Below are 115343 nucleotides of genomic sequence, written 5' to 3'. Positions count from 1 at the left end.
CGGCCCGGCGGTGGTCAACATCAGCATCAGCGGCATGCGCCAGGTGTCCGTCAGTCCTGATTCGGCGGACGCCCCCGGCGACGACAACGGCGATTCGGTGCAGCAGTTCCTGCGCCGCTTCCAGCAAGAGTTCGGTGGTGCCGGTGCCAGCATGCAGATTCCGGTACGTGGCCAGGGCTCGGGCTTCATCCTCAGCGAGGATGGGCTGATCCTCACCAACGCCCACGTGATCGCCAACGCCAGCGACGTGGTCGTCAAGCTCACCGACCGGCGCGAGTTCCACGCCCGCGTGATCGGCAGCGACCGCAAGACCGACATCGCGGTGCTGAAGATCGACGCCCACCGCCTGCCCACCGTCAGCATCGGCAATCCGGCCGACCTGCAGGTGGGCGAATGGGTGCTCGCCATCGGCTCGCCCTATGGCTTCGAGAACAGCGTCAGCGCCGGCGTGGTGAGCGCCAAGGGGCGTTCCCTGCCGGATGGCAGCGGCGTGCCGTTCATCCAGACCGACGCGGCGGTGAATCCGGGCAACTCAGGCGGCCCATTGTTCAACGCCCGCGGTGAGGTCGTCGGCATCAACTCGCAGATCTACAGCCGCACCGGCGGTTTCCAGGGACTGAGCTTCGCAATTCCCATCGACCTGGCGCTGAAGATCCAGAAGCAGATCGCCGCCACTGGCCACGCCTCCCATGGCTTGCTGGGGGTAACCGTGCAGGAAGTGAACCAGTCGCTGGCGGACGCCTTCCGCCTGCCGGCACCGGCCGGCGCGATCATCCTCGACATCATGCCCGGCAGCCCTGGCGCCAAGGCCGGGCTGCTGCCCAGCGACGTGATCCTGGGCGTGGACGACACGCCGATCACGGCGGCCGGCGACGTGCAGACCCTGGTGACCATGGCCCAACCCGGCCAGCGCCTGCAGTTCGAAGTGTGGCGCGACGGCAAGGCCCATCGCCTGCCAGTGGTCCTCGGCGAGGCTGGCAAGGCAACTGCCAGCCCGCAACCGGCACCGGCGCCGGACGCCAACACCTTGCGCCAGTTCGGCCTTCAATTGCGTCCGCTGCAGCCCGTCGAACACCTTGCCATCGGCTTGGCCACCGGACTGCTGGTGGAGGCCGCCACCGGTCCGTCCCGCGCCGCCGGCATGCAGGCCGGCGACGTGGTGCTGTCGATCAACGGCAAGCCGGTCAGCACGCTGGATCAGGCCCGTGCCATCGTCAAGACCGTCACCGGCACCGTGGCCCTGCTGGTGCAGCGTGGTGGCGAGCGGCAGTACGTAACCGTCGCCCCGAGCGCGACGGCCAAGTAAGCCCCCGATACCGAGGGCACACGCTTTCCGCGGGTGCCCTCGCCTTGCCGGCTTACAGCGCCGGCTGCATGCGCTGCCAGCTGAAGGGGCCGAAGCTGGTCGCCGTCGCGGCGGCCTTCGTATCGTAGTTCGGGTCGATGCTCAGCTTGAGCCACTCCAGCGGCGTCGTACTGCCATGCACCACGATGCGATGGAAGTTCGGCACGCTGTAGCCGTTCGGCTGGTTGGCGTAGGCATCGTCGGAACAGGCGACAGCCGCTGCGCCGGAGCTCGGCTCGACGAGGCACGCCGCGCCCTGCACCAGCGGGTTGTCCGAGCGATACACGTGGGAATCCCCGTTGAGCAGCAGCACCGGCTTGCCGAAGGCCTTGGCTCGCGCAGCGATCAGGTCAATGAACTGCTTGTACTGGGCGATATGGCTGGCGGACTTGCCATCCACATCCCACATGTCGGCCTGTAGCTGGATCACCACCGCGGCGGAATTATCAGAAACGGCCCGATTGAACGCAGCATCCAGCCAGCGCTTGTTGGCGGCGGAGCGGTTGGCCACTTCCTGGGCCTGGGCCGGGCTCATGGACGGCGCGCCGTACCAGGGATCGGTGTCGTTGTTGGAACCGCCCGGCATGTTGACGGTCACGAACAGCACGCCGGCCTTCTGGAACCACACGTTCTCCACGTAGCTGCTGTCGGTCGGGAAATTGGTGTCGTATTCGAGGGCCTGGGAATGCACGTCCATCGCGCCGCCGAGGGTCTTGCCCGGCTTGGCGAAGAAAATCGAGCGGACCAGATCCAGGTTGGCCAGCGGATCGCCACCCGCGTAGCTCAACAGGTTGCCGCCGGCGTCCACCTTGTAGTCGATCTGGCCGGTGGTCGCGTTGTAGACACCACCGCCCTCCTTGGCCTTGTGGCAGTCGGTCCACTCGTTGTCGCCCGGCGTATAGACCAGCGGATTCTTCAGTGCCTTCCAGTCGGTGGCGACGGTGAGGTCGTAAGCCTGGGTACAGTACTGCGAGCCGGAATGGATATCGCCGACGTGCAGCACCAGCGACACATCCGCGTCGCCATCCAGCGCCTTGAGAAAGGCCGGCAGCGCGGTGGTCTGCGACGTATCCGTCGCCGTCGCGCCGTAAGGCACATCGCCGATCACCGCCACTGTCGTCTTGCCCGGCGCATCGCTGCCGCCGCTACCGCCACACCCATACATCGCCAACGCTGCCGCCGAACACATGATCGGCCCCACGAATTTCCGCATGATCGTTCTTTCCTGTTCTTGTCGAGTGCCTCGGCCCCCAAACGGGCCGGGGGGAGCGTTGCAAGTTCGCTCCGGCGGCGATGCTGCGACAAACAGATGACAGGACCATGAACCAGAATGGGGAATGTGACTGTGCGGTCACTTCCAGTAGTGCAAAGCACTCGACCAGCAGAGCAAAGACCGGTGACAACCTTCTTCACCTGGTCGCCCAAGCGCACACCGGCGTCGAAGCGACAGACGGCAAGGTCGTCCACTGGCTGGAGAAAGTCAGCGACACGCAGTAGCTCGCCACGCCGCAATCCGTTTGAGCGCGGCCCGGACTGCGTGCCGCCGCAACGTCACACGCGGTAGCCCTCTTCCCGCAGAACCTGGCGCACCGCCGGCCGCTCGAGCATGCGCAGATAGTGTTCGCGGCAGTTCGGCGGCAGGTTCATCTTCAGCTTGTCGGCCCAGAACTCCGTGTAGAACAGCGCCGCATCGGCAATCGAGAAGCTGTCGGCGACGAACTCCCGCCCGGCCAGCTGGGCGTCCATCACCGCAAAGCCCCGCTCGACGATGTCACGGCCGCGGGCGCGTACCACGTCGTGGTCCGCCGGGTTGGGGGTGAAGTTGGGCGTCGTGAAGATCCGCGTGAAGCCCTGACCGTGGATCGTGCCGACCACGTAGTCCATCACTTCCAGCACCCTCACCTCACCGTCAGCCCCCTCGGGCAGCAGGTGCTGCTTGGGGTACTGGCGCGCCAGCCACCAGGCGATCGCCTGGAATTCGGTGATCGGCCTGCCGTCCTTGCGGACCAGCGTGGGAATGGTGGACTTGGGGTTGATCGCCACGTAGTCGGGCTCCAGGTGCCCACCGGCCGGCAGATTGACGATATAGACCTCGAAGACGGCCCCAACTTCTTCGAGCAGGATATGGATGCCGGTCGAGCACGAGCCGGGCGTCATGTAGAACTTCATGGACAGAATTCCTCGGGCGATGGCGCCGTGCCCCACACACGCAGCACGGCAGAGGCGAGCCCGAAGCAAGAGGGGGGCCACTGTCGGCCCCCCGGGGAAAAGGCCGCTCCTGCCCCGCGGCTATGTCGGAAAGCTGCCGCTCACCTGTCGCCATGTCGGCTTCATGACAAGGAGATCACCCTTCGAGGATTGGCACGGCTACAACACGGCCTCCAGCCGGCTGGCCGGCAATGCACCCCGCCGGCGGCCGTTGCTTCCCAGGAAAGTACGAACGGTCGCGGCCAGACCTTCACCATTCACCGGCGCATCCACCAGTACGACCGCCTCAGGCAGCTGCGTACGGGCCTCATCCCGCGCCCGGTCCGAGGCCACCAGCACCACAACCAGCATCTGTGGCTTGCGTGCCCGGCCAAGCAGCACCTGGGCCATGCGGGCGGCGTCGAGCCCGCCGACACGCCAATCCATGACGACAACGTCCGGTGCCATCTCTCCGACACGCAGCAGCCCGTCGTAGGGACAGGCCGTGGATGTCACCAGGCACTCCGGCAACAACTCGCCGAGGCCCCCGTGCAACGCCTGGCGCTCCTTCTCGCCGTTCATGACGATCAGCATGCCAAAGGGCACGGGGGTATGAATGCCGGCGCAGCGCTGCTCAAGCAGCAGCCGGTCGACAGACTCAACCAGGATTCGCCGGTGTCCTCCCGGCGTTTTCCAGGCTTGCAGGCGCCCCTCCTCCACCCAAAGCTGGGCTGTGCGCACACTGATACCGAGCAGATTGGCCGCATCGCGGGTCGAACAGGTCTGGCTCGAAATCGTCTCGGCAATCATTACGCGTCACGTGTCTCATTGGGCATTCGATGGGCGTATTCTAAACGAGTTTTGTTGATTTTGTAGATTTAAATGTTTTTTTGCAAAATTTACCAAATACACAGCAAGTGAAACTTATTGCAGATCTTCTCACGGTGCCCCGGCGTCGAGCAGCTTCAGCGCGAAGCCCGTCAGTTCCTGATCGGAGCGCGCCCAGGCCTCGCCGTCGAACGGTGTGATCCGGTCGCCGTTGCGCTTGATGATGCGCCTGCCATCCGCGCTGAAACGGGCGTCCCGCACCCGGTCGGCTTCACCTTCCAGCGTACTGAGCGGTGTCTTGCCGCCGTTCCAGGCCCACACGCGCGCCGCGCCATCGGCCCCGGTGCTCACCAGCAAGGAGCCGTCCGGGCTGATGTCCACGCTCATCACCGGTCCCGCATGGGCTGGAATGCCGCTGTGGTCGGCACGCAGCGCGCGCACCTCGTAGCGGCGCAGCCGTCCGTCGGAACCACCGCTGGCCAGGCGACGACCGTCCTGATCGAAGGCCAGTGCGAAGATCGGCCCATCCGCATCGTCGCTCTCGAACAGGGTCCGGCCGTCGGCACTGCGGATCAGGCGCAAGCGACCGTCGGTCAGCCCGAGCGCCAGCAGCGACTCGTCCCGGCTGAAAACCGCCGAGCGCACACTCTCGCCCTTGCCCAGCAGGTCGCGCAACTGCTCCGGCAGCGAAGTTTCGAAGAGCTGCCCGCTGGCCAGCCGGAAGCTGTACCTCCCGGCGCTGCTGAGAATCAGCCCGTTGCCCGCCGGTGTCAGGAAGTCCAGGCCCTGCAGGCGCCACAGGCGCACGGCCCCGTCGGCGCCGGCGCTCGCCAGATGCTGCCCATCCGGCGCAAACACCGCCGCACGCACCCCCTGACTGTGGCCGCGGAACTCCCGCGCCCGGAATTCGAAGGGATCGTCCCACACGCGCACCGTGTCGTCCACACCGAAGGACACCAGCCGCGTACCGTCGGCACTGAAGGCAACGCCCAGCGCACCGCCGGCATGAATGCCGTCAAGATGGAGCGGTGGTTTGGGCGGTGGTGCCTCGCCCTCCCCCAACGTCCACAGGTAGATCTGCCCGTCCGAGCCGGCCACCGCCAGACGCTTGCCGTCCGGGCTGTGGCGGGCGGCCGTCGGCAACACCGGTGGCAGGCCGGACGGCACCGGGATCTCCAGCGGCCGGCCGATCACGTGCCCGCGGGTGGTCCACCGGTAGATCTCCCCGTTCGCCACGGCCACCGCCACCTCCCGGCCATCGCCCGAGAAGCTGGCCGACAGGACTTCGTCCGGATGGGTCAGGGTCGCCAGCAAGGTGCCGGTGGCCGCATTCCACAGGCGGGCCGTGTTGTCATTGTTGCCAAAGGACAGCACCCGTCCGCCGCCTTCGTCGAACACCGCCGACCCCACATTGCCGAAGTGCCCGGACAGGCGCGTCATCGCGCAGGGCTCGGCCACCGGCACCAGCAGCAGTTCCGCCCCACCCTTGCCGTCTTCGCGGATGCCGACCGCCCGCGTGCCGTCCCGGCTCAGATCGGCATCCACCCACGGGGCGCCACCGTCGCCGCCGCAGTGCATCAGGTCGCGGCCAGCCTCGTCCCATACCCGCAGCACGCCGTCCCGCCCGGCAGACAGGAAGCGCCGCCCATCGGCGCCTGCCGCCACCGCCACCACCGGCCCGCCATGCTTCACCCGTGCCGCCACCGCCAGCGTCCGGCGGTTCACCAGGTGCGCTTCACCATCGTCGCCGGCACTCAACACCCAGCGGCCGTCGCGGCTGAACACCACGCCATTGGCCGCCCCCTGGTGAGGCAGCAGGGCCGGGCTCTGCAGGAAGTTGGCGACGGCCAGGCGCAGCGTGCTGCGCACATTGCGGTCGTCCACCCGACGCGCCAGCGCGAGGGCCGCCTCCAGTGTCTGGCGGGTATCCACATCTATCCTGTCGGTCAGCTCGGCAGCTTCCCGCCTGGCATCGCCACGGCGCAGCTCCTGGCGCCACAGCCAGGCATTGATGCCGAAGCCCAGTACCAGCACGCAGGCCGCGAGCCCCCCGAAAACACGCTGTCGGCGCAGGAAGTAGCGGTCCACCCACGGCCGGATGATGTCGATGAAGGCATCGTGCTGCAGCTCGTAGCTCACGCCGCCGCTGCCCTCGCGGGTCCGCACGATGCGATGCCGCTCCAGCACGCCGAGCACGCGCCGCACCCGCGCAGCCCGCACCCGCGCCTGGGCCTGCAGGGCTTCCACCGGATAGGCGATCTTCACGCCGCTGCGCGGTGCCAGCGCCTTGAGGACCTTGGCCGCGTCGTGGAACAAGAAGAAGCCGAAGTTGCCGACAACCTCTTCCAGATAGACCGAGATGATGCCGCCCCGCCCGCCAAGGGCCCGGTAGTCCTGCAGGCGCAGGCCGCGTATCCCCGCCGCCCGCGCCACCAGCCACAGGCGACGGCAGATCAGCTGCAGGATGGGCAGCTCGATGCCGCCGTCGAACAGCCGCCGGCCCGCGCGGGGCCCGTCGCCGGGCATCAGGTCGTCGAGCAGCTGGCTCACCAGCAGCTCGTCGCAGGTGCCGCCGCACTTCAGCACCGGCGCGCGGATCGCCTCGGCCGCCTGCTCCCGGTTGAGATGCTCCAGGTGGAAGGTGGACGCGAAGAGGGACAGCACGTGGTCGCGCAGGCAGGCATCCACGCTGGCCAGGAACTCCTCGCGGAAGGACAGCACCACGCGCACATCGAGGGACGCCCTGAGCAGCGCGCCGATGGCCGCCGGCAGCAGCCCCAGTTCGCCCGCATGGCGCTGCAGGTATTCCTCGAACTGGTCGAGGATCAGCACCAGCGTGCGCCCATCGGCCTGCAGGCGCACCCTGGCGGCCTCCGTCAGCTGGGCGGCACCCAGCGCGCGATCGACCGTCGCAATCGCCTCGGCGACCGTCGCACAGGGATCGGCGCCACTCCAGCGGTCCACATAGACCACCTGGGCTTCCTCGGCGGCCAGCTCGGGAATCACCAGCGCCCGCAGCAGGGAGGTCTTGCCGACGCCGGACGGTGCGTAGAGCAGCGTCAGCGGATGGGAGAACAGTTTGTTGATGAGCAGCTGCGCATCGCGCTCGCGGCCGAAGAAAAGGTCCCGCTCGGCTTCGCTGTAAGGCTTCAACCCGACGTAGGGCTCGCTGCCATCGTCGGAAACAGCCGCTTTCGGCCTGCTGGACATGGCGCCGTCTCCTACTTGAACTGGCCGAGGGTCTGCACGAAGGCGTCGCAGTCGGACTGCAGGCGGTCCTCGGCGGCCACCAGCTGGGCCCAGAAGCGCTCCTCGATCGGCGACACCGCGGTGCGCACCGCGTAGCGCCGCCGCGGCCGGACCTGCCCCTCGCTGCTGAAGATGTGCCCGACGAGGCGGTAATGCCACACGTCCAGGTTGTAGCCGAGGAACAGCAGCGCGCTCTTCTGCAGGCGCCGCGAGAAGGCGCTCGGCGGCTTGGTGTGCTCGTTCTCCAGGCGGCCGAGGAAGGTCACGTGGTCGCTCTCGGTGATGACCACCGTGTCGATGCCCGAGCGTGGATCGGCCAGCGCGTTGGCGAACGGCGAGCCGACGATCTTGTAGATGATGCGGTCGCCATGCTCGCCCAGGTCGGACAGCAGCCAGTTGTCGGCCAGCTTCACCTCCACGCCCGGCGTCTGCCCGCCGCGGCGGATCACCAGCAGGCGGCCGTCCAGTTCGTCGTCCTCGGCGCTGAGGATGTGGGTCACCACTGTGAACGGCAGGCCCGACTCCTCCAGCAGGTTCTCGAAGACCCAGTCGTAGCTGGCCGACACGACGATCCATGGGCTCGTCATCGCGGCCAGGAAACGGTGCGTGCCGGTCAGCACCAGACTCTGGCTCTGCTCCTGCAACACGGCGGTGAGGCGCCTGAGGAAGGCGCCGCGCTCGCCGCCGAAGACCAGCAGCAGGTATTCGGCGGCAGTCGCCAGCGGATAGCGCTCGTCGATGCGCATGCCGGCCTCCAGCCCGGCGGTCTGGATCAGCGCACTGACCAGCCGGAAGGAACTCAGCGGGCCGCTGCCGAACACCCCATCGCCGACCAGCGGCACCAGCCGCCCTTCATCGAGGCAGCCGCGGATGGCCAGGAAGAACTCCCGGTTGCCGCGCAGCGCGGTGGCCGTCGGCGCCGCGGCGGTGCGGCGGGCGATCTCGCCGCGGCTCGAATTGGTGTTGAAGCCCTTGCTGATCGCCTTCAGGTCGGGCGCCTCGGCATCGATGCGGGCCTGCACGTAGCGGCAGATCTCGTCGGCGGTGAGGATACTGTCGCCGTCATCCGCGTCGAAGGTCGTCACGCCATGCACGAACCAGCGCACCATGCGCGACACCGCACTCCCCTTCTCGGCCACGTCCCGGTCAGTCACCGTGCAGCCGGACAGCAGGTACTTGCCCTGCCCCTGGCCCAGGTTGGCCACCAGGATGGACGGGATGTCCACCTGCCCGCTGGCCTCCGGCGTCAGGCTGAAGAGGCAGTCGAGCATGATCACCAGCTGGCCGGCGGCACTCTCGTTGAGGGCCCGCTTGGCGATCCACTCCATCGAGATCGCCGTCGCATCCAGGTAGTCCAGCTCCGAATCGTTGGGGCACAGGTAGAGGTCGCCGCGAGCCGACAGCTTGGCATGGCCGCAGTAGTAGAACAGCACCGTGTCGTTGGGCAGCGCATCCTTGAAGACCTTCTGCAGGCTCTTCATCAGCGCCGTCTTTTCCGGGTTGAGCAGACACTCGATCTCGAAGTGCGCGTCCTCCTTGCCCAGCACGTCGCGCAGCGCGTCCACATTGGCCGACGCGGTGGCCGGCACCGGAAAACCCGTCGCGTGGGCGTAGGCGTCCACGCCGACCAGCAAGGCCGAACGGGCACCGCGCACGCGCTTCTCGATGGGCACCACGAAGTTGTCGCGCAACAGCGGATCGGCCGGGTCTCTCGCCCAGGCGCGCAAGTCCAGCCATTGGGATTCGGTGAAACCGAGGGGCACGCCGTCCCCGTCCAGGCAGACCTGCAGCAGCGCACGCCGCTGGGCCGCCCGGCTCGCCTCTGAACGCACGAAATCGCTGGCCCGCGCCGCCTCGGTCCACAGCACGACGACGCAGCGGGCGCCGTCGATCTGCTCCTCGAGCTCGCTGCGCCAGGTGCTCGCCGCGTCAAGGTCGGCGTCCCACCACACCGAGAAATGCTCGGACAGCACTTTGGCCAGGGCTTCGACCCGCGCCCGGTCAGGATGCGCGTAGCTCAGGAAGATGTCGGCCATGGTCCGCCCCTAGCGCGCCACACCGGGCACTGCTCCCCACGGGGTGTAGCAGGCGCAGGCCGCCCCGACCGGCATTCCGACCGTCATCGGACAAGGCCCGGCACTGGTGGCGCAGACGGTGGCCATCGGCCGGCGCTGCTGCATCGGTGGCATGGGGCGCAGCGGTGGCTGGGGCAGCGCCTGTTGCTGCTGCGGCACGCCGCACAGGCGGTCGATCTCCAGCGGCGGCACGCCCTCGTTGCGCAGCTGGATACGCTCCCGCGTCGTGCAGTACGCATGAGCGCTCGCCGACCAGCACAGTCCCGCGGCAAAAGTCATAAGCAAAACGAGCAGATCGCGGTGCTTCATGGCATACACGGCCTCGGACTCGATGCGTCACTTCTTTTTATATGGTGCGGGGGAACGGAAGTCCAAGGAATACTGCGCTTGTCGGCGCAGGGCCTCGCCGCCGCAAGGCCCACAAAGTCACATCCGGGAAGCCGGGCCTGCCTGGCCCGGTGCGGGGGCGAGCGGCTTCGCTGCAGCTCATCCGCCCGCCCCCGCACCGGGCTACGACACCGTCAGCGCAGCAGGTCCGCGTTGAAGGCGTACGAGAAGCCCATCGCCACCGCGTTGGCCGAGCTGTGGCCGCCGAGGGTCTGGTTGGCGCCGTTGTCGCCGCGGGAATGGGCGTTGTCGAACAGGGCGTAGAGCTTGGCATTCTTGTACAGCAGCCAGGTGGCGCCGACGCCGAGGGTGTCCACACGCGGCTTGTTGCCGTCTGCAATGTCGTAGCGCTTGATGTAGTAGGACAGCATCAGGTCGAGCCGCGGATTGAGTGAGTAGATGGCACCGACGCTCTTCACCGACGCATCGGCCGCGGAATACGTGACGTTGGTGTTGGTGGTGTCCTTCACGGTGACGGCCGGCAGCGCGGTGTGCCCCATCGCGGCGCGCAGGCTGAGGTCGCCAATGCGGTAGGCGACGCCGAAGTTGCCGAGGCGGTAGCGGGCGTCCTGGTTGGTGAGCACGTCCACCGGATGCCATTCGGTGTAGGAGCCGCCGACGCTCAGGCTGCCCACGTCGTAGGTGGCGCCCAGCGCCGCCTTGCTCCCCATCGAGCCGCTGCCGGCGATCGCGCCGGGGCTGTAGCCGGCGATCAGGCGCGCGCCGCCGATGACCGGGCTGGTGTACTTGATCACCGCGTTGTCGCGGGAATCCAGGTTGTTGGCGACGCCGGGCGAGTACTTGCCGGCGGCGGTGTTGAGCAGGCCCTGGCCGTAGATCGCATTGCCCAGGCCCCACGCGCCGTAGGCCGAGGACATGAAGAAGTTGGTGAAGTTGGAGGCCTCCACCTTCACCACCGCGTCCACCGCCACGGTCTGCTGGCGGCCGAGGGTCAGCGTACCGTAGCGCCCGGCCAAGCCCACGTAGGCCGCCCGGTTGAAGACCACACCACTGCCATTGCCGGCGTTGTAGCTCGACGGGGCGATCTGCCCGCTGGCCGACACCAGATTGGCTCCGGTGGAGGTCAGCAGCTCAGTGTCCAGCTTGAACAGCGCCGTCAGCCCGTCGCTGAGCTCGGTGGAGCCGGTAAAGGCCAGGTTGCTGGTGGCCAGCCCGGCGTTGAAGAACTTGGTGGTCTGCCCCTGCGAGGCCGCATTGCCGGGCGCCACGTTGCCCTGGCTGCCGAGGGCAGCGTCGAGGGTGCCTGACACGCTGAAGCGGAAGCGCCCAGGGCCGCTGGCGGCCTCGCCACCGCTCGCCACTGCGGCTGGCGCCGGCACCGCCTTCTGCTCGGCGAGCTGGGTCTGCAAGGCCTGCAACTGCTTGGCCAGAAGGTCGATCTGGGCCTGCAGTTCCTGCTCGCCGGCCATTGCGGTGCTGCTGCCGGCGCAGGCCGCGGCGATGCTGAGGGCCAGGCAGGTGTGGCGGAAGTGGCTGATCTTGTATTTGTGCATTCTTGTCTCCTCCTTGTGTCGTGTGGGTGAAAGGCGGGGGCCGGCTCCGTACCGGCGAAAAATCGCGAACAAACGCCCCCCTCGCCCGGTCAGGGGCGATGCGGAAATGGATTGGGTGGATTCAGGCCGGCACCGCGAACGGGTGCCGGTTGGGATGCCGCCGGAGATACCGGCGGCGCTATTGCCCAGCGAGCTGGCTTACTTCAGCTTGCAGCTGCCGTTGGGCGCGGGCACCAGGGCCACGTCGTAGCGCTTTTCGATGACCGGGCGCGGCTGGCCGTCCACCACCTTGACCTGGCCGATGTAGCTCGGCAGCACCAGCTGGTTGTCCTCGGCGCGCATGCTGACCTTGCCGTACACGCTGTCGTAGCTTAGCCCGCGTAGCGCGGCAGCTACGTCGGCCGGCTTGACGCTGCCGGCCTTGCGCACACCCTCGAAGATCGCCTGCGCGCCGTTGTAGGCCTGGCCCTCGTTCTCGGTGGGCACGCGCTTGTACTTGGCCTTCCAGGCCGCCACGAAGGCTTGGTTGGCCGGCGTGTCGATCTCGGCGCCGTAGCCGATGTTGCCCCACACGCCCTTCGTGGCGTCACCGGTGGCCTTGACCACGAAGTCCATGATCGCGGCGTGGCCGATGATGCGCTTGCTGGTCAGGCCGAACTCCTTGGCCTGCTTGGTGAAGGCGATCAGGTCGCGACCAGCCAGCGCCACCCAAATGCCGTCCACGTTGGGGGCATCCTTGATCTGCGCGATGTAGGGGGCGAAGTCCTTGGTGCCGAGGGGCGGAAACAGGCTGACCGGGACGCTCTTGCCGAGGGACTTGGCCTGCTTGGCGAAGAACTCCGCCGAGTCGCGGCCCCAGGCGTAGTCGGCGGCAATGACCGCGAAGTTCTTCTCCTTCACGCCCTTCATCCACTCGGTGAACATCGCCATGTCCATCGCGTCGGAGTGGTTGGTGCGGAACATGCGCGGCTTGCAGGCCTCGCCGGTGAGCCGGTCGCCCTTGCTGGCGACGACCACGTACAGGGCGTTCCAGCGCTCCAGGTTCTGGGAGATGGCCTGGGAGATGGACGTCGGGATGGCGCCGATCAGCAGGTTGTTGCCGTCCCGCGCCAGCTTCTCGGCCACGCGGCGGCCGGCCTCCGGCGTGCTCTCGTCGTCGGCGACCTGAACGGCGACCTGCCGCCCGTCCACGCCGCCCTTGCGGTTGGCCTCTTCCGCCGCGAACTGGATGCCGCGCAGCACCTCCTCGCCCTGCTGGGCGAACACGCCGGACACCGAGCTGACCGCGCCGATGCGCAGCGGCTCCTTGTCCACCGCGGCGTGGGCGCCGAGGGGCGCGAGCGCGCCGACGGCGAGGGCGATGCAGGTCTTGCCGAACAGGTTGATGCTCTTCTTCATGGGTGTCTCCTCTGTTGTTGTGCTGGATGCATTGCGAGGGATACGCGGCCGTTCAGGCGACCACGTGTTCCTTGAGTTCGTGCATTACGGCGGCGTTCACCGCCCCCTGGCCGATCACCGCGCCTTTGGCCATCGCGTAGTAGCGATGGGCCACCCGCTCCACCAGGCTGAGGTTCTGCTCGATGAGCAGCAGCGCCGTGCCCAGGTCGGCCACCTGGTTGAAGATGGTCGCCAGCTGGTCGACGATCACCGGCGCGAGGCCTTCGGTCGGCTCGTCGAGGATCACCAGCGCCGGGTTCGACATCAGCGCCCGGCCGATCGCCAGCATCTGCTGCTGGCCGCCGGACAGCGCGGTGCCCGGCGTATGGGCGCGCTCGCGCAGGATCGGGAACAGCTCGTAGATGCGCGGGACGGTCCAGTGCCCCTTGCGCCCGGCGGCAGTGCCGAGGATCAGGTTCTCCTCGACGCTCAGGTTGGCGACGATGCCGCGCCCCTGGGGCACCACCGCCACGCCGAGGCCGGCCGCCACGTAGGGGCGCGGTTTCTTGAGGCCGCTGCCGCCGATTGCGATGCTGCCGCCGCGCAGGCTGGCCACCCCGAGCAAGGTGTTCACGCAGGTGGTCTTGCCGACCCCGTTGCGGCCGATCAGCGCCACCCGCTCGCCGGCGGCGATCTCCAGGCTCATGTCGTGCAGGATGTGGGCGGCGCCGTAGAAGGCATTGACCCGCTCGAATTTCAGCAGCGTGCTCATGCGGCGCTCCCCAGGTAGGCTTCCCGCACACGGGGATGGGCGCGTACCTCGGCCGGCGCGCCGCTGGCGATGACGCGACCGAGCTCCATCACGGTGACGGCGTTGGAAATGCCGAACACCACGTCCATGTCGTGTTCGACGAGGAGGATCGACACCTCGCGACGCCCGGTGAGCACCTTGAGGTGGTGCGCCAGGTCTTCCGACTCCTGCGCAGACAGGCCCGCCATCGGCTCGTCGAGGAGCAACAGCGAGGGCTGGCCGACCAGCGCCAGGGCAAGGTCGAGGCGGCGCTGCTCGCCGTAGCCCAGATCGCTGGCGGTCACCTGGGCCATGTCGAGCAGGTCGAGCTGGCGCAGCACTTCGCGGGCGTCGGCCTCAGGTTTGTCGGCGCCGATCTTCCACGACGCCAACTCCACCTGCGCACCGACCTTCATGCCATGAAAGATGCTGGTGCGCTGGAAGGAGCGTGACAGGCCGCGGCGGCGGCGCTCCAGCGCGCCAAGGGCGGTGACGTCCTCGCCGCGCAGGCGGACCCGGCCGCGGGTCGGCGGGCGCCGCCCGGTGATGGCGTCGATGATGGTGGACTTGCCGGCGCCGTTGGGGCCGATGAGGCCGCGCACCTCGCCGGGCGGAATGCTGATGGACACCCCATCCACAGCTTTGACGCCACCGTAGTGGACCGCCACGTCTTCGACTTCGAGGGAAAGTGCGCTCATGTCCGCTCCTTCAGTTTGTGGATGACAGCCGGTGTGGCCTGGGGCACGACGGCCTTGCGCCGGAACAGGCGGGCCAGCGCACCGCTGATGCCCTGGGGCGCGAAGACGATGACGACAATCAGCGCTACGCCGAAGATGGCCAGCCAGTGCTGGGCGAAGTCGCCCACCAGGTCGCGGCTCATGAAGAACACGATGGCGCCGAGGGCCGGGCCCCACAGGTAGCGGTAGCCGCCGATGATGACCATCATCAGCGCCGTGCCGGAGACGCTCCAGTGCATGCTCTCGGGGGACACGAAGGCGGTCTGGAAGGCCGACATCAGGCCGGCCAGCGCCGTCACGGTGCCCGACAGGGCGAAGATCAGCACCCGCGGCAGCAGGGTCTGGATGCCGATGAAGCGGGCCCGCTCCTCGTTGTCGCGGATGGCCTCGGTGGTGGCGCCGAAGCGGCTCGCCATCAGCGCGGCGACGATGCCGATGCTCAGCACCAGGCCGCTCCACGCGAAGTAGAACATCGCGTCCTGGCGGGTCAGCAGCGAGATGTCGAGGCCAAACAGGGTGTCGGGCCACGGGATGTTGATGCCGTCCGCCCCGCCGGTGAGGTTCCGCGAGCGGGACGCCACCTGGTAGAACATCTGCCCGAGGGCCAGGGTCAGCATGCCGAAGGCGATGCCCGGCACCCGCACCACCACGAAGCCGATCAGGAAGGCGAACAGCGCGATCCCGAAGAAGGCCGTGACCAGCGCCATCTCGGCCGACATCAGCTGGCGCTCCAGCAGGATCGCCACCACGTAGCCGCCCAGCCCGTAGAAGGCCGCGTGGCCGAAGCTGATCATGCCGTTCTGGCGCAGCAGGATGCCGACGCCGAGGGCGAAGATCGCGAAGATGGTGGCCTGAGTCAGCAGGGACAGCACGGTCTCCGACGTGACGGTGAGCGCCACGACGGCCCCCGCGGCGAGTGCCACCGCCACCCCGCCGGCAATGCGCCCGTTGGTGAGTTCGCGGCTCATACGCGGTTCCCGGCAAAACCCGCCGGCCTCCACAACAGCACAGCCATCATCAACACGTAGGGCAGCACAGTGGCGAATTCGGGCAGATAGACCGCGCCGACGGCCTGCACCTGGCCGAGCAGCAGCGCCGCGGCGAAGGCCCCGGACAGGCTGCCGAGGCCACCGGTGACCACCACCACGAAGGAGTCGATGATCACGTCGCTGCTCATCGACGGCGACAGGGACAGGAAAGGCGCCGCGATGATGCCGGCCAGCCCGGCCAGCGCGGTGCCGACGGCCACCACCAGGCCGCTGAGGCGATCCACATTGACGCCCTGCATGGAGGTGATGGTCGGCTCAGTGCTGGCGGCACGCACGAACAGGCCCATCTTCGAATAGCGCAGCCACAAGGTCAGCGCGCCGGCCACGACCAGGCCGAAGAAGATCACCGCGATGCGGTAGGCCGGCACCGACATGCCGAAAAGGTCCACCGAGGCACTCAGCAGATCCGGCGCCGGCACCGACAGGTTGCTCTTGCCCCACACCGTCTGCACCAGATCCTCGAGGACCAGCAGCAGGCCGAAGGTGACCAGGATGACGGTGAGCGGATCACGGTCCTGCAGCGGGCGGAAGGCGAAGCGGTCGAGGGCCAGGCCGAGCAGGCCCATCAGCAGCGGCACCGCCACCTGGGCGACCCAGAAGTTGGTATGGGACGCCACCGTGTAGCCCAGGTAGGCGCCGAGCATGTACAGGGAACCGTGGGCGAAATTCACCACCCGGCGCAGCCCGTAGATGAGGGCCAGGCCCGAGGACATTACGACGAGTAACGCCCCATAGACCAGCCCGTTGAAGATATTGATGCTTAACACGTGTCTCTCCTCCGTGGGATTGATGGTTTTCTGCTCCGGGTGGCGGACGCGATGGACGCAAGCATCCCCGCCCCGTCCCGGCGTGTTGCGGACGTGGTGTTCTCCTCCTTGGGTTGTGGGGACGGGCTCAGGGGCCGAGGGCGTTCTCGGGGGCGCCGAAGGCCAGCCAGCCGCCGTCGGCGTGTAACGTGGCGCCGGTGACGTAGCTGGCCCGTGGCGAGGCAAGAAAGGCGATGACCTCGGCGATCTCCTCGGGGCGCGCCATCCGCCCCAGCGGCGTGCGGGCCTCGATGGCGGCCGCGTCGAAGGCGCCACGCCGCTCCAGATCGTCGATCAGAGCGGTACGCACGTAGCCAGGCGCCACCGCATTGACACGGACCCCGCGGCGGGCCCACTCGCAGGCCATCGAGCGGGTCATCGCCGCGATGCCGGCCTTGGCCGCACCGTAGGCGTTGCGGCCAGGAATGCCGGCGACGGCGGCAATGGAGGCGAGGTTGACGATCGCCCCGCCGCCCTGCTCCACCATCACCTTGGCCACAGCACGGCTGAACAGGAAACTGCCACGCAGGTTGATGGCGAGCACCCGGTCGAAGCCTTCGACGCTCTGCTCCAGCGTCGGTACGGTCTGGTCGCCAATGCCCGCGTTGTTCACCAGCACATCCACGCGGCCGAATTCCTCGATGACGGCGCGCAGCACGGCGTCCACGTCAGCCTCGACGGAGACATCGGCCCGGTAGCCCCGGTGCGCGTCGCCCAGCTCATCGGCCCGTTGCCGCACGAGGTCCTCGCGCAGATCCACCAGCGCCACCCGGCAGCCATCGGCGGCCAGGGCCTGCGCGGTGGCCCAGCCGATGCCGTCAGCCGCGCCGGTGACGATGGCAACCCGTTGCAGGTCGGTGGCCATGGCTCAGCGCCCCCGCATCGTGGCGAGATCGGCCCGCCGGACCAGCCGGGTTTCCTGGGCGACGATCAGGTCCGCCGACGCCGCCAGATAGGCCGGAAAATCTGGATGAGTGTCGCGCGCCCGGCTGCGGCGTTCGTAGTCCGCCAGGTCTGCATAGGCCCACAGGTGCACGAACTGGTTCTGCGGCCCGACCAGGCTGGTGTACGCGCCGAGCGGGTTGCCAAGGGTTTCGAGGAGGATCGGCATCGCGAGCCGGTCGAAGACCTCCAGGAAAGCGTTCATCTTGCGCAGCCGGATGGTGTAGATGCGGTGGTCGATGAGCGGCAGCGCAGCGGGATCGAAATGCGGATTCATGCGGCCCTCCCGGCCTGGTCGGCGATGTGGTTGGCGGTGATGAAGCCGAAGGTCATGTTCGGCCCGTGGGTGATGCCTGCGCCCGGGTAGTTGCCGCCCATGATGCTGGCCCGGTCATTGCCGACCGCGTACAGCCCGACGATCGGCGCCCCGTCGCGGCGCAGCACCTCGCCGACCACGCTGGTCTTGATGCCGTCGAAGGTGCCCAGGTCGCCCATCACCACCTTGACCGCGAAGAACGGCCCCTGGCGGACCGGCGCCACACAGGGATTGGGCTTGTTGTCCGGGTCGGCCAAGTAGCGGTTGAAGGCGGTGCTGCCGCGCCCGAAGGCGGTGTCCTCGCCGCGTTCGGCGCCGACGTTGTAGTCGCGCACGGTGGCTTCGAGGCCGGCCGGGTCGATGCCGGCATTGCGCGCCAGCTCGGCCAGCGTGTCGCCCTTGATCAGGTAGCCGTTCTTGATGAAGCGGCCGATGGGCATCGGCGCCGGTTTGACGAAGCCGAGGCCGTACTTGCCGAGGGTCGGCTTGTCGCAGATCAGCCACATGGCGGTTTCGGGCTGGCCAGCGCAGGCGCGGATCAACGCCGCCCCGACGTCGTGGTAGGACTCGGCCTCGTTGGTGAAGCGCTTGCCATTGGCCAGCACGCCGATGATGCCGGGCTTGTAGCGGTCCAGCAGGTGCGGGAAGACGCCGAATTCACCATTGCCGTAGGGCACGCGGGAGACCGGCATCCACGCCGAGGTGTCCTTGAAGCGGATGTCCACAGCGGCGCCGGCGGCCTCGGCCATGTTCACGCCGTCGCCGGTGTTGCCTCGGGGCGTCGGCGACAGATGCTCACCGCCCCGCGCCAGGTGCGGATAGGCCTGGGCGATACGCTTGACGTCATGCGGGAAGCCACCGCAGGCCAGCACCACGCCATGCCGGGCGATGATGCGCCGCTCGCCGCTGGCGCCGCCGATCAATGCGCCGACAGCCTTACCCTGCTCCATCAGGATCTGCCGCGCCGGCGAGTCGGTGAGGATGGGGATGCCCAGGTCGAGGGCCGACTTGGCCAGCCGCGCGGCCAGCGCGTTGCCGCTGGTGACGTTGATGGCGCGGCGATACAGGGCCAGCTCCTTCATGTGGTTGGCGAGGCGCTTCGCCACGTACACAAAGGACGTGAACGACTTGGTGGCCTGGAAGAAGTGCTTCAGGTCGGCGTTCGACGAGTTGAACATCATCCCCATGAAGGTGATGGTCTTCAGCGGCAGCTTGAGGCGCGCCATGTCCGCGCCGAGGCCACGGATGTCGAAGGGCGCCGCCAGGATGGAGCGGCCGATCTCGACGCCGCCCTTCACCTTCGGGTGATAGTCCGGGTAGAGCGTCGGGACGAACTGCATCGCGGTCTCGCGCTCGAAGAACTCGACCATCTGCGGGCCGTTGGCGAGAAAGGCATCGACGGCGGCTTCGTCGTAGTACTGGCCGGTCTCGGCCATCAGGTAGGTCCTGACCGCCTCGCGGGTGTCGCGGGGGTTCTGCTTGCGCCCGTGCGGCCCGAGGGGAATCCACAGCACGCCGCCGGACAGCGCCGTGGTGCCGCCGAAGACGGGTTCCTTCTCGATGACGATGACGTCGAGGCCGCGTTTGCGGGCGGTGATCGCGGTGGCGAGGCCGGCCGCGCCGGAACCGACGACCAGCAGGTCGCAGTCGAGATGTGCGTTCATGCGTCTCTCCTCAGGCGGTCTGGTTGTAGCCAGGGCGCGGCACCATGTCCATCAGCATCGAGGACATGCCGCCATCCACCACCAGCTCGGCGCCGTTGATGTAGGCCGCCCGCGGGCTGGCCAGGTAGAGCGCCGCGTCGGCGATGTCCTGCGGCTCGCCGATGCGCCGGCTGGCGGTGACCGCCGCGCGCTTCTGCTCGAAACCGGGCTCCTCGTAGAAGCGCGCCGACAGCGGGGTACGGATCATGCCGGGGCACACCACGTTGCTGCGTACGCCCTTGTCGCCCCACTCCACCGCCATCTGGCGCGACAGCAGCAGCACGCCGGCCTTGCTGGCGCTGTAGGCGCCGCTGCGGGTCTGCGGAAAGTGGGCGGCGATCGACGCCACATGGACCACGCTGCCGCCGCCCTGCTCCGCCATCTGCGCCGCAAAGCTGCGGGCGCACAGCAGGTAGCCGGTGAGATTGACCGCCAGCACGCGGTTCCAGTCTTCCAGCGACACCGTATCCAGCCCGCCGGCAGAGAGCACGCCAGCGTTGTTGATGAGCGCGTCGCACGGCCCGAGGGACTCGGCGACCGCCGCCGCGGCCATCACCACCGCTTCGGCGCTGGAGGTGTCGCAGCCCAGGCCGACGGCTTCCGCACCGGCCGTGACGAGGCTTTCAGCGACGCCGCGGCAGCCTTCCGCATCCCGGTCGAGCAGCGCGACCTTCGCCCCGGCTTCGGCGAGGCTGCGGGCGATGGCCGCACCGATGCCGCTGGCGGCACCCGTCACGACACAGACTTTTCGATCCAACCCGAGCCAGCTCGATTTGTGCACCTGCATCATTTCGTGCGCTCCCCAGCAGGCAAGCCGGAATGCAAAACGTCACTCTCCAGCAAGCCTTGACGCTCATCCGCCAAGCCGCATTCAGACACTAATTGCCTGATTAGCCTTGAATTTATCGGTGAAACGGGTTTTGATATCATCACTCCACCTTATGTATTCATAAGTATTTTTGGTGGATTGAGTATCGAGGCAAACGCCTCCCCGTTGATTCACATTTCCGGCAGAAAACAGGACAAATCGTGCACACCCCAACACGCCGCACAGCGATTCCCAACTACGCCCTGTACGGCGATCAGGCCCAGCCGGGCTGGTACGACTCCTACGATTTCGAGTGGATTCCACAGCGCTCGCGCCCTTACAACTGGCAGATCCAGCCGCACACCCACGACGGCTTCCTGCAGATCCTGTACATGCAGAAAGGGCGCGGGGAAGTGCTGCTGAACAACACCAAGTGGCAGATGGTCGCGCCCTGTTTGGTAGTGGTACCGGCGCGCACCGTACATGGCTTCCACTACTCGGCCGATACCGACGGCCCGGTGATCACGGCGGCGCAGAAGCCGCTGGAGTCCCTCGCCGGCATGCTGATGCCGGAGCTGATCCAGACCATCCGCAGCCCGGCGGTGATCCCCCACGCGGAATCGAGCCGCTACGCCGACGGCCTGCTGCCACTCTTTCTCGCCGCCGAGAGGGAATTCCACACCCACGCCCAGGGCCACTCCGCCGCCGGCATGTCCCTGCTGACGGCGCTGCTGGTGCAGATCTCGCGTTTGAGCAGCGTCCTCGAACCGGCTCCAGTGGCCGCCCAGTCGCGCAAGGCTGCCCAGGTGGAACGCTTCCGGACCCTGGTGGATCAGAAGTTCCGCAGCCATCAACCGGTCTCGGATTACGCCAGCGCGATGGGCATGACGCCCGGCCAGCTGTCGCGCATCTGCCGCGAGCTGCTGGGCGTGTCGGCACTGGACGTGATCAATGCCCGCCTGATCCACGAAGCCCAGCGCGACCTCGTCTATACCCCCAACAGCGTCAAGCAGTTGGCGGCCTCCCTGGGCTTCAACGACGAAGCCTATTTCGGCCGCTTCTTCCGCAAACACACGAACATGAGCCCACGGGCCTTCCGCCAACAGGTCCTGCAGCAAATGCGCCAGCAGGATGGGGGTGAGCCGGCAGAAGGAGACGAGTTGAATTGAGCTCCTCTTCGCCTCAGCGGTGTCTGGAACATCAAGGGCGTTCCGCCCCAGTCAGTTGATAGCGACAACCGCAATACCGTCTGCCGGGGCCCTGCTGCATGTGAGCTCAAAAGTAGGGTTTTGATCCAAATCAGACATCACGATGCGGGATCTGCTACAAGCTCTAGCGCTAAGTCCCCACAATTCTCGCTGGCAATGGTCGCCAATCGCGTCTCCATCCATCGCCGCTGGCGCTGGTTACCGGCATCGATGATGGCGATTCAGTTTGACTGAAGTCAAACACCGTCCACGCTGTGGCCTAAAGCCATCGAACCTGCTCTCAAGACAGGCATTGAGGCGCCGATGAAAAACCGTCGGCTCGTCAAAAAATAGAAAGAAAACTATGAATGAAATTCGCAAGGGGTTCGGATCGAGCATTGCGGGCAAGCTCAATGCAGCCCTCACGATCATCATCTCAATCGTCTTCGTTGTCGCAGGCTTCTTACTGACATACTGGCTCGGCGACAGCCTGGAGCAACGGGGTATCAGGGAACTGCGGCTGACGAACCAGCAGATTACCGACATGATGGGCGCCTACGCCAGTTCCCTTGAGGAAAGCGCCAACCTGCTGGGTGCCTCATTTGCAGCCGGCCTGCCCAAAAGGATGAGCGTTGATTCAGCGCATCCTGTCACCTCAGGCGACAAAGCGCTACCGGCCCTGAAGGGAGGGGATATTGTCTTCAACAACAACTTCTCTCAGGTAGATGAGTTCTCCCGCGTCACAGGCGGTGTAGCAACGCTCTTCGTTCGTGAAGGCGATAACTTCTTCCGTGTAGCCACTTCGGTCAAGAACAAGGAGGGAGAGCGTGTCACGGGTTCCGCTCTGGATGTGAAGCATCCGGCGTACCGACTGTTACTTGACGGCAAGCCCTACGTGGGCAAAGCAACGCTGTTCGGCAAGGACTACATGACGCGCTACCTGCCCATCAACGACGAAGCGGGCAAAGTGATTGGAATCGCTTTTGTGGGCCTGGATCTCACCGAGAGCATCAAGGCCTTGAAGGAAAAGGTGCGGTCGGTGAAAGTGGGCGAAACAGGCTACGCCTTTGTGCTGGACGCCTCGGTCGTACCCGGCATGGCAGTGATTCACCCCGCCGCCGAAGGAAAGAACCTGATGGACGTGAAGGACAAGTACGGAGTACCTGTCGCCCGTACCCTCATAGAAAAAGGCAACGGTGTCACCCGCTACTGGTGGCAGAACGCGGGAGAGAAGGAGGCGCGAGAAAAGCTCGTTGTGGTCCAGCCCTTCGAAAAATGGGGTTGGCTGGTTGCCACCAGTGCCTATTCGGATGAGTTCGTCTCCGAGGTGCGAGCACTTCAGGTTCAGATCGCGATCGCCGCAATCGTCGTGACGCTGATCTTGGTGATGACGATGATGATCGCGACACGACGCTGGATCACTCACCCGCTGCGCAGTGCCCTTGCGGTGACTCAGCGCGTGGCCGATGGTGATCTGACCCAGCACATTCAGGCTGACTCCTCAGATGAAGTGGGCGAATTGCTACGCTCCGTCGATGGTATGAGCACTCACCTCAGAGGCATGATCGCGGAGATTGATGCAGGCATCCGCGGGCTGGCCGAAAGCGCTCACAAACTATCGACCGCCTCCGATGCAGTTGCAGCCAGCTCAGGGACACAGAGCCAGTCAGCCACGTTAATGGCCAGCGCCGTGGAACAGATGACGGCGAGCATTCAGCAGGTGGCCGAACATGCGCAATCCTGTCGAGGACTGGCAGAAAACTCGGGGACCGTTTCTGACTCCGGTAGTGAGGTTATCAATCAGGCTATCTCAAGCATGTCCATGATCGCTGATACGGTCAAAAAATCCGCCGGGGCGGTACTTCATCTGGGTGACGAATCCAAAGAAATCTCGCAGATCGTGAACGTAATCAGGGAAATAGCGGATCAGACCAATCTGCTGGCCTTGAATGCCGCCATCGAAGCCGCGCGTGCAGGCGAGGCCGGCCGTGGGTTTGCCGTTGTGGCAGATGAGGTGCGCAAGCTCGCGGAGAGGACCAGCTTGTCGACAACCGAGATCACCCGGATGGTTGACGATATCCAGGCCGGCGCAGAAAAAGCCGTTGAAAGCATGACCAGGGGTGAAGGGCAAGTTCAGGAAGGTGTTTCCCTCGCGGCTGAAGCCGGTGGCCGCATTGCAGATATCAAGACCGGAGCAACACAGGTCAGCGATGCAGTGATTGGGATTTCGGACGCACTGCGCGAACAAAGCGCGGCCAACCGGGAGATTGCCAGGAACGTGGAAACTATTGCCGAGCAAGCTGTGCAGAACCATGTTCAGGCCCGCTCCACCTCCGATGCAGCACGTGAAATGGAGGCGCTGACAACGCAAATCCGTGCAAGCATTTCCCGATTCAAGACTTGAGCATGCAAGCAGCCCAACGTTGTACCCGTAGCTCTACGCTGCACGAACCGGGGAAGAGCGTTCGTGCGGGTACAAGCTCGAACGGCCTCTATTGAGGGGCGCGTTGGGCGCTTGATGCTGCGTTGTTCTCAGCCATGCCCGCTTGCCTCGCGGTCCTGTGAGCTGTGAGCACTCTCCCGACCGAGGGACGGGCCGGTGGACCGATTCCCTTCCTGGGCACCAGTGGCCCCCGGAATCCCAATCCAGTGCTCCACTGCATTGGGACACATCACAAGAGCTACTAATTAACACATAAATTAGTAGCTTTTTGCTACCTGAAGCGCTGGACCTGGCATACACTAACCGCTACTAAAACACACATAAATTAGTAGCCACATGAAGATTCCCCTCTCGCCTCCAGACCCGACTGGTTTCCTGGCGAAGCTTCAACCCAATAAGCTCGCTCGACTGATCGAACTGCAGGAGGCCACAACTTCAGGGCGCTATCTGCACTGGGATGAGCTTCGGCACAGGGAGCCGCCAGAAGGCTTCTCCTCGGAAGAATGGTGGCTGTCGATCTGGTTGGCGCGAACTCCTCTCCTCAAGCTCCTGCCACTGCTGGACCGCCATGGACAGCCATTAAGGTTTGCCGTACCGGAGGCGGTGCAGATCCATTTGCACCACATCGACCGGGATGCCGCTGGCCAGATCCAGGCGCCAGCCAGCGCCCCAATCCATGAGAATCGTGAACGCTACCTGTTGCATTCACTGATCGAGGAAGCAATTACTTCCAGCCAGTTGGAAGGTGCTTCAACGACCCGGCGGGTAGCGGAAGCCATGCTGCTGGAAGGACGCCGCCCAAAGGACCGCAGCGAGGCGATGATCTTCAACAACTACACCGCGATGGAGCACATCCGGAGCCTGCGGGATCAACCCATCACCCCGGAACGCATCCTGGAGCTTCACCGGATGCTGACCGCCGACACGCTAGACGACCCTTCCGATGCCGGGCGCCTGCGGCAAAGCGACGACGTGAAAGTGGTAGATAACAGGAGTGGCACGGTTCTGCACGATCCCCCGCACTGGGCTGAACTTCCTTCACGCCTGGAGCGCCTGTGTGCCTTTGCAAATGCAGACGAAGGGAGTGCCCCTTTCGTGCATCCCGTCGTAAGAGCCATTCTGTTGCACTTCATGATTGGCTACGACCACCCTTTCGCGGATGGCAACGGGCGCACCGCTCGTGCGCTGTTTTACTGGGCCATGGCCCGGAGTGGCTACTGGCTGATGGAGTTTCTCTCCATCTCCCAGTTTCTACGCCAGGCGCCGGCTCAATACGTCACCGCCTACCTGCACACGGAAACCGATGGAGGGGACACAACCTACTTCATTCTCCATCAGCTCGGCACGATCCGTAAGTCCATCGAAGCGCTGTACGCCTACCTTGCCCGCAAGACCAACGAACAGAAAGATGCCCAGCGCCTGCTGGCTGGCTCACCGGCGCTTCGTGGACGACTCAACCACCGGCAGAGCACTCTCCTCACCCACGCCCTTCGCAATCCAGGCGAGGCGTATCGAGTCAGTGCACATCAGCAGTTTCACAGCGTGGTTTATCAAACGGCCCGAACCGACCTGCTCGAGCTGGAGGCCTTGGGCTTCCTCGACAAGTTCAAGCAAGGGCAATCCTTTGTCTTCTACGCTCCAGAGGATCTGAAAGAGCGCATTGAGCGTGCAGCGAAAAGATGAGGATGGGTCAAGTTACGTTCTTCGAGCAACGCCGGGCCCGTCCTGGCGTTTTGTTGTCTGGAGCAATCCAGTGCTCCACTACACCATGGAACACTCGCTTCAGCAGGGCTTCCGGATAGACGCCCAGCGCCAAGGTCTTCCGCTTGCCTGCAAAACGGTAGTCCATGCGCCAATACTTGGCGCCAGCGGTAGCGATCAGCAGGTACAGGCCCTTCTCCTCGCTGAGTTTCAGGGGCTTTTTGCCTGCCTTGGCCTGCTTGCACTGGGTATCGTTGAGCATCGCGAGGAGATCGGAAAGGCCTGCACGCTGAGTCGCGGCTACTGCGCCCGACACACCGTCATCGGAGAACCACTTGTTGACTGCGTAGCGGTCCGAGATGGTGCGCCGCTGGTTCTCGCAGGTCTGGTCGTCGGTGGAGACGCGGGGTTTGCCTTTTGAGCTGTGGCGAAAGTTCACACCGGGCTCTTACTGAGGAGCGCTCGACACCCTGATGTGCTGCTTGATGGATTATCTAACTAATTGGATAATTCCAGTCCATGAAAACGCTCCGCTTTGTCGGCTCCAGTCTTGATGACATCAAGGACTTCCCCGCCGAGGCTCGCCGGAGGCCGGCTTCGAGTTGCACGCGGTGCAGTCTGGCCTGATACCTTCCGACTTCAAGCCGATGCTGGCCGTTGGCTCCGGTGCCTATGAGATTCGTATCCATGTGCTCGCGGAATGGCGCGTGATCTACGTGGCCAAGTTTGATGATGCCGTGTACGTGCTGCACGCCTTCCACAAGAAGATTCAGAAGACACGCAAGGAAGACATTGAGCTGGCCGCCCGTCGTTACAAGCAGCTTGGAGGCTGAACCATGACCAACGAAGCAATCATCGAATCGAGCGGCAACGTGTTTGCAGACCTGGGCTTCTCTGCCGAAGAAGCCACTCTGCTGAACCTGCGAGCCGGCTTGATGGTGAGTTTGCGTGAAGCCATTGCCGAGAACGGTTGGACGCAGCAACAGGCCGCGGAACGGCTAGGGATCGGGCAGTCCCGCGTCTCCGACCTGGTACGCGGCAAGTACGACAAGTTCAGCCTCGACATGCTGGTGACACTGGCGACGCGGGCCGGGAAGCATGTGGAACTGGCGGTAGCGTAATCCGACGCCAGCGGGGGGCGACCGCTCACCGACCTAGACCGTATCCCATCTCTGCCGCCAGCCAGTTCAGAGCACTGGATTGTGATTCCAGGTGTCACGGTGCCCGGAACGGGAATCGAACCCGTAAGCCAGGCACCGGGGGAATCGAACCCCAGTCCGGGCTATCGATGTACCCAAACATCACCGTCCGAGCGACGGGAGCGTTTCCTTCATAACGCAGCGCTGGTTCGATCCCAGTACCGCCCATCTCCAAGATGCGGGACATAGGCCTACGTGACCTTGCACCCCATGCAAGTGCGCGACCCGTCCGTTCCATCCATTGAACTACTGAGCCACCACGAGCAGCCCGGCAGTGACCCCGCATGGTGTGCACGGGGCACTCCAGACAGCAAAACGCCGGGACATGCCCGGCGCTGGTGATGAACTGAACGCTTACAGGTGTCCGCCAATCGCCAAGCGGGCGATGTAGCCGGAGCGGGTTTCCCCGGCCGCCTTGGCGGCCCGGTCGAGACGGGAGAGCACCCGCCGCGGCAGGGTGATGTTCACCCGTTCGATCTGGTCATCGAGCATGGCCGGATCGATTTCGACCAGAGCCCAGATCCAGCCGACGAACTCCGGTCTCCCCTGATGCGCACCGATAGGCCGGGCCGGCGGGACAGCTTCGCCATCGTCCAGCAGCCCATCGATGTGCAGCTCGATGGCTTCGCGGGCGTGCTCGATGGCCTCATCGAGGGTATCGCCAGCAGAGAAGCAGCCGGGCAGATCGGGCACGACTACCCCCCAGGCGTGGGTATCGTCACCGGGTTCGATTGCAATCGGGTAGCGCATGGTCAGGATCTCCATTACTTCAGGCCGGCTTGCTTCAGGATGGAATGCAGCGTGCCGGGCGGCAGGTCTTTCTTCGGGTGCGGCACGGTGACCGGGTTGTTCTCCACCCGGCCGGTGGCGATGGCGTACAGGAAAATGTCGCTGGCCCGCTGGCGGACACGCTTGAGGGTCTCCAGGGCACCACGGGCTTCGACCTTCTTGAGCGTGGCCAGCATTTTGGCGGCGCTGATTTCGGCTATCGGGCGGCGCCCACGGCTGGGGAAGAGGTCTTACTCCAGGGATGTGAGCACCTTGGCCGCGTACGTCTCCACCCACTCGCCTTTCTGCTTCTCGTGCCATTCACGGGCGACGACTTCGAAGGAGGAGTCGGCCGCCACCTTACGGGCGATCTTTGCGGTGCGGCGGGCTTCGTCACGCTTCTGCCGGGCGAGCTTCAGGGAAACTTCCGGATAGACGCCGAGGGCGAGCAGCTTCTCTTTTCCGGAAAACCGGTACTTGAAGCGCCAGTACAGGGCTCCCGGTTTGGTGCCGACCAGCAGGAACAGGCCTTTCTCATCCCCCAGTTTGTAGGGCTTTTCGCCCGGCTGGGCCTTGCGGACTGCAGTATCAGTAAGGGGCAAAGACGCCTCCTGGGGGTATCTGCACGACCAAAAGTCAGGGGTATCAAAAAGCCCCCCCAGATGTACCCCCAAAGACCGTGAGATTCAGGGGTATGCGATGACACGGCATGATACGCCCGGAAAACAAAAAAGCCCGCAACGGCGGGCCTTTTCGTGTGTTTCTGATGCTGCTTGATACTGCCTGAACCAGTAGTTTGGTCCCCCCGACAGGAATCGAACCTGTATCTGGCGCTTAGGAGGCGCCCGTTCTATCCATTGAACTACGGAGAGCGAGGGCGGCATTCTAGCTTGGTGCGCAGCGATACGCCATGCCCATGGACGTCTATCGACAAATCAGCCCTAGCCGTCAATTTCGTGCGTAGGACAGGTGGAACTCCTCGATGCCGTCGAAATGCCGCAGCTCCGCAGACAAGGCGGCAATCGACATCGCCGAATCCTTGTTGAGCGCTACTGCCACGTAACGCCACTCTTCGCAGTCGTTAGAGCGATGGATCTGGATGGAGCCGGCAGCCACTTCATAGCCGCGTGCCCGGGCGATGGAAGACAGTACCGCCTCGTTGGGATGAAAACCCGCGCGGAAGCGCAGCACAATGGATACGGCGTGACGGGAAGGCAGCCATTTTTCCAGCCTCGACGCCCACATCATCAGCGCGGCGGAGAGCAACGTCAGCAGGATCGCTGCCGAATAGAAACCAACCCCGACCAGCACGCCGATCGCCGAAGAAGACCAGATCGACGCAGCGGTGGTCAGGCCGCTGATGTTGAGGCCCTCCTTCATGATCACCCCGGCGCCGAGGAAGCCGACGCCGGATACGATGCCCTGGATGACCCGCGTCGGATCGGGCGGCGCATGGCCGATCAGTTCCGTAAGCGCACTCCCACCGTACCAGGACCCCGGATAGCCGACGATTACCGTGAGCGCGCAGGACGCCATGCAGACCAGTCCATAGGTCCGCATGCCGGCAGCCCGGCCGTGGTAGCTACGTTCGTAACCGACCAGCAGGCCAAGCAGCAGCGCCCCGAGCAGATTGGAGAAAACGATGAGGTTGACCGCAATCTCTTTCGCCGACCAGTAATGCGCAAACAGATCGACCACGCTCGGCGATGCGGCGTTCATGCCCGCTCGGACGTGAGCAGATGCCCCAGCTTGCGTCGCTTGGTGGACAGGTAGCGCTGATTCCAGCAGTTATTGCCCACTTCCAGCGGAACACGCTCGACAACCTCGATTCCGACATCGGTCAGTGCGGCGACCTTGCGCGGATTGTTGGTCATCAGGCGCAGGGCGCCAACACCAAGATGCGCCAGCATGGGCTTGCACAGCTCATAGCTGCGCATATCGGCTGGAAAACCAAGCGCGGTATTGGCCTCGACGGTATCGGCCCCGCCGTCCTGCAACTGATAGGCGCGGATCTTGTTGATCAGGCCGATGCCACGGCCTTCCTGACGGAGATACATGAGCACGCCCCTGCCCGCCTTGGCGATCCGGCGCAGCGCCTCTTCGAGCTGCGCACCGCAATCGCAGCGCTGGCTGAACAACGCGTCACCGGTCAGGCATTCCGAATGAACGCGGGCCAGCACAGGTTCGCCGTTGGCGATGTCGCCCAGGGTCAGGGCAACGTGCTCCTTGTCGGTCCGCTCATCGACGAAACCGTGGAGTTGAAACTTGGCCCACTGCGTGGGTAATTCACAGGAGCCTACATACGAGAGTTGGGGGGCGATTTCACTCATTCTGGAACGGATCTTGAAACACAGGGGTTGATTCGGCGTACCGATACCCCGCACTGTAACCCCACTCGACGATTTGAAACAGAAGTGTGACGGCAAACCAGTTTTGCCAGGCGCACAACAATAGCGAGCCCGCGCTCATGCCGGGCAGCAAGGAACCCAGGAATGAACAAGACTCTGACCATCGTTTCAGCGCTGGCCGTCACGGGCTTGGCGGCAGGCGCGATCGCCCTTTACGCCGGCGCCATCGACGTTGCGGCCGACAAGCCACATGCTCCGCTGACCTATCGCCTGCTCGAATTTGCCCGTGAGCGCTCCATTGCGGTTCGGGCGCGCGACATCGAGCCGCCCGTCGATCTGGCCACTCCCGAACGCGTTCGCCGCGGCTCGGGAAACTACGACGCGATGTGTGTGGGATGTCACCTGTCGCCAGGCGCGGAAGACTCGGAAATCCGCAAGGGGCTGTATCCAACACCGCCCAGGCTTGCCGACAAGCCGGCCGCCGCGCTCGACCCGCAGTTTGCCCAGGCACGTCGGTTCTGGATCATCAAGCATGGCATCAAGGCGTCGGGCATGCCGGCCTGGTCCAAGGGGGGAATGGAGGACGAGGCGATCTGGGATCTGGTCGCGTTCATTCAGCAGCTGCCTGGACTGACTACTGCCGATTATCGTGCCCTGGTCGCCTCCAGCGAGGGGCACAGCCACGGTGGGCTGGATGAGCATCATGAAGGGCACGAGCATGACGACGACGATGACCACCATGAGCACAGCGAGCAGGCAGGCCGTCACGACGATGAGCCAGCATCGGCGCACGCCGGGAAGAAGCAGGGCCATACCCATCCGCCCGGCTTCAAGCATCAACACTGATCCGCTCAAGATTACAGAAATGTAATTTCCGGGACAGCTTCCCGTCGGTGAAGGCTTGCCAGAATGGGCCATCTCTTCAGCACCTCTGGAGCCAGTCATCATGAAAACGCCCCTTGGAATCATCCTCACAGCCCTATTTGCCGCAGCAGCGCTGCCGGCCCTCGCCGCCAACGACAAGCCTCAAACGGCCGACACCCACAACCACGGCAACCATGCCATGGCCCCGGCGACGCTGACTGAAGGCCTGGTGAAAAAGGTGGACAAGGCCGCCGGGCGCGTGACCCTGTCCCACGGCCCGCTGCCGAACGGCATGCCGGCGATGACGATGATGTTCCGCGTGAAGGATCCCGCATGGCTCGACCAGCTCAAGGCCGGCGACCAGATCCTCTTCGCGGCGGACCAGGTGAACGGTGCGATGACCGTCGTGGAATTGAAGCGCAAGTGAGCGTGCAGCCCGGCATCGCCTGATCGCGAGGCACGCCGGACCTGCCCCAGTGATGTTCAGGGAGCAAACAATGAGAACGCGAATACCATGTCGCGCCAGAAACCTGCTTGCCGTGCTGCTGTGTGCCATCGGCGTGAGCGCCCAGGCGCAGGAAGCGCTGATCGGCGCCGATGTGGAGTCCCTGCTCGCCTATGCCCGCGAGCACAATCCGGACTACGCGGCCATGCGCCACGAGGCCGACGCTGCGGCCGAGCGGGTGACTCCAGCTGGCGCCCTGCCCGACCCGAAGTTCCGCACCGAGCTACGCGACATCACCCGCATGGGCGATCAGAATCCAGCCCTGCTGCCAGCCCAGGTCGGCAGCACGCGCTACCTGTTGATGCAGGACGTGCCGTGGCTGGGCAAACGCGATCTCAAGCGGGAGATCGCCGAGCTCGACGCCCGTGGCGCCAGCGGACGGGCCAACGGCACCTGGGCTGAACTCGCTGGCCGCATCAAGAGCACCTACGCCCAGCTCCAGTACGTCTCCCGCAACGAGCAATTGACCCGTGAGATCCTTGATCTGATGGTGCGTCTCGAGAAGATCGCCCAGGTCCGCTACGCCGGCGGCCTGGCCGCCCAGCAGGACGTGATCCGCGCCCAGGTCGAACAGACCGGCATGAAGAGCGAACTGCTCGCGCTGCAGAACGAGCACCGGCAGCTGCAGGCACGGCTCAACGCGCTGCTGGCCCGGCCGAGCGCCGCGCCGCTGGCGCCGCCCCAACGCCTGCGCCCGCTGCCCGCCGCCGCCCGGCTCGATCCGGCCACGCTCGAAGAACGTGTGCGTGCCCGCAATCCGCAGCTCTTTGCCGACGAAGCCCGTATCCGTGCCGCCGAGAAGAACCGCGAACTCACGTACAAGAACCGTTACCCCGATTTCACGCTGGGCATCTCGCCGATCCAGTACCAGGGCGCCGTGCGTGAATGGGAGCTGATGGTCGAGCTGAATCTGCCGCTGCAGCAAGGCACCCGCCGTGCCCAGGAAAGGGAATCGGAAGCCATGCTGTCCGCCGCCCGGGCTCGCCACGACGCAACCGCCAATCAGGTGCTCGGCGAGCTCGCGGAGAACCTGTCAGGCCTCGAATCGGCCCGCCAGACCGAGACACTGACCACCACCAGCCTGCTGCCGCAAGCGGAGCTCAGCTTCAAGGCCGCCCTCGCAGGTTATGAGACCGGCAAGGTGGACTTCGCCACCCTGCTCGACGCCCAGCGGCAGATCAAGCAGGCCCGCCAGAGCGGCATCAAGGCCCAGGCCGAGGCGCAGCTGCGCCTGGCCGACATAGAACGCATTCTCGGAGAAGACCTATGAAAGCAGGCGCAGGCATTGCCGTCGGCCTCGCCGTCGCCCTCGCTGCCGGTGGCGGCTACTGGCTTGGGCAACGCCCCTCGGCCGGCGCGCAGCAGGCGGACAGCCCGGTCGCTGCGGCGCCGGACGGCGCGAAGCGGGAGCGCAAGCTGCTGTACTACCGCAACCCGATGGGCCTGCCGGATACGTCGCCGACCCCCAAGAAGGACCCGATGGGGATGGACTACATCCCAGTCTATGAAGGCGAGGCGGACGACGCGCCCGCAGCGGCCGGAACGGTGAAGATCAGCACCGACAAGGTCCAGAAGCTGGGCGTACGTACCGAAGCCGCCGAACTGCGCAGCCTCGAGCGCACGGTGCGTGCTGCTGGCCGGGTGGAGATCGACGAGCGGCGCAGCTTCGCGATCTCACCGAAATTCGAGGGTTACGTCGAGCGCCTGCATGTAAACGTGACCGGCCAGCCGGTCGCCAAGGGGCAACCATTGTTCGAGGTCTATAGCCCGGAGCTGGTGTCTGCCCAGCGCGAATACGCCATCGCCGCCCAGGGCGTCGAAGCGCTCAAGGATGCAGGCAGCGAGGCGCAGAGCGGCATGAAGCAGCTTGCCGAATCCAGCCTGGTGCGCCTGCGCAACTGGGACATCTCGGAAGAGCAGATCCGCGCCCTCGCCAAGTCGGGCGCCACCAAGCGCACGCTCACCTTCCGCTCGCCAGTGGCCGGCATCGTCACCGAGAAGAAGGCCCTGCAAGGCATGCGCTTCATGCCCGGCGAGGCCCTGTATCAGGTCGCCGACCTCTCGTCCGTATGGGTGGTCGCCGACGTGTTCGAGCAGGACATCGGGCAAGTCCACAGCGGCAGTCTCGCCAGGGTGCGTATCAACGCCTATCCAGACAAAGTCTTCGAGGGCAAGGTGAGCTATGTCTATCCGACCCTCAACGCCGAGACGCGGACCGTGCCCGTCCGTGTGGAGCTGGCCAATCCCGGCCTGCTGCTGAAGCCGGCGATGTTCGCGCAGCTGGAGCTACCGGTCGGCAGCCGGCAGCAGGTCGTGACCGTGCCGAACTCGGCGGTCATCGACAGCGGCACGCGCCAGATCGTCCTCGTCGCCCATGGCGAAGGCCGTTTCGAGCCGCGCGACGTGAAGCTGGGCGGCCGCAGCGAAAACCACATCGAGGTACTGCAAGGCATCAAGGCCGGCGAGCAGGTCGTCGTTGCCGCCAATTTCCTGATCGACGCGGAGAGCAACCTGAAGGCCGCGCTGGACGGCTTCGGTCACGCCGACCACAGCACCAAACCAGCCGCAGCGCCCGCCTCCGTCGGCCATCGCACGGAGGGCACAGTGGATGGTCTCGACCCCAAGGAGAACACCGTCACCCTCAGCCACGACCCGGTACCCAGCCTCAAGTGGCCGGCGATGACCATGGACTTCAAGCTGGCCAATCCAGCCCTGCAGCAAGCGCTCAAGCCCGGCGCGCGGGTGAGCTTCGAGTTCGTCGAACGCCAGCCTGGAGAATGGGTGATCACGGCGGTCAAGCCGGCCGGCGCCGCAGCAACAGCCAAGGCCCACGCCGGACACTGACAGGACCCCGCTCATGCTCGCCAAGCTCATCGACTGGTCGGGGCGCAACCGCTTCCTGATCCTGCTCGCCACGCTATTCATCGTCCTCGCCGGCGTCTTCGCGGTGCTGCGCACACCCATCGACGCCCTGCCCGACCTCTCCGACGTGCAGGTCATCGTCTACACCGAATACCCCGGCCAGGCGCCCCAGGTGGTCGAAGACCAAGTGACTTACCCGCTCACCACGGCCATGCTGTCGGTGCCCAAGTCGAAGGTGGTGCGGGGCTTCTCCTTCTTCGGCGCTTCCTTTGTCTATGTGATCTTCGAGGACGGCACCGACATCTACTGGGCCCGCTCGCGGGTCCTCGAGTACCTCAACTTCGCCGCCGGACGCATGCCCAAGGGCGTGACACCGCAGATCGGGCCGGACGCCACCGGCGTCGGCTGGGTCTACCAGTACGCGCTGATCGCCAAGGAGAAGACCCTCGCCGAGCTGCGCACGATCCAGGACTGGTACCTGCGCTACCAGCTGGCCAAGGCCCACGGCGTCGCCGAAGTGGCGTCCATCGGCGGTTTCGTGCAGACCTACCAGGTCACCGTCGATCCGGTGAAGCTGCGCGCCTACGGCATTCCGCTGATGAAGGTCGCCCAGGTGATCCGCGACTCCAACCGCGACGTGGGCGGCCGCGTGGTGGAAATGGCCGAGACCGAGTACATGGTGCGCGGCAAGGGCTACCTGCGCGGCAAGGACGACATCGGGGCGCTGGTGGTCAAGGCCGAGGGCGGCACGCCGGTGCTGGTCCGCGACATCGCCCGCGTCGAGCTCGCACCGGACGAACGTCGCGGCCTCACCGAGCTGAACGGCGACGGCGAAGTGGTGGCCGGCATCGCGATGGCCCGCTACGGCCAGAACGCACTGGAGGTCATCCACAACCTGAAGGACAAGATCGCCGAGATCGGCCCCGGCCTGCCGGAGGGCGTGTCGGTACAGACCGTCTATGACCGCTCCGAGCTGATCCACCGCGCCATTGAAACCCTGAAGAGCACACTGATCGAGGAGTCGCTCATCGTGGCACTGGTCTGCGTGGTCTTCCTGCTCCATGTGCGCAGCGCGCTGGTGGCGATCCTGATGCTGCCGGTGGGCGTGCTGATGGCCTTCATCGCCATGCGCCTGCTGGGCATGAACTCCAACCTGATGAGCCTCGGCGGCATCGCCATCGCGATCGGCGCGATGATCGACGCCGCCATCGTGATGATCGAGAACGCCCACAAGCACCTGGAGCGCCTGCCGGAAGGGCACTCCACCGCCGAGCGCTTCGAGGCGATGCTGGCCGCCTGCAAGGAGGTCGGCCCGGCGCTGTTCTTCTCGCTCTTGATCATCACCGTCTCCTTCCTGCCGGTGTTCACGCTGGAAGGCCAGGAAGGCCGCCTGTTCTCGCCGCTGGCCTATACCAAGACCTTCTCGATGGCCGCTGCGGCGCTGCTGTCGGTAACGCTGGTGCCGGTGCTGATGCTGCTGTTCATCCGCGGCAAGATCATGCCGGAGGCGAAGAACCCGGTTAACCGGACGCTGATCTGGCTGTACCGGCCGATCATCGCCACGGTGATGCGCAGGAAGAAGCTGACCATCGCACTGGCCGTACTCACCCTGATCGTGTCTGTCTATCCGGCGTCCCGCCTGGGTTCCGAATTCATGCCCACGCTGAACGAAGGCACCCTCCTCTACATGCCCACGTCCCTGCCCGGCATGTCGATGACCAAGGCCGCCGAGCTGATGCAGACCCAGGACAAAATCATCAAGAGCTTCCCCGAGGTGACGTCGGTGTTCGGCAAGGCCGGCCGTGCCAACACCGCCACCGACCCGGCGCCGCCGGAGATGTTCGAGACCGTCATCAACCTCAAGCCACAGTCCGAATGGCGGCCAGGCATGACCACCGACAAGCTGATCGCCGAACTGGACAAGGCCTTGCAGTTCCCCGGCGTGGCCAATGCGTGGACGATGCCGATCAAGGCCCGCACCGACATGCTGTCCACCGGCATCCGCACGCCGATCGGCATCAAGGTCTTCGGCAAGGACCTGGACGAGATGGAGAAACTCGCCAAGCAGATCGAAGCGGTCGTGAAAACAGTGCCCGGCACCACGAGCGCCTTCGCCGAGCGCATCACTGGCGGCTTCTATCTGGACATCGAGCCGGACCGGGAACAACTGGCCCGCTACGGCCTCGCCGTCGGTGACCTGCAGGACGTCATCGCCAGCGCGCTCGGCGGCGAGATGGTCACCACCACCGTCGAAGGCCGCGAGCGTTTTGGCGTCACGGTGCGCTACCCGCGCGAACTGCGCTCCGATCCCCAGCAGATCGCCAGCCAGGTGCTGGTGCCGACGATGGGCGGCGCGATGGTGCCGCTCGGCCAACTCGCCCGTGTCGGCATCGCCAAGGGCACACCGGGCATCCGCACCGAGAACGCGCTGCTCTCCGCTTACATCTATGTGGACATCCGCGACCGCGACATCGGTGGCTACGTAGCTGACGCGAAGAAGGCCGTCGCCGACCAGATCAAGTTTCCGCCGGGCTACTACGTGAGTTGGAGCGGCCAGTTCGAGTACATGGAGCGGGCCGTCGAAAAGATGAAGATCGTCATCCCGATCACTCTGCTGACCATCTTCGTGCTGCTCTACCTCAACTTCCGGCGCATCACCGAAACGCTAATCGTCATGCTGTCGGTGCCCTTCGCGCTGGTCGGCGGCGTATGGCTGATGTGGCTGCTCGGCTACAACCTGTCCGTCGCAGTCGCCGTCGGCTTCATCGCGCTGGCCGGTGTCGCGGCGGAAACGGGCGTGGTGATGCTGATATACCTGGACCACGCCTGGGAGGCCGTGAAGGCCGAATGCCGCGCGGAAGGCCGGACACCCCATGTTGGCGACCTGTACGAAGCGGTGATGGAAGGCGCCGTCGAACGCGTGCGCCCGAAGATGATGACCGTCGTCGCGATCATGGCCGGCCTGCTACCGATCATGTGGAGCACCGGCACCGGCTCCGAAGTCATGAGCCGCATCGCCGCACCGATGGTCGGCGGCATGATTTCCTCCACAGTGCTGACCCTTGCAGTGATCCCGGCGATCTACGCGCTGGTCAAGCAATGGCGGCTGGCACGAAGCCTGGAAAACTGAAGAGCAGCCCGAAGTCACTACGCTTCGGGCCGCACCTGAAAACACCGCAAAAAAAGCAGAAAACAAAAAGGCCTCGAGCGACGGCAAGCCGCTCAAGGCCTTTTTATTGACCTGAAGTCCTACATCAACCCGACGAGTTGATGCAGGCGACAGACAAGCCGATCAATGCTTCACGACCCCGCCGTTGTCCGGGGTCTCCGCCGGAGCGGCAACAGCCACCTCGGCAGCCGGCACGTCCGGCAGCGGCTCCGGCTTGCGCTCCAGCGCGTGCTCGAGCACCTGGTCGATCCACTTCACCGGGATGATCTCCAGCGCGTTCTTCACGTTGTCCGGAATGTCGGTGAGGTCCTTGACGTTTTCCTCGGGGATCAGCGCCGTACGGATGCCGCCACGGACGGCAGCCAGCAGCTTCTCCTTCAGGCCGCCGATGGGCAGGACTTCGCCGCGCAGCGTGATTTCGCCAGTCATCGCCACATCGCAGCGCACCGGAATACCGGTCAGCACGGACACCAGGCCGGTACTGATGGCGATACCCGCCGACGGACCATCCTTGGGAATCGCGCCTTCCGGCAGGTGGATGTGGATGTCGGACTTCTGGTAGAAATCCTCCTGGATGCCCAGGGACTTGGAACGCCGACGCACCACCGACAGAGCCGCCTGGATGGACTCCTGCATGACCTCGCCGAGCTTGCCGGTAGTCATGATCTTGCCCTTGCCCGGCAGTGCCACCGCTTCGACGGTCAGCAGTTCACCACCCACTTCGGTCCAGGCGAGGCCAGTAACCTGGCCAATCTGGTTTTCCTTCTCGGCAACGCCGTAGGAGTACTTGCGCACACCCAGGTACTTGTCGAGGGTCTTGGCATTGACGATCACCTTGGCCTTGCGCTTGCCGAGGACCAGCGCCTTCACGACCTTGCGGCAGACCTTGGACACTTCGCGCTCGAGACCGCGCACACCCGCTTCGCGAGTGTAGAAGCGGACGATGTCGCGGATCGCGTCTTCGGTGACCGACAGTTCCTCGCGCTTGATCCCGTTGTTCTTCATCTGCTTCGGAACAAGGTAGCGCTGGGCGATGTTCACCTTCTCGTCTTCGGTGTAGCCGGACAGGCGGATCACCTCCATCCGGTCGAGCAGCGGCGCCGGGATGTTGAGGGTGTTGGCGGTGGCCACGAACATCACATCCGACAGGTCGTATTCCACCTCGATGTAGTGGTCCACGAAAGTCGAGTTCTGTTCCGGGTCGAGCACCTCGAGCAGCGCCGAAGACGGATCGCCACGGAAGTCCTGGCCCATCTTGTCCACTTCGTCGAGCAGGAACAGCGGGTTGCGCACTGCAACCTTGGACATGTTCTGCAGGATCTTGCCCGGCATGGAGCCGATGTAGGTCCGACGGTGACCACGGATCTCGGCCTCGTCACGGACACCGCCGAGACTCATGCGCACGAACTTGCGGTTGGTGGCACGGGCCACCGACTGGCCAAGGGAGGTCTTGCCGACGCCCGGGGGGCCGACGAGGCACAGGATCGGCGCCTTCAGCTTGTCGACACGCTGCTGCACGGCAAGATACTCGAGGATGCGTTCCTTGACCTTCTCGAGGCCATAGTGCTCGGTGTCGAGAACCTTCTCGGCTTCAGCCAGGTCCTTGCTGATGCGCGACTTCTTCTTCCACGGCAGGCCGACGAGGGTCTCGATGTAGTTGCGGACCACGGTCGCCTCGGCGGACATCGGCGACATCAGGCGCAGCTTCTTGAGCTCAGCCTGGGCCTTGGCGGTGGCTTCCTTGGTCATGCCGGAAGCCTTGATCTTCTTCTCCATCTCCTCGAGATCGGCGCCGTCCTCGCCCTCGCCGAGCTCCTTCTGGATGGCCTTGACCTGCTCGTTGAGGTAGTACTCGCGCTGGCTCTTCTCCATCTGGCGCTTGACGCGGCCACGGATGCGCTTTTCGACCTGGAGGATGTCCAGCTCCGTTTCGAGCTGGTTGAGGAGGCGCTCGAGACGCTGACCGGCATCGAACATCTCGAGGATTTCCTGCTTCTGCTCGAGCTTCAGCGGCAGATGCGCGGCGATGGTGTCGGCAAGCCGACCCGGTTCCTCGATGCCCGACAGGGAGCTGAGGATTTCCGGCGGAATCTTCTTGTTGAGCTTAACGTACTGGTCGAACTGGCTGATGATGGCCCGGCGCATCGCCTCGACTTCGTTGTTCGGCACATCGGCCAGCGGCATCGGCTGGGCCTTGGCGACGAACAGGGTGCGCAGGTCTTCGACGGACACCACGCGGGCACGCTGCACACCTTCCACCAGCACCTTCACGGTGCCGTCAGGCAGCTTGAGCATCTGCAGAATGTTGGCGATACAACCGAGATCGTAAAGGTCTTCCGCCGACGGCTCGTCCTTCGCAGCGGACTTCTGAGCCACCAGCAGGATGCTCTTGCCGGCCTCCATGGCGTTCTCGAGCGCCTTGATGGATTTGGGGCGCCCCACGAACAGCGGGATCACCATGTGGGGAAACACCACTACGTCGCGCAGCGGCAGCAGCGGGAGTTCGATCTGTTCTTCGGGGAGGTCAAGCGTGCTCGACATGATTATTCCTTTAAAGGCACTAAGGCCCCATATGGGGCCCTAGCGACATCAATTCAAGCAGTCCTGCGAAAAACTTCTGCTTGATGTCAGTTGGAGCCGGAGACCTTGGGTTGATCGGCGTACATCAGGATCGGTTTGGCGCTGCCATCGATCATGCCTTCGTCGATCACTACCTTGGAAACATTTTCCATGGAAGGCAGTTCGTACATCGTATCCAGCAGCGTGGCTTCGAGAATCGAGCGCAGGCCGCGGGCACCCGTCTTGCGCTTCAGCGCCTTGCGGGCAATCGCCTGCAGGGCCGCCGGACGCACTTCGAGTTCGACGCCTTCCATCGAGAAGAGTTTCTGATACTGCTTGATCAGCGCGTTCTTCGGTTCGATGAGGATCTGGATCAGCGCATCTTCGTCCAACTCCTGCAGCGTCGCGACCACCGGCAGACGACCGATCAGTTCGGGGATGAGGCCGAACTTGATCAGATCGCCGGGTTCCACTTCACGCAGGGACTCGGACAGATCCTTGTTCTCGCTGCTCTTCACTTCCGCGCCGAAACCGATACCGACCTTCTCGGTACGGTTGCGGATCACCTTGTCGAGGCCGTCGAAGGCGCCGCCACAGACGAACAGGATGTTGGTGGTATCCACCTGCACGAAATCCTGATTCGGATGCTTGCGGCCGCCCTGCGGCGGAACCGACGCGATGGTGCCTTCGATGAGCTTCAGCAGCGCCTGCTGCACGCCTTCGCCGGACACGTCACGGGTGATCGACGGATTGTCGGACTTGCGGGAGATCTTATCGATCTCGTCGATGTAGACGATGCCCTGCTGGGCCTTGTCCACCTCATAGTCGCATTTCTGAAGCAACTTCTGGATGATGTTCTCGACGTCCTCGCCGACATAACCGGCTTCGGTGAGAGTCGTCGCATCCGCCATCACGAAGGGCACATTGAGAAGGCGTGCCAGGGTCTGGGCGAGCAGGGTCTTGCCGGAGCCCGTCGGGCCGACCAGCAGGATGTTGCTCTTCGACAGCTCGACTTCGTCATGGGTCTTCGACAGGTGGCGCAGCCGCTTGTAGTGGTTGTACACCGCCACGGAGAGGATGCGCTTCGCCGAAGCCTGGCCGATCACATACTGGTCGAGGATCGCGCTGATCTCCTTCGGAGACGGCAACTCGCCCTTGACACCCTTGGCACCACCGGTGTCTGCAGTAATCTCATCGCGAATGATGTCGTTGCAGAGCTCGATGCACTCATCGCAGATGAACACGGACGGACCCGCGATCAGCTTGCGGACCTCGTGTTGGCTCTTGCCGCAGAACGAGCAATACAAGAGCTTTTCACCGCTTGTTTTCTTGTCCGCCATTACTGCCCTTTCTCTCTGTACTTGAAGCTAGAAGACCATCAAACCACGTCGTTGCGGCTGGTCAGGACCTTGTCCACCAGGCCGTAACGGACGGCTTCTTCCGAAGACATGAAGTTGTCCCGATCGGTGTCGCGCTCGATCTGTTCGACGGCCTGGCCGGTGTGCTTGGCCAGCATGTCGTTGAGCTTGGCGCGCAGGGACAGGATTTCGCGGGCATGGATTTCGATATCCGACGCCTGGCCCTGGAAACCGCCCAGCGGCTGGTGAATCATGATCCGCGAGTTGGGCAGCGAGAAACGCTTGCCCTTCTCGCCGGCCGCCAGCAGGAAGGCGCCCATGCTCGCAGCCTGCCCGATGCACAGCGTGCTGACATTGGGCTTGATGAACTGCATGGTGTCGTAGATCGCCATCCCTGCGGTGACCGAACCGCCGGGGGAGTTGATGTAGAAGAAGATGTCCTTGTCCGGGTTCTCCGACTCAAGGAACAACAACTGGGCAACGATCAGGTTGGCCGTTACATCATTGACCGGACCAACCAGGAACACCACCCGCTCCTTGAGAAGACGCGAGTAGATGTCGTACGAGCGCTCACCGCGGCCGCTCTGTTCGACAACCATCGGGATCAGGCCGAGGCCGACCGGGTCCCAGTCAGTACGGGAATTCGGGGGTGTAAAGGGATTCATTTGCCGTTGCCTTCCGCGGAATTAAGCCGCATTACCCATCAAGTCGTCAAAAGAAGTGGCGACATCGGTCGTCTTGGCATTGCTGACGACCCACTCGACCACATTGTCCTCGATCACCAGAGCCTCGGCCTGGGCCAGGCGCTGGGGCTGCGAGTAGTACCAGCTCACGACCTCAGTCGGGTCTTCGTAGCTTGCTGCAAAATCTTCGATCACGGCACGGATCTGCTCGGGCTTGGCCAGCAGGTCCTTGCTCTTGACCAGCTCGGACATGATCAGACCCAATTTGACGCGACGCACGGCCTGCTCGGCAAACCAGGCGGGCTCGATCGGCAGGTCCTTGGTCTTCATGCCGCGGGCTTCGAAATCCTTCTTGGCGTTCTCGGCCAGCTGATTGGACTCCTGCTCGACCAGCGCCTTCGGCACTTCGATCGGATGGGTCTCGATCAGCACGTTCATCACACGCTCCTTCAGCTTGGCCTGCACGCGGCGCTTCACTTCGCGCTCCAGGTTGGCCTTCACTTCTTCGCGCATCTTGGTCACGTCGCCGTCGGCGACGCCCAGGGACCGGGCAAACTCCGCATCGATCTCGGGCAGCTTGGGCTCTTCGACCTTTTTCAGCACGACTTCGAACTGCACGGTCTGATCAGCCAGATGAGCAGCGTGGTAGTCAGCCGGGAAGGTCATGTCGAAAGTCTTGCTCTCGCCGACGTTCAGACCCAGCACAGCGGTTTCGAAATCCTTGAGCATCTGGCCGCCGCCGATCACGAACGGGAAGTCGGTCGCCTTGCCGCCGTCGAACTCAACACCATCCTTGCGGCCGGTGAAGTCCACCGTCACGCGGTCGCCGTCCTGGGCAGCACGTTCGACGGGCACAAAAGTGGTGCGCTGCTTGCGCAGCACGTCCAGCGTCTTGTCCACTTCGGCGTCGCCGACGGCCAGCTGGGGACGTTCGACTTCCTGGCCACTCACGTCACTGATCACGATTTCCGGGTAGACCTCGAAAACGGCGCTGAATTCCAGCACGTCGGTCGCGGTGGATTCCTTCGGCTCGATGCTCGGGTAGCCGGCCACGCGCAGACTCTGGGCGCGGATCTGTTCGCCAAGGGCCTTTTCGACGGCAGCACCGATAGCCTCGGAGCGGGCCTGCGGGCCATAGGACTGGGCGACCAGACGGTACGGCACCTTGCCCGGACGGAAGCCCGGCATCTTGACGGTACGAGCCATCTGCTTCAGACGCGCTTCGACGTCCTTGTCGATTTCGGACAGCTGCACGGACATGTCGATACGGCGCTCGAGCGCGCTCACGGTAACCTGGTTGCTCATGAAAAGATAATTCCCTGATCGTTCTTGACAAAAACGCTCCGCAAGCAGGACAGACAACACGTAGCAAAACATGTGCCGTCTATCTCCTCCTGCCGGACGGAGTCGTCGGAAAAACCTTTAGTCTAACACAGGCCTTTGCTCCATCCGCAGCCCCCGCGCCAGTGCTTGGCTTTAGGGCGGTAGATGTGAAAAACTGCCCCACGCAATGCGGAACTCCATTTATCTTTCTGCTATCACACGGAATGAAATGGCCGTGTCCGTCAGCCTCCACGGCAAGTGCGACTAGCTTCACGAGGTGCTCAAGTATCTGCGTCATCAACCGTATGTCCAGTACATACATGGCGACCCCGGCGCCCCGGTCCGGGTCCGTGCCCCAGGAGACCTTAGATGAGTATCTTTACCAGCTTCCAGGCCCGCTTCGAGTCCGCCAAGGAAGAGGAAATGTCTGTCCAGGAATACCTGGAACTGTGCAAGTCCGATCCCGTGGCCTACGCGACGTCCGCCGAGCGCATGCTGCAGGCCATCGGCCAACCGGAGCTCGTCGACACCCGGCTCGATCCGCGCCTGTCGCGCATTTTTTCCAACAAGATGATCAAGATCTACCCGGCCTTCCGTGACTTCTACGGAATGGAGGAATCGATCGAGAACATCGTGTCGTATTTCCGACATGCGGCGCAGGGACTGGAGGAAAAGAAACAGATCCTCTACCTCCTCGGCCCGGTCGGTGGCGGCAAGAGCTCCCTGGCCGAAAAGCTGAAGAGCCTGGTGGAGAAGATCCCTTTCTACGCGATCAAGGGTTCGCCGGTGCATGAGTCGCCGCTGGGCCTGTTCAGCTCGGTCGAGGACGGGGCGATCCTGGAGGACGACTACGGGATTCCGCGCCGCTACCTCAACACCATCATGAGCCCGTGGGCAGTCAAGCGCCTTCACGAGTTCAACGGCGACATCACCAAGTTCCGTGTTGTCAAGCTGCGCCCCTCGGTGCTGCGCCAGATCGCGGTTGCCAAGACCGAGCCGGGCGACGAGAACAACCAGGACATCTCGTCCCTCGTCGGCAAGATCGACATCCGCAAGCTGGAGCAGTACTCCCAGGACGATCCGGATGCCTACTCCTACTCCGGCGGCCTGTGCCTGGCCAACCGGGGCCTGCTCGAATTCGTCGAAATGTTCAAGGCGCCGATCAAGGTGCTGCACCCGCTGCTCACTGCGACCCAGGAAGGCAACTACAAGGGCACTGAAGGTTTCGGCGCGATCCCCTTCGACGGCATCGTGATGGCCCACTCCAACGAGTCCGAGTGGATGGCCTTCCGCAACAACCGCAACAACGAGGCTTTCCTCGACCGCATCTACACCGTGAAGGTGCCGTACTGCCTGCGGATTTCCGACGAGATCCGCATCTACGACAAGCTGCTGGCCCACAGCTCCCTGTCCAACGCCCCCTGCGCCCCGGATACCCTCAAGATGATGGCCCAGTTTGCGGTGCTGTCGCGGCTCAAGGAACCCGAGAACTCAAGCATTTTCTCCAAGATGCGTGTCTATGACGGCGAGAACCTGAAGGACACCGACCCCAAGGCCAAGAGCTATCAGGAATACCGCGACTACGCGGGTGTGGACGAAGGCATGAACGGCCTGTCCACCCGCTTCGCGTTCAAGGTGTTGTCCAAGGTCTTCAACTTCGACCACCGGGAAGTCGCGGCCAATCCGGTACACCTGATGTACGTGCTGGAACAGCAGATCGCCCAGGAACAGTACCCGCCGGAGAACGAAGCCCGCTACCTGGCCTTCATCAAGGAGTTCCTCGCCCCCCGCTACGCCGAGTTCATCGGCAAGGAGATCCAGACAGCCTATCTCGAAAGCTACAGCGAGTACGGCCAGAACATCTTCGACCGCTACGTCACCTACGCCGACTTCTGGATCCAGGACCAGGAATACCGCGACCAGAACACCGGCGAGATCCTCGACCGCAACGCGCTCAACGACGAGCTCGAGAAGATCGAGAAGCCGGCTGGCATCAGCAACCCGAAGGACTTCCGCAACGAGGTGGTCAACTTCGTGCTGCGGGCGCGCGCCAAGAACAGCGGCAAGAACCCCAGCTGGACCAGCTACGAGAAGCTGCGGGCCGTCATCGAGAAGAAGATGTTCTCCAATACCGAGGACCTGCTGCCGGTCATCAGCTTCAATGCCAAGGCCAGCGGGGACGAACAGAAGAAGCACCAGAACTTCGTCAATCGCATGATCGAAAAGGGCTACACCGAGAAGCAGGTACGCTTGCTGTGCGAATGGTATTTGCGCGTCCGCAAGTCGTCTTGATCGTCCGCTCGCCGGCGCCCGACTGGGCGGCCGGCGGTGAACGCCAACAATTCGGGAGGCTCGAATGGTTCGTATCATCGACCGCCGGTTCGACAGCAAGAACAAGAGTGCTGTAAACCGGCAGCGATTCATGCGCCGCTTCAAGAACCAGATCCGCGAAGCCGTGGCCGACGCAATATCCGGCCGCTCCATCAAGGATCTGGACAACGGCGAGAGTGTCACCATTCCGTCAAAGGACCTGTCTGAGCCGCAATTCCATCATGGCCGCGGCGGCATTTGGGAAAACGTCTTCACCGGCAACGACCAGTTCTCGTCAGGTGACCAGATCAACCGGCCGCAGGGCGGCGGCGGGGGCGGAACCGGCAAGGGCAAGGCCAGCAAGGACGGCGAAGGTGAGGATGATTTCGTCTTCAACCTGTCACGCGAGGAGTTCCTCGACGTCTTCTTCGACGACCTGGCCCTGCCCAACCTGGTCAAGACCCAGCTTGCCCGCATCCACGAGTACAAGAGCCAGCGCGCCGGCTTCACCAACGACGGCACGCCGGCCAACATCAACGTGGTCCGCTCCCTGCGCGGCGCACTGGGCCGCCGGCTGGCCCTCGGCTCTCCCTATCGCGGCCAGTTGCGGGAGCTTCAGCAGCAACTCGACGAACTGCTTGAAACGCGCCCGGAGGACGATCCGGAAGTCCTCAAGCTGAAGGACGAGATCGGTATCCTGCGCGCCAAGATCGAGGCCATCCCCTTCATCGACACCTTCGATCTGCGCTACAACAACCGGATCAAGGTGCCCAAGCCGACCACCCAGGCCGTGATGTTCTGCATCATGGACGTGTCGGGCTCGATGGACGAGGACAAGAAGGCCACGGCCAAGCGCTTCTTCATGCTGCTCTACCTGTTCCTGACGCGCACCTACGAGCACATCGAAGTGGTGTTCATCCGCCACCACACGATCGCCAAGGAAGTGAACGAGGAGGACTTCTTCCACTCCCGCGAGTCCGGCGGCACGGTCGTTTCCAGCGCGCTCGAGATGATGAAGGACATCCTGCACGCCCGTTACCTGAACGGAGCCTGGAACGTGTACGGCGCCCAGGCTTCCGACGGTGACAACTGGGAGAACGACTCGCCGCACTGTCGCGAACTGCTCGCCGACACCATCCTGCCCTTCGTCCAGTACTTCGCCTACATCGAGATCACGCCGGGCGAACCACAGAACCTGTGGCGGGAATACGAAAAGCTGATCGGCGCCCATCCCAACTTCGCCATGCAGCACATCGAGGGCCTGCCGGACATCTATCCGGTGTTCCGGGAACTTTTCAAGAAGAAACTCGTATGAGCGCGAAAAGACAAAAACGGAAACAGCCCCTGCCCGCCCCCGGCGAATGGACATTCGAACTGATCGAGGCCTACCACGCCGAGATCGACCGTGTGGCCAGGAACTACGGGCTGGACACCTATCCCACCCAGATCGAGCTGATCACTTCCGAGCAGATGATGGACGCCTACTCGTCGGTGGGCATGCCCGTCAATTACCACCACTGGTCCTTCGGCAAGAGCTTCCTGCAGACAGAAAAAAGCTACCGACGCGGGCAGATGGGGCTGGCCTACGAGATCGTCATCAACTCCAACCCCTGCATCGCCTATCTCATGGAAGAAAACACCATGACGATGCAGGCACTGGTGATCGCCCACGCGGCCTACGGCCACAACAGCTTCTTCAAGGGCAACTACCTGTTCAAGCAATGGACCAATGCCGACGCGATCATCGACTACCTGATCTTCGCCCGGAATTACCTCACCGAGTGCGAGGAGCGCTACGGCGAGGAGGAAGTCGAACTGCTGCTCGACTCCTGCCACGCACTGATGAACGTCGGGGTCGACCGCTACAAGCGTCCCGAAAAGCTGTCCCTCAACAAGGAACTGACCCGCCAGCGGGAGCGCGCCGAGTACCTGCAGAGCCAGGTCAATGACCTGTGGCGGACGCTGCCAACGGCCCACGTCAAGACCCAGGCCGTGGAGCAGCGGCGCTTTCCCTCGGAGCCCCAGGAGAACCTGCTCTATTTCATCGAGAAGAACGCACCGCTGCTCGAACCCTGGCAACGCGAAGTGGTGCGCATCGTCCGCAAGGTCGGGCAGTACTTCTTCCCGCAGCGCCAGACCCAGGTCATGAACGAAGGTTGGGCCACCTACTGGCACTACACCCTCATCAACACGCTATACGACGAAGGCCTGCTCGCGGACAACTTCATGCTGGAGTTCCTGCACTCCCACACCAACGTTGTCTATCAACCCAGCTACAACGAACCCTGGTATCACGGCCTCAACCCCTACGCGCTGGGCTTTGCGATGTGGCAGGACATCCGCCGGATCTGCGAAAACCCCACCGACGAGGATCGCTACTGGTTTCCGGACATCGCCGGCAGCGACTGGCGGGAAACCTTCGACTTCGCGATGCGCAACTTCAAGGACGAGAGCTTCATCGCCCAGTTTCTGTCACCCAAGGTCATGCGCGACTTCCGCCTGTTCGCGATCCTGGACGACGACAAGGAGTCCAAGCTCAAGGTATCTGCGATCCATGACGAAGAAGGTTACCGTCGGGTACGAGAGATTCTGTCCGACAACTACAACCTGGGCAGCCGCGAACCCAATCTGCAGGTCTGGAATGTGGACCTGCGCGGCGACCGCTCACTGACGCTACGTCACCAGGCCTACCAGCGCCGTCCGCTCAGCGGCGACGCGGACGAAGTACTGAAACACGTCGCCCGCCTGTGGGGGTTCGCCGTGCGCATGGAAGTCGCCCGCGAGGATGGCTCGGTGGAAATCCTGCACGAATGCCGCCAGGAAAGGCGCAAGACCGACACCTAAGGCTGGAACGCCCCGGGCACGGCCGGCAAGCCATCCGGCAGCGCCCGGCTCTGAGCAGGATGCACGTACTCTCTGCTGGGAACGAGAGAAACGCCTTCCAAGCTACCGGGGGCCACCGGCCCGGGGCCATCCTTCAGTGGGGAGCCGTAGGCACCAGGAGCCAGAAGCGAACCGGCATCTGCCCTGGAGATCAGTCGATTCCCGAACTCTGCAGGGAAGACTCCATCGCGCCACGGCAACTGCCCCTTTTGAATACGGCTGCCCGCCTCTCTCAACTGCTTTTCGACGCACATCAATCCATCGCAGGTACGGACCAGCAAGTTGTTGAACGTCCTCACCTCGACACGCTCGGGTGTCCACACCGCCAGAAACTCCCCGCCCGCCGGCAGCCCATCCACAAGGGTATTGCTGGAAAGAACGACGCTATTCCGCTCATACGTCAGGCCTTCTGCCCCGAAGGCGACCATGCGTTTATTTTCAGTAGCCGCCGACTGTTGAATCAGGTTACCGATCACTATCGCCACGCCACCATTGGGAAACTCCAGTTCATAGCTCGCTCGTCCTCCGTTCTCGTCGGTCAGCCGGTTGTATTCGATCAGACTGAAACGTGCCCGACTCTTCAGCAGATGGCCGATCAAGCCGTGATGAAAGTAGCTGCCACGAACCTCCAGGCGAGCGATACGTCCTGCGTAAAGCAGGTGACTCAAACGGGGCGTCGCCAGAACACCATGGGAAAACTCCGAGTTCTCGACGGTCAGTGTCAGAGAATCCCGGTTGGCCGTCAGAATGCCCATTTCGTTGTCGTCGAACAGGCAGTTCCGCACCGTCAGCCGCCCCTGCTCGTGACGGATACCCGAGCCGTTGAGATCCGGCACCCGCGCGCCCCGGAAGACGATGTTCTCGATGAGTACATCGGCGCCACGCACGACCCAGATGCCCTTGCCCTCGGCACTCTGCCCAGCCGCCACCAGAACCGGGCGGCCACCGACACCGCGAATCGTCAGGCGAGCCTGGGGCCACACGGCTACCGCCGCATCCCCCTGATAGTTAGCCGCAACGATTTCCACGACATCACCATCCCTGGCTACTCGCGCAGCCTCGGCGATTCTGCGGATGGACTCATTTGGCCCCACCCGTAACGTTGCCGCCCACCCCGCTCCACCGACAAGCCACAGCATCACCGCCAACACCAAGCTCTGCATCACATTCATCCGCACACTCCCATCCCGACCCTCAATCGACGTCCGCCGATTAGAATAGCGAAATGTCCGCCGTAAACTTCCACCAAATTCTCGGCGTTGCCCCCGACGCAAGCGCCGCAGAGATCAAACGCGCCTACAAACGCCTCGCCATGCGCTGGCACCCGGACCGCAATCCGGCGCCGGAAGCCCACGAGGAGTTCCGGCGCGTCCGGGAGGCATTCGAACGCTTGACGCGTCCAACGGAACCCGAGATCGAAGCCAAAGCCGACGAGGCTGACAGCACGCCCGCCGATCCCGCGCCCGCCAAGGGCGAAGATCGCCGCATGGAAGTTGCCGTCGACCTGCTCGAAGCGGCCCGCGGGGGAACAATCTCGATCACCCTCGACGGCCGTGTCGACTGCGCCGACTGTGACGGCAGCGGCCAACGCAACTATGGCCGCACTACCATGTGCCCCCATTGTCACGGCAGCGGGCGGTTGCGCGGCAAGGCAGGGCTCAAGCCGTGCACCCATTGTCACGGCAAGGGCTTCACCACCGATCACCGCTGTCCGAGTTGTGACGGGAGGGGCTGGCACCCAGCCGAACGCCAGCTCGCAGTCAGTCTGCCCCCGGGCATGTTGCCTGGCGACGAACTGCGCATTGCCGGACAAGGCGGAGCGGCCCCCGAAGGCGGCGCGCCAGGCGACCTCTACCTGACGATCCGGACCCGTCCCCACGCCCTGTTCCGTCTCGACCGGCACGACATCCACGTCACGGTGCCGGTCAGCATTTTTCGACTCCTCGCCGGCGGCACCATCGAAGCGCCCGACCTCGACGGTCTACGGGAAGTCCTGCTACCGGAAATGGCTGGCAAACAGCCGATCCGCGTTCCCCAGGCCGGCTTTCCCGGCCGGGGCCGCAGGCATGCCGGCGACCTCGTGATACACCTCGCCCCCCAATACCCTTGCTTCCTGAGCAAGGAACAAAAAGCCATGCTCGAAATGGCAGAACAGGTTCTTCAGCACCAACTCGAGTCCCAGAGCCCTGCGCTCGCCCAGTGGAAAGAGATGCTGGAAAACCGCTGACCCATCGCCCCAACCCCGAATACCTTTCATGCCTCAGAAACACCCGGAACTTCTCGCACCAGCCGGCTCGCTGGCCATGCTCGACACCGCCTTCGCGTTTGGCGCCGACGCCATTTACGCCGGCCAGCCACGTTACTCCCTGCGCGTGCGCAACAACGACTTCGGCGACCTGCCGGTCCTCGCCGACGGCATCCAGCGCGCCCGCACGCTCGGCAAGCGCTTTTACGTGGTCGCCAACATCTATCCCCACGGGGCCAAGATCAAGACCTTCATCAAGGACATCGCACCGGTCATCGCCCTCAAGCCCGACGCCCTGATCATGTCGGACCCAGGCCTGATCCTGATGGTCCGTGAGAATTTCCCGGACATGCCAGTCCACCTGTCCGTGCAGGCCAACACCGTTAATGCAGCCGCCGTGCGTTTCTGGAAGATGGCCGGCATCTTGCGGGTGATCCTGTCCCGCGAGCTGTCCCTGGACGAGATTGCGAGCATCCGCCAGGACTGCCCCGACACCGAACTCGAAGTCTTCATCCACGGCGCGCTGTGCATCGCCTATTCCGGGCGCTGCCTGCTGTCGGGCTACTTCAACCATCGGGATCCCAACCAGGGCAGCTGCACCAACTCCTGCCGCTGGGATTTCAAGACCCACGAAGCCAAGAGCTGCGGCACTGGCGATGTACATCTGCTGGAAGAGCCCCACAAGCGTCCCGGAGAGTACATGCCCATCGAAGAGGACGAACACGGCACCTACATCCTGAACTCCAAGGACTTGCGCGCCATCGAGCACGTCCAGCGCCTCACCGAGATCGGCATCGACTCCTTCAAGATCGAAGGCCGCACAAAAAGCCCCTACTACGTCGCGCGCACCTGCCAGGCCTACCGCCAGGCCATTGACGACGCCGTCGCCGGCCGCGGCCTCGACCCGGTCTTGCTTGGCCAGCTCGAAGGACTTGCCAACCGGGGTTACACCGACGGTTTCTACCAGCGCCACACGCCTCACGAAACCCAGAACTACCTGCGTGGCCACTCGGAATCGAACCGCAGCCTCTACGTCGGCGACGTCGTCGGCTACGACCACGAGCGAGGCCTGGCCGAGATCGCGTCCAAGAATGCATTCTCCGTCGGCGACCGCCTGGAGCTGATCCATCCGAACGGCAATCGGGAAGTCGGCGTCACCCGCTTGCTCACTGCCGACGGCACCGAGATCCAGCGCGTGCCGGGCAGCGACCACCGGGCATGGCTACCGCTCCCGCCGGACAGTATCGGCGCCTTTGTCGCCCGCTTCCTGTAAGCCCGCGGCAATCTTGCACAAGACACTGAAATAGTTCAGAATGGTCGGCTTCCGGGTGGCCAAATTCACCACCCACGTACTACACAAAGGACCCGCGATGAAAGCCGATACCCATCCTAACTACACCGAAGTGCAAGTGACCTGCTCCTGCGGCCACGTCTTCATGACCCGTTCCACCATGGGCAAGCCCCAATACCACGTGGAAGTCTGCTCCGCCTGCCATCCGTTCTACACTGGCAAGCAGAAGATCGTTGACACCGCTGGCCGTGTCGAGCGCTTCCGTCAGAAATACGGTTCCGTTCAGCGCCTGGGCTAATTACCGCGTTTTATCGGTAACTCCCGAAAAAAGGCAGCTGCGGCTGCCTTTTTTTATTGCCTGCAACAAAACCGATCTGCCTGCCTCCCATGTCCGACGCCAGCTCACGCTTTTCCCTGCCAACCCCACTGCAAGGATGGTCGTTGCTCGCTCTCCTTGCCATTTACCTGCTGGTTGGCACGACAGGACACCTGCCCTGGCGAGGTGACGATCTCACGCACCTCGGCCCCATCCACGCCATCCTGAGCCGCGGCAATTGGCTCCTGCCGGAGATCGCCGGCGAGATCTACCGGGAAAATCCGCCGCTGTACTACTGGCTTGGCGCAGGGCTCGCCAAAGTGTTTGGCGGGATACTTCCGGTCCATGATGCGGCACGGCTCGCCAGCAGCGTATTCACGGCAGCCACCTTGTACTGGACGGGCCTCGCCGCCCGCCGCATGTACGGCCCCAACAGTTTCGCCCCCGCCATCCTGCTTGGACTCGGAGCCCTTGGACTCGTCGTGCACGCCCACGAGACCCAGCCCATCCTGGCCCAACTCGCCGGCATGGCCCTGTGCTACGCAGGCCTGGCCGAACAGACCGAGCGTCCCTGGCGTGCCGCACTCCAGATGGGAGCCGGTAGTGGCATCGCCTTCCTTGCAGGCGGCCTATCCGGCCTTGTACTCACGACGCCGCTGATTCTCCTCGGCCCAGCCCTCTGCCCTTCCCATCGATGCCGCAATGGCATTCTGAGCACGCTGCTGAGCCTCGGAATCACGGCGACAATCGCGGGTATCTGGCTGGGCGCCGTTGCCATCAACCATCCGACTGAAATTCCCCTCTGGTGGCATGACGAATATGCCAGCATCCGCCCCCATCTGGCCAACCTGACCGCTTTCAACAAACTGATCCAGTTACTCGGCTGGTTCTCCTGGCCCCTGTGGCCAATCGCCGGATGGGCTGTGTGGCGCAACCGCCAACAGTTGCGACTGGGCAGCCCGCAATTGACGCTGCCAATACTGGCAAGCATCCTGGCAATCCTGTTCACGGCACTGACCGGCAGCATTCGCCCAGCCAACATGCTGCCCATTCTGCCGCCGCTGTGCCTGTTGGCTGCACTTGGCGTAGAGAGCCTCCGGCGCGGCGCGGCCAATGCGTTCGACTGGTTTGGCGTCATGACCTTCAGCTTCTTCGGCCTGCTGGTATGGCTGGGATGGAGCGCTCTGCACTTTGGCTGGCCCCCGGGGCTGGCGCGTCAGGTGGCGCGGATTGCACCCGACTTCCCGGAGGAGTCCATCATCGGCGGCGCTGCGGTTGGCTTCATTCTGAGCGCAGCCCTGCTTGCCCTGCCGATTGTGACCCGTCGCGGCCCGATGCGCGGCGCGACCAATTGGGCGCTGGGACTGACACTACTCTGGTGCCTGGCCGTGACTCTCTGGCAACCGTGGTTCGCTTACACCAAGAACTATCAGCCCGTGGCGAGCGAACTCGCCAAGGCGCTTGATGGACGCAGCTACAACTGCATCAAGCGCGCCGGCATCGGGGACACTCAACGGGCAGCCCTGGACTACTTCTCGGGTATCCGGACGGTCTCTTACCGAAGCCAGGAACAGTGCGATCTGCTGCTCACCTACGCTACGGCAAACAGCTCGCCGAACATCACCAAGGATGAGTGGAACCCCATCTGGCAACGCCGCCTAGGAGGCGGACGAAAGACGGAGATCTTCAAGCTCTACCAACGTAACTGAAGCCTGCGGCGTGACTCGTGCCGCGCGCGTCACGCCAATCCTGCAAACGACGAGACACTCACCTGGCAGCAAAAAGACAGGGAGCGGGACCAGCACAGCCGCCGTTGTCCGCCGAAACGGCGCAAGCAACGCAACAAAGGGCTAACCTTCTAGGAATTACTTCGAGGGAGGCGTCTGAACGAAGATCTCGTCCGACTTGGTCAAACCCAATTCAAAGCGGGCACGCTCTTCCACCGCCTCATAACCGGACTTCAGATCGCGCACTTCGGCCTCAAGGCCGGTATTGCGCTGCTCCAGCTTGCGATTACCCTCTCGTTGGGCGGCAAGCTGTTGCTCGACCTCCCAGACACGCAGCCAGCCGCCCTTGCCGATCCACAAGGGATACTGCAGGACAACTACCAGAAGAGCGAGAACAATGGCTGGCCAGCGCATGGGAGACAAGCCCGGCTGCGTTGCACAGCCGGGCAAGAGAAGTATGATTAACGGGAACGCAGGTTGTAGAACGCAGAGAGGCCCGGGTAGAAGGCGGTTTCGCCGAGATCTTCCTCAATGCGCAGCAGCTGGTTGTACTTGGAGATACGATCGGAACGGGACAGCGAACCGGTCTTGATCTGCATCGCATTGAGGCCAACAGCGATATCGGCGATCGTGGAGTCCTCGGTTTCACCGGAACGGTGGGAGATCACCGCGGTGTAGCCGGCGCGCTTGGCCATTTCGACAGCAGCGAAGGTCTCGGTCAGAGTGCCGATCTGGTTGATCTTGATGAGGATCGAGTTGGCGATACCCTTGTCGATGCCTTCCTTCAGGATGCGGGTGTTGGTGACGAAGAGGTCGTCGCCGACGATCTGAACACGCTTGCCCAGACGATCGGTGAGGGTCTTCCAGCCAGCCCAGTCACCTTCGGCCATGCCATCTTCAATGGAGATGATCGGGAACTTGTCAGCCAGTGTGGCGAGGTAATCGGTGAAGCCTTCGGCGCTGAGGGACAAACCTTCACCCACGAGCTCGTACTTGCCGTTCTTGTAGAACTCGGAAGCGGCACAGTCGAGAGCCAGCACGATGTCGCGGCCCGGCTCGTAGCCGGCGTTGGACGTGGCTTCGAGGATCAGGTTGAGGGCTTCTTCGGTACCGGAGACGTTGGGGGCGAAACCACCTTCGTCGCCCACGGTGGTCGGGTAGCCCTTCTTGTCGGTGATCTTCTTCAGGTGGTGAAAGATCTCCGCGCCGGCACGCAGGGCTTCGCGGAAGCTCTTGGCGCCAACCGGCATGATCATGCACTCCTGGATGTCCAGGGAATTGTTGGCGTGAGCGCCGCCGTTGATGACGTTCATCATCGGCACCGGCAGGGACATGCCACCGGAACCGCCGAAGTAGCGGTACAGGGGGAGGCCAGCCTCTTCGGCAGCAGCCTTGGCCACAGCCATGGAGACAGCCAGCAATGCATTGGCGCCCAGACGGGATTTGTTGTCGGTGCCGTCGAGGTCGATCAGGGTCTTGTCGATGAAAGCCTGCTCTTCAGCATCGAGGCCGATGAGCGCTTCGGAGATTTCCGTGTTGACGTTTTCGACCGCCTGCAGCACGCCCTTGCCCAGATAGCGACCGGCATCACCATCGCGCAGCTCGATCGCTTCGCGGGAACCGGTGGAGGCGCCGGACGGGACAGCCGCACGCCCCAGCACGCCGGATTCCAGCAGCACATCGGCTTCTACGGTGGGATTGCCGCGGGAATCGAGAACCTCACGGGCAATGACATCAACAATGGCGCTCATTAACTTCCTCTCTTATTTACTTTGAATTACTGAATTGAAACCGGTGGCAATGATACCGTCCCGAGCCGGAAAACCGGAAATGACAAAGCAATAATTGCGCTATCAGGTGCGCAACTCCTCGAAGCCCTGCCCCTTGACGAGCGCGTCGATGCCCTTCAGCGTCGCCAGCAACGCCTTCATCTTGGGCAGCGGCCAGGCATTTGGGCCATCGGAAAACGCCTTGGCGGGGTCAGGATGCGTTTCCATGAAAAGCCCAGAGATACCAACCGCCACCGCCGCCCGCGCCAGCACCGGCACGAACTCCCGCTGTCCGCCGGAGACGGTACCCTGCCCGCCGGGCAGTTGCACGGAATGGGTTGCGTCGAACACCACCGGGCAACCCGTCTCGCGCATGATCGCCAGCGAGCGCATGTCGGACACAAGGTTGTTGTAACCGAAGGACGCACCGCGTTCACAGACCATGATGGTGTCTGCCCCGCCGTTGGCCTCACGCGCCTTATCGACGACGTTCTTCATGTCGCCGGGCGCCAGAAACTGGCCCTTCTTGATGTTCACCGGCTTGCCCGACGCCGCCACTGCATGAATGAAATCCGTCTGGCGGCACAGGAAGGCCGGCGTCTGCAGCACATCGACGGCGGCAGCCACGTCGGCAACCTCATGCTCGGCATGCACGTCGGTAAGCACGGGCACGCCGACCTTCTCGCGGACTTCGGCCAGGATCGCCAGCCCCTTCTCCATCCCCAGCCCCCGATACGACTTGCCGGAACTGCGATTGGCCTTGTCGTAGCTGGACTTGTAGATGAAGGGGATCGCCAATTCGGTACAGATCTCCTTCAACTGGGCTGCCGTTTCCAGCGCCATCTCGCGGGACTCGATGACGCACGGTCCGGCGATCAGGAAGAAGGGTTTGTCGAGACCGACATCGAAGCCGCAGAGTTTCATGGGGCGTCCTTTCAGGCAGCGCGCTGATGAGCCAGCGCAGCCTTCACGAAGGCGGTGAACAGCGGGTGGCCGTTACGCGGGTTGGAGGTGAACTCCGGATGGAACTGACAGCCGACGAACCACGGATGCACGTCGGACGGCAATTCGATCATCTCGCACAGATCGGTGCCCGGCGCACGGCCGGCAACGCGCAGGCCCTGCTCTTCGAGCTTGGCGAGCAGCGTGTTGTTGACTTCGTAGCGATGACGGTGGCGCTCGGTGACATCGGCGTTGCCGTAGATCTCGCGGGCCAGGGAGCCTTCGGCGAGATTACAGACCTGGCCGCCCAGGCGCATGGTGCCGCCGAGATCGGAATCCTCACCGCGCTTCTCCACCTTGCCGGACGCGTCCAGCCATTCGGTGATCAGGCCGATGACCGGGTAATCGGTGTGTTTGTCGAACTCCGTACTGTGGGCGCCGTTCATGCCGGCCACGTCACGGGCGAACTCGACGACCGCCAGCTGCATGCCGAGACAGATACCCAAATAGGGAACCTTGTTCTCGCGGGCATAGCGGATCGCCGCGATCTTGCCTTCGGTACCGCGCCGGCCAAAACCGCCCGGCACGAGGATGGCGTCCATGCTCTTGAGCACGCCACAGCCGTCCTTCTCGATGTCTTCGGAGTCGATGTAGTGGATGTTCACCTTGCTGAGGGTGTGCATCCCCGCATGGTTGAGCGCCTCGATCAGCGACTTGTAGGACTCGGTCAGGTCCACATACTTGCCGACGAAGGCGATGTCGATACTGTGCTGCGGGTTCTTCAACGCGTGGACAAGGCGCTCCCACACCGACAAATCCGCCGCGCGGGCCAGGATACCCAGCTTGTGGCAGACGATCTCGTCGAGCATCTGGTCGTGCAGCATGCCCGGAATGCTGTAGATGGAATCCGCATCGAGGCACTCGATGACCGCTTCCGGCATCACGTTGCAGAACAACGCGATCTTGCGGCGCTCGTCGGCCGGCACCGAACGGTCGGCGCGGCACAGCAGGATGTCGGGCTGGATGCCGATTTCACGCAATTCCTTGACGGAGTGCTGGGTCGGCTTGGTCTTCAACTCGCCGGCCGTCGGAATATAGGGCAGCAGCGTGAGATGGATGAAACAGGTGCCCTGGCGGCCTTCCTCGATGCCCATCTGGCGGATGGCTTCGAGGAACGGCAGGGATTCGATGTCGCCGACGGTGCCGCCCACTTCGACGATCGCCACGTCGGCACCTTCGGCGCCGCGCTTGACGTAGGTCTTGATCTCGTCAGTGATGTGAGGAATGACCTGTACGGTCTTGCCGAGATATTCGCCGCGCCGCTCCTTCTTGATCACCGCCTCGTAGATCTGGCCGGTCGTGAAGTTGTTGCGCTTGCTCATCTTGGCGCTGGTGAAGCGCTCGTAGTGGCCCAGATCCAGGTCGGTTTCGGCGCCGTCTTCGGTCACGAAGACTTCACCGTGCTGGAAGGGGCTCATCGTGCCCGGGTCAACGTTGATGTAGGGGTCAAGCTTGAGGTGTGTAACCTTGATGCCCCGGGACTCGAGAATTGCCCCGAGAGAGGCGGCGGCGATGCCTTTGCCCAGAGAGGACACGACACCACCGGTAACAAAGACGTATTTGGTCATGACACGGGGGGACTACTGGAAAGGGGAATGATAGCCGATCAGGCCCCTTCTCTTCAATCGGTACCACCGCTCCACCCCCGGAAACAGGGGGCGCAAAGCCGTCCGGCACCCCCTTTTTTTGCCCTGATTTCGCCCCAGCCGCCCCTCAGTTATCCCGGATGAAATCCTGGTTGATTTCCCGGAACTGGGCCGTCGCGCTCCGCTTCAGCCATTCGAAAGCCACCATTTCCCGGCTCACGATCTCCACCCCATGAGCGCGCATGCGCGCCAGCGCCAGTTCCTTGTCGGCCGGCTTGCGGGACCCCACAGCGTCAGCCACGACGAAGACCTCCTTGCCCTGCCAGCGCAGCTCAAGCACCGTCTGCAGGACACAGACATGGGCCTCCGTGCCGATGACGATCACCTGGCGCCGCGCCTCGACCTCCGTCCCGGCGAGACAGCAATCCGAGACGCACGAGAAATGGGTCTTGTCAACGCAATGCGCCCCGTCCAGCACCGCCTTCAAGGGCGCCGCCGTCGGCCCAAGACCCGCCGGATATTGCTCGGAAACCACCACAGGCACCCGCAGGCGATGCGCCACACCCGCCAGCCAGATGCAGTTGGCGAGAACGGCTTCGCCGTCGTGGATCGCCGGGAGCAGCCGCTCCTGCACGTCCACGACCAGCAGGACCGATTTGTCCGCAGTCATCAGCATGGCATTCCCCTCAGGACTGCAGTTCCGGACGGTTCCGGAACTGCTCCAGCGCCGCCGGATTGGCCAGGGCTTCGACGTTCTTCACCGGCCGGTCATGCACCACCGCCCGCACGGCCAGTTCGACGATCTTGCCGCTCTTGGTGCGCGGAATGTCATCGACCCGCACGACCCTGGCCGGCACGTGACGCGGCGTGGTGTTGTCACGGATCGTGCGGCGGATGCGGTCGATCAGTCCGTCGTCCAGCTCCAGCCCTTCCCTCAGCTTGACGAAGAGCACCACCCGCACGTCGGTCGGGCTCTGCGGCGGCCAGTCCTGGCCGATCACCAGCGCCTCGACCACCTCGTCGAGCTTTTCAACCTGGCGATAGATCTCCGCCGTGCCTATACGCACTCCCCCCGGATTGAGGGTGGCATCGGAACGCCCATAGATGACCAAGCCGTCATGAGCGGTGATCTCGGAATAGTCCCCGTGGCACCACACGTTGTCGAAACGCTCGAAGTACGCCGCCTTGTACTTGCTGCCATCCCGATCATTCCAGAAACCGATGGGCATCACCGGGAAGGGGCGTACGCACACCAGCTCGCCCTTTTCAGCGCGCACCGGACGACCGCCATCGTCGAACACGTCCACGGCCATCCCGAGACCCTTGCACTGGATCTCTCCCGGCCACACGGGCAACGCCGGATTGCCGAGAACGAAGCAGGAAACGATGTCCGTTCCGCCCGAGATGGAGGACAGACACAGGTCCGCCTTGATGTCCCGATACACGTACTCGAAGCCCTCTGGTACCAGCGGACTCCCCGTCGAGAACATTGCCCGCAAGTGGCTCAGATCATGGGTTTCCCGGGGCTTGAGGCCGGCCTTGGCAATCCCGTCGATGAACTTCGCCGACGTACCGAAATGGGTCATCCTTTCGGCCTGGGCATAGTCGAAGAGAATCGAGCCGTTACCGAGCATCGGCGAACCGTCATACAGCAGCAGGGTTGCGCCGGACGCCAGCCCCGACACCAGCCAGTTCCACATCATCCAGCCGCAGGTGGTGAAGTAGAACAGCCGGTCGCCGGGTTTCACATCACCATGCAGGCGGTGCTCCTTGATGTGTTGCAACAGCACACCACCGGCACAATGGACGATGCACTTGGGCACGCCGGTCGTGCCCGAGGAATACATGATGAACAGCGGATGGGCAAAGGGCAGCCGTGCAAAAGGGATCTCGGTCACCGCCTGGAATGGCTTGACGTAATCGGGCAGCAGGCGGGCATGGGGCACGTGACTCAGGTCATGCCTGGCATGCACATAGGGCACCACCACCACCCGCTTCACCGACGGCAGACCGGCGGCGATCTCCGCCAGGCGATCCAGACAGTCCACCACCTTCCCGTTGTAGTAGTAGCCATCGACGGCAATCAGCACCTTGGGCTCGATCTGGCCAAAACGGTCCAGCACGCCCTGCACGCCAAAATCCGGCGATGCCGACGAGAAGATTGCTCCGATGCTCGCCGCGGCCAGCATGGCCACCAGGGTTTCCGGCAGATTGGGCATCCATGCCGCGACACGATCCCCTTCAACCACCCCCATTTCCCGCAGCGCCGCCGCGAAACGGGCCACCTGGCGATACAGATCGGCGTGGGTCAGGCGGTTCTTGACCTTGTCTTCGCCCCAGAACACCAGCGCATCGCTCTCGTCGCGGCTACGCAGCAGGTTCTCGGCAAAATTTAGACGCGCCTCGGGAAACCAGTGCGCACCGGGCATCCGCGCACCATCCTCCAGCACCACCGTGCCCTTCTCACCGCGCAACTCGCCAAGCTCCCAGATGGAAGTCCAGAACTCTTCGGGCTCGTCGATCGACCAGGCGTGCAAAGCGGCGTAATCGGGGAGTATTCGCCCCCAGCTCTGCTCAGCGGTTTTTGCAAAAACGGTAATGTTGGCGGCGGCAACCCGCGCCGCATCCGGCGCCCACAGCGGGCGATCAGCCGACGTATAGCTCATGATGTCTCTCCTCGTTTTTCTTATACAGGCCGGATCTGCGCCCAGCCCATCGCGGAACATGCCCGGTTTAGCTTACCTTGGCGCGGAGTGCATCAGGGATCGGCACCGACTTGCCGGTGCGCGGATCCATCCACACCACCTTGGCGGCGCCCTCCGCATACTGCCGGTCCTCGCCCTCGACATATAATTCGTACCAGGTCATCACACTACTCCGGCCCGGCTCGCCAGCGTAGAGGCGCACGACGACCGTCGCCGGATAATTCACCGGCGCCAGGAAGGTACAACTGGCATTGATGATGACGGCGCCGGCCTCGGCCTCCGGGCTTACCACGTAGCCTTCGCCCTCCAGCCATTCGACCCGGGCCTGCTCGAAATAGCGGAAATAGACAGTGTTGTTCACATGGCCGTAGTAATCCATATCACCCCAGCGCACCGGGATTCGGGTCGTCAGCAACAGCTTGCGCGAAGGGGCTTCTGCGGGGATGTCGGTACTCATGGCTCTTCTGTCTCCGGTTGATTGATTATGGGGCTCTCGTGATCCGGGCAGCCAAACAAGCGGCTCGCCGAAATCAGCAGGGGCAATGTAACATACGGCACCGTATGCTTCGAAAGCCCCGTATTTGCCCATTCCGGGATTGCCCGGTGTCCGGCGGGCGGGTTACGCTTCGCGGTTTGCGGTTACATACCACAACAAATCAAATCGAACGGCTCTCAGGAGGAGGCAGCAATGGAACGCGATTCCATGGAATTCGACGTCCTGATCGTAGGCGGCGGCCCGGCGGGCTTGTCGGCGGCGATCAGGCTCAAGCAACTGGCCGCTGAAAAGGGCCAGGACTTTTCGGTGTGCCTGATCGAGAAGGCCGCCGAGATCGGCGCGCACATTCTGTCCGGCGCCGTCATCGATCCGCGCGCCCTCAACGAACTCTTCCCCGACTGGAAGGCGATGGGCGCGCCGCTCAACACGCCGGTCTCGGAAGACCGGGTGATCTTCCTATCGGAAACCGGCGGACGCCAGATTCCCAATGGTCTGCTGCCGGACGCCTTCCACAACGACGGCAACTACATCGTGCGCCTGGGCAACCTGGCCAAGTGGCTCGGCGAGCAGGCCGAGGCGCTGGGCGTCGAGGTCTATCCGGGCTTTGCCGGCGCCGAGCTATTGTTCGACGACCAGGGCGCGGTGGCCGGCGTCATCACCGGCGACATGGGCGTGCTCAAGGACGGCAACCAGGGCCCGAACTTTCAGCCCGGCATGGAGCTGCGCGCCAAGTACACCTTCTTCGCCGAAGGCTGCCGCGGTCATCTAGGCAAGCAGCTCGAAGCCAAGTACGCGCTGCGCAACGGCGTCGATCCGCAGACCTACGGCATCGGCCTCAAGGAGCTGTGGGAGATCCCCGCCGGCCAGCACGTGCCGGGCCTCGTCGTGCATACGGCCGGCTGGCCGATGGATACCGCCACCTACGGCGGCGGCTTCTGCTACCACCTGGAAGGCAACCTGGTGTCGGTCGGCTACGTGGTCGGCCTCAACTACACCAATCCGTATCTGTCGCCCTTCGAGGAGTTCCAGCGCTACAAGACGCACCCGGAAATCCGCCAGTTCCTCGAAGGCGGCAAGCGTCTCGCCTACGGCGCGCGGGCGATTGCCGCCGGTGGCCTGCAGAGCCAGCCGAAGCTGGTCTTCCCGGGCGGCGCACTGATCGGCGACGACGCCGGCTTCCTCAACGCGGCGCGCATCAAGGGCAGCCATGCGGCGATGAAGTCCGGCATGCTGGCCGCCGAAGCCGCCTTCGAGGCCCTCGTTGCCGGCCGCGCCCAGGACGCACTGAGCGCCTTCCCGGAAAGCTTCAAGGCCAGCTGGCTGCACGCCGAGCTGCACAAGACCCGCAACTTCAAGCCCTACATGAAGAAGGGCCTGTGGCTCGGCTCCTTCCTGTTCGGCGCCGAGCAGAAGCTCTTCGGCGGCAACGTGCCCTGGACGCTGCACAACCACGCCGACCACACGACGCTGCGCCCGGCCGCCGAGTGCCAGCCGATCGCCTACCCGAAACCGGACGGCAAGCTCACCTTCGACCGCCTCTCGTCGGTGTTCCTGTCCAACACCAACCACGAGGAAGATGAGCCCTGCCACCTGCAGCTGAAGGACGCCGCGGTGCCGATCTCCATCAACCTGGCCAAGTACGACGCCCCCGAGCAGCGTTACTGCCCGGCCGGTGTGTATGAGATCGTACGCAGTGAAGAGGGCGACAACCCGCGCCTGCAGATCAACGCCCAGAACTGCATCCACTGCAAGACCTGCGACATCAAGGACCCCACCCAGAACATCAACTGGGTCGTGCCGCAAGGCGGCGAAGGGCCCATCTATCAGGGAATGTAAGCCTCAAGCGACGCCTTCGCGACAAGCCAAAACGGCCAGTGCAAAAGCACTGGCCGTTTTTTTATTGCAGCAGCGGGCGCGAACAACGTTCGCTCCCGCCGATCAGTCGCTTACCCCACCCACTTGCGGGCGTTGCGGAACATGCGCAGCCACGGAGAATCCTCGCCGAGGTCGGCCGGATGCCAGCTCATCTGCACGGTCCGGGCGGTGCGCTCCGGGTGCGGCATCATGATCGTGAAGCGGCCGTCCGGCGTGGTCAGGCCGGTAATGCCGGCCGGCGAACCGTTCGGGTTGAACGGATAGCGCTCGGCGATGGCGCCATTATTGTCCACGTAGCGCAGCGCAACCTTGGCGTTATCCTGGGCATCGATGCCGGCAAACACCGCCCGACCTTCGCCGTGGGACACGACGATGGGCATGCGGCTGCCGGCCATGCCGGCCAGCAGGATGGACGGGCTGTCCTGCACTTCCACCATCACGAAGCGGGCTTCGAACTGCTCACTGCGGTTGCGATGGAAGCGCGGCCAGGTCTCGGCACCGGGGACGATCTCGGCGAGGTTGGACATCATCTGGCAGCCGTTGCAGACGCCCAGCGCAAAGGTGTCGTCACGCTTGAAGAAGGTCTCGAACTGTTCGCGCAGCGCCGGGTTGAAGAGGATGGACTTGGCCCAGCCCTGCCCTGCACCCAGCACGTCGCCGTAGGAGAAGCCACCGCAGGCCGCCAGCCCCTTGAAGTCGGACAGATGCACTCGACCGGCCTGCAGGTCGGACATGTGCACGTCGAAGGGCGCAAAGCCGGCCCGCTCGAAAGCGGCTGCCATCTCGGCCTGGGAGTTCACACCCTGCTCGCGCAGGATCGCGATCTTCGGCCGGGCACCGGTGGCGATGAAGGGCGCGGCGATGTCCTCCGCCGGGTCGTAGCTCAGGGACACGGACAGGCCGGGGTTGGAGGCATCCGCCAGTGCGTCGAATTCTTCCTTCGCACATTCTGCATCGTCACGCAGACGGGCGATCTGGTAGCTGGTCTCGGACCAGGTCTGCAGCAGTTCAGCACGCGGCGCATTGAACACAAGCTTGGCGTTGCGCCAGAAGCGCAACTCATCGCGGTCGTTGGGCTCACCGACGAAGTGGTAGCTGAGGCCGGCAATACGCAGGGCCTCGGTCAGGCGGCTACGGTCGTCGCGGCGGATCTGGACGACAGCGCCCAGTTCCTCGGCGAACAGGGCCTTGAACAGCATGTCGTTGAAGCGGCCCTTCAGGGAATCCGGACGCTTGTCGAGGCCATCCACGTCGTTCATGAACTGGTCGTAGGCCACCGTGTCGAGCATCACCGACAGGCCGCACTTGGACGCGAAGGCCATTTCGCACAGGGTCGCGAACAGGCCGCCATCGGCGCGGTCGTGGTAGGCCAGGATCAGGTCATCCTTACGCCATTGCTGGATCAGCTCGAAGAAGGTCTTCAGCTGGGCGGCATCCACGTCCGGCGCATGCTCGGCTACCGAGTTGTAGGCCTGGGCCAGCACCGAGCCACCCAGGCGGTTCTGGTTGTTGCCAAGGTCGATCAGCAGCAGCTCGGTTTCCACGCCTTCCGGGAACTGCAGCTGCGGCGTCAGCGTGCGGCGCACGTCCTGCACCGGAGCAAAACCGGTGACGATCAGCGACAGCGGCGACACGACCTGCTTGTCCTCGCCCTCCTCGTTCCAGGCAGTACGCATGGACAGGGAGTCCTTGCCCACCGGAATCGCCAGACCAGCTTGCTGGCAGAACTGGGACACCGCCTCGACGGTCTTGTACAGCTTGACGTCCTCACCGCGGTGACCAGCGGCGGCCATCCAGTTGGCGGACAGCTTCACGTCGCCCAGGGAGCGGATGTCTGCCGCGGCGATGTTGGTGATCGCCTCGCCGATCGCCATGCGACCGGAGGCCGGCGCGTCGAGGGTCGCCACCGGCGTACGCTCGCCCATCGCGAAGGCTTCGCCCAGGTAGCCGCTGTAGCTCATGGAGGTCACCGCCACGTCGGCGACGGGGATCTGCCACGGGCCGACCATCTGGTCACGGGCGGTCATGCCACCGACGGAGCGGTCGCCAATGGTGATCAGGAAGTTCTTGCTGGCCACCGCCGGCATGCGCAGCACGCGCCGACAGGCATCGGCCAGATCGATGTCGGTAACGTCGAAGGGCGGCACGAAGACCTGGCGGCTGGACACGTTGCGGGTCATCTTCGGCGGCTTGCCGAGGAGCACCTGCATTTCCATGTCCACCGGCTCGTTCTCGAAGTGGCTGTCGGCAACGACCAGATGCCCATCGTCGGACGCCGTGCCGACCACGGCGAACGGGCAGCGCTCGCGCTCGCAGATCGCCTTGAAAATGTCGAGGCTTTCCGGCGCGATGGCCAGCACGTAGCGCTCCTGGGATTCGTTGGACCAGATTTCCCGCGGGCTCATGCCCGGCTCTTCGATGTGCACTTCACGCAGCTCGAAGCGCGCGCCCAGCTCGGCGGAATCCGCCAGCTCGGGGAAGGCGTTGGAGAGACCACCGGCGCCCACGTCGTGGATCGACAGGATCGGGTTGGCCGCGCCCTTCTGCCAGCAGGCGTCAATGACCTCCTGGCAGCGGCGCTGGATTTCCGGGTTGCCGCGCTGCACGGACGCGAAGTCCAGGTCGGCGGTGTTGGTGCCGGTCGCCATCGACGACGCGGCGCCGCCGCCGAGGCCGATCAGCATGCCCGGACCACCGAGCTGGATCAGCAGCGTGCCAGGACCAAACTTGATCTTGAAGGACTGCTGATCCTGGATACAGCCGAGGCCGCCGGCGATCATGATCGGCTTGTGATAGCCGCGCACCTCGTCCTGCACACTCTGCTGGAAAGTACGGAAATAACCGGTCAGGTTGGGACGGCCGAACTCGTTGTTGAACGCCGCGCCGCCCAGCGGGCCTTCGATCATGATGTCCAGCGCCGAAGCGATGCGCTCGGGTTTGCCATAGGCCTGCTCCCAGGGCTGCTCGAAGCCGGGGATCTCCAGGTTCGACACCGAGAAGCCAGTCAGGCCGGCCTTGGGCTTGGAGCCGCGGCCAGTCGCACCCTCATCGCGGATCTCGCCGCCGGAGCCGGTGGAAGCACCAGGGAACGGAGAAATCGCCGTCGGGTGGTTATGGGTCTCGACCTTGGCCAGGATGTGGGTCAGTTCGTCGTTGTATTTCCAGGCACCGGTCTCGTCCGGGTAGAGCTTGGCGACCGTGGCACCCTCGATCACCGACGCGTTGTCGGAATAGGCAACGACGGTGCCTTCCGGGTGGGCCTTGTGGGTTTCGCGAATCATGCCGAACAGCGTCTTGTCCATCGGACGGCCGTCGATAACCCAGTCGGCGTTGAAGATCTTGTGGCGGCAGTGCTCGGAGTTCGCCTGGGCGAACATCATCAACTCAACGTCGGTCGGGTTGCGGCCCATCCGCTTGAAGTTCTCGACCAGGTAATCGATCTCGTCTTCCGACAGGGCCAGGCCAAGTTCACTGTTGGCGACGACCAGCGCATCGCGGCCGTTCTCGATGATCGCCACGGTGGTCAGCGGCTGCGGCTCGTAATGGTGGAACAGCGCATGGGCCGCATCCACGTTGTCGAGCACGGACTCGGTCATGCGGTCGTGGATGGCCGGCAGCACCGCGTCGCGATCGGCGGACGACAACCCGCCACGCAGATCGAAGCTGTAGGCGGCGCCGCGCTCGATGCGGACGATCTTGTCGAAACCGCACTGGCGCGCAATGTCGGTCGCCTTCGACGACCACGGCGAAATGGTGCCGAGACGCGGCGTCACCAGCACCAGGCTACCCGCAGGGGCGTCCCCTTCCGGATGGGCGCCGAGCAGGTTGACCAGCCGTGCCAGTTCGTCAGCGGAAAGCGGCGCACTGACTTCCACGAAGTACCAGTGTTCGACGGCCAGCCCCTTCAGGCGGGGCAGCACGCTCTTGACCGAATCGGTCAGGCGGGCAAGACGGGAACGGGAGACGGCGGGCGCACCGCGCAGCTTGAGAATTTCGGACATGGCAAGGATGGGCGCGAAGTTGAAACCGGCCCGGCTACGGTCAAAAACGCCGCGCCGAACACGAAAAGGTCAGAGATTATACCCGAGCCCTCCCGAGGCTCCGACCATCCTTCGCACAGGATTCCCCTACCCGCACCGCCAGCCACACCCAGGCCCCCGTCGGCACGAATACCTGAGTTGATAAAATTAGTTGCAAATTACAAATGTGAAAATTCATAGCAAGTAGGACATTAGCGTGCAAAAATTCACACTTTGAAGCCTAGGGGCAGTGACCATGCCTTCTCGCCGCACCTCCCACCAACCCCTGTCTCCACGCCTGTTCTGGGTCATAGCAGCGGGATTCGTGCTGTTCGAAAGCACGCTTCTGGGGCTCGCTTATCAATACACCCGCAACCAGCATCGGCTGACCGAGCAACTGGCCCTCGTTCATCAGGGCAGCGCCGTCGCCTGGCAGATGGTTTCTTCGCCTTCTAACGACGCGACTTCGAAATCGCGACAGGTCTGGCTGGGTTCCATGCTGCACGCGCTGGACAGCGGTGGCAGCGTTGTCAGTTTGGAGAACACCCTGGCGCAACTACCCCCACTGGACAGCCCCAACGCCCGGCTGGCCGCCACGAGGATCCAGACCCACTGGGACGAATTCGTCCGACTCAACCGGCAGGCACCCGACAGCACTCCGGCGCGTGACGAACTCGCGGCCATGTCCGCCCCCCTCCATGAACTCTCGAACATCCTGAGCCTGGAGCGCAACGAAGCCTCCCGGACAGCCGCGGTGATGGGCCTGATCGCGGTCGCCGCAGGCATCCTGACCTTCATTACCGCCGGTTCACTGATGTTGCACCAGATCCTGCGCTTCGCCCGCTCGGGTCAGATGCTACGCTCGATGATGAACCAGATCGGCGCGGGGGTCTGCATCCTGAGCAGCGGCGGCCGCATCGCCGACGCCAACCGTGCCGCGTGCCGCATGCTCGGCCGCCCGCGCAAGATGCTGCGCGGCAAGCGCCTGGAGGAAATCCTCGCCCTCAACGACGGCGTGTGGACCGGTGATCGGCCGGACGGCCTGCCGATCGCCGTCGAGCGTATTCCGGGGCAGATCGACAGCCACAAGGGGCCGCTCAACATTGTCACGCTACTGGACGTCACCGCCCGCCACCTGACGACGGAATGCCTCCTGCGCCTGGCGCACCACGACCCGCTGACCGGTCTTCCCAACCGGGCCTATCTTGAAAAGCGCTTCAAGGACGAACTCACGGACATCCAGAGTGACATGCTGCTGGGCGTCGCCGTGCTCGACCTGGACGGCTTCAAGCCGGTGAACGACACCTACGGCCACGCCATCGGGGACAGCCTGCTGGTCCAAATCGCCCAACGCTTGAGTTCCGCGCTGCGGATCAGCGACATGCTTGCACGCACCGGCGGCGACGAGTTCGTCGTGCTGTTCCCGGATGTGGGCGGCCGGGAAAGCCTCGCGCAGCTTGGAGAACGCCTGCTGGGCGTGTTCAACGACCCCTTCCTGATTGCTGGCCATCGCATCACGATGGGCTGCAGCATCGGACTGTCCATCGCGCCGGACGACGGCACCGACCAGGACAGCCTGCTGCGCGCCGCCGACGCGGCCATGTACCAGGCCAAGCACGCCGGCAAGCGGCGAGTCCACCTCACCGCAGTGAAGGGTGCCGGGGCTACCCTGCCCGCCGGCCCAAGAAGCAGGGCGATCGGGTAAACTACCGGGTTTTGCTGAGCCCCCGGCCCCTTGCATTACGACGAGTCCGCCCCCGACGAAATCCCCGCACCAGGCGCCCCCCTGCCACGCAGCTGGCTGATCGCACCTGCGGCCGCGCTCGCGGTGCTGGCGCTGGTCTGCGTCGCGGCCGGCAACCAGTCGATCTTCATCACGCTCAACGCTGCCGCCAGCGGCGTTTCATCTTCCCTGTGGTCTGCGCTATCGCTAACGGGCTCCGTGCTCGGCATGCTGGCCCTGCTGGCCCCAACCCTGAAGACACGCCCCCGCTGGCTGGCCTCCGCGCTGCTGGCCAGCCCGCTGGCTTTGGTTTTCAGTGAGGGCGGCAAACGCATTTTCGACATCATGCGTCCGGCCGGCGTGCTTGAATCCGGCAGTTTCAACCTCATCGGTCAGAAACTGTATGTGCACTCTTTTCCGTCCGGCCATGCGACCACCGCCTTCGTCGTGGCGGCGGCGCTGATCTTTGCGTGGCCTGAAGCCAGTGCCCGCATACGCCTAGCCATTCTTGCCACCGCCGTACTGATCGCCTTTTCCCGCATCGCGGTGGGTGCGCATTGGCCGCTGGACGTACTGGTCGGCGCCTGCGGCGGCTGGCTGATCGGCGCCCTGGGCAGCCTGCTCTCCACACGCTGGCGCTTCTGGGAACGCCGCGGTGGCATACGCGCGATGGCCGCCATCGCCCTCGGCAGCAGCTTGGCGCTGCTGTTCATCGACCTGGGCTATCCGTCCGTGCGCCTGTATCAGATCGGTCTTGCCGCCTGGGGTATCGGCGGCGCAGCCTCAGCCCTCGGCAAAGACACGGAGACCCATTCATGAGCGCCAAGCGCCTTCTCGCCATCGCCGTCTCCATCGGCCTGCTCGCCTGGCTGCTGGCCGATGGCCGCTGGCGCGGCCTCGGCGACGTGTTCGCGCGCCTCGACATGCCCACACTGCTGCTGTGCGCCAGCGGCTTCGGGCTGTCCTACGTCCTTCGCGCGCTGCGCGTTTTCGACGAGTTCCGCGCCCAGGCCGCCGGGCGCTTCGGCACCTGCCTGCGCATCGTGCTGATCCACAACGCGATGATCAACGTGGTGCCGTTCCGCGGCGGCGAGGCGGCCTTCCCGCTGCTGCTGCGGCAGAACTTCGGCGTCGCCCTGCCCCGTGCCATCGCATCTCTGTTCTGGTTCCGCCTGCAGGACGCCTTCGTCGTGATGGCCCTCGCCGCCTTTGTGTGGCCGGGTCTGCCGGTGGCGCTCAAGGCTGCCTGCATCCTTGGCGTGATCGCGCTGGCCTGGTGGCTGCCGCGCTGGGCGCGGGCACCCCACGACTGGGCCGACGGCAAGGCTTTCACGGCCAAGCTGGCCAAGGTGCGCGACGCCTTCGCCGAGAGTACCCGCCACGCCCGCTACGGCTGGGTGTGGACCATCGCCAACTGGACGGTCAAGCTCGCCGCCCAGGCGGCCCTGCTGGCCGCACTGCTGCCGGCCAGCATCGACGTGGGCGCGGCCGGCGCCCTCGGCGCCGAGCTCGCCGCGATCCTGCCGGTGCAGGGCGTGGCCGGCTTCGGCACCTACGAGGCCGGCGCCGCCGCGGCGCTGTTGCCGAACGGCATTCCCCTCACGGCCGGCCTGCAGGTGGCGCTGGCACTGCACCTCTTCGTCATCGCCTGCTCGGTCACCTCCGGAGCCATCGCCTGGCTCTTCCCGGCCGCAAAGACACCGGAAGCCGCCGCAGCGCCCCGCTCCGACTTACAATCCGCCTCGTCCGCCAACGACGGGGTGAATACCCGATCTGTAAACGAATAAATACTATGACTGCAGCCTCCCAGCTCTCTCCGCTCCCGCCCGCCCAGCCGCAGATTCCGGCCAACCTGCCGCCGCACCGGCTGTCGGTCGTCGTTCCCCTCTACAACGAGGAAGACAACGTGGCGCCGCTGCTCGAGCGCATCCACCTGGCCCTCGGCCCCTACCCCTATCCGTGGGAAGTGGTGATCGTCGATGACGGCAGCTCGGACCGCACCGTGGACAACCTGGAAGCTGCCGCCAAGCATTACGGCCCGCACGTGCGCATCGTCGCGCTGATGCGCAACTTCAAGCAGACCGCGGCGATGCAGGCCGGCCTCGACGCCGCCCGCGGCGACGTGATCGTCACGATGGACGGCGACCTGCAGAACGACCCCATCGACATCCCGCGCATGGTCGGCCGCCTGCTCAACGAGGATCTCGACCTCGTCGCCGGCTGGCGCAAGAACCGCAAGGACGGCATGGTCCTGCGCAAGATCCCCTCGAAGATAGCCAACCGCCTAATCGCCAAGATCACCGGCGTGCACCTGCAGGACTACGGTTGCTCGCTGAAGGCCTTCCGCGCCAGCGCGATCAAGAACGTCCGCCTGTACGGCGAAATGCACCGCTTCATCCCGGCCTGGCTGGCCACCGTGACCACGCCGCGCAAGATCGCCCAGGAAGAGGTCACCCACCACGCGCGCATGTTCGGCCAGTCCAAGTACGGCATCTCGCGGACCTTCCGGGTCATCCTCGACCTGATCTTCGTGTACTTCTTCATGCGCTTCCGCACCCGTCCGGGCCACTTCTTCGGCGGCATCGGTCTGGGCCTGGGCGCGCTGGGCATGGTGATCCTGGGCTACCTGGGGCTGCTGAAGCTGTTCACCGGCGCCTCCATCGGCACCCGTCCGCTGCTGTTCGGTGGCTTTTTCCTGGTCATTGCCGGCGTGCAGATGGTGACTTCCGGCGTGCTCGCCGAACTGCTCACCCGCGTGTACTTCGAGTCCGGCCAGAGCCAGGCCTACGTGGCACGGGAAAGCGCCGCCCTGCAGGACGACCAGGGCTGGCGTTCGGCCGGCGCCCAATAAGCGCCGATGTCGTCGGCCATCCACACCGCCGGCGGGCGGCTTGCCGGCACGCCTGTCGGCCGCCTGATCCTCGTGCTTCCACTGATCGCCTTCCTGCTGCGCCTCGGCGGTGCGCCGCTGTTCGACGTGGACGAAGGCGCCTTCTCTGAAGCGACACGGGAGATGTTCGAGCGCCACGACTTCCTGTTCACCTACCTGAACGGCAGTCCGCGCTTCGACAAGCCGATCTTCATCTACTGGCTTCAGTCCGTCGGCTACCTCATCTTCGGCGCCAGCGAATGGGCCTTCCGGCTGCCCTCGGCGCTGGCCGCCATCGTGTGGAGCTACGCGACCTACTTCTTCGCCCGCCGACGCATCGGCGAAGACGCGGCGCTGATTGCGCTGGCTGTCGCCTGTACGGCCCTCGGCCCCTTCGCCATCGGCCGCGCCGCCACTGCCGACGGCCTGCTCAACTGCCTGCTCGCGCTGACCCTGTTCGACGTGTGGCGCCACCTCGAAGGTGGCCGGCGCGCGCCGCTGCTGCGGGCCTTCCTGTGGATGGGCCTGGGCGCCCTGACCAAGGGACCGGTCGCGCTGATCGTTCCCGGCACCGTGAGCTTCCTGTACTGCGCCAGCCGCGGCGAATGGCTGCGCTGGGTGCGGATGGTCTTCAACCCCGTCGGCTGGCTGATCCTGATCGCCCTCGTCGCCCCGTGGTACGCCTACGCACTGCACCGTCACGGCCAGGACTTCATCGACGGCTTCATCATGAAGCACAACGTCCAGCGTTTCTCCGGATCGCTGGAGGGCCATGGCGGCAGCGCGTTCTACTACGTGATCGCGGTTCCGCTGCTGCTGTTGCCATGGAGCGGGTTGTTCATCGTGGCCCTCGGCAAGCTGAAGGCCGGGCTGGGCGACCCGCTGCAGCGCTTCCTGTGGCTGTGGTTTGGCTTCGTGGTGGCCTTCTTCTCCCTGTCCGGCACCAAGCTGCCCCATTACGTGCTGTACGGCTGCACGCCGCTGTTCATCCTGATCGGCCTGCATGCCGGCACGGCGCGGCGGGCCTGGCCGCATCTGCTGGCACCCGGCCTGCTGCTGGCCCTGCTGCCCGCCCTGCCGGCCGTTTTCGACAAGCTGTCCAGCGGCAAGCTGGGTGACGGCTATTACCGCGCCCAACTCAGCCGGGCGCTGGAAGTCGGCGACACCGTCTACCTCGGTCTCACCGCCGCCGCACTCCTGCTGTGGCTGGTCTACGTGCTGTTCTCGAAGGCCTCGCTGGTGCAACGCCTGGCGGTGACGGCCGCGCTCCAGGTCGTGCTGCTGGCCGGGTTGGTCGTGCCCTTTGCCGGCGAGCTGGCCCAGGGGCCGGTGAAAGCCGCCGGACTGAAAGCCCATGAGCTGGGCGGCGACGTGATGTTCTGGAACTTCAGCACGGCCCCGAGCTTCAGCGTCTATCGCCAGGCCGTCACCCTCAAGGGCGATCCTCAGCCCGGCCAGGTCGCGCTGACGCGCGTCGATCGCCTGCCGGCCGACGTGCCGGTAGACATCCTGTTCCGCCAGGGCGGCGTGGCCCTCGTCAAGGTGAAACAATGAGCGAACGCAGCTACGTCGGCCCGTTGGCACTGATCGCCGCCATCCTCACGGTCTACCGTATCTGGGTGATCGGCCATCTGGGCATCGACTTGTATGTGGACGAGGCCTACTACTGGGGCTGGTCGCAGAACCTCGACTGGGGCTATTTCTCCAAGCCGCCGGTCATCGCCGCGCTGATCGCCGGCAGCACGGCCCTGTTCGGCAACGGCCTGATCGCCATCAAGCTGCCGTCCCTGCTGCTCTATCCGGCGACGGCCTTCGCGCTGTACGCGCTGGGCAGCCGGATGTACTCGCCGAAGGTGGGTTTCTGGGCTGGCCTGTCCTTCATGTCCATGCCGCTGGTGGCGGCGCTGGGGTTGTTCGTGTCCACCGACGCCCCGCTGCTGCTGTGCTGGACCCTCGCCCTGCTGTTCCTGCTGCGCGCGCTGGACAAGGGCCGCTGGGGTACCTGGCTGGCCTGCGGCGCGGTGATCGGCATCGGCCTGATGTCCAAGTACACGATGGCGGCCTTCCTGCCGTCGGCCTTGCTGCTGATCGCGCTGGACCCGAAACAGCGCCACTGGCTGTTTCGCCCGCAGCCTTGGCTGGCCGTGCTGCTCGCGGTGGCGATCCTGTCGCCCAACCTGTACTGGAACTGGACCCACGACTTCCCCACCTTCCGCCATACCGCGGAGATCACCCGCGTCGGCGGCCACGGGGAGCGCGGCTGGCATCCGGGCCAGCTCGGCGAATTCATCGGCGCCCAGTGGCTGTCCTTCGGTCCGCTGCTCGGCGTGCTGCTTGGCATCGCGCTGGTCCGCGGACGCAGCCTGTGGCGCCATGCGTCCCATCGCACGCTGCTGATCTTCATCGTGCCGCTGCTGTTGCTCGTCAGCCTGCAGGCCCTCACCGGCCGCGCCAACGGCAACTGGGCCGCGCCGATCTTTGTCGGCGCCTGCCTGCTGGTGCCGGCGGTGTTCCTGCAGAGTGGCCGGCGCTGGCTGATCGCCGGCGTGGCGGTAAACCTCGTCGCCTCGACGTTGGCCTACCACTGGCCGGACATCGCCCACGCCACCGGCACCGCGCTGACCGCCAAGAACGACCCCTACAAGCGGGCCCGGGGCTGGATCCACCTGGCCGACGGCGTCGCGCCGCTGCTGGCAACCCACCCCGGCAGCATCCTCGTCGGCGAAGACCGGGAGCTGATCGCCCACCTGGTGTATCGCCTGCACCCGGCCGAGTACGCGGCCTGGAACCCCGACCACCTGCCCATCGACCACTACGAACTCACCACTACGCTGAAGGGCAAGGAAGGGCGCGACGTCCTGTACGTCGGCCGCAAGCCGGAAATCCCCGACATCGCCGCCCGTTTCGGCAGCAGCGAACTCCTCGGCAAGGTCGTCGTGCCGGTCCACAAGGATTTCAGACGCGAGGTTTACGTCTTCCTGCTGAAGGACTTCAAGGGCTACTGAACGCCCAGGGGTCGGGCTAGGCCCAGCCCACTCCCCTGGGGGACAAGGAAAGCTGGGAGCGGCCCGACGTTTTCTTGAGCGTGGCTACTGCCCTGCGCCGGGCTCCACGCCCGGCAGTGCGGCCAGCGGCTCGTCGAGCTGGGCCGCCTCGATCTTCTGGAAGTGGGCGCTGATCTTGCGCGACGAGGTCTGCACATCCACCACGTCTTCATTGGCCTGGCGGATGTGGGTAGCCAGCTTCTGCATACGCTCGTCGAAGCGGTTGAAATCCTTGGCCAGCTTGCCGAGAGCGTCCTTGATGACGTGGATCTGCTTGCGCGTCTCCACGTCCTTCAGCACCGCCCGCGCGGTGTTCAGCACCGCCATCAAGGTCGTCGGCGAAACGATCCACACCCGGCGCTGCATCGCGTAGGCCACCACCTCCGGGTGGTAGGCGTGGATCTCGGCGAACACCGCCTCCGCCGGCACGAACATCACCGCCCCGTCCGAGGTGACCTCCGGCTGGATGTACTTGTCGGCAATCGCATCCACGTGCTTCTTCACGTCGTTGCGGAAGGCCGTCTGGGCCGTGCGCCGCTCCAGGTCGCCCACCTCACCGGCAAACATGCGGTGGTAGTTTTCCAGCGGGAACTTCGAATCCACCACCACCATCCCGGTCGGCTCGGGCAAGCGGAGCACACAGTCGGCCCGTGTGCCATTCGGCAGAACGTACTGAAAATCGAAGGATTCCGGCGGCAAGGCGTTGCGCACCAGGGCTTCGAGCTGGACTTCGCCGAAGGCGCCGCGGGAGCGCTTGTCGCCGAGCAACTCCTGCAGGCTGACCACGTTGGTGGTCAGGTCACCGATTTTCTTCTGCGCCTCGTCGATGGTCGCCAGCCGCGCCATCACATTGGTGAAGGTCTCGTTGGTCTTGCGGAAGCCCTCGTCGAGGCGCTGGTTCACGTGGCCGCTGATCGCCTCCAGGCGCTCGCCGACGGTGCGGTGCATCGCCTCGATGCTATGGGTCAGCTGCTGGGACGCACCGTTCAAGCCCCGCTGCAGCAGCTCCCGGTCCGCGCGGGCGTGCTCGGACAGGGTCTTGAGCGTCTCGGCCATCATCTCCGTGCGCAGCTTCTCCTGCCCGCTGGCCACCGCGGACGCCAGTTCGGACAGGCGTAGCGCCATCTCCTCCTTCTGCGTGCCGAGCTGGGCCACCAGGGCCAGATGGAGTTGCTGGAGCGCATGGCGGGACGCGGCCTGCTCGGCGTCGAGCCGGTCGCGCAGGCGGTCGATCTCCCCCGCCAGCATTTCGATCACGCGATCGCCGGCGGCCGTCGAACTAGCCTGCTGCTCCCGGACGAACTGCAGTTGCTGGTGGCCGAACAGGCCCTCCAGGCGAGCATCGAGGTGGGCGAGCATTTGCCCGGCGGTTTCGTCCTGGGCCCGGTTGAGACGGGTGATCCGCAAGGCCAGCCAGACGACGACGGACAGAACGGCGAGAAGCAGTACGAGCAAAAGCGGCAGCAAGACAGGAGCAGGTTCAGGAGTCATGACCGGAGTATACCCGGCCACGCCCCCGTCCTTCCCTCAGCTCAGTGCCCGCAGGCTCGCCAGCGGCGGCTGGGACAGCAGATGCCGGGTGCCGATCCAGCCCGCCACCGTCACCACCGCGCAGCCGGCAATGCCGCCGGCCAGCAGTGGCAGCAGGCTCGGCGCATAGGGCAGCTTGAAGACGAAATGCCCCAGCGCCCAGCCGATGCCAGTCGCCCCGGCGCCCGCCAGCACACCGGCTACCAACCCGAGCACGGCGAACTCGGCGAGCAGCGCCGCGCGCAGCTGCCCGTTGCGGGCCCCCAACGTGCGCAGGATGGCCAGTTCCTTCTCCCGCTCGTCGTGGGTGGACTGCAGCGCCCCGAACAGCACGACCACGCCCGCCACCACCGCGAAGCCGAAGACGAACTGCACCGCCGCGATCAACTGATCGACCATCGCCTGGATCTGGCCGATTACCGCCGCCACGTCGATCACCGTCAGATTCGGGAAGGCCGCCACCAGGCGGTTGGAAAAGTCCAGCTGCCCCGGCGGCAGGTAGAAGCTGGTGATGTAGCTGGCTGGCTGCTGCTCCAGCATGCCCGGCGCGGCGATCACGAAGAAGTTCACCCGCATCGAATCCCAGTCCAGCTTGCGCAGGCTGGTGATGCGCGCCTCGCTGCGCACACCGGCGATCTCGAAAGTCAGCAAGTCGCCCATCGCCAGACCGAGAGTCTGGGCCAGCCCCTGCTCGACGGAAAACTGCGGCACGTGCTCGTCCCCATGCCAGCGCCCTTCGATGACGCGGTTGCCGCCCGGCAGGCGCGAGTCGAAGGACAGATTGAAGTCCCGGTCCACCAAACGCTTGGCGCGGTCGTCCGTGTAGTCGTCGGGCCCGACCGGGCGGCCGTTCACCGCCACCAGGCGTCCGCGGATCATTGGCTGCAGCAGGGGCTCAGGCCGGCCGTTGCCCTTGAAGAACTGGCGCAGGGCCGGCAATTGTTCGGGCTGGATGTTGATCACGAACCGATTGGGCGCATCGGCTGGCGTGGTCTGCTTCCAGCTCGACAACAGGTCACCACGCACCAGCGTCAGCAGCAACAGCGCTGTCAGCCCCATGCCGAGGGCCAGGGCCTGCACGAGGCTGGCCACCGGCCGCCGCCGCAGGGAAGCCAGCCCGTAGCGCCAGCCGCTGCTCGCCACACTGCGCACACGTCCCAAGCCACCGATCACGGCCCACGCCACACCGCCATACACCGCAAAGGCCAGCGCGAAGCCGCCGACCACCCAGGCACCCAGCAGCCAGTCCCGCGCGATGCCGACCAGCAGGCCGGCCAGCACCAGCGCGCCCAACGCCCAGGCGAGGCCTTCCCGCGCGGCGATGCCATCCCACTCACGCCGCAGCACACGCAAGGTCGGCACCCGCCCCAGCCGGATCAGTGGCGGCAGTGCGAAGCCCAACAACAACAGCAGCGACACCGCAAAGCCATGCAGTACCGGCAGCCAGCCCGGCGCCGGCAACGGGAAGCCGACAAGGCTGCCGAGCAGTTCGTTGAGCGCGAACTGCACCACGAAACCCAGCCCGCAGCCGGCCACGCCTGCCGCCAGACCGAGCAGCGCGAACTCGCCGAGAAACAGGGACAGCAGGCGCGCCTGCGTCGCGCCGACGCAGCGCATCACCGCGCAACCATCCAAGTGCCGCTCGACGAAACGCCGCGTGGACAAGCCGACCGCCACCGCCGCCAACACCACCGCCAGCATCGCCGCGAAGCGCAGGAAGCGCTCGGCGCGGTCCAGCGTAGTACGCACCTCGGGCCGCGCATTGTTGACGTTCTCCAGGGTCTCGCCACGCTTGAGGCGGGCGCGGGCCCAGTCTTCGAAGGCCTTCACCGGCGCCACGTCCCCCGCCACATGCAGCCGGTAGAACACCCGGCTGCCCGGCTGGATCAGACCGCTCGCCGGCAGGTCGGCGGCATTCATCACCAGGCGCGGCAGCAGGCTGAAGAAATTGGCGCCCCGGTCCGACTCGAAGGACAGCACGGCACTCATCTTCAGGCGGACCGCCCCCAGGCCGATCATGTCGCCGGGCTTGGCGGACAGGGCGCTGGCCAGCCGCTCGTCCAGCCACAACTCGCCGGCGGCGGGAATGCCCGGTGCCACCCGGTCCGGCTGGTTGAGCCCCGGCGCGATGCGCATCGTGCCGCGCAGGGGATGCCCGTCCTCGACGGCCTTGACGCCCGCCAGCTGGGCGCCCTCGCCCAGGCTGGCCATGCTGGTGAAGGTGCTGGAAACCACCGTTCGGAGGCCGCGCCGGCTCGCCTCGGCGCGGTAGGCCGGATCGAGGACATGGTCGGACACCAGCACCAGATCCCCACCGAGCAGCTGGTTGGCCTCCCGGGCCAGGGCTTGGGCGACGCGATCGGTGAAGAAGCCGACGCTGGTGAGGCTGGCCACGGCGATGATCAGCGCCGCCAGCAGCAGCCCCAGTTCGCCAGCGCGCAGGTCGCGCCGGAGCATGCGGAATGACAGGAAGAAGGTATTCATGTGGCTTGAGGCAGGGAAGCGGCAAAAAAATTCCGGCCGGGCGAAAAACCGGGGCCGGAATTTTTCGAATTATCCGCGCGGATCGATGACAGCCCTGCGCTCAGCCTGCTTAGGCGTCGGACAGCCAGCGCTGCACCAGGCGGACCCAGTAGGCAACACCGTAGGGAATCGCCTCGTCGTTGAAATCGTAATGGGGATTGTGCAGCGTGCAACCGCCTTCACCGGGCCCGTTGCCGAGCCACACGTAGCAGCCCGGCTTTTCCTGCAGGAAATAGGCGAAATCCTCGGCACCCATGCTGGGCTTGGGATCCACCGTCACGTTGGCATCCCCGCAGATCTCCTTCGCCACCGCCGCGCAGAACTCCGCCTCCGGCACCGAATTGATCGTCGCCGGATAGCCGCGCCGGTACTCGAAGCGGATGTCGGCGCCAAAGGCTGCAGCGACGCCGGTGCACACCCGCTGCATCGCCTCCTCGACGCTGGCTTCCACCTCGGGCCGGAAGGCCCGCACGGTGCCGCACAGCTGCGCCACTTCGGGAATCACGTTGTAGGCATCGCCGGCATGGAACTGGGTCAGCGACAGTACGGCCGAATCCTGCGGATCGACATTGCGCGACACCACCGACTGCAGCGCCTGCACCAGCGCAGCGCCGGTGAGCACCGGGTCGATGCCCTGGTGTGGCATCGCCGCGTGGGCGCCCTGCCCGCGGATCTCGATGTCGAAGCGGTCGGCGCAGGCCATCACCGGCCCACGGTGCACGGCAATCTGCCCGACCGGCAGGCCCGGCCAGTTGTGCAGGCCGAACACCGCCTCCATCGGGAAACGCTCGAAGAGCCCGTCGGCAATCATCGCCGGTGCGCCGCCCTCGCCTTCCTCGGCCGGCTGGAACAGGAAATAGACCGTCCCGTCGAAGTCGGGATTGCGGGTCAGGTAGGCCGCAGCGCCGAGCAGCACGGCGGTATGCCCGTCGTGCCCGCAGGCGTGCATGCGGCCGGGATGGCGCGAGTGGTGCGTGAAGTCGTTCTTCTCCTGGATCGGCAGCGCGTCCATGTCGGCGCGCAGGCCGATGGCCCGCTGGCTGTTGCCGGCGCGCAGCACACCGACCACGCCGGTCTTGCCGATACCCCTGTGCGTCTCGATGCCGAGCGCCTCCAGGCGCTCGGCAACCAGGGCCGCGGTGCGATGCTCCTCGAAGGCCAGCTCAGGATGGGCGTGGATGTCGCGGCGGAGCGCCGTGATCTCCAGATGGAGGGCCCCCAAATTCTCTAGAAGGTGCATGATGCGTCCCGATGTCCGGCCCAGAGGCCGTGGATCAATTAATGATAGCAGCGGGCTTCGTCCCCGCTCCACCACCCGAGCCCGCCCCCAGCGATGAAACTGTTCTACGCCGACCATTTCGTGCTGCCCTTGCCCGAAGGGCACCGCTTTCCGATGGAAAAGTACGCCCGCCTGCGCACGCGCCTGCTCGCCGCCGGCCTGTTCGATGCCGACGACTTCCACGTCCCGACGGCGGCCAGCGATACCGAGATCCTGCGCGCCCACGATGCCCGCTATCTGCAAAGCGTGGCCCGCGGCATGCTGGACAAAGAGGCCCAGCGGCGCATCGGTTTTCCGTGGTCCGAGGCGATGGTGGAACGCTCGCGCCGTTCCGCCGGCGCCACGCTGGCCGCCTGCCGCGCCGCCCTCGAAGACGGCTGCGCCGCCAACCTGGCCGGCGGCACCCACCATGCGTTCCGCGACCGGGGCGAAGGCTTCTGCGTCTTCAACGACTCGGCAATTGCCGCGCTGGCCATGCGAGCCGAAGGCCGCGTCGAACGCGTGGCCATCGTCGACTGCGACGTGCACCAGGGCAACGGCACCGCGGCGATCCTGTCCAACCGGCCGGACTGTTTCACCTTCAGCATCCACGGCGCCCAGAACTACCCCTTCGACAAGGAACGCAGCGACCTGGATGTGGACATGCCCGACGGCAGCGGCGACGGAGCCTACCTCGACGCGCTGCAGCCGGCGCTGGCCGAGGTGTTCCGGCGCGCCGATCCACAGCTGGTCATCTATCTGGCCGGCGCCGATCCGTTTGAAGACGACCGCCTCGGCCGCCTCAAGCTCACGAAGGCCGGACTCGCCGCCCGCGACGAGCTGGTGCTCGGCGAGTGCCGGCACCGCGGCCTGCCGGTGGCCATCGCGATGGCCGGCGGCTATGCCCGCCAGATCGACGACACGGTGGACATCCACGTCGCCACGGTGAGCACCGCCGCACACATCTTCCGTGCACGTAAAGCAGCATCGCTATAATCGAGAAAACCCCAGCGAGGATTCCCCATGCGTTTCGAAGGCTCCGACAACTACGTCGCCACCCCCGACCTGATGCTGGCCGTCAATGCGGCGATCCGCCTGCAGCGCCCGCTGCTCATCAAGGGCGAGCCCGGCACCGGCAAGACCATGCTCGCCGAGGAAGTCGCCGCCGCCCTCGGCATGCCGCTGCTGCAGTGGCACATCAAGTCCACCACCAAGGCCCAGCAAGGCCTGTACGAATACGATGCGGTGTCCCGCCTGCGCGACTCCCAGCTCGGCGACGACAAGGTGAAGGACATCGGCAACTACATCGTCAAGGGCACGCTGTGGCAGGCCTTCGATGCCGACGAGCCGACCGTGGTGCTGATCGACGAGATCGACAAGGCCGACATCGAGTTCCCCAACGACTTGCTGCGCGAACTCGACCGCATGGAGTTCCATGTCTACGAGACCCGCGAGACCGTCAAGGCGCGCCACCGCCCCATCGTCTTCATCACCTCCAACAACGAGAAGGAGCTGCCGGACGCCTTCCTGCGCCGCTGCTTCTTCCACTACATCAAGTTCCCCGACCGGGACACGATGCAGAAGATCGTCGACGTGCACTTCCCCGGTATCAAGCAGGCCCTGCTGAAGGAGGCCCTGGAGGTCTTCTTCGGCCTGCGCGACGTGCCGGGCCTGAAGAAGAAGCCGTCCACATCGGAGCTGATCGACTGGCTCAAGCTGCTGGTCGCGGAGGAGATCCCGGTTGAAGCCCTGCGCTCGCCCGACCAGAAGGCTGCCATCCCGCCGCTGCACGGCGCGCTGCTGAAGAACGAGCAGGACATGCACCTCTTCGAGCGCCTGGTCTACATGGCCCAGCGCAACCGCTGAGCCGGACGCCGCCATGCTCATCGACTTCTTCCTGCACCTCAAGAGCCGCAAGCTGCCGGTGTCGACGAAGGAATTCCTGACCCTGCTCGAAGCCCTCGAAGCCGGCCTGGGCGGGCACAGCATGGAAGACTTCTACTTTCTGGCCCGCGCCAGCCTGGTCAAGGACGAGAGCCAGTACGACCGCTTCGATCAGGCCTTCGGCGAGTACTTCAAGGGCATCGAGGCCATCCCCGGCCTGGAAGTGGATCTACCCGAGGAATGGCTGAAGGCCTTGGCGACGAAACACCTCAGCCCCGAAGAGAAGGCCAGGCTCGAGAAGCTCGGCTGGGACAAGCTGATGGAGGAGTTCAAGAGGCGCCTGCAGGAACAGAAGGGGCGCCACCAGGGCGGCTCGAAATGGGTCGGTACCGGCGGCACCTCGCCCTTCGGCAACAGCGGCTACAACCCGGAAGGCATCCGCGTCGGCGGCGAGTCGGCCGGCAACCGCACGGCAATAAAAGTGTGGGACCAGCGGGAATACCGGAATCTGGACGACACCGTCGAACTGGGCACCCGCAACATCAAGGTGGCGCTACGCCGCCTGCGCCGCTTCGCCCGCCTCGGCGCGCCGGACGAACTGGACCTGGACGGCACCATTGCCGCCACCGCCCGCAACGCCGGCTACCTGGACCTGCTGATGCGTCCGGAACGCCACAACGCGGTGAAGGTGCTGATCTTCTTCGACGTGGGCGGCTCGATGGACGACCACGTGAAGGTCTGTGAGGAGCTGTTCTCGGCCTGCCGCACCGAGTTCAAGCATCTGGAGTACTTCTACTTCCACAACTGCGTGTATGACCACGTATGGCGTGACAGCCGTCGGCGCCATAGCGAGCGCACGCCGACCCTCGACGTGCTCCACAAGTACGGCCCGGAATACAAGCTGATCTTCGTCGGCGACGCGACGATGAGCCCTTACGAGATTCTGCAGCCGGGCGGCTCCATCGAATACAGCAACCCGGAACCCGGCGCGACCTGGCTGCGCCGCCTCGCCGATGCTTATCCCGCAGTCGCCTGGCTCAACCCGGAGCCGGAGCGCATGTGGGACTATCGGCAAACCATCGGCATCGTGCGCCAGCTGCTGGGAGAGCGGATGTTCCCCCTCACGCTGGATGGCCTGACGCGAGCCATCACTCATCTGTCGCGGAAGCAATAGGCACCGCTACCGCGGCATGTCCGGAACCGAGCCGGTCACGGCGCCCGGTAGTTCTCCTGGGTCAGCAGGTCGATGCCGCAGGGTAGTTGCTCGATCCAGTCGAGGAAGCGATTGACCATCACCTTGCCCTCGAATCGGCAACCATGCTGCGGCACGATCATCTCCACGTCCAGTTGGCGAACCATGTTCACCCAGAAGCGGCAGATCTTGTTGGAGATCATGTAGCGGCGATGGAAGCCGGCCATGGTAATAACATGGTCGTCGAAATCCCGCACCGGCTCGGCGGCCTGATGGTGGTCGACGAGCGAGGCGCCCATATCTCCCGAGAACAGGATCTTGGCCACTGGATCGTAGAACTGGAAGTTACCTTCCGAGTGCATGAAGTGGGCAGGCACCGCCTTGATCTTGCTCTCGCCGAGCGGGATGTTCATGCCTTCGTCGGGGATGCCGAGGATCCGCGCCGAGTAATCCTTGCCGGTGGTGAAGTGCGGTACAAAACGCGTCCACAGACGGGAGATCATCACCTTGCAATGAGTAGAACACCATCCACTTGTTGAGGGAAGCGATGATGTCCGGGTCGGCGTGGGTGGCGAAGATGTAGTCCAGCCCCCGCGATGGAAAGAAGCGTTGCATGGACATCAGCAGGCCGTTGTAGGTCATGTTGCCGCCTGGGTCGATCAGCGCACCGTGCTCACCATCGACAATGAGGAACTGGTTGCACTGCACCGCATGGTCGGCTTCCTCGTCCACCAGATCGTAAAAGGCCAGACAGGCATGCTTGCCATTATTGAAGAGTTCGACTGCCATGGGGTGCATTCCGCGTATCAGAAAGATCGATACTTTATCCGAGTCGCCACATGGCGAAAACGTGACAGCAACTTACATTGACCGTCGTCAAAGAAACTTCTCGTCATTCGCACGGCATTGAGGTAGTTTTAGCACTTTCGGATAGTCCAGTCTCCGTCGTGAAACAAGTCATACCCCTACTTTGCGCGACTGTCATCCTGCTCGCACCGGTCGACTACGCGTGGTCCCTCGACACCGGCTTCGCCAGCCGGGCCCCGTCGTCCGCCTTGAACAGCCAGCAGAACAGCAGCTCGTTCATGGCCCGCAAGAAGCTGCTGGCCATGCGCAAGGGCCCTGGCGCCCAGGCCGGCTTCGGTGGTGTCAATGTGATGAACCGGGAGGGCGTCCGCCCGGAGGATCTGCGCCCACCATCCGCCACGATGTGCGCCATGCAAGGCATCTCCGGTCATGCCAAACCCAGCGCCGTCTCGCGCCAGGAAGCGTCCGGACGGGTCGTGCTGTCCACCGATCCCTCCAGCCTGAGCGGGCAAAGCGCCGACATCTACAGTGCCTGTGATTCCGCCGGCAAGCGCACCCGCGCCGGCCTCCGGCCCGGCAACGGATCGCTGCTCGTCAACTCGACAGGAGGGCGGATTGACAATACGGCAGCGGCCCGCCTACCCAACGCCAAGACGAAGAGCATCTACGATGCCAGGACCAATATGCTGGTCGGCGCCAAGGCAACAAAGGACCGCACTGCCGGCTTCGCCAACCAGCCTGCCAAATCCACTTCCCTGTTCGACCCGCTCACCGGCGGCATCAAGCCCCCAAAAGTCATGAGCGCGTACAGCGTCTATCAGCAGACGCCCTGACGTAACAACACCTGCCCGTCAGCGCCTGACGGGCCAGTACCAGCTCGGCACACCCTTGCGCCCGCCTCCCGCGCCCTGACGGCGGCGGCTGCGCAGATGGCCATCCACCGCGGCGATCCACGGCGCCAAGTGCATGTCGGCCAGTTCGAGATCCACGAACAGTTCCGGAAGACGATAGGCAAACCAGCGATAGGCCGCCAACAGACGCACGGTGGTTTCCGCCTCTTCCAGAGAGGCACGCCGCGGCGACTGAGGCAGGAAATCCAGCGCGATGGTCTTGCCCTTGTTGGCACCGTAAGCCCAGTCGCGCCACACTCCGTCGATCGTCTCGTTCTGGGATGCCATTGGCGCCATCGAGAACACATGCTTCTGATGAAGGCTGAGGTTCTTCATGCGGTCCAACTGGGCCGCGCGGGCCAACTGCTCCTCCGGGATGTGGGGTGTGAAGAAGCCGTCGCCACAGTCCGCGTGGAGCAGGAACAGGGACAGCAGCGCCTCCAGCCGGCGGTCGCCCGACATTTCGGCGATCTGCTCCAGGTAGGCCGAACCCGCCGTGATCTGGAAGCCCCTCGCCTCCAGTGGTTCCTGGTGGGTTTTCATGAGGCTGCTAACCACCCGGTGCTCGGCCGGGGTGAGGCCCGCCACGACCCCCTCCTCGTCATGATGACCGAAGCGCCCGGCGCGACCGCCGATCTGCTGCAGCAGGGACGGCGACAGGGTTCCCCGTGATGTGCCGTCAAACTTTTGCACGGCGGTGAACACGACGCGCCGGATCGGCAGATTGAGCCCCATGCCGATGGCGTCGGTGGCGACGAGGATGTCTGCATCCCCGCCGGCGAAACGGTGTGCCTCCCGTTCCCGCACCTCCGGCGACAGCGCACCATAGATGCAGGCCACCGACTTTCCCAGGGCCAGCAGGTCATCGCGCAGATTGAGGGCGTCCCGCCGCGAGAAGACGATGAAGGCGTCGCCGGGCTTGGCCCGCCGCAGCGCGGCCGCCGGATCGTTGCCCAGCGCCTGCCCCACCACCAGCGGATGCTTGCGCTGCTTGCGCCGGATCTCCAGCGGCAGGCCCAGGCGGGCGGCCAGCGCCGTAATGGCCGGCTCCGCCGACAGGGCCCCAACCAGCCACACCTCACGGGCATTGGCGCCGACCACCGCCTGGGTCCACGCCCAGCCACGATCCGGGTCGTCGAGCATCTGGATCTCGTCGATGACCGCCACCTCCACCGCCGTGGAGGAATCCAGCATCTCGATGGTGGACGCGGTCACGCGGCTGCCCTCGACGATGCGATGCTCCTCCCCGGTGATCAGCGACGCGCTGACGCCGAACTCCTCATTCAGGCGGGTGAAGGCCTCCAGCGCCAGCAGGCGCAGCGGCCCCAGGTACACCCCGGACGCGGCTGTCGCCAGGCGCTCGAAGGCGTCGTGGGTCTTGCCGGAATTGGTGGGCCCCAGCACCGCCACCAGCCGGCGCGTGCGACGGCCGGCCTGGAACGTGGCCGGATAATCGGACAGCTTGAGCGTCCGCCCGATCTGCTCCGCCAGATCGTGGTGGCGCTGTTTGGCGCGCAGATCGTTGAGGGACTGGGCAAGACCCTTGCCGACGGTGGAGAGGTCCAGATCGCCGCCAGACCACAGCTCCTTCAGCTTGCGCAGATTGGCTTGCAGCCCTTCCGCCGCACAAGCGTCGAGATAGGCGCCGATTTCGATGATCGCCGCTTCGAGCGCGTACTCCAACTCCGCGCCGACTTCCTTGAGCATGGCCTGTTCGAGCGCGTCGCGCACGTCGCCCGGCCGGCGTCGCCAATGGCTTGCCTGACCCAGGCAGCTCTCGGGCAGATGACCGAAGACCCGGAACGCGTCGCCCCGGATCCGTACGGTCCGGCCCACGGCCAGCCACACCCGGTTGCCGCTGAATGTGCGGGAGAAGCGCAGGGCTTCCGACGGGTTCGGGGGTGTATCCATAGCTATCCTATCTACGCTGCCATCGGTGTATCCGACGGGCAAAACATTGGGGGCGCACATCTTATTCGACCGCCCCCTTCCCGGCACGCCCAAATCCATGACCAAGGAAGGAAATGTTCCACGGGCCGCATACCTGGCCCCAGGGGCCTGCGTGCTGGAGTAAATCCGCCACTCACGGTAGTGTTGCGCGTTTCCGGCTTCCGCCGGGCATCTTCTTATACAGGGTAGGCATGTCTTGATGAGCGGTTTGCCACAGCCCGCGCGCCAGTGGGGGCGCGGAACGTCACGACCGGCATGGCTGGCCCGGCACATGCTTGCCCTCTCCTGCGCGGTGCTCAGCGCCTGCGCCACCGACCGCTTCGATCCGCAGCCCTTGTCTGCCGCCGCGATCGCCGAGATCCATGAAACCCGTGCGCTGAACTCGGCCGACCTGCAGCGCTACCTTTCGCAGCACGGCACAGCCCAGCCGCCGGAGCGCTGGGGGCTGGAGGCGCTGACACTGGCGGCTTTCTATTACAACCCGGAGCTGGAGGCCGCCCGCGCGCGCCTGGCAACGGTGGAGGCCGGTCGCCTCACCGCCGCGCAGCACCCGAACCCGACCCTGCAACTGCCGCTGCAGGGCACGCTCAATCCCCAGGCCGGCACATCACCCTGGACCCTGGGTTTCGCCCTCGATATTCCCATCGAGACCGGCGGCCGTCGCGCTTACCGCATCAATCAGGCGTCACAGCTCGGCGATGCGGCACGCTTCGGCTTCGCTGCCTCTGCGTGGGGCGTACGCAGCCGCCTGCGTTCGGCCCTGCTGGCCCTGTGGCATGCAGAAGCCCGCGAGACCCTGCTGCAGCAACAGGCGCTGCTCGACCGGGACATCGCAGAACGCTTCGAGCGGCGGCGTGCGCTGGGCGACGTTTCCGCCGGGGAAGCCAGCCAGCAACAGCTCGGCCTGATGCGAACCCAGGGCGAACAACTGGCCGCCCGGCGCCAGGCCGACAACGCCCGCGCTACCGTGGCTACCGCCTTGGGCATCGGCCTGCCGGCGCTCGGCGCGGTGGCGCTGGATCTGTCGGCTTTCGAACAGCCGCTTCCGCCCCTGCCTGCCCGCACCCTGCAAAGGCAGGCGCTGCTGAATCGCGCCGACGTGGCCGCCGCGCTGGCCCAGTTCGAAGCCAGCCAGTCCGCGCTGCAAGTGGAGATTGCCCGCCAGTATCCCAACATCACCCTGGGCCCCGGCTACACCTTCGACCAGGGCGCCCGCCGCCCCGGCTTCACTTTCGGTGGCCTGGAACTACCGCTCTTCAACCGCAATGAAGGCCCCATTGCCGAAGCTCGGGGACGGCGCCGGGAGGCCGAGGCACACATCCATCTACTGGAAAGCCAGGCCCTGGTGGAGACGGACGCCGCGATGACTGAATGCCTCAGCGCACAAGAGAGTCTACGACAACGGGAAACCCAGCTCGCCGAACAGACACGCCAGCTTTCGCGCCTGCACAAGGCCTTCGCCGCGGGCCAGGAGGACCGCTTGGCAGTGGCGCTGGCCGAGCGGCTGCAGTTGGCAGCCCGCCTGTCCGCGCTAGACGTCCGCCTGCAACTGCAAAGCGCGGTGGGACGCCTGGAAGACGCCCTGCAACAGCCCCTCGCCATGGCGGCGGACGACAATCGCAACCTGAAGTGATGATGCCCAACAAGACCCTCAGACGCGCCTCGCTGGTGCTCATACCGCTATTGGTGCTTGGACTGAGCGTGGCTGGTTTCCTGCAGTCCCGCGCAGAAGAAGGCCGCGAGGCCGAACAGGAGAGCGCCGCCATCCCTTCGCGCGTGGCAATGGAAGATGGCTTCACCGTGCTAACCCTCGACAAGGCCATGCAGGCACACAACGACATCCGGACCACCGCGCTCGCCCCAGCCGGCGCGGGTAGCGGCGCAGAGTTCTACGGCACGGTGGTCGATCTGCAGCCTCTCATGGATCTGGCCAGTCGCCGCGATGCCGCCGCGGCAGATCTGGCGGCCGCCGACACCGCCCTCGCGGCCGCGCGCGCCGAGCAGGCCCGCGTCGAAGCCCTGTACCAGGATGGCGGCACCGCTTCGCTCAAGGCGCTGGAGGCCGCCCGTACCGCCGATGCGGCGGCAAACGCCAGGTCGCGCGCTGCCCAGGCAGCCCTCGGCAGCGTCAACAGCGCGCTGCGCAACCAGTTCGGCACGGTCATCGCCGGCTGGGCCGGCAGCCAGGGAGGCCGTGCGCTCGCGCCCCTGCTGGCACGGCGCGAAGCCCTGCTGCGTCTCGTGCCGCCGACGACCGAAGCGCCGCCGGTGGTCTTCATCACCAGCGATGGCATGCCGCCCCTCGAAGCCCGACGCGTATCGCCGTCCCCACAGGCCGATGCTGCCTTCCACGGACAGGCGCATTTCTATCGCACGATCGCCGATCTGCCCGCCGGTTTGCGCCTGAGCGCCCATGCACCGGGCGCCGCCGGCGTACGCATTCCGGCCGACGCCATCGTCTGGTACGGCGGCCAGCCGTGGGCCTACGTGCAGATTGCCGAGTCACATTTCGCGCGACGCCCGGTCGATGCCGGCCAGCCCCGGGACGGAGACTTCATCGTGACGCACACATTTACGGCCGGCGAACAGGTCGTCGTACGCGGCGCGCAGCTGCTGCTGTCCGAGGAGTCGCGGCCCGCGACGGCCGGACAGACGGACAACGACTGACACGCCCTCGCCCGTGATGCTGACCGCCCTCATCGACTCCGCCGTCCGCCTGCGTGGCGTGATGGTCGCCCTGGCCTGCCTGCTGCTTGGTTACGGCGTGTATGCCTTGAGCCAGTCCCGGCTCGACGTCTTCCCCGAGTTCACGCCGCCGCTGGTCACCGTGCAGACGGAAGCGCCGGGCCTGTCGGCCGAGCAGGTGGAGCAGCTGGTCACCCAGCGCGTCGAGAACGTCCTCGGCGGTGCCAAGGGCCTCGCCTCCATGCGCTCCCAATCGATCCAGGGCGTCTCCGTCATCACGCTCACCTTTAGCGACGCGACGGACATCTGGCGTGCCCGCCAGCTGGTCAGCGAACAGCTGGCGGCACTGGCCGGCGAGCTGCCCGCGGGTGTGCGCAGCCCACGGATGACCGCGCTGAGTTCCGCCACCACCCAGGTGCTGGGCATCGGACTGACATCCGGCTCCAGGTCGCAGATGGAGTTGCGCAGCTTTGCCGAGTGGACGCTGAAGCCGCGCCTGCTGGGCCGCCCCGGCGTCTCCGACGTGGGCATCTATGGTGGTGATGTGAAGCAGTACCAGGTTCAGGTGATACCGGAAAAGCTCGTACGCCTCGGCTTGTCGCTGCAGGATGTCGTGGCCGCCGCGCAGCGAGCGACCGGCGTCCGCGGCGCCGGCGTGCTCGACACCGCCAACCAGCGCATCGTCCTCACCACCGAGGCCCAGGCCACATCGGCAGCGCAGCTTGGCCAGGTCATGCTGCGGACACAGAACGGCAGCGTCGTGCGACTAGCGGATGTGGCCACGGTCGCGCTCGGCAGCGAGGTGCCGTTCAGCGGCGCCAACGTGCAGGGCCAGCCCGGCGTGATCCTGATGGTCAGCAACCAGTACAGCGCCGACACCGTGTCGGTGACCCGCGAGCTCGACGCGGCGCTGGACAGCCTGCGCCCCGTGCTGGCCGCCCAGGACATCGAACTGCATGCGGACCTGTTCCGGCCGGCCAATTTCATCGTGGCGGCGACGAACCATCTGCGTGCAGCTCTGCTGCTCGGCGCCGGCATGGTGGTCCTGGTGCTGTTCCTCTTCCTGTTCAACGCGCGTACCGCCTTCATCTCGGCGACGGCCATTCCCCTTTCGCTGCTGGCGGCCATCGTCATCCTCCACCACATGGGCGTGGCGCTCAACACCATGACCCTGGGTGGCCTCGCCCTTGCGCTAGGCGAGGTCGTGGACGACGCCATCATCGACGTGGAGAACATCTACCGGCGCCTGCGCGAGAACCGGCGCCTGGGCTACCCGCTCACCGCGCTGCAGGTGGTCGTGCGGGCATCCACCGAGGTGCGCGGCGCGGTGATCTACGCCACCTTCACCGTCGCCGCGGTCTTCCTGCCGGTGCTGAGCCTGACCGGCGTGGCCGGCCGCCTGTTCGCGCCGCTGGCCCTCGCCTACCTGCTGGCCATCCTGTCGTCCCTCGTCGTGGCGCTGACCCTGACGCCGGCTCTGTGCTACCTGCTGCTGGCGGCCCGGGACGAGGATGTAGAGGAGCCCCGGCTCTATGTCTGGCTCAAGGCGCATTACGCCCGACTGCTCATGCATGTCGAGGCGCACGGGCGCACCGTCGTGCTCGCCTTGGCCGGCCTGGCCATGATGGCGCTGGCAACCCTGCCCTTCCTGCGCATGGAGTTCCTGCCGGAACTGCGCGAGGGGCACGTCATCGTGCATATGCGTGCCACGCCCGGCACATCCCTGCAGGAGGCCCTGCGCATCGGTGCTCAGGTCAGCAAGGCCCTGCTTGAGGTACCCAACATCCGTAGCGTGGCCCAGCGCGCCGGCCGCACCGCACGCGGTGTGGATGTGCTGGGCCCCCAGTACAGCGAGTTCGAGGTGGACCTGGTGCCGGGGCTGGATGCCGAGGCCCAGGAGGCGACCCAGGCACGCATGCGCGAAATCCTGGGCCAATTCGCCGGCCTCACCTTCACCTCGGAGACCTTCCTCACCGAGCGCATCCAGGAAACCCTGTCCGGTTACACGGCCCCCATCATCCTGAACATTTTCGGGGCGGACCTGGATGTGCTGGACGGCCTGGCCCGCCAAGCCCAGAGCATCCTGGCCACCGTTCCAGGCGCAAGCGGCGTGACACAACAGTCGCCACCGATGCTGCCTCAGTTATCGGTGCGCCTGCGCCAGGACCAGCTCGCCCGCTGGGGCTTCGCCCCTCTGGATGTGCTTGAAGCCATCCAGACTGCCTACCAGGGCACCGATGTCGCCCAGGTGTACGAGGGCAACGCGGTCAGCAACGTCACCGTCGTGCTGGCAGCAGCAGCCCGGCGCAACCCGGCCAGCGTCGGCGATCTGCCGCTGCGCAATGCAGCAGGGATGACCGTTCCGCTGCGCCGGCTGGCCGACATCCGCGAAACGGAAGGGCGTTACCTCATCCTCCACAGCGGTGGCCAACGCCTCCAGACGGTGACCGCCCAGGTGGCCGGGCGCACCGTGGAGGAAGTCGTCGCCGCGACCCGACAGCGCCTGAGCACCGATCTGAAACTGCCCCGGGGTTACTTCTTCGCTTTCGCCGGCGAAGCCCAGGCTCAAGCCCAGGCACGGCAGGACTTGCTGGTCGATTTCGGCGTGGCCGCGGTCGCCATCGGCATCCTGGTCTACCTGGCGCTGAGGAGTACGCGCAGCATGCTGCTGGTCATGACCAATCTGCCCTTTGCGCTGGTCGGCGGCCTGGTGCTGGCCTTCGCCACCGGTGGCCTGCTCTCCCTCGGCTCACTGGTGGGCTTCGTGACACTGTTCGGCATCACCCTGCGCAATGCCATCATGCTCATCTCCCACTACCAATATCTGGTGCGGGAGGAAGGGCACGCGTGGAACCTGGAAACGGCGCTGCTCGGGGCCACCGAACGCCTCGCGCCGATCTTGATGACCGCCCTGGTTACCGGCCTCGGCCTCCTGCCGCTGGCCCTGCAGAGCGGCGAACCGGGCAACGAGGTCGAGGGACCGATGGCCATCATCATCCTGGGCGGAATCGTCACCTCGACCCTGCTCAACCTGCTGGTGCTGCCAACCCTGGCCTTGCGCTTCGGGCGATTTGAGGCAGGCGGCACCCATGGACAAGCAGCCTGATTTTCAACCAGAGGCGGACCCTGTGACTTTTCCAAAGAACGTCGTCCAGCCACCGTAGGGAAGCGCGAAAATCAATCCGCCGGCCCATGTGTGAAATTCAAATGCAGAAAAGCAAAAAGCCCTGATTGCTCAGGGCTTTTTGCTTGAAACTGGTCTTGGCGGAGAGTGAGGGATTCGAACCCTCGATGCAAGTTTTAGCTCGCATGCTCCCTTAGCAGGGGAGTGCCTTCGACCTCTCGGCCAACTCTCCCGTCAAGAGCTGCGCATTGTAGACATGCTGCAGCTCTTTGTCAAATCAAGATTGCGCTTGCTCGAGACCGAAAGCGCGGTGCAGCACGCGGACAGCCAGTTCGAGGTACTTTTCGTCGATGACGACGGAGATCTTGATCTCGGAGGTGGAGATCATCTGGATGTTGATGCCTTCCTCGGCCAGCGTGCGGAACATGCGTGACGCGACGCCCGGGTGGGAGCGCATGCCGACGCCGACGATGGACACCTTGGCCATCGTACGGTCGCCCTGGATCTCGCGGGCGCCGATGTGGCCCTGGACCTGCTCGAGGATCTTGTTGGTCTTATCGAAATCGCCGCGGCTGACGGTGAAGGAGAAGTCGGTGGTGCCGTCATGGCCGACATTCTGGATGATCATGTCCACATCGACATTGGCATCCGCCACCGGGCCGAGGATCTGGTAGGCGATGCCCGGCTTGTCCGGCACGCCCTGCACGGTAATCTTGGCTTCGTCGCGATTGAAAGCAATGCCGGAGATGATCGGCTGTTCCATGTTCTTGTCTTCCTCAACGGTAATCAGGGTGCCCTCACCTTCCTCCTGAAAGCTGGAGAGAACACGAAGCTTCACTTTGTACTTGCCGGCAAATTCCACGGAGCGGATCTGCAGCACCTTGGAACCCAGGCTGGCCATTTCCAGCATCTCTTCGAAGGTGATGGTGTCCAGCTTGCGGGCTTCCGGCACGACGCGCGGGTCGGTGGTGTATACGCCGTCCACGTCGGTGTAGATCTGGCATTCATCGGCCTGGATGGCTGCCGCCAGCGCAACGCCGGTGGTGTCGGAACCGCCACGGCCCAGCGTAGTAATGTTGCCGGCCTCATCCACCCCCTGGAAACCCGCCACAACCACGACCGCGCCAGCATCCAGATCGCGGCGGATGTTGTCGCCGTCGATGTCGAGGATGCGCGCTTTGGTGTAGGAGTCGTCGGTCAGGATGCGCACCTGGCCACCGGTGTAGCTGCGCGCCTTGATGCCCAGCTCTTCGAGCGCCATGCACAGCAGGCCGATGGTGACCTGCTCACCGGTGGAGATCACCACGTCGAGCTCGCGGGGGCTGGGATTCGTGCTGACTTCCTTGGCCAGTGCAATCAGGCGATTGGTCTCGCCGCTCATCGCGGACAGGACGATCACCAGCTGGTGTCCCTGGGCTTGGAACTTCGCGACCCGCTTGGCCACGTTCTTGATCCGCTCGGGGTTACCGACGGAAGTGCCGCCATATTTCTGAACTATGAGCGCCATCTTGACTTCTAAGAAGTGAGGATATGGGAAACCCGTGATCTTAACGGATATCGCCGCGACGTGCAGCCCCACAGATTTTTCCGTAACGATGTGTGCCATGTCACGAAAAATTGCTGTGGAAAACCCTAGTCCATGCAAATATGGCGTTGTATGTGTTGCGAGTAGTGATCTATACTTTCCGACATATAACGAAAGTTATATCAGACAGCAGCTAGTCTGTTGTAAAGACTGACAGAGTGAACAACCCCTTGAGGATGGCAAAAATGAAGACTACTGAAAAAGTTGATGTGCGCGAAATCCGTCGTAAGCTCGGTTTGAACCAGTCCCAGTTCTGGTCCAAGATCGGCGTTACCCAGAGCGGTGGCTCCCGTTATGAAAGCGGCCGCAACATTCCGCGTCCGGTACAAGCCCTGCTCCGCTTGGTTCATATCGAACAGGTGGACATTAGCAAGATCAAGAAGGATGACGTCGAAGTGGTGGAGTACCTGAAGTCCACCAACCCTGAGCTGTTCAAGACGCTGAAGAAGGAAGCCCGCGCCAAGAAGAAAGAGCGCGTCGCTCACTGAGCAGGTACGAGCCTCAAGGGCTGACTGTCACGGCCAGCCCTTTCTGCCTCAGCCTGCCGGCGATCGATTCGAGTTCGTCGGCACTGAGCTGTTGAAGGTGAATTGCCTCAGGCTGAAAGGACTGACGGGCAAGGCCATATAGCAGCACACCCTTCAGGGAAGCCAAGCCCGCCTGCTCCAGCACCTCGACATAGCGGCCTACAAACTCCGCGGACGGCGCCTCGCCATCCCAGCGGACCATGCAGGTCTGCACCCAAGTCGGACATAGCGACGCACACAGCGCCAGCCGCCGTGCATGCGACTCGGGTCGAATACTGACGCCGTTGATGCGCGCAATATCGGCCTGCGTACCCGCGTCCAGCTTGAACCACACCTCCCCATCCGCCTCGGCGAGCAGGCGCAGCCCTGCCTGCACATCGGGCTTGTCCACCTGACTGCCATTGGTGATCAGGCGTATCGGCACGTGCGCCAACCCGGCTTCGTTGCGGATATGTACGACCTGCCTGACGATATTCGAGAAGGTCGTACAGCTCGTCGGCTCCCCGTTGCCCGAGAATGCGATGTCGCGAATCACGCGCGCCTCCTCCGGCACGTGCTCGACCATGAACTGGCCATAAGCCAATTCATGCAGGAAACCCGTCAGCTCACGCGCCAGCAGCGCCTCGTCGATCTCGGGCGCCGCACCGCGCACCAGGCCGGGAACCTGGCAATAGGCGCAGTGCCAGTTGCAAGCATTGTTCGGATTCAGGTTGATTCCCACCGAGACGCCCCGCGCCCGCCTGGACACGACCGGGTAAACATAGGTCATGTCGATGTAGCTGCGGTTGTGATCCGTCACGGTCAGCATCTGCTGCCTGGTGTTCATGGCACTATCCGGCTCCAAAAACGAGGCGCGTATAATACGGGACCTTTTTTGTTTACCCGGTGCTCCCCATGCGTATCACGCGCCGCCTGGAATTCGACGCGGGCCACCGCATCCCCGACCACGCCAGCCAATGCCGTCACCTGCACGGCCATCGTTACGGACTGGAGATCACCCTCTCCGGCGACATCATCCAGGCCGCCGGCACCCCGGTTAACGGCATGGTGATGGATTTTGCCGACGTGAAGGCCATCGCCAAGCAATATGTAGTGGATGTGTGGGATCACGCCTTCCTGGCCTATCGCCACGACACCGCAGTGGTGGACTTCCTGCAGAGCATGCCCGGCCACAAGACCGTCATCCTTGACGTAGTGCCGACTGCCGAGAACCTGGCCGCAGAGGCCTTCCGCATCCTCGATCCCCTCTACCGGGACAGCTACGGCAACCACCTGCGCCTCGAGCGCGTGCGCCTGTTCGAAACACCCAACTGCTGGGCCGACGCACTGCGCTCCGAGTAAGCCCAGGCATGGCGGCGCCAGGCAGCGCCGCCATGCCTGACTCCGGCTAGACGATCCGCACCGCCAGGCTGCCGACGCCTTCCACACCCGCCTCGATGAGGTCACCAGCCACGACGGGGCCAACGCCTTCCGGCGTGCCTGTAAAAATCAGATCGCCCGGCTCCAGCCGGAAATACGTGGACAAATTGGAGATAATCTCGGCCATCGACCAGATCATGTCCGACACGTCGCCCCTCTGACGGGACTCGCCGTTTACGTTCAGCCACACCTCGCCCTTGCCCGGATGCCCCACAACGGACGCCGGCACCAACGGGGAAATGGGCGCCGCCTGGTCGAACGCCTTGCCGAGCTCCCACGGACGCCCCTTGTCGCGCAGCGCAAACTGCAGGTCGCGACGCGTCATGTCGAGGCCAGCCCCGTAACCCCACACGTGGGACAAGGCCTCGTCCACGGGAATGTCCGCCCCGCTCTTGCCGATCGCCACGACGAGTTCGATCTCATGATGGAGATTGGCCGTCGCCTGCGGATAAGGCAGCTCGAGCGTCGCGCCCTGGGCCACCGGCACCACCGCATCAGCCGGCTTGCAGAAGAAGAACGGCGGCTCCCGCGTCGGGTCCGAGCCCATTTCACGGGCATGGGCGGCGTAGTTGCGCCCGACGCAATACACCCGGCGCACCGGGAAAGACGCATCCTTGCCGACCACCGGCACCACCACCACCGGCGGCGGAACAATTACGAAATCCATCCAGTCAATCCTTTCCACGTGTTCATCTTGTCCGCGTCCGATCGCGATGCCGGACCCTATTCGGGGGCGCGGTAACCGGTTACCACCCGTAGCCCGTGCTCCATCGCCACACTTTCTCCACCCTACCCACCACCGAGGAGACTGGCATGCCCAAGAAAATCCTGATGATCTGCGGCGACTTCTGTGAAGACTACGAAACCATGGTGCCGTTCCAGGCCCTGCTCGCCGTCGGCCACACCGTGCACGCCGTATGCCCCGACAAGAAGGCCGGTGACACCATCGCCACCGCCATTCATGACTTCGAGGGCGATCAGACCTACACCGAGAAGCGCGGCCACAATTTTGCCCTGAACGCGACCTTTGCCGACATCCGCGCCGAAGATTACGACGCGCTGGTGGTTCCTGGCGGGCGCGGGCCGGAATACCTGCGCATGTATCCGGCGGTCGTCGAAGCGGTCCGTCACTTCTTCACCGCCAACAAGCCGGTTGCCGCCATCTGCCATGGAGCCCAACTGCTGGCCGGAGCCCGAGTACTCGAAGGACGGACCTGCTCCGCCTACCCGGCCTGCCGGGCCGAAGTGGAACTGGCCGGCGGCACCTATGCCGACATCCCGGTGGACCAGGCCGTCACCGACGGCAACCTGGTCTCGGCCCCTGCCTGGCCGGCCCATCCGGCCTGGATCGCCCAGTTCCTGACGGTACTCGGCACGCGGATCAGCCACTGAGCCATCCCCTTCGGCGCGATGCCCCCACCCGGCCTAGAATGGCCTGGCGGGGGTGTTCCCGTTAACGGAGTCATCACAGCATGTGCCAGATCTTCATCAACGCCGACCCCGACCTATACGCCGGCCGCAGCCGCTCGATCCGCCTGCGCGGCGTTGCCACCAGCCTGCGCCTGGAAAACCTGTTCTGGAACGTGCTGGAGGAAATCAGCGAGCGGGACGGCCTCAGCGTTCCGCAGCTGGTCAGCAAACTTTACGACGAACTCATCGCAAGCGGCTGGCTCCACGAGCACGCGAACTTTAGCTCCTTCCTCCGTGTCTCCTGCATGCGCTACCTGCAGCTCCAGCTTTCCGGACGCATCCCCGCCGACACGGGCATACCGATCCGCAACCTGGACGCCAGCTGGGTGCTATCCGACGAACGACGCCCTAACGCCTGAAAGAACCGTGCGATGATCGACCTCCATTACTGGACCACGCCCAACGGCCACAAGATCACCCTCTTCCTGGAAGAATCCGGCCTGCCCTACCGCATCGTGCCGATCAACATCGGCAAGGGAGAGCAATTCCAGCCGGACTTCCTGCGCATCGCCCCCAACAACCGCATTCCCGCCATCGTCGACACCACGCCGGCGGATGGCGGCGAGCCGATCTCCATCTTCGAGTCCGGTGCCATCCTGCTGTACCTGGCCGAGAAGACCGGTCAGTTCCTGTCCTCCGACGCGCGTACCCGCATCACCACGCTGCAGTGGCTGTTCTGGCAGATGGGTGGCCTCGGACCGATGGCCGGGCAGAATCACCACTTCGTGCAGTACGCACCGCAGCCGATTCCCTACGCCATCGAACGCTACGTCAAGGAAACCGCCCGCCTCTATGCCGTCCTCGACAAGCAGCTGCAAGGCCGCGACTTCATCGCCGGCACCAACTATTCGATCGCCGACATGGCCTGCTATCCGTGGATCGTCCCGCACGAACGCCAGGGCCAGCGGCTGGAAGATTTCCCCAATCTGCAACGCTGGTTCGAGGCCATCCGGCAGCGTCCGGCAACCATCCGCGCCTATGCACTCGCCGAAAACATCAACAAGGCACCGACGGTAGATGACGAATCGAGGAAGATTCTTTTCGGTCAGGATGCTAAAACCGTAAACAAAGCGTGATGGGGCGACGGCACGGCCGGGTGCGCTTCCGGTAAAATCGCGGTTTCCTCTGAAGCCGCTTCTTTTTTCCGGGCCCAAGACCGCTTCACCCATCACCCGGCCCGCGTCCCGCTCCCATGACCGCTTCCATCGAACGCTTCGACCAGCTCGACCTCCAGGCCCCGATTCTCGAGGCCCTGGCCGAGATCGGCTACGAAACCCCCTCCCCCATCCAGGCCGCCTGCATCCCGCATCTGCTCGCCGGCCATGACATCCTCGGCGAAGCCCAGACCGGCACCGGCAAGACGGCCGCCTTCGCACTACCCGCCCTCGACCGCGTCGACATCGGCAAGCGCAGCCCGCAAGTGCTGGTGCTCGCCCCCACCCGCGAACTGGCCATCCAGGTGGCCGAAGCCTTCCAGCGCTACGCCAGCAAGATGCCGGGCTTCCATGTGCTGCCGATCTACGGCGGCCAGAGCATGGTCGTCCAGCTTCGCCAGTTGCAGCGCGGCGCCCACGTGGTGGTCGGCACGCCCGGCCGCGTGATGGACCACATCGAGCGCAAGAGCCTCAACCTCGACGGCCTGACCACGCTGGTCCTCGATGAAGCCGACGAAATGCTGCGCATGGGTTTCATCGACGACGTGGAGTGGATCCTCGAGCACATCCCTGCCGAGCGCCAGACCGCCCTGTTCTCGGCCACGATGCCGGACGCCATCCGCCGGGTTGCGCACCGCTACCTGCGCGAGCCGAAGGAAGTGAAGATCAAAGCGGCCACCGCCACCGTGTCCACGATCCGCCAGCGCTTCCTGCAGATCGCCGGAGCCCACAAGCTCGACGCGCTGACCCGCATCCTCGAAGTCGAAGACGACTTCGACGCCGCCATCGTCTTCGTGCGAACCAAGACCGCCACCGTCGAGCTGGCAGAAAAGCTGGAAGCCCGCGGCTACGCCGCCGCCTGCCTCAATGGCGACATGACCCAGCAGCTGCGCGAGCGGGTCATCGAGCAGCTCAAGAACGAAACCCTCGACATCGTCGTCGCCACCGACGTGGCCGCTCGCGGCATCGACGTGCCGCGCGTCAGCCACGTCATCAACTACGACATCCCGTACGACACCGAAGCCTACGTGCACCGCATCGGCCGTACCGGCCGTGCCGGCCGCGCCGGCAACGCGATCCTCTTCGTCGCCCCGCGGGAAAACCACCTGCTGCGCCAGATCGAGCGTGCCACCCGCCAGCCGATCGAACTACTTAAGCTGCCGAGCCGCGAAGCCGTCGCCGATAAGCGCGTCGCGGCCTTCCGGCAACAGGTTTCCGAGGTGCTGGAGTCCGAGGACCTGAACTTCTTCCTCGACGTGATCGCAGGCATGGAAGAGAAGCACGACGCCAGCATCCACGAGATCGCCGCCGCGCTGGCCTTCCTGGCCCAGAAGGACCGCCCGCTGCAGATGCCGGACACGGGCCGGCCCGACATCGCCCAGCTCGCCGCCGGCAAGCCCGAACCCCGTGCACCGCGCGACGCCCGCGAGCCGCGCGAGAACCGCGGCCAGATCCTCGAGCGCCGCCGCGATTTCGCAGAAGGCCGCCTGGCCCGTTACCGCATCGATGTGGGCCGCGAACACATGGCGTCGCCGAAGGACATCGTCGGCGCCATCGCCAACGAGGCCGGCATCGAGAGCCGCTTCATCGGCCAGATCAATCTCTTCGAGGACTACAGCACGGTCGAACTGCCGGCCGATCTGCCCAACGAGGTGGTCCAGATCCTGCGCCGCGCACGGGTCCGTCAGCAGCCGCTGAACCTCCGCCTGGCCAGCCCCGAGGAAGCCAGCCGCGAACGTGGTCGCCCGGGCCCCGGTGGGCCCGGCGGCCGTGGCGCTCCGCCGAAGAAGCCCTTCCGCAAGGAAGGCTTCAACCGTGACGGCGGCAATTTCAATCGCGAAGGTGGCGGTTTCAAACCGCGCAAGCCGAAGCCCTGATGCAATCCATCAGCATTTTCACCACCTGATCGATCACGGACGCCACCGCCACTCAGAACGCTTTGACAGGCTGGCATCCGTTGCATTCGCCCCACACTTCCACAAAGCCCCCTTCGTGAAGCCGCTAAGCGTCTGATAAAATGTAAAGTTACCGTCATCACCTGGTAACAATTACACATGTTCGGACGCCTGCTGCCCCAGGAGGGGCGCTTTTTTGAACTCTTCAACAGCCACGCGGAACAAATCGTCCGTGGCGGCGAAGCCCTTGTCGCGCTGATGCAGGATCTGGATGGCGCGGAACAACACATCGCCAACATCGAGGCGATCGAGCAAGCCGCAGACAAGATCACCCACGAAACCATCGCCCAACTCCACAAGAGCTTCATCACGCCACTCGACCGCGACGAAATCCACGGTCTCATCAACGCCATGGACGACATTCTCGACACCGTCCAGGACGTTGCCGAGTGCACCACGCTCTACCACATCCAGCGCATCACCCCGGAAGCCCTGCAACTGGCCAACGTCAGCCTGTCCTGTTGCACGCGGGTCAAGATCGTCGTCGGCCTGATCGCCAACATGGACAACGCCAGCGCGATCCTGCAGACCTGCCAGGAAATCGACCGCCTCGAAACCGACGCCGACCGCATCATGCGCGGCGCCATGTCCAAGCTCTTTCGTGACGAACGCGACGCACTGCAGGTCATGAAGCTCAAGGCCATCTACGAGCAGCTCGAATCCATCACCGATCGCTGTGAGGACGTCGCCAAGATCGTCGAAGGCATCGTGCTCGAAAACGCCTGAGCGCATCCATGGAACACGTACAGATCGGCCTGTGGGTCATTGCCGGGCTCGTGGTCGTCGCCCTGCTTTTCGACTTCATGAATGGCTTTCACGACGCCGCGAATGCCATCGCCACCGTCGTTTCCACCGGCGTGCTCAAGCCCCATCAGGCCGTAGCCTGGGCTGCCACCTTCAACTTCATTGCCTTGTTCGTCTTCCAGCTGAAGGTGGCCAGCACCGTCGGCAAGGGCATCATTGAGCCCTCGGCGGTGGACCACTACCTGATCTTCGGGGCCCTCGTCGGCGCCATCGCCTGGAACATCGTCACCTGGTACTACGGCATTCCGTCGAGTTCCTCCCACGCTCTCATCGGCGGCATCGTCGGCGCCGCGATTGCCAAGGCTGGCAACACCGGCACGCTGATCGGCGCAGGCATCTGGAAAACGGTCGCCTTCATCATCCTCTCGCCGCTTTTCGGTTACGTGCTCGGCTCGCTGATCCTCGTCATCGTCGCATGGGTGTGCCGCAACAAGACCCAGCGCCGGGTCGACAAATGGTTCCGGCGACTGCAACTCCTGTCGGCAGGCCTGTACAGCCTTGGGCACGGCGGTAACGATGCCCAGAAAACGGTCGGCATCATCTGGATGCTGCTGATCGCCGCCGGCGTGACCGCTCAGGGCGATCCGGTCCCGATGTGGGTCGTCGTACTGTGCTACATGGCCATCGGCCTTGGCACCCTGTTCGGCGGCTGGCGCATCGTCAAGACCATGGGGCAGCGCATCACCAAACTCAAGCCGGTGGGTGGCTTCTGCGCTGAGACTGGCGGCGCGATCACCCTGTTCATTGCCACCGCACTCGGCGTTCCGGTTTCCACGACCCATACCATCACCGGCGCCATCGTCGGCGTCGGCTCGGTGCGCCGTACCGCGGCCGTGCGCTGGGGGATTGCCGGCAGCATCGTGTGGGCCTGGATCCTGACCATTCCCTGCTCGGCGGTCATTGCCGCCGGCGGCTACTGGCTCGGTCGCGGCCTGCTGTAAGCAACGCAACTTGACGTCCGCGAGGAGAAGTCCGATCCTCGCGGCCTCAATCTGCTTGGCCCCGTCCAGTTCATGCCCGCTCCCACCCTGAAGCAGCAAAAGACCTTTGCCGTCGTCCGCATCGTCGGCGGCTTCGCCGCAGCTGCCGTGCTCGGCTACTCCTTCATCACCAACGTACTGGCCGGCCAACCCGCCGAAGGCCCGGTACTGCTGACCGGTGTCATGGCCCTGCTGGGCCTCGGTTACGCGGCCTACTACACCCGCAGCCTGGGACGCATCGCCGAGGCGGAAAAGCAGCGCGATCAATCGTGATCCGCTCGCCAGCCCTGCTGGGAGGGCTGCTGGCCAGCCTCGCCCTGCTCGCCGGTTGCGCCACCGGCAACACCCCCGTCGAATCCCGCCCATCCCCCCGGCTTCCTCCGCCGGTTGAGCCCACGCTGCCCACGCGCCCCTTGCCGGCACCGGACATCCCCCGCCCGATTCCGCAAACCGTGCCGGCAATGCCGCCCGCAGCACTGCCGATCGCACCGAAGCCACCCCAGACCACCGTCCCCGTCGCCAACCTAGGCGAACGTGAAGGGCGAGCGCTGGTGGCCCGCTTCATTCCGCCGGGCGCCAAGGATCGCGACGGCTGGGCTGCCGACATCTTCACGGCCTTCTCGACGCTGCGCATCCCGCCGACACCGGACAACATCTGCGCCGCCATCGCCGTCATCGAACAGGAGTCCAGCTTCCAGGCCGACCCCGCGGTGCCCGGCCTGTCGCACATCGTGTGGAAGGAAATCGACAGCCGGCGCGAACGTGTGCATCTGCCCAAGCTGCTGGTGGACACCGCTTTCCTGAAGACCTCGCCGGACGGCCGCAGCTACAAGGCAAGGGTCGATGCGCTGCGCACAGAGAAGCAGATGAATGCCCTCTTCGAGGACATGATCTCCGAGTTGCCCAATGGCAAGTCCCTGCTCGGCGGCTACAACCCGGTGCGCACCGGCGGCCCGATGCAGGTCAGTGTCGCCTTCGCCGAGGAGCAGGTGCGGGAGAAACCCTATCCTTACCCACGCCAGGGCAGCGTACGCACCGAGGTGTTCACACGCCGGGGTGGCGTCTATTTCGGCATCGCGATCCTGCTCGACTATCCTGCGCCCTACGGCAAGATCCTGTATCGCTTCGCCGACTTCAACGCCGGCCGCTACAGCAGCCGTAACGTCGCCTTCCAGAACGCCGTGGTCCGCCTCAGCGGCCAGCCGATGGCACTGGACGGCGACCTGCTGCGCTACGTGGACGGAGCCCCGTCAACGGAACCGAGCACGACACTGACGACCCTGCAGTCCATTGCCGGACGCCTCGGCATGTCCCGTACGGACATTGCGCGCGACCTGCGCCTCGAGAAGACCTGGCAGTTCGCACAGACACCGCTCTACGCCAAGGTCTTTGCCCTCGCCGAGGCCTCGGGCGCCCGCCTGCCGCGGGAGATGCTGCCGCAGATCGACCTAAAGAGCCCGAAGATTCAGCGCAAGCTGACGACCGCCTGGTTTGCCGAACGGGTGGACGGCCGCCATCGCACCTGCCTGGGACGCAATCTGTCGGCGCTACCCTGAGCGCACATCGCGCAAATCTTCCTTGATCCGGCCCATACGGAAAAGTACGGACCGGCTTTACAATCGAGTACAGCTTGGACCACGGGAGCGTGGTCTAATCTGCACTAAAACGATTACCAAGGGAGAAAAGTCAATGAGTTTCCAGGATCAATACGCCGCCAAGCGAACCACCGCCGCAGAAGCGATCCGTCATATCCGCAACGGTGACACCGTCGTCGTACCGACCGCCGTCGCCGAGCCGCCCGCGCTGCTCGGCGCCCTCTCCGAGCAGCGGCGTGACTTCCACGACGTGAAGGTGTCGCAGATCCTCTCCGTACGCAAGTTCGGCTACCTCGATCCGAGCACCGCCGAGCACGTCCGCCACGTCGCCTACTTCTTCAGTGGCGCCACCCGCCCCGGCTTCCGCGAAGGGGTCGTGGATTTCACGCCCAGCTATTTCTCCGAGATGCCGCAGCTGATCGACCGTGGCCTGATGCCAGCGGAAGTCGTGTTCACGCAGGTCTCGCCGATGGACAAGCACGGCTATTTCTCGCTGGGCATTGCCGCCGACTACACGATGGCCGCGATCCGCAAGGCACGAGCGGTTATTGTCGAAGTCAATCCGAACGTGCCCTACGCCTTCGGCAACTGCCACATTCACATTTCCCAGATCACTGCGCTGGTCGAGAATGAAGAGCCGATCCTCGAGGTCGGCCTGCCGACCATCGGACCGGTGCAGGAAGCCATCGGCAAGTATGTCGCGGATCTCATCGACGACGGCTCCACGCTGCAGATCGGCTACGGCGGCATTCCTGACGCGGTGGTGATGCAGCTGACCCATAAGCACGATCTCGGCATCCACACCGAGATGATCGGCGACGGCATCCTGACCCTCATCGAAGCCGGCGCAGTCACCAACCGCCGCAAGAACTACCTGCCCAACAAGATGGTCGCGACCTTCGCGCTCGGCTCCAAGAAGCTCTATAGCTGGATGGACCGCAACCCGATGTTCGAGATGCATCCGGTGGACTACACCAACGATCCCTACCTGGCCGGCCAGAACAACAACCTCATCGCCATCAACGCGACACTGGAAATCGACTTCCTTGGCCAATGCGGCTCCGAGAGCCTGGGTCCGATCCCCTACTCCGGCACCGGCGGCCAGTCCGACTTCGTGCGTGCAGCCAACCGTTCGAACGGCGGCAAGGCCTTCATCGTGCTGCCCTCCACCGCCAAGGATGGTGCGATCTCCCGCATCGTGCCGACCCTCACGCCGGGCACCCACGTGTCCACTAGCAAGAACGATATCAACTACGTCGTCACTGAGTATGGCGTCGCCCAGCTCCGCGGCAAGACGGCCAAACAGCGCGCCCAGGCCCTGATCGGCATCGCGCATCCGGACTTCCGCGAGGAACTGACCGCCGCAGCCCGGAAGATGCACTTGGTGTAAACAAGAAATGCCGTCCCGGCCTTGGGCTGGAACGGCATTCGCTGCAAGCTCTCAGGGCTGCAAGCGCTGGCCGCATCACGCGACCGGCTCTTGCAGCCCTCTTCATTGCCGCTCAAGGAATCTCGTACTCCAGTTCGAACTTGGCTCCGTCATCCAGGCCCAGCACTTCAACCAGATAAGGCATCACCTTCTTCAATGTTTCCGGCAGCGTCCACGGCGGATTGATGATAAACAAGCCACTGCCGTGCATGCCGAAGCCGTCTTCCGACGGTTTCTGCACGTCCAGGCTCACGTTCAGCCAACTGGTGATCGGCAGGCGCTTGAGCTTGTCGGCCAGTTCCCGCGACTGCATCGACTGCAGCTTCGGGTACCACACCACGTAGGTGCCGGTCGCAAAGCGACGCAGGCTCTCCTTCAGCATCGAAATCACCGTCCGGTAGTCGGTCTTCACCTCGTACGGCGGGTCGATCAGGACCAGCGCCCGGCGACTCGGCGGCGGCAGGAAGGCATTGATGCCGGTAAAGCCGTCCTGCTCGAGGATCAGCGCCTTACTCCCGGAGCTCTCGAAGGTCTGCTGCAACAGCCGGTTGTCGGCCGGATGCAGCTCGAACAACCGCATGCGGTCATCCGGCCGCAGGATCGCCGCAGCGCAGCACGGAGAACCGGGGTACAGACGCAGACGGCCGTCCGTGTTCAGATCACGCACGACTTTCAGGTATTCCCGCAGCTCTTTCGGCACATCCTTGCGACCGAGGAGGCGCGCGACGCCCTCTTCATATTCCGCGTTCTTGCGTGCAAACGCCTCCTCGAGGGAATAGCAGCCGGCACCGGCATGGGTGTCTATATACCAGTAAGGCTTGTCCTTCTGGTTGAAGTATTCCAGCAACTGGACAAGCACGAAGTGCTTGAGCACGTCGGCGTGGTTGCCTGCGTGGAAGGCATGGCGGTAACTCAGCATGGCGGATGCACCCGGCAACGGGACGAAAGATCAGGGGCGCGATGTTAACACCTCGCCCGCCCTGCCGCCTCTCCAACGATCACTCCGGCGCGTCGTATTTGCGGCGCGAGCCACGGAAACGGTCGACCGGATACTTGGCGGCATTCTTCACCAGCTTGGTGCGGGCTGCGGCCTCAAGATCGATACCGGCCCGATCCGCGATCAGGAGCAAGTACAGCAACACATCCGCACATTCGTCCTCCAGCGCCTCTCGCCCGTACAGATCAAGTGGCAATGCGGCGATCTCGTCGTCGCTCTTCCATTGCGTCAGCTCCAGCAACTCGCCGGCCTCCAGGTTGAGGGACACGATCAGATTGCGCAGGGAATGGAACTGGGACCAATCCCGCTCATCCCTAAACGCCAACACCAGCCGTGTCAGTTCATCCAGCTCCGCCATTTCCATCCTTTCATCAAGAAAACGCCAAGGCAGCACCGCTGTGACCGGCATTTTTCAACGCATTTTGGCAAGAATGCTAAGCCCTTATTTCGGCACGGGAAATGTATCAAAACGCTACGCTTTCCCCTTGCACTGGACCGTCACCCTGTTATTATGGCGCGCTCTTTGGCCGGCCATTCGGCGGCACGGTCGAGACTCAACTAAAACAGGAAAGCATATGCCGATTTACCGCCTCGGAGAGCGCGCTCCACAACTGGAGGAGGGGGTCTGGATCGCGGACAACGCCACCGTCATCGGTGACGTGCATCTCGGCCCCAATGTCAACGTGTGGTTCGGCGCGATTCTGCGCGGCGACAACGACCCGATCAACGTCGGCGAGAACACCAACATCCAGGATGGCGCTGTTCTTCACACCGACGACGGTGTGCCGCTCGACATCGCCCGTGACGTTACGATCGGCCACAAGGCCATGCTCCACGGCTGTACGGTCGGGGAAGGCACGTTGATCGGCATCAACGCGGTCGTCCTCAACCGGGCCGTGATCGGCAAGCACTGTCTGATTGGTGCCAACTCGCTGATCCCGGAGGGCAAGGTCATCCCCGATCGATCGCTGGTCTGCGGCTCGCCCGGACGGATCATTCGCGAACTCACCGACCACGAAATCGGACGCCTCAAGGCGAGCGCCGACGGCTACGTGAAAAACGCGCTCCGATACCAGGCCGAGTTGGTGGAACTCAAGGACGAGTGAACCTGAGCAGCAAGCCCGTGACTTGCTCAGAACAACGTGAGCATGACCGGCTGGTGGTCTGACGCTGCTGTGGCCTGATTGACGGCTACCGAGTCGATCTTGTCCACCAGATCGGTGCTGACGAAAAAGAAGTCGCAGCAATAGGGCCGATCCGGCCACTCTGCCCCGTTGAGGCCGACTGAGCACAAATGCGGGATGTCGCCGTAGCAAGCGGGCCATGCGTCGGCCCATTCAGGGCCAGCTTGGCCCTTCAGCGTCATGCGGTAATACGCCTGGCTACCCGGTTCGCAATTGAAGTCACCGCAGATGATGGCCGACAGCGGACGTGGCCAACTGCGGAACGGGGAATCTTCATCGGCCGCCTCGCCCTGAGGCTGCCCGGCCACGCTTTCCCGCACCTCACGGATCTCGGCCTGCAACTCGCGCAGGGCGTCGATCTGCGCCGAACGCTGCACCACGGAGTAATACTCCAGATGCGTGTTCAAGACCCGGATCGGCCCCGCCGGCCCGGATACAACCACTTCCAGGCACACCCGCGGCATGCTCGGCACACCGGCATCCGGCGGGCGCGGCAGGCTGTGACGGAACACCTGCCCCACGGGCAAGCGGGACAAAGTCAAATTGCCGAAAAGGTTACGGCCACCAGCGCCGTCCGGCATATCCACGCCGGCGGCGAAATGCGCGCTGTAACCCGGAAATGCAGCAGCCAGCACCGCAACCTGATCCACTGGCGTCTGCCCCTGCAGGGCCGCGAAGCCTACGGCCACCTCCTGCAGACACAACACGTCGAACTCACCCAGCATGCGGATCGCCGCAATACTGCGGACAAGGTCCACCTCGCCATCAGCGCCCCGTCCCCACTGAATGTTCCAGCTCAGTACCTTCATAGACAAGCCTGTTCTCCATGATTTCCGACCCGCGACCACCACATATCCCGAATCGGTTTTTCGCAGAATAGCAAAGCTGTCATCGCACCTCCCTCCATATCCTCGCGGCTCCGTGCTCAAATCCCGCAAAGCGTTCAAGTGGCTGATCAAAGCGGGATTTTTGTCACGCTCGGAACTGACCCGAAAATTGCCCCCACACCTAAAGTGAGGCCGACAGATGCCGTTAAGCTTTCGGACTTCGCCTATTCCATCGAACCTATGAGCACCCCCCAGGAACTAGTCGCCTGTGTCGAGAAGCTTGCGAGCCTGCCCGCGATCTACCACCGCATCCGGGACATCCTCGACGACCCTGACAGCTCGGTCCAGCAACTGGCCGAAACGGTATCCAGCGATCCGGCCATCACTGCCCGGGTGCTGCGCATCGTTAACAGCGCCTTGTACGGATTCCCGGGCAAGATCGAGACAGTGGTGCGAGCGGTCAACCTGATGGGCATGCAGCAGATTCACGACCTCATCCTGAGTACCGCCGTCATCTCCGCCTTATCGTCGATTCAACCGCCGCAGCTACCCTTGATGCGCTTCTGGAAAGGCTGCGTGTTCCGCGGCCTGGCCGCCCGTTCTGCGGCTCAACGGCTCGGCGTCGGTGATCCGGAACGCCTGTTCATCGAAGGCCTGCTCGCCGATATCGGCCATCTGGTGATGTATCAGGCCGTGCCCGACCTCTGCCGGACAGCACTTGAGAAGGCGCAGAGCAGCGGCCTTCCTCTCTACGAGACGGAGCAGTCCATCATCGGCTGCAACCATGCCGAAGTCGGTGCGGCGCTGGCCTCCGCCTGGAGCCTGCCTCCCAGCTTCGCGACCGTCATCGGAGCGCAGTTGATGCCGGCCCTCGGTGGCTCGCATGCCACCGAAGCCGCACTGCTGCATGTAGCGAATCAGATCCAGGCAACCGACGAGTTCGACGAGCCTGACCAGATCGCACTCGGTCTGCTGGACCCCGTCGCCATTGCGCGGCTCGACATAGATGCATCACAACTTGCCGCGGTCCGGGCTCAGGCCCGGAGCGAATCACCGGCGGTCATCGCCCTCTTCTTCCCGACTCAGCCCTGAGCCCACTTCAGGCCAGCCTGAAAGCGGTTTCGAGGGCGTCGCCGACCCTGAGCTGCTCTCGCCATACAAGGGTTGTGGTCGGCTCCATGCTGCCGTAGCGATGGGAAACCCAACCCACCATCGGCTCCTCCACGTCCTGCAGGATGCTGACAGTCCAATCCAGCGGTAGCGTCATGCGCAGACACATCGGTCCGGTGGCGATCATCGTGCGCGGCGTCAGCGCTGTCAGAACTCCGCGTGGACGCGTACCGCGAAGAAGTTGGCCGGCCCCCGGTCGGCGTTGTAGCCCGGGTTCCACATGCGTTGTGCGTCCGCAGTCACGTAGAGGCTTTTCCACACATTGAAACTGTAGTACGCCTCGACGATCTGCTCCGGCTGGTAGTTCAGGCCGCCGTCGCCGAGAAAGAAGGACAGGCCTCCTGCCTCCAGGTAGCGACGGCGGTCCAGGGACAGGGCATTGCGGGCATAGCCGACCCCGACCGTATCCGCTGCACGCCCCCAGCGGTTGCCCTTCAAGGACAAGCCGGTGCCGATCGAGCTATCGGTTTCGGTGAATGCGAAGGTCTCACTGCGCCCGTCGGCCTTCATCGCACGCAGGAAGAAACCCAGGTCGGTGGAGATCGCCTGCTCCAGGTTGATCCCCAGGCCGAACTTGATCTGATCGCCATGGCGCACAGCCAGGATCGCCTGCGGGTCCGCATCCGGATTGGCACGCAGATAGGCTAGCGCGTCATCGAAGCGGGCCAGCCGTGCCCGGTTGCGCCAGGCCAGCACGCGTAGCTTGCCGGGCTGGCCATACAGCGTGTGGGCGCGCTCCACCTCGATCTGGTCGCCATAGTGCTTGCCGATGCGCGAATCGATGGGGAGCATGTTGGGCTCCTGCGGGCCCGTCATCCGGCCGATGCGCACCGCCCAGTCATCCTGGTACCACTCGAGCGCATAACCCCAGCCGAAACCCCGCGCGTCGGCGGCGTAGTCGTAGGCCAGCGGCGCCATGAACGCAGCGTTCATGAAATGCACGCGGGGATCCTTGGCGTAGATGTTGTCGTCAAACACATCGAGCAACGAGAAATTGCCAACCGTCAGCACCACACGGTTCTTGTCCACGAAGCCCGCCATCTGGTTCAGGTCGGCGTCCTGATGCTCCTGCTCGCCGCCCAGCCCCCAGGTCTGGCGCAGGAACAGGCGCTGACGGTAGGACTTCGGGCGGGAGCCGGCGGTCCGCGTCAGCTCCCCGTTGGTGAATGCCGCGGTTCCCTCCAGGTTGGAAAACGGCCGCCCCTGGGTTTCCTCGCCGTTGAAGTACAGCTCGCCGCCAGTCCATGGGCGGAAGCCCAGGAAGGCGGTGGCGGTCGCCGTGTAGCTCTTGTCGTGGTCGGCGGTCAGACTGTTGCGGCCACTGTAGTCGGCATGGAAGGCCGGCTTGTTCTGCCACACGTAGGTCGTCTGGAAACGGGCGGTCCACGCCTCGGTATCGATGGATTCGGCGTGGGCCTGGACCGGCAGGTACAAGCTGGCGAGAACCGCAGCAGCCAGCGCGGCCAGGGGCTGATGAGCCCCACGCAGAGGGGCGGCAAACAGTTGAAAAGACATGGGGCAAGGTCCGGCAAGCACGTGAAGCCGGGCAGAACCCGGCTTCGTGGAATGAAGGGTCGGCGGATTGTATGACTGTAATGTTACGGTTCATGGAGCCGGCACGAAGGGCCGGATCCAGCGGAGTTCAATCCGTCAGATGGCCGAGAATGGGGTTGAGCATCGCCGCACCGAGACATTTGCTGCGCTCGCCGCTCCAGCCACTCAGGCCGTCCGGCAGGTTCGCATTGTCCTTGAACGGCATCTCCAGGGTCAGGGACACGCAGCCGAAGCGGTGGGCCACCCATTTCGAGGCGAGGCTTAGCAATTCGTCCTTGAAACGCCCGCTGAGATAGCCGTGCTCGGTCTGGAAGTCCGGGCTCGCCGCCTGGAAACGCTCGACGAAGCGCGCCTGGCGGGCCTTCTGTTCATCCGAGAAACCCGGCACCTCCTCGGCGGTGGAAAAGAACACATAGGGCAGCGCTTCGTCCCCATGGATGTCGAGGAAAAGTTCGACGCCCCTCGCCTCCATCGCCTGGCGCACCAGCAATACCTCAGGGCTGCGCTCGGCGCTCGGCTCGCGCCACTCCCGGTTGAGGTTGGCTCCGGCCGCGTTGGTACGCAGGTTGCCGCGGATCGCTCCGTCCGGGTTCATGTTCGGCACGATGTACAGCACCGCGTGTTCGCGGATGCGGCGGGCCACCGGATCGGCCGCGTCGAGCAGGCGTTCCAGCAGGCCCTCAACGAACCACTCGGCCATGCTCTCGCCCGGATGCTGGCGCGCGATGATCCACAGCGGCTGCTTGCCCGGCGCGGCGCGGCCGACGGTAACCAGGTCCAGGTCTCGCCCATCCACCGTCGCCCCCAGGTTCGTCACCGACGCAAACGGCGACATTTCGACCCGCCCCAGCAGATCCAGGTGGCGCTCATGGGAATACGGCTCGAAGTAGGCGTAGTAGACGCTGTTACGCTCCGGCGTGTGCTCAACGATCAGTTGCCCGTTCTCATAACAGGTCGAGCTGATGCGGAACCAGTGGCGGCGGTCGTAGGACGCCACGCAGCGGTAGTCCGGCCAGCCGTCCGGGTAGGCGGCGTCGGCGGCGTTCTCGAACACCATCCGCACGCCCTGCCCCGCTGCGCCATGCAGACGGAAATGGAACCACTGGCGGAAGGCCCCGTCGCCAGCCACGCCCTGGTCGGCACGCAGGCGCAGGCGGATGTCGTCCGGGCGCTCCACGGACAGCACCTCGATGGCGCCGGAGTCGAAGTTGCTGCTGATTCTGAGGGTCATGGCTGGATCAGGTCAGGAGTTGGGTCACCGCGTACAAGGCCAGGCCGATGAGGCCGCCGACGAAGGTGCCGTTGAGACGGATGAACTGCAGGTCGCGGCCGACGCTGACTTCGATCTCGCGCACGAGATCCTCGTCGTTCCAGGCCCGCACGGTACTGGCGATATGGCCGGCCAAGCCCGTGCGCAGCTCTGGCGCCAGGCTTTCCACGGTCTTCTCCAGGTGCTCGTTGAGGGAGTCCCGCAGCGCCTCGTTGGCGGCCAGGCTGGTGCCGAGCGCCCCCGCTGCCGACGCGATGCGCTGGCGGATCATCGAGTCCGCACTGGCCATGTCACGCCCCAGCCACGTACGCAGTTCATCCCACAGATCCCGTAAATACGTGCCGACCGCCGGATGGGCGAGAAACTCCCGCTTCATCTGGTCCACCTGGGCCCGGAAGGCTTCGTCGCTCTTGAGGCGCCCGACGTAGCGGGTCACCACCTCGTCGAAGGCCGCCCGGCGCGGATGCTCGGGATTCGTGGCGATGTCGTTGAGCAGACCATGCACGCCAGCGACGATGCCGGTCGCCACCTTGTCGCCCAGTTCGGTCGGATCGATGCCGACGAAACCGAGGGTCGCGACCACCTTCGGATATTCCCGCGCCGCCACGTCGAGAATCATGCTTGCGAAACTATGGCGCACGCCCGGCTCGTCCAGCCATTGGGCCAGCTTGTGGATACTCTCGTCGAGCAGGGCCTGGTGGCGCCCACCCTGGGTCAGCGCATCGAGAATACCACCCATGCTGTCGGCCATGTCCAGGCTGCCCGCCCGCCGCCGCAGTGCATGCAGCACCAGCCGCCGGACGCGTGGATCGTCCATGAAGTCCAGGGACTCGGCCATCACCACTACCAACCGCTCGGCGAAGATGGTCGCGTTCTTCGGGTCCTTCAGCCAGCCGGCCAGCCGCTCGGCCGGATTGGCGCTGCGCAGGCGGGCTACCAGCGACGCGGTGTCGAGAAACTTGTCGCGGATGAACTCGGCGATGTTGTCGGCCAGGCGCGCCTTGTTGCGCGGCAGGATCGCCGTGTGGGGGATGGGCAACCCGAGCGGATGGCGGAACAAGGCCACCACCGCGAACCAATCCGCCAACGCGCCTATCATCGCGGCTTCGGCAAATGCCGCCACCCACGGCCAGCCCTGTTGCCGGGCCAGCACGAACAAGGCCGCCACAGCGATCAAGGCCGCGACGGCCACACCTTTCATACGCGCCAGTTGCGCGATCTTCTGCGGATTCGCCACAACAAGCCCCCTTCAGTCCTGGCGCCGCCGGAAGACCCAGCGGTCGATGTCGGAAGCCTCGGCGGCAAAGGCGTAGCCGTCGAGGTCGAAGTCCTTTAGCTGGTCCACGTCCTCGACCCGTTGGGTGACCGCATACCGGGCCATCAAGCCGCGGGCACGCTTGGCGTAGAAGCTGATGATCTTGTAGCGCCCGCCCTTCCAGTCCTCGAAACCGATGTTGAGCAGGCGCCCCTTCAGCTGGGCCGGCTTGACCGACTTGAAGTATTCCTCGGAGGCCAGGTTGACCAGCACCGGCTCGTGGCCCGCCGCCTCATCCCGCGCCAGCAGGCGGTTCAGCGCCTCGGTCTGGGTCATGCCCCAGAAGGCGTACAGATCCTTGCCGCGGCCATTCTTGAAGCGGGTACCCATCTCCAGGCGATAGGGCTGCATCAGGTCCAGCGGCTTCAGCAGGCCGTAAAGACCGGACAGGATGCGCAGGTGCGCCTGGGCGTAATCCAGGTCGGCCTCGCCGAGGCTGCGCGCATCGAGCCCATCGTATACATCACCGTTGAAGGCCAGCACGGCCGGCTTCGCATTAGCCGGCGTGAACGGCTGCGACCAGTCGGCGTAGCGGGCCACATTGAGCGCCGCCAGCTGGTCGGACAGATCCATCAGCTTGGCGACCTCGGCGTGGGACAGCTCGCGCAGGCCGGCGATCAGCTCGGCCGCGTCGTCCAGGTAATCGGGCTCAGTGAAGCGCGGGGTGGTGGGCGGCGTCTCGTAGTCGAGCGCCTTGGCGGGGGACAGCACAAAAATCATGGGGGCGACCCGGATTCTGAAATGCCGCGATTCTACTGCCTGCGGGCCTCATTTCGGGTGCGAGATCCCTGCGACACGGGGCGCCGGCACCGCTCTCAGGGCAAGGGCTCCAGGTGCGTCGTAACTTCGGTGCCCGGCAAGGCTTTGCCGAGTTCCGCCTCGATCTCGTCGAGCAGCGCATGCCCCTGGCGGACGCTCCACTCGCCCGGCACCAGCACAACCACCTGCAGAAAGGATGAAGCGCCGGCTCGCCGGGTGCGCAAGCCCTGGAACGCCACACCGCGGCAGTGAAAAGATTCGAGCACGCCGGTGGCGCGCTCCACCGCGGCCCGATCCAGGCTGCGATCCATCAGCCCATCGATGGACTCCCTGAGCAGCTGCCAGGCCTCCAGCGTGATGTGCAGGCCGACGGCGATGGCGATCAGCGGATCGAGGAGCAGCCAACCGGTCAGCGCGACCAGTCCGACACCGGCAATGACGCCGACGGACGTCCATACATCGGTCATCAGGTGGCGGGAATCGGCCCGCAGCGCAATCGAGTCGAAACGCTCGCCGGCCCGACCAAGGATGCGCGCCACGACGAAATTGATGAAGGTCGCCGCC

Annotated in this window: 96 protein-coding genes, 2 tRNA genes and 2 pseudogenes (2 of these 100 running past the window's edge); 46 read left to right on the top strand and 54 right to left on the bottom strand. The window is 64.6% G+C overall.

What is annotated here, in order from left to right; genetic code table 11:
• Nucleotides 1-1306, top strand: the 3' portion of a protein-coding gene (locus AC1PQG_RS09620) for a Do family serine endopeptidase (RefSeq protein WP_481122340.1). The gene continues 161 nt to the left of window position 1, outside the view; 1306 of the gene's 1467 nt are visible here — the last part of the coding sequence; its start codon lies beyond the left edge, outside the window; it ends in the stop codon at nucleotides 1304-1306.
• Between the two features lie 52 nt (nucleotides 1307-1358).
• On the opposite strand, the gene AC1PQG_RS09615 is transcribed toward AC1PQG_RS09620, so the two are convergent.
• The 16 genes from AC1PQG_RS09615 to AC1PQG_RS09540 form a co-directional block, all read right to left on the bottom strand.
• Nucleotides 1359-2558 (bottom strand): metallophosphoesterase, encoded by a 1200-nt coding sequence (locus AC1PQG_RS09615; RefSeq protein WP_481122339.1) that lies wholly within the window; start codon nucleotides 2556-2558, stop codon nucleotides 1359-1361.
• 338 nt (nucleotides 2559-2896) lie between these two features.
• Nucleotides 2897-3514: a glutathione S-transferase family protein gene (locus AC1PQG_RS09610; protein ID WP_481122338.1), complete on the bottom strand. Its 618-nt coding sequence runs from the start codon at nucleotides 3512-3514 to the stop codon at nucleotides 2897-2899.
• 198 nt (nucleotides 3515-3712) lie between these two features.
• Nucleotides 3713-4342, bottom strand: a complete 630-nt coding sequence (locus tag AC1PQG_RS09605) for a helix-turn-helix domain-containing protein (protein ID WP_481122337.1) — start codon at nucleotides 4340-4342, stop codon at nucleotides 3713-3715.
• Between the two features lie 129 nt (nucleotides 4343-4471).
• Nucleotides 4472-7570, bottom strand: coding sequence for an nSTAND1 domain-containing NTPase (locus AC1PQG_RS09600; RefSeq protein ID WP_481122336.1), 3099 nt, complete (start codon nucleotides 7568-7570; stop codon nucleotides 4472-4474).
• 11 nt (nucleotides 7571-7581) lie between these two features.
• Nucleotides 7582-9645: a TIR domain-containing protein gene (locus tag AC1PQG_RS09595; RefSeq protein ID WP_481122335.1), complete on the bottom strand. Its 2064-nt coding sequence runs from the start codon at nucleotides 9643-9645 to the stop codon at nucleotides 7582-7584.
• Nucleotides 9646-9654: 9 nt separating this feature from the next.
• Nucleotides 9655-9963, bottom strand: a complete 309-nt coding sequence (locus tag AC1PQG_RS09590) for a hypothetical protein (protein WP_481122334.1) — start codon at nucleotides 9961-9963, stop codon at nucleotides 9655-9657.
• Between the two features lie 242 nt (nucleotides 9964-10205).
• Complete coding sequence (locus AC1PQG_RS09585; protein WP_481122333.1) at nucleotides 10206-11585, bottom strand: porin; 1380 nt, start codon at nucleotides 11583-11585, stop codon at nucleotides 10206-10208.
• Nucleotides 11586-11783: 198 nt separating this feature from the next.
• Nucleotides 11784-12983 (bottom strand): ABC transporter substrate-binding protein, encoded by a 1200-nt coding sequence (locus AC1PQG_RS09580; protein ID WP_481122332.1) that lies wholly within the window; start codon nucleotides 12981-12983, stop codon nucleotides 11784-11786.
• 52 nt (nucleotides 12984-13035) lie between these two features.
• The gene (locus AC1PQG_RS09575; RefSeq protein WP_481122331.1) at nucleotides 13036-13734 is read right to left on the bottom strand and encodes an ABC transporter ATP-binding protein; all 699 of its coding nucleotides are present in this window, start codon (nucleotides 13732-13734) and stop codon (nucleotides 13036-13038) included.
• Nucleotides 13731-14450 carry an ABC transporter ATP-binding protein gene (locus AC1PQG_RS09570; protein WP_374486046.1) on the bottom strand — a complete coding sequence of 240 codons (720 nt, stop codon included), beginning with the start codon at nucleotides 14448-14450 and terminating at the stop codon, nucleotides 13731-13733. Before AC1PQG_RS09570 ends, AC1PQG_RS09575 begins: the two co-directional genes overlap by 4 nt.
• Complete coding sequence (locus AC1PQG_RS09565) at nucleotides 14447-15457, bottom strand: branched-chain amino acid ABC transporter permease (RefSeq protein WP_481122330.1); 1011 nt, start codon at nucleotides 15455-15457, stop codon at nucleotides 14447-14449. The genes AC1PQG_RS09570 and AC1PQG_RS09565 overlap by 4 nt, the downstream gene beginning before the upstream one ends.
• Nucleotides 15454-16305, bottom strand: a complete 852-nt coding sequence (locus AC1PQG_RS09560; protein WP_481122329.1) for a branched-chain amino acid ABC transporter permease — start codon at nucleotides 16303-16305, stop codon at nucleotides 15454-15456. The genes AC1PQG_RS09565 and AC1PQG_RS09560 overlap by 4 nt, the downstream gene beginning before the upstream one ends.
• Nucleotides 16306-16432: 127 nt before the next feature.
• Entirely contained in the window at nucleotides 16433-17209 is a 777-nt protein-coding gene (locus AC1PQG_RS09555; protein ID WP_481122328.1) for an SDR family NAD(P)-dependent oxidoreductase, read from the bottom strand.
• A gap of 3 nt (nucleotides 17210-17212) precedes the next feature.
• Nucleotides 17213-17563 carry an NIPSNAP family protein gene (locus tag AC1PQG_RS09550; protein WP_481122327.1) on the bottom strand — a complete coding sequence of 117 codons (351 nt, stop codon included), beginning with the start codon at nucleotides 17561-17563 and terminating at the stop codon, nucleotides 17213-17215.
• A complete protein-coding gene (locus AC1PQG_RS09545; RefSeq protein ID WP_481122326.1) occupies nucleotides 17560-19266 on the bottom strand; it encodes an FAD-dependent oxidoreductase in 1707 nt (568 codons plus the stop codon). Before AC1PQG_RS09545 ends, AC1PQG_RS09550 begins: the two co-directional genes overlap by 4 nt.
• Before the next feature lie 10 nt (nucleotides 19267-19276).
• Complete coding sequence (locus tag AC1PQG_RS09540) at nucleotides 19277-20095, bottom strand: SDR family NAD(P)-dependent oxidoreductase (RefSeq protein ID WP_481122325.1); 819 nt, start codon at nucleotides 20093-20095, stop codon at nucleotides 19277-19279.
• 239 nt (nucleotides 20096-20334) lie between these two features.
• Here AC1PQG_RS09540 and AC1PQG_RS09535 point away from each other — a divergent pair, with 239 nt between their 5' ends.
• The 3 genes from AC1PQG_RS09535 (at nucleotide 20335) to AC1PQG_RS09525 (ending at nucleotide 25426) form a co-directional block, all read left to right on the top strand.
• A complete protein-coding gene (locus AC1PQG_RS09535; RefSeq protein WP_481122324.1) occupies nucleotides 20335-21282 on the top strand; it encodes a helix-turn-helix domain-containing protein in 948 nt (315 codons plus the stop codon).
• A gap of 382 nt (nucleotides 21283-21664) precedes the next feature.
• The gene (locus AC1PQG_RS09530; RefSeq protein WP_481122323.1) at nucleotides 21665-23704 is read left to right on the top strand and encodes a methyl-accepting chemotaxis protein; all 2040 of its coding nucleotides are present in this window, start codon (nucleotides 21665-21667) and stop codon (nucleotides 23702-23704) included.
• Nucleotides 23705-24079: 375 nt separating this feature from the next.
• Complete coding sequence (locus AC1PQG_RS09525; protein WP_481122322.1) at nucleotides 24080-25426, top strand: Fic family protein; 1347 nt, start codon at nucleotides 24080-24082, stop codon at nucleotides 25424-25426.
• 7 nt (nucleotides 25427-25433) lie between these two features.
• Here AC1PQG_RS09525 and AC1PQG_RS09520 read toward each other — a convergent pair whose 3' ends face one another.
• Nucleotides 25434-25883: an integrase arm-type DNA-binding domain-containing protein gene (locus AC1PQG_RS09520; RefSeq protein WP_481122321.1), complete on the bottom strand. Its 450-nt coding sequence runs from the start codon at nucleotides 25881-25883 to the stop codon at nucleotides 25434-25436.
• Nucleotides 25884-26055: 172 nt separating this feature from the next.
• Between AC1PQG_RS09520 and AC1PQG_RS09515 the strand changes: the two genes are divergently transcribed.
• Complete coding sequence (locus AC1PQG_RS09515) at nucleotides 26056-26277, top strand: type II toxin-antitoxin system RelE/ParE family toxin (protein ID WP_481122992.1); 222 nt, start codon at nucleotides 26056-26058, stop codon at nucleotides 26275-26277.
• A 3-nt stretch (nucleotides 26278-26280) separates the two neighbouring features.
• Nucleotides 26281-26565 carry a helix-turn-helix domain-containing protein gene (locus AC1PQG_RS09510; protein WP_481122320.1) on the top strand — a complete coding sequence of 95 codons (285 nt, stop codon included), beginning with the start codon at nucleotides 26281-26283 and terminating at the stop codon, nucleotides 26563-26565.
• A 432-nt stretch (nucleotides 26566-26997) separates the two neighbouring features.
• Here AC1PQG_RS09510 and AC1PQG_RS09505 read toward each other — a convergent pair whose 3' ends face one another.
• From AC1PQG_RS09505 to ribA, 6 genes and pseudogenes are all read right to left on the bottom strand, one after another.
• Entirely contained in the window at nucleotides 26998-27393 is a 396-nt protein-coding gene (locus tag AC1PQG_RS09505; protein WP_481122319.1) for a type II toxin-antitoxin system HicB family antitoxin, read from the bottom strand.
• A gap of 14 nt (nucleotides 27394-27407) precedes the next feature.
• A pseudogene (locus AC1PQG_RS09500) lies at nucleotides 27408-27650 on the bottom strand (phage integrase central domain-containing protein); the annotation flags it as partial.
• Between the two features lie 12 nt (nucleotides 27651-27662).
• A complete protein-coding gene (locus AC1PQG_RS09495; protein ID WP_481122318.1) occupies nucleotides 27663-28013 on the bottom strand; it encodes an Arm DNA-binding domain-containing protein in 351 nt (116 codons plus the stop codon).
• A 195-nt stretch (nucleotides 28014-28208) separates the two neighbouring features.
• A tRNA-Arg gene (locus AC1PQG_RS09490) sits at nucleotides 28209-28283 on the bottom strand.
• A gap of 76 nt (nucleotides 28284-28359) precedes the next feature.
• Nucleotides 28360-29130, bottom strand: coding sequence for an MgtC/SapB family protein (locus AC1PQG_RS09485; protein WP_481122317.1), 771 nt, complete (start codon nucleotides 29128-29130; stop codon nucleotides 28360-28362).
• Nucleotides 29127-29741, bottom strand: coding sequence for a GTP cyclohydrolase II (gene ribA, locus AC1PQG_RS09480; RefSeq protein ID WP_481114543.1), 615 nt, complete (start codon nucleotides 29739-29741; stop codon nucleotides 29127-29129). The genes AC1PQG_RS09485 and ribA overlap by 4 nt, the downstream gene beginning before the upstream one ends.
• A 162-nt stretch (nucleotides 29742-29903) precedes the next feature.
• On the opposite strand from ribA, the gene AC1PQG_RS09475 reads away from it, so the two are divergent.
• From AC1PQG_RS09475 to AC1PQG_RS09455, 5 genes are all read left to right on the top strand, one after another.
• Nucleotides 29904-30605, top strand: coding sequence for a c-type cytochrome (locus AC1PQG_RS09475; protein ID WP_481122316.1), 702 nt, complete (start codon nucleotides 29904-29906; stop codon nucleotides 30603-30605).
• A gap of 100 nt (nucleotides 30606-30705) precedes the next feature.
• Nucleotides 30706-31050 (top strand): copper-binding protein, encoded by a 345-nt coding sequence (locus tag AC1PQG_RS09470; RefSeq protein ID WP_481122315.1) that lies wholly within the window; start codon nucleotides 30706-30708, stop codon nucleotides 31048-31050.
• A gap of 70 nt (nucleotides 31051-31120) precedes the next feature.
• Nucleotides 31121-32398 carry a TolC family protein gene (locus tag AC1PQG_RS09465; protein ID WP_481122314.1) on the top strand — a complete coding sequence of 426 codons (1278 nt, stop codon included), beginning with the start codon at nucleotides 31121-31123 and terminating at the stop codon, nucleotides 32396-32398.
• Nucleotides 32395-33972: an efflux RND transporter periplasmic adaptor subunit gene (locus AC1PQG_RS09460; protein ID WP_481122313.1), complete on the top strand. Its 1578-nt coding sequence runs from the start codon at nucleotides 32395-32397 to the stop codon at nucleotides 33970-33972. Before AC1PQG_RS09465 ends, AC1PQG_RS09460 begins: the two co-directional genes overlap by 4 nt.
• Before the next feature lie 13 nt (nucleotides 33973-33985).
• Nucleotides 33986-37120, top strand: coding sequence for an efflux RND transporter permease subunit (locus AC1PQG_RS09455; RefSeq protein WP_481122312.1), 3135 nt, complete (start codon nucleotides 33986-33988; stop codon nucleotides 37118-37120).
• Nucleotides 37121-37282: 162 nt separating this feature from the next.
• Here AC1PQG_RS09455 and lon read toward each other — a convergent pair whose 3' ends face one another.
• The 4 genes from lon to tig form a co-directional block, all read right to left on the bottom strand.
• Nucleotides 37283-39700, bottom strand: coding sequence for an endopeptidase La (lon, locus tag AC1PQG_RS09450; RefSeq protein WP_481122311.1), 2418 nt, complete (start codon nucleotides 39698-39700; stop codon nucleotides 37283-37285).
• A gap of 86 nt (nucleotides 39701-39786) precedes the next feature.
• Nucleotides 39787-41058 carry an ATP-dependent Clp protease ATP-binding subunit ClpX gene (gene clpX / locus AC1PQG_RS09445; protein ID WP_481114549.1) on the bottom strand — a complete coding sequence of 424 codons (1272 nt, stop codon included), beginning with the start codon at nucleotides 41056-41058 and terminating at the stop codon, nucleotides 39787-39789.
• 38 nt (nucleotides 41059-41096) lie between these two features.
• A complete protein-coding gene (clpP, locus tag AC1PQG_RS09440) occupies nucleotides 41097-41741 on the bottom strand; it encodes an ATP-dependent Clp endopeptidase proteolytic subunit ClpP (RefSeq protein ID WP_481114550.1) in 645 nt (214 codons plus the stop codon).
• Between the two features lie 21 nt (nucleotides 41742-41762).
• Nucleotides 41763-43064, bottom strand: coding sequence for a trigger factor (gene tig, locus AC1PQG_RS09435; protein WP_481122310.1), 1302 nt, complete (start codon nucleotides 43062-43064; stop codon nucleotides 41763-41765).
• Nucleotides 43065-43451: 387 nt separating this feature from the next.
• Here tig and AC1PQG_RS09430 point away from each other — a divergent pair, with 387 nt between their 5' ends.
• From AC1PQG_RS09430 to AC1PQG_RS09420, 3 genes are all read left to right on the top strand, one after another.
• Nucleotides 43452-45374, top strand: a complete 1923-nt coding sequence (locus AC1PQG_RS09430; RefSeq protein WP_481122309.1) for a PrkA family serine protein kinase — start codon at nucleotides 43452-43454, stop codon at nucleotides 45372-45374.
• Between the two features lie 64 nt (nucleotides 45375-45438).
• On the top strand, nucleotides 45439-46707 hold the full coding sequence (locus AC1PQG_RS09425) for a YeaH/YhbH family protein (protein ID WP_481122308.1): 1269 nt from the start codon (nucleotides 45439-45441) through the stop codon (nucleotides 46705-46707).
• A complete protein-coding gene (locus AC1PQG_RS09420; protein WP_481122307.1) occupies nucleotides 46704-48236 on the top strand; it encodes a SpoVR family protein in 1533 nt (510 codons plus the stop codon). Before AC1PQG_RS09425 ends, AC1PQG_RS09420 begins: the two co-directional genes overlap by 4 nt.
• Here the strand turns inward: AC1PQG_RS09420 and AC1PQG_RS09415 are convergent.
• A complete protein-coding gene (locus AC1PQG_RS09415) occupies nucleotides 48233-49447 on the bottom strand; it encodes a right-handed parallel beta-helix repeat-containing protein (RefSeq protein WP_481122306.1) in 1215 nt (404 codons plus the stop codon). The two genes, AC1PQG_RS09420 and AC1PQG_RS09415, sit on opposite strands and share 4 nt — an antisense overlap.
• Before the next feature lie 53 nt (nucleotides 49448-49500).
• Between AC1PQG_RS09415 and AC1PQG_RS09410 the strand changes: the two genes are divergently transcribed.
• The 4 genes from AC1PQG_RS09410 to AC1PQG_RS09395 all read left to right on the top strand — a co-directional run bounded on the left by AC1PQG_RS09410 (nucleotide 49501) and on the right by AC1PQG_RS09395 (nucleotide 53836).
• Entirely contained in the window at nucleotides 49501-50502 is a 1002-nt protein-coding gene (locus AC1PQG_RS09410; protein WP_481122305.1) for a DnaJ C-terminal domain-containing protein, read from the top strand.
• Nucleotides 50503-50530: 28 nt separating this feature from the next.
• The gene (locus tag AC1PQG_RS09405) at nucleotides 50531-51793 is read left to right on the top strand and encodes a peptidase U32 family protein (protein ID WP_481122304.1); all 1263 of its coding nucleotides are present in this window, start codon (nucleotides 50531-50533) and stop codon (nucleotides 51791-51793) included.
• Between the two features lie 97 nt (nucleotides 51794-51890).
• Complete coding sequence (gene rpmE / locus AC1PQG_RS09400; protein WP_481114558.1) at nucleotides 51891-52109, top strand: 50S ribosomal protein L31; 219 nt, start codon at nucleotides 51891-51893, stop codon at nucleotides 52107-52109.
• An 89-nt stretch (nucleotides 52110-52198) separates the two neighbouring features.
• Entirely contained in the window at nucleotides 52199-53836 is a 1638-nt protein-coding gene (locus AC1PQG_RS09395; protein ID WP_481122303.1) for an ArnT family glycosyltransferase, read from the top strand.
• A 156-nt stretch (nucleotides 53837-53992) separates the two neighbouring features.
• On the opposite strand, the gene ftsB is transcribed toward AC1PQG_RS09395, so the two are convergent.
• From ftsB to AC1PQG_RS09360, 7 genes are all read right to left on the bottom strand, one after another.
• The gene (ftsB, locus tag AC1PQG_RS09390; protein WP_481122302.1) at nucleotides 53993-54268 is read right to left on the bottom strand and encodes a cell division protein FtsB; all 276 of its coding nucleotides are present in this window, start codon (nucleotides 54266-54268) and stop codon (nucleotides 53993-53995) included.
• A gap of 47 nt (nucleotides 54269-54315) precedes the next feature.
• Nucleotides 54316-55605, bottom strand: coding sequence for a phosphopyruvate hydratase (eno, locus tag AC1PQG_RS09385; protein WP_481122301.1), 1290 nt, complete (start codon nucleotides 55603-55605; stop codon nucleotides 54316-54318).
• A gap of 102 nt (nucleotides 55606-55707) precedes the next feature.
• Nucleotides 55708-56547, bottom strand: coding sequence for a 3-deoxy-8-phosphooctulonate synthase (gene kdsA, locus AC1PQG_RS09380; RefSeq protein ID WP_481122300.1), 840 nt, complete (start codon nucleotides 56545-56547; stop codon nucleotides 55708-55710).
• Between the two features lie 11 nt (nucleotides 56548-56558).
• Nucleotides 56559-58193: a CTP synthase gene (locus AC1PQG_RS09375; protein WP_481122299.1), complete on the bottom strand. Its 1635-nt coding sequence runs from the start codon at nucleotides 58191-58193 to the stop codon at nucleotides 56559-56561.
• A 145-nt stretch (nucleotides 58194-58338) separates the two neighbouring features.
• Nucleotides 58339-58887 (bottom strand): hydrolase, encoded by a 549-nt coding sequence (locus AC1PQG_RS09370; RefSeq protein WP_481122298.1) that lies wholly within the window; start codon nucleotides 58885-58887, stop codon nucleotides 58339-58341.
• 10 nt (nucleotides 58888-58897) lie between these two features.
• Nucleotides 58898-60877 (bottom strand): acetoacetate--CoA ligase, encoded by a 1980-nt coding sequence (locus AC1PQG_RS09365; RefSeq protein ID WP_481122297.1) that lies wholly within the window; start codon nucleotides 60875-60877, stop codon nucleotides 58898-58900.
• A 67-nt stretch (nucleotides 60878-60944) separates the two neighbouring features.
• Nucleotides 60945-61373, bottom strand: coding sequence for an acyl-CoA thioesterase (locus tag AC1PQG_RS09360; protein WP_481122296.1), 429 nt, complete (start codon nucleotides 61371-61373; stop codon nucleotides 60945-60947).
• Between the two features lie 231 nt (nucleotides 61374-61604).
• Here AC1PQG_RS09360 and AC1PQG_RS09355 point away from each other — a divergent pair, with 231 nt between their 5' ends.
• A complete protein-coding gene (locus AC1PQG_RS09355; protein WP_481122295.1) occupies nucleotides 61605-63248 on the top strand; it encodes an electron transfer flavoprotein-ubiquinone oxidoreductase in 1644 nt (547 codons plus the stop codon).
• Between the two features lie 110 nt (nucleotides 63249-63358).
• On the opposite strand, the gene purL is transcribed toward AC1PQG_RS09355, so the two are convergent.
• Nucleotides 63359-67288: a phosphoribosylformylglycinamidine synthase gene (purL, locus tag AC1PQG_RS09350; protein WP_481122294.1), complete on the bottom strand. Its 3930-nt coding sequence runs from the start codon at nucleotides 67286-67288 to the stop codon at nucleotides 63359-63361.
• Between the two features lie 274 nt (nucleotides 67289-67562).
• Here purL and AC1PQG_RS09345 point away from each other — a divergent pair, with 274 nt between their 5' ends.
• From AC1PQG_RS09345 to AC1PQG_RS09320, 6 genes are read left to right on the top strand one after another with little or no spacing between them, the layout of a single operon-like run.
• Complete coding sequence (locus AC1PQG_RS09345) at nucleotides 67563-69011, top strand: diguanylate cyclase domain-containing protein (RefSeq protein WP_481122293.1); 1449 nt, start codon at nucleotides 67563-67565, stop codon at nucleotides 69009-69011.
• 30 nt (nucleotides 69012-69041) lie between these two features.
• Complete coding sequence (locus tag AC1PQG_RS09340; protein ID WP_481122292.1) at nucleotides 69042-69848, top strand: phosphatase PAP2 family protein; 807 nt, start codon at nucleotides 69042-69044, stop codon at nucleotides 69846-69848.
• Nucleotides 69845-70816 carry a lysylphosphatidylglycerol synthase transmembrane domain-containing protein gene (locus tag AC1PQG_RS09335; RefSeq protein WP_481122291.1) on the top strand — a complete coding sequence of 324 codons (972 nt, stop codon included), beginning with the start codon at nucleotides 69845-69847 and terminating at the stop codon, nucleotides 70814-70816. Before AC1PQG_RS09340 ends, AC1PQG_RS09335 begins: the two co-directional genes overlap by 4 nt.
• A gap of 5 nt (nucleotides 70817-70821) precedes the next feature.
• A complete protein-coding gene (locus AC1PQG_RS09330; protein ID WP_481122290.1) occupies nucleotides 70822-71880 on the top strand; it encodes a glycosyltransferase family 2 protein in 1059 nt (352 codons plus the stop codon).
• Nucleotides 71881-71886: 6 nt separating this feature from the next.
• On the top strand, nucleotides 71887-73452 hold the full coding sequence (locus tag AC1PQG_RS09325; RefSeq protein ID WP_481122289.1) for an ArnT family glycosyltransferase: 1566 nt from the start codon (nucleotides 71887-71889) through the stop codon (nucleotides 73450-73452).
• The gene (locus tag AC1PQG_RS09320) at nucleotides 73449-74903 is read left to right on the top strand and encodes an ArnT family glycosyltransferase (protein WP_481122288.1); all 1455 of its coding nucleotides are present in this window, start codon (nucleotides 73449-73451) and stop codon (nucleotides 74901-74903) included. Before AC1PQG_RS09325 ends, AC1PQG_RS09320 begins: the two co-directional genes overlap by 4 nt.
• An 84-nt stretch (nucleotides 74904-74987) precedes the next feature.
• On the opposite strand, the gene AC1PQG_RS09315 is transcribed toward AC1PQG_RS09320, so the two are convergent.
• From AC1PQG_RS09315 to AC1PQG_RS09305, 3 genes are all read right to left on the bottom strand, one after another.
• Nucleotides 74988-76397: a DNA recombination protein RmuC gene (locus AC1PQG_RS09315; protein ID WP_481122287.1), complete on the bottom strand. Its 1410-nt coding sequence runs from the start codon at nucleotides 76395-76397 to the stop codon at nucleotides 74988-74990.
• Nucleotides 76398-76469: 72 nt separating this feature from the next.
• Complete coding sequence (locus AC1PQG_RS09310; protein ID WP_481122286.1) at nucleotides 76470-78956, bottom strand: ABC transporter permease; 2487 nt, start codon at nucleotides 78954-78956, stop codon at nucleotides 76470-76472.
• Nucleotides 78957-79065: 109 nt separating this feature from the next.
• Entirely contained in the window at nucleotides 79066-80235 is a 1170-nt protein-coding gene (locus AC1PQG_RS09305) for a M20 aminoacylase family protein (protein ID WP_481122285.1), read from the bottom strand.
• A gap of 93 nt (nucleotides 80236-80328) precedes the next feature.
• Between AC1PQG_RS09305 and AC1PQG_RS09300 the strand changes: the two genes are divergently transcribed.
• The 3 genes from AC1PQG_RS09300 to AC1PQG_RS09290 are packed head-to-tail and all read left to right on the top strand — an operon-like array spanning nucleotide 80329 to nucleotide 83311.
• Nucleotides 80329-81249, top strand: coding sequence for a histone deacetylase family protein (locus AC1PQG_RS09300; RefSeq protein WP_481122284.1), 921 nt, complete (start codon nucleotides 80329-80331; stop codon nucleotides 81247-81249).
• A 27-nt stretch (nucleotides 81250-81276) separates the two neighbouring features.
• Entirely contained in the window at nucleotides 81277-82119 is an 843-nt protein-coding gene (locus AC1PQG_RS09295) for an AAA family ATPase (RefSeq protein WP_079435023.1), read from the top strand.
• Nucleotides 82120-82132: 13 nt separating this feature from the next.
• Nucleotides 82133-83311 carry a vWA domain-containing protein gene (locus AC1PQG_RS09290; RefSeq protein ID WP_481122283.1) on the top strand — a complete coding sequence of 393 codons (1179 nt, stop codon included), beginning with the start codon at nucleotides 82133-82135 and terminating at the stop codon, nucleotides 83309-83311.
• A gap of 35 nt (nucleotides 83312-83346) precedes the next feature.
• On the opposite strand, the pseudogene AC1PQG_RS09285 reads toward AC1PQG_RS09290, so the two are convergent.
• Nucleotides 83347-84037 (bottom strand): annotated as a pseudogene (locus AC1PQG_RS09285) (oxygen-binding di-iron domain-containing protein).
• On the opposite strand from AC1PQG_RS09285, the gene AC1PQG_RS09280 reads away from it, so the two are divergent.
• Nucleotides 83939-84199, top strand: a complete 261-nt coding sequence (locus tag AC1PQG_RS09280; protein ID WP_481123065.1) for a hypothetical protein — start codon at nucleotides 83939-83941, stop codon at nucleotides 84197-84199. The pseudogene AC1PQG_RS09285 and the gene AC1PQG_RS09280 sit on opposite strands and share 99 nt — an antisense overlap.
• Before the next feature lie 77 nt (nucleotides 84200-84276).
• Nucleotides 84277-84969, top strand: a complete 693-nt coding sequence (locus tag AC1PQG_RS09275) for a hypothetical protein (RefSeq protein WP_481122282.1) — start codon at nucleotides 84277-84279, stop codon at nucleotides 84967-84969.
• 18 nt (nucleotides 84970-84987) lie between these two features.
• Here AC1PQG_RS09275 and AC1PQG_RS09270 read toward each other — a convergent pair whose 3' ends face one another.
• On the bottom strand, nucleotides 84988-86937 hold the full coding sequence (locus tag AC1PQG_RS09270; protein ID WP_481122281.1) for a helicase-related protein: 1950 nt from the start codon (nucleotides 86935-86937) through the stop codon (nucleotides 84988-84990).
• A gap of 310 nt (nucleotides 86938-87247) precedes the next feature.
• Here AC1PQG_RS09270 and AC1PQG_RS09265 point away from each other — a divergent pair, with 310 nt between their 5' ends.
• The 3 genes from AC1PQG_RS09265 to AC1PQG_RS09255 are packed head-to-tail and all read left to right on the top strand — an operon-like array spanning nucleotide 87248 to nucleotide 92767.
• A complete protein-coding gene (locus tag AC1PQG_RS09265) occupies nucleotides 87248-88609 on the top strand; it encodes a TolC family protein (protein ID WP_481122280.1) in 1362 nt (453 codons plus the stop codon).
• A complete protein-coding gene (locus AC1PQG_RS09260) occupies nucleotides 88606-89643 on the top strand; it encodes a hypothetical protein (protein ID WP_481122279.1) in 1038 nt (345 codons plus the stop codon). The genes AC1PQG_RS09265 and AC1PQG_RS09260 overlap by 4 nt, the downstream gene beginning before the upstream one ends.
• Before the next feature lie 16 nt (nucleotides 89644-89659).
• The gene (locus AC1PQG_RS09255) at nucleotides 89660-92767 is read left to right on the top strand and encodes an efflux RND transporter permease subunit (RefSeq protein ID WP_481122278.1); all 3108 of its coding nucleotides are present in this window, start codon (nucleotides 89660-89662) and stop codon (nucleotides 92765-92767) included.
• A gap of 156 nt (nucleotides 92768-92923) precedes the next feature.
• On the opposite strand, the gene AC1PQG_RS09250 is transcribed toward AC1PQG_RS09255, so the two are convergent.
• A tRNA-Ser gene (locus AC1PQG_RS09250) sits at nucleotides 92924-93017 on the bottom strand.
• 45 nt (nucleotides 93018-93062) lie between these two features.
• Nucleotides 93063-94292 (bottom strand): aspartate kinase, encoded by a 1230-nt coding sequence (locus AC1PQG_RS09245; RefSeq protein ID WP_481122277.1) that lies wholly within the window; start codon nucleotides 94290-94292, stop codon nucleotides 93063-93065.
• 263 nt (nucleotides 94293-94555) lie between these two features.
• On the opposite strand from AC1PQG_RS09245, the gene AC1PQG_RS09240 reads away from it, so the two are divergent.
• Complete coding sequence (locus AC1PQG_RS09240) at nucleotides 94556-94858, top strand: helix-turn-helix domain-containing protein (RefSeq protein WP_481114636.1); 303 nt, start codon at nucleotides 94556-94558, stop codon at nucleotides 94856-94858.
• Nucleotides 94859-94871: 13 nt separating this feature from the next.
• Here the strand turns inward: AC1PQG_RS09240 and AC1PQG_RS09235 are convergent, their stop codons facing one another.
• Nucleotides 94872-95723 carry a radical SAM protein gene (locus AC1PQG_RS09235; RefSeq protein WP_481122276.1) on the bottom strand — a complete coding sequence of 284 codons (852 nt, stop codon included), beginning with the start codon at nucleotides 95721-95723 and terminating at the stop codon, nucleotides 94872-94874.
• Between the two features lie 68 nt (nucleotides 95724-95791).
• Here AC1PQG_RS09235 and queD point away from each other — a divergent pair, with 68 nt between their 5' ends.
• Entirely contained in the window at nucleotides 95792-96238 is a 447-nt protein-coding gene (queD, locus tag AC1PQG_RS09230) for a 6-carboxytetrahydropterin synthase QueD (protein ID WP_481114638.1), read from the top strand.
• Nucleotides 96239-96284: 46 nt separating this feature from the next.
• On the opposite strand, the gene AC1PQG_RS09225 is transcribed toward queD, so the two are convergent.
• Nucleotides 96285-96983, bottom strand: coding sequence for a fumarylacetoacetate hydrolase family protein (locus AC1PQG_RS09225; RefSeq protein ID WP_481122275.1), 699 nt, complete (start codon nucleotides 96981-96983; stop codon nucleotides 96285-96287).
• A 146-nt stretch (nucleotides 96984-97129) separates the two neighbouring features.
• Between AC1PQG_RS09225 and AC1PQG_RS09220 the strand changes: the two genes are divergently transcribed.
• The 9 genes from AC1PQG_RS09220 (at nucleotide 97130) to AC1PQG_RS09180 (ending at nucleotide 105664) form a co-directional block, all read left to right on the top strand.
• A complete protein-coding gene (locus AC1PQG_RS09220; protein ID WP_374483422.1) occupies nucleotides 97130-97708 on the top strand; it encodes a DJ-1/PfpI family protein in 579 nt (192 codons plus the stop codon).
• Between the two features lie 80 nt (nucleotides 97709-97788).
• Nucleotides 97789-98145 (top strand): ribbon-helix-helix domain-containing protein, encoded by a 357-nt coding sequence (locus AC1PQG_RS09215; protein WP_481122274.1) that lies wholly within the window; start codon nucleotides 97789-97791, stop codon nucleotides 98143-98145.
• 12 nt (nucleotides 98146-98157) lie between these two features.
• Entirely contained in the window at nucleotides 98158-98862 is a 705-nt protein-coding gene (locus AC1PQG_RS09210) for a glutathione binding-like protein (protein ID WP_481122273.1), read from the top strand.
• A gap of 116 nt (nucleotides 98863-98978) precedes the next feature.
• Nucleotides 98979-100817 (top strand): DEAD/DEAH box helicase, encoded by a 1839-nt coding sequence (locus AC1PQG_RS09205; protein ID WP_481122272.1) that lies wholly within the window; start codon nucleotides 98979-98981, stop codon nucleotides 100815-100817.
• Between the two features lie 177 nt (nucleotides 100818-100994).
• Nucleotides 100995-101621, top strand: a complete 627-nt coding sequence (locus AC1PQG_RS09200; RefSeq protein WP_079434981.1) for a DUF47 domain-containing protein — start codon at nucleotides 100995-100997, stop codon at nucleotides 101619-101621.
• Nucleotides 101622-101629: 8 nt separating this feature from the next.
• Nucleotides 101630-102640, top strand: a complete 1011-nt coding sequence (locus AC1PQG_RS09195; protein WP_481122271.1) for an inorganic phosphate transporter — start codon at nucleotides 101630-101632, stop codon at nucleotides 102638-102640.
• 72 nt (nucleotides 102641-102712) lie between these two features.
• A complete protein-coding gene (locus AC1PQG_RS09190; protein WP_481122270.1) occupies nucleotides 102713-102952 on the top strand; it encodes a hypothetical protein in 240 nt (79 codons plus the stop codon).
• Nucleotides 102949-104235, top strand: coding sequence for a DUF1615 domain-containing protein (locus tag AC1PQG_RS09185; protein WP_481122269.1), 1287 nt, complete (start codon nucleotides 102949-102951; stop codon nucleotides 104233-104235). The genes AC1PQG_RS09190 and AC1PQG_RS09185 overlap by 4 nt, the downstream gene beginning before the upstream one ends.
• Before the next feature lie 133 nt (nucleotides 104236-104368).
• Nucleotides 104369-105664 (top strand): acetyl-CoA hydrolase/transferase family protein, encoded by a 1296-nt coding sequence (locus tag AC1PQG_RS09180; protein ID WP_481122268.1) that lies wholly within the window; start codon nucleotides 104369-104371, stop codon nucleotides 105662-105664.
• A 112-nt stretch (nucleotides 105665-105776) separates the two neighbouring features.
• On the opposite strand, the gene AC1PQG_RS09175 is transcribed toward AC1PQG_RS09180, so the two are convergent.
• Complete coding sequence (locus tag AC1PQG_RS09175) at nucleotides 105777-106622, bottom strand: 23S rRNA (adenine(2030)-N(6))-methyltransferase RlmJ (protein ID WP_481122267.1); 846 nt, start codon at nucleotides 106620-106622, stop codon at nucleotides 105777-105779.
• Nucleotides 106623-106701: 79 nt separating this feature from the next.
• Nucleotides 106702-107058 (bottom strand): nucleotide pyrophosphohydrolase, encoded by a 357-nt coding sequence (locus tag AC1PQG_RS09170; RefSeq protein ID WP_481122266.1) that lies wholly within the window; start codon nucleotides 107056-107058, stop codon nucleotides 106702-106704.
• A 217-nt stretch (nucleotides 107059-107275) separates the two neighbouring features.
• On the opposite strand from AC1PQG_RS09170, the gene AC1PQG_RS09165 reads away from it, so the two are divergent.
• Complete coding sequence (locus AC1PQG_RS09165) at nucleotides 107276-107806, top strand: gamma carbonic anhydrase family protein (RefSeq protein ID WP_481122265.1); 531 nt, start codon at nucleotides 107276-107278, stop codon at nucleotides 107804-107806.
• Nucleotides 107807-107832: 26 nt separating this feature from the next.
• On the opposite strand, the gene AC1PQG_RS09160 is transcribed toward AC1PQG_RS09165, so the two are convergent.
• A complete protein-coding gene (locus AC1PQG_RS09160) occupies nucleotides 107833-108693 on the bottom strand; it encodes an endonuclease/exonuclease/phosphatase family protein (protein WP_481122991.1) in 861 nt (286 codons plus the stop codon).
• Between the two features lie 138 nt (nucleotides 108694-108831).
• Here AC1PQG_RS09160 and AC1PQG_RS09155 point away from each other — a divergent pair, with 138 nt between their 5' ends.
• The gene (locus AC1PQG_RS09155; protein WP_481122264.1) at nucleotides 108832-109803 is read left to right on the top strand and encodes an HDOD domain-containing protein; all 972 of its coding nucleotides are present in this window, start codon (nucleotides 108832-108834) and stop codon (nucleotides 109801-109803) included.
• Between the two features lie 7 nt (nucleotides 109804-109810).
• On the opposite strand, the gene AC1PQG_RS09150 is transcribed toward AC1PQG_RS09155, so the two are convergent.
• The 6 genes from AC1PQG_RS09150 to AC1PQG_RS09125 form a co-directional block, all read right to left on the bottom strand.
• Nucleotides 109811-109978 (bottom strand): hypothetical protein, encoded by a 168-nt coding sequence (locus AC1PQG_RS09150; RefSeq protein WP_481122263.1) that lies wholly within the window; start codon nucleotides 109976-109978, stop codon nucleotides 109811-109813.
• 50 nt (nucleotides 109979-110028) lie between these two features.
• Nucleotides 110029-111396 (bottom strand): carbohydrate porin, encoded by a 1368-nt coding sequence (locus tag AC1PQG_RS09145; RefSeq protein WP_481122262.1) that lies wholly within the window; start codon nucleotides 111394-111396, stop codon nucleotides 110029-110031.
• Between the two features lie 127 nt (nucleotides 111397-111523).
• Nucleotides 111524-112666 carry a M14 family metallopeptidase gene (locus tag AC1PQG_RS09140; RefSeq protein ID WP_481122261.1) on the bottom strand — a complete coding sequence of 381 codons (1143 nt, stop codon included), beginning with the start codon at nucleotides 112664-112666 and terminating at the stop codon, nucleotides 111524-111526.
• A 7-nt stretch (nucleotides 112667-112673) separates the two neighbouring features.
• Nucleotides 112674-113942, bottom strand: a complete 1269-nt coding sequence (locus AC1PQG_RS09135; RefSeq protein ID WP_481122260.1) for a DUF445 domain-containing protein — start codon at nucleotides 113940-113942, stop codon at nucleotides 112674-112676.
• A 12-nt stretch (nucleotides 113943-113954) separates the two neighbouring features.
• Entirely contained in the window at nucleotides 113955-114740 is a 786-nt protein-coding gene (gene yaaA / locus AC1PQG_RS09130; protein WP_481122259.1) for a peroxide stress protein YaaA, read from the bottom strand.
• Nucleotides 114741-114835: 95 nt separating this feature from the next.
• On the bottom strand, nucleotides 114836-115343 hold the 3' portion of the coding sequence (locus tag AC1PQG_RS09125; protein WP_481122258.1) for a cation diffusion facilitator family transporter. The gene runs 365 nt beyond the window's last position; only the last 508 of its 873 coding nucleotides appear in the window; its start codon lies beyond the right edge, outside the window — the gene reads right to left on this strand; its stop codon occupies nucleotides 114836-114838.

Source organism: Zoogloea sp. GDB6, assembly GCF_056724105.1.
Note: the sequence above shows the minus strand (reverse complement) of the source record. Positions and strands in the feature narration are given on the sequence as shown.

What these genes read in the sequence shown, in the direction of transcription:
- AC1PQG_RS09615 (WP_481122339.1), bottom strand. Translation starts at nt 2,558, where the DNA reads ATGCGGAAATTCGTGGGGCCGATCATGTGTTCGGCGGCAGCGTTGGCG.
- AC1PQG_RS09610 (WP_481122338.1), bottom strand. Translation starts at nt 3,514, where the DNA reads ATGAAGTTCTACATGACGCCCGGCTCGTGCTCGACCGGCATCCATATC.
- AC1PQG_RS09605 (WP_481122337.1), bottom strand. Translation starts at nt 4,342, where the DNA reads ATGATTGCCGAGACGATTTCGAGCCAGACCTGTTCGACCCGCGATGCG.
- AC1PQG_RS09600 (WP_481122336.1), bottom strand. Translation starts at nt 7,570, where the DNA reads ATGTCCAGCAGGCCGAAAGCGGCTGTTTCCGACGATGGCAGCGAGCCC.
- AC1PQG_RS09595 (WP_481122335.1), bottom strand. Translation starts at nt 9,645, where the DNA reads ATGGCCGACATCTTCCTGAGCTACGCGCATCCTGACCGGGCGCGGGTC.
- AC1PQG_RS09590 (WP_481122334.1), bottom strand. Translation starts at nt 9,963, where the DNA reads ATGACTTTTGCCGCGGGACTGTGCTGGTCGGCGAGCGCTCATGCGTAC.
- AC1PQG_RS09585 (WP_481122333.1), bottom strand. Translation starts at nt 11,585, where the DNA reads ATGCACAAATACAAGATCAGCCACTTCCGCCACACCTGCCTGGCCCTC.
- AC1PQG_RS09580 (WP_481122332.1), bottom strand. Translation starts at nt 12,983, where the DNA reads ATGAAGAAGAGCATCAACCTGTTCGGCAAGACCTGCATCGCCCTCGCC.
- AC1PQG_RS09575 (WP_481122331.1), bottom strand. Translation starts at nt 13,734, where the DNA reads ATGAGCACGCTGCTGAAATTCGAGCGGGTCAATGCCTTCTACGGCGCC.
- AC1PQG_RS09570 (WP_374486046.1), bottom strand. Translation starts at nt 14,450, where the DNA reads ATGAGCGCACTTTCCCTCGAAGTCGAAGACGTGGCGGTCCACTACGGT.
- AC1PQG_RS09565 (WP_481122330.1), bottom strand. Translation starts at nt 15,457, where the DNA reads ATGAGCCGCGAACTCACCAACGGGCGCATTGCCGGCGGGGTGGCGGTG.
- AC1PQG_RS09555 (WP_481122328.1), bottom strand. Translation starts at nt 17,209, where the DNA reads ATGGCCACCGACCTGCAACGGGTTGCCATCGTCACCGGCGCGGCTGAC.
- AC1PQG_RS09550 (WP_481122327.1), bottom strand. Translation starts at nt 17,563, where the DNA reads ATGAATCCGCATTTCGATCCCGCTGCGCTGCCGCTCATCGACCACCGC.
- AC1PQG_RS09545 (WP_481122326.1), bottom strand. Translation starts at nt 19,266, where the DNA reads ATGAACGCACATCTCGACTGCGACCTGCTGGTCGTCGGTTCCGGCGCG.
- AC1PQG_RS09540 (WP_481122325.1), bottom strand. Translation starts at nt 20,095, where the DNA reads ATGATGCAGGTGCACAAATCGAGCTGGCTCGGGTTGGATCGAAAAGTC.
- AC1PQG_RS09530 (WP_481122323.1), top strand. Translation starts at nt 21,665, where the DNA reads ATGAATGAAATTCGCAAGGGGTTCGGATCGAGCATTGCGGGCAAGCTC.
- AC1PQG_RS09525 (WP_481122322.1), top strand. Translation starts at nt 24,080, where the DNA reads ATGAAGATTCCCCTCTCGCCTCCAGACCCGACTGGTTTCCTGGCGAAG.
- AC1PQG_RS09510 (WP_481122320.1), top strand. Translation starts at nt 26,281, where the DNA reads ATGACCAACGAAGCAATCATCGAATCGAGCGGCAACGTGTTTGCAGAC.
- AC1PQG_RS09505 (WP_481122319.1), bottom strand. Translation starts at nt 27,393, where the DNA reads ATGCGCTACCCGATTGCAATCGAACCCGGTGACGATACCCACGCCTGG.
- AC1PQG_RS09485 (WP_481122317.1), bottom strand. Translation starts at nt 29,130, where the DNA reads ATGAACGCCGCATCGCCGAGCGTGGTCGATCTGTTTGCGCATTACTGG.
- ribA (WP_481114543.1), bottom strand. Translation starts at nt 29,741, where the DNA reads ATGAGTGAAATCGCCCCCCAACTCTCGTATGTAGGCTCCTGTGAATTA.
- AC1PQG_RS09475 (WP_481122316.1), top strand. Translation starts at nt 29,904, where the DNA reads ATGAACAAGACTCTGACCATCGTTTCAGCGCTGGCCGTCACGGGCTTG.
- AC1PQG_RS09470 (WP_481122315.1), top strand. Translation starts at nt 30,706, where the DNA reads ATGAAAACGCCCCTTGGAATCATCCTCACAGCCCTATTTGCCGCAGCA.
- AC1PQG_RS09465 (WP_481122314.1), top strand. Translation starts at nt 31,121, where the DNA reads ATGAGAACGCGAATACCATGTCGCGCCAGAAACCTGCTTGCCGTGCTG.
- AC1PQG_RS09460 (WP_481122313.1), top strand. Translation starts at nt 32,395, where the DNA reads ATGAAAGCAGGCGCAGGCATTGCCGTCGGCCTCGCCGTCGCCCTCGCT.
- AC1PQG_RS09455 (WP_481122312.1), top strand. Translation starts at nt 33,986, where the DNA reads ATGCTCGCCAAGCTCATCGACTGGTCGGGGCGCAACCGCTTCCTGATC.
- lon (WP_481122311.1), bottom strand. Translation starts at nt 39,700, where the DNA reads ATGTCGAGCACGCTTGACCTCCCCGAAGAACAGATCGAACTCCCGCTG.
- clpX (WP_481114549.1), bottom strand. Translation starts at nt 41,058, where the DNA reads ATGGCGGACAAGAAAACAAGCGGTGAAAAGCTCTTGTATTGCTCGTTC.
- clpP (WP_481114550.1), bottom strand. Translation starts at nt 41,741, where the DNA reads ATGAATCCCTTTACACCCCCGAATTCCCGTACTGACTGGGACCCGGTC.
- tig (WP_481122310.1), bottom strand. Translation starts at nt 43,064, where the DNA reads ATGAGCAACCAGGTTACCGTGAGCGCGCTCGAGCGCCGTATCGACATG.
- AC1PQG_RS09430 (WP_481122309.1), top strand. Translation starts at nt 43,452, where the DNA reads ATGAGTATCTTTACCAGCTTCCAGGCCCGCTTCGAGTCCGCCAAGGAA.
- AC1PQG_RS09425 (WP_481122308.1), top strand. Translation starts at nt 45,439, where the DNA reads ATGGTTCGTATCATCGACCGCCGGTTCGACAGCAAGAACAAGAGTGCT.
- AC1PQG_RS09420 (WP_481122307.1), top strand. Translation starts at nt 46,704, where the DNA reads ATGAGCGCGAAAAGACAAAAACGGAAACAGCCCCTGCCCGCCCCCGGC.
- AC1PQG_RS09415 (WP_481122306.1), bottom strand. Translation starts at nt 49,447, where the DNA reads ATGAATGTGATGCAGAGCTTGGTGTTGGCGGTGATGCTGTGGCTTGTC.
- AC1PQG_RS09410 (WP_481122305.1), top strand. Translation starts at nt 49,501, where the DNA reads ATGTCCGCCGTAAACTTCCACCAAATTCTCGGCGTTGCCCCCGACGCA.
- AC1PQG_RS09405 (WP_481122304.1), top strand. Translation starts at nt 50,531, where the DNA reads ATGCCTCAGAAACACCCGGAACTTCTCGCACCAGCCGGCTCGCTGGCC.
- rpmE (WP_481114558.1), top strand. Translation starts at nt 51,891, where the DNA reads ATGAAAGCCGATACCCATCCTAACTACACCGAAGTGCAAGTGACCTGC.
- AC1PQG_RS09395 (WP_481122303.1), top strand. Translation starts at nt 52,199, where the DNA reads ATGTCCGACGCCAGCTCACGCTTTTCCCTGCCAACCCCACTGCAAGGA.
- ftsB (WP_481122302.1), bottom strand. Translation starts at nt 54,268, where the DNA reads ATGCGCTGGCCAGCCATTGTTCTCGCTCTTCTGGTAGTTGTCCTGCAG.
- eno (WP_481122301.1), bottom strand. Translation starts at nt 55,605, where the DNA reads ATGAGCGCCATTGTTGATGTCATTGCCCGTGAGGTTCTCGATTCCCGC.
- kdsA (WP_481122300.1), bottom strand. Translation starts at nt 56,547, where the DNA reads ATGAAACTCTGCGGCTTCGATGTCGGTCTCGACAAACCCTTCTTCCTG.
- AC1PQG_RS09375 (WP_481122299.1), bottom strand. Translation starts at nt 58,193, where the DNA reads ATGACCAAATACGTCTTTGTTACCGGTGGTGTCGTGTCCTCTCTGGGC.
- AC1PQG_RS09370 (WP_481122298.1), bottom strand. Translation starts at nt 58,887, where the DNA reads ATGCTGATGACTGCGGACAAATCGGTCCTGCTGGTCGTGGACGTGCAG.
- AC1PQG_RS09365 (WP_481122297.1), bottom strand. Translation starts at nt 60,877, where the DNA reads ATGAGCTATACGTCGGCTGATCGCCCGCTGTGGGCGCCGGATGCGGCG.
- AC1PQG_RS09360 (WP_481122296.1), bottom strand. Translation starts at nt 61,373, where the DNA reads ATGAGTACCGACATCCCCGCAGAAGCCCCTTCGCGCAAGCTGTTGCTG.
- AC1PQG_RS09355 (WP_481122295.1), top strand. Translation starts at nt 61,605, where the DNA reads ATGGAACGCGATTCCATGGAATTCGACGTCCTGATCGTAGGCGGCGGC.
- purL (WP_481122294.1), bottom strand. Translation starts at nt 67,288, where the DNA reads ATGTCCGAAATTCTCAAGCTGCGCGGTGCGCCCGCCGTCTCCCGTTCC.
- AC1PQG_RS09345 (WP_481122293.1), top strand. Translation starts at nt 67,563, where the DNA reads ATGCCTTCTCGCCGCACCTCCCACCAACCCCTGTCTCCACGCCTGTTC.
- AC1PQG_RS09335 (WP_481122291.1), top strand. Translation starts at nt 69,845, where the DNA reads ATGAGCGCCAAGCGCCTTCTCGCCATCGCCGTCTCCATCGGCCTGCTC.
- AC1PQG_RS09330 (WP_481122290.1), top strand. Translation starts at nt 70,822, where the DNA reads ATGACTGCAGCCTCCCAGCTCTCTCCGCTCCCGCCCGCCCAGCCGCAG.
- AC1PQG_RS09325 (WP_481122289.1), top strand. Translation starts at nt 71,887, where the DNA reads ATGTCGTCGGCCATCCACACCGCCGGCGGGCGGCTTGCCGGCACGCCT.
- AC1PQG_RS09320 (WP_481122288.1), top strand. Translation starts at nt 73,449, where the DNA reads ATGAGCGAACGCAGCTACGTCGGCCCGTTGGCACTGATCGCCGCCATC.
- AC1PQG_RS09310 (WP_481122286.1), bottom strand. Translation starts at nt 78,956, where the DNA reads ATGAATACCTTCTTCCTGTCATTCCGCATGCTCCGGCGCGACCTGCGC.
- AC1PQG_RS09305 (WP_481122285.1), bottom strand. Translation starts at nt 80,235, where the DNA reads ATGCACCTTCTAGAGAATTTGGGGGCCCTCCATCTGGAGATCACGGCG.
- AC1PQG_RS09300 (WP_481122284.1), top strand. Translation starts at nt 80,329, where the DNA reads ATGAAACTGTTCTACGCCGACCATTTCGTGCTGCCCTTGCCCGAAGGG.
- AC1PQG_RS09295 (WP_079435023.1), top strand. Translation starts at nt 81,277, where the DNA reads ATGCGTTTCGAAGGCTCCGACAACTACGTCGCCACCCCCGACCTGATG.
- AC1PQG_RS09290 (WP_481122283.1), top strand. Translation starts at nt 82,133, where the DNA reads ATGCTCATCGACTTCTTCCTGCACCTCAAGAGCCGCAAGCTGCCGGTG.
- AC1PQG_RS09270 (WP_481122281.1), bottom strand. Translation starts at nt 86,937, where the DNA reads ATGGATACACCCCCGAACCCGTCGGAAGCCCTGCGCTTCTCCCGCACA.
- AC1PQG_RS09265 (WP_481122280.1), top strand. Translation starts at nt 87,248, where the DNA reads ATGCTTGCCCTCTCCTGCGCGGTGCTCAGCGCCTGCGCCACCGACCGC.
- AC1PQG_RS09255 (WP_481122278.1), top strand. Translation starts at nt 89,660, where the DNA reads ATGCTGACCGCCCTCATCGACTCCGCCGTCCGCCTGCGTGGCGTGATG.
- AC1PQG_RS09245 (WP_481122277.1), bottom strand. Translation starts at nt 94,292, where the DNA reads ATGGCGCTCATAGTTCAGAAATATGGCGGCACTTCCGTCGGTAACCCC.
- AC1PQG_RS09240 (WP_481114636.1), top strand. Translation starts at nt 94,556, where the DNA reads ATGAAGACTACTGAAAAAGTTGATGTGCGCGAAATCCGTCGTAAGCTC.
- AC1PQG_RS09235 (WP_481122276.1), bottom strand. Translation starts at nt 95,723, where the DNA reads ATGAACACCAGGCAGCAGATGCTGACCGTGACGGATCACAACCGCAGC.
- queD (WP_481114638.1), top strand. Translation starts at nt 95,792, where the DNA reads ATGCGTATCACGCGCCGCCTGGAATTCGACGCGGGCCACCGCATCCCC.
- AC1PQG_RS09225 (WP_481122275.1), bottom strand. Translation starts at nt 96,983, where the DNA reads ATGGATTTCGTAATTGTTCCGCCGCCGGTGGTGGTGGTGCCGGTGGTC.
- AC1PQG_RS09220 (WP_374483422.1), top strand. Translation starts at nt 97,130, where the DNA reads ATGCCCAAGAAAATCCTGATGATCTGCGGCGACTTCTGTGAAGACTAC.
- AC1PQG_RS09215 (WP_481122274.1), top strand. Translation starts at nt 97,789, where the DNA reads ATGTGCCAGATCTTCATCAACGCCGACCCCGACCTATACGCCGGCCGC.
- AC1PQG_RS09210 (WP_481122273.1), top strand. Translation starts at nt 98,158, where the DNA reads ATGATCGACCTCCATTACTGGACCACGCCCAACGGCCACAAGATCACC.
- AC1PQG_RS09205 (WP_481122272.1), top strand. Translation starts at nt 98,979, where the DNA reads ATGACCGCTTCCATCGAACGCTTCGACCAGCTCGACCTCCAGGCCCCG.
- AC1PQG_RS09200 (WP_079434981.1), top strand. Translation starts at nt 100,995, where the DNA reads ATGTTCGGACGCCTGCTGCCCCAGGAGGGGCGCTTTTTTGAACTCTTC.
- AC1PQG_RS09195 (WP_481122271.1), top strand. Translation starts at nt 101,630, where the DNA reads ATGGAACACGTACAGATCGGCCTGTGGGTCATTGCCGGGCTCGTGGTC.
- AC1PQG_RS09190 (WP_481122270.1), top strand. Translation starts at nt 102,713, where the DNA reads ATGCCCGCTCCCACCCTGAAGCAGCAAAAGACCTTTGCCGTCGTCCGC.
- AC1PQG_RS09180 (WP_481122268.1), top strand. Translation starts at nt 104,369, where the DNA reads ATGAGTTTCCAGGATCAATACGCCGCCAAGCGAACCACCGCCGCAGAA.
- AC1PQG_RS09175 (WP_481122267.1), bottom strand. Translation starts at nt 106,622, where the DNA reads ATGCTGAGTTACCGCCATGCCTTCCACGCAGGCAACCACGCCGACGTG.
- AC1PQG_RS09170 (WP_481122266.1), bottom strand. Translation starts at nt 107,058, where the DNA reads ATGGCGGAGCTGGATGAACTGACACGGCTGGTGTTGGCGTTTAGGGAT.
- AC1PQG_RS09165 (WP_481122265.1), top strand. Translation starts at nt 107,276, where the DNA reads ATGCCGATTTACCGCCTCGGAGAGCGCGCTCCACAACTGGAGGAGGGG.
- AC1PQG_RS09160 (WP_481122991.1), bottom strand. Translation starts at nt 108,693, where the DNA reads ATGAAGGTACTGAGCTGGAACATTCAGTGGGGACGGGGCGCTGATGGC.
- AC1PQG_RS09150 (WP_481122263.1), bottom strand. Translation starts at nt 109,978, where the DNA reads ATGACGCTACCGCTGGATTGGACTGTCAGCATCCTGCAGGACGTGGAG.
- AC1PQG_RS09145 (WP_481122262.1), bottom strand. Translation starts at nt 111,396, where the DNA reads ATGTCTTTTCAACTGTTTGCCGCCCCTCTGCGTGGGGCTCATCAGCCC.
- AC1PQG_RS09140 (WP_481122261.1), bottom strand. Translation starts at nt 112,666, where the DNA reads ATGACCCTCAGAATCAGCAGCAACTTCGACTCCGGCGCCATCGAGGTG.
- yaaA (WP_481122259.1), bottom strand. Translation starts at nt 114,740, where the DNA reads ATGATTTTTGTGCTGTCCCCCGCCAAGGCGCTCGACTACGAGACGCCG.